The sequence below is a fragment of the Clostridium beijerinckii genome, from assembly GCF_008705175.1.
GTDB classification, from domain to species: domain Bacteria; phylum Bacillota; class Clostridia; order Clostridiales; family Clostridiaceae; genus Clostridium; species Clostridium beijerinckii.
Genome location: NZ_CP043998.1, coordinates 12,501 through 127,843, shown reverse-complemented (window position 1 = coordinate 127,843; position 115,343 = coordinate 12,501). Strand labels below are relative to the sequence as shown.

Below are 115,343 nucleotides of genomic sequence, written 5' to 3'. Positions count from 1 at the left end.
ATTTCATGAACCGGATCACAGTGTGGAAGCAATCTCATAACAACTGCATGACCTGCTTCATGATAAGCTGTTAATTTCCTATCATGTTCAGTTATTACCCTACTCTTTTTCTCAGGACCTGCAATTACTTTTGTTATTGCTTCTTCCATTTCAGACATAGAAATTTGTTTTTTGTCTTTTCTAACAGCAAGTAATGCCGCTTCATTTGTTAGATTTTCTAAATCTGCTCCCGAAAACCCTGGTGTTCTTCTAGCAAGCACATCTAACTTCACATCATCATTTAGTGGTTTCTTTCTTGTATGAACTTTAAGAATTTCCTCTCTACCTTTTACATCTGGAGCTCCAACAATTATTTGCCTATCAAATCTTCCTGGTCTTAATAACGCTGGATCTAATATATCAGGCCTATTTGTTGCAGCTATCATTATGATACCTTCATTAGCACCGAATCCATCCATTTCAACAAGAAGTTGATTTAATGTCTGTTCTCTTTCGTCATGTCCTCCACCTAAGCCTGCACCTCTCTGTCTTCCAACTGCATCAATTTCATCTATAAATACTATACAAGGTGAATTTTTCTTTGCTTCTTCAAATAAACTTCTAACTCTCGATGCACCAACACCAACAAACATTTCAACAAAATCTGATCCTGATATACTAAAGAATGGCACGCCTGCCTCTCCCGCTATCGCTTTTGCAAGTAATGTTTTTCCAGTCCCAGGAGGCCCAACTAATAAAACGCCTTTAGGAATTCTTGCGCCTATCTGTATATACTTTGATGGCAATTTTAAAAATTCAACAATTTCTTCAAGCTCAGCTTTCTCTTCATCCGCACCTGCTATATCTTCAAATGTAACTGTTTGTGTATCTGGAGTTACCATTTTAGCTTTGCTTTTACCAAAATTCATAACCCCTCTTCCACCACTTCCGCTTTGGGATTGTTGAGTAAATATAAATAGGAATATAAATATAAATACTGCCATTAATATAAATGGAAGTAATGTTGCTATCCACGTTGCATTATTAGATGGTTTCTCAAAAACGACTTTAACATCTAATTTAGGCTGATTTACTATAAGCGAACTAACAAGTTCACCCGGAGCAATAGTAACAAAACTTTTATTATCAGTAGTTTTTCCTTCTATAGTCATGCTGTCTTCCTTGACTAAGATACTTTCTATTTCATTTGAATTCCACTTTTGTATAAATGAACTATAAGTTATCTCATTAGAACCTTTTCCTGTTTGCCACATAGTAACTGCTGCTAAAATCAGCATAACTGAGCATACAATCCATACAGCCGCACTTGAATATTTTTTCATTCAAGGCCCCCCTCTCTCATCATATTTAAAATTTTACCATAGGAATATTTTTATTACAATTAAATTTGAACTTTCTATTTTTCATATACTTCAGGCTTTAATATCCCTATAAAAGGTAAATTCCTGTATTTTTCAGCATAATCTATTCCATAACCTACTATGAATCCATCAGGAACCTCAAATCCAATATATTTAACATCTAAATCAGATTTACGCCTCGCTTGCTTATTTAGTAATGCAACTATTTCTATACTATTTGCTTTTCTCGCTTTTAAATATTTAAGTAAATATGTTAAGGTTACTCCTGTATCAACAATATCCTCAACCACTAAAATATCTTTTCCTTCTATACTATTATCTAAGTCTTTTAATATTCTTACGACACCAGATGTTTCTGTAGAACTTCCATAGCTTGAAACTGCCATAAAATCTATTTCACATTTAATAGATATGTTTTTTATTAGCTCGGCAGCAAATATTACTGATCCTTTTAAAATACCAACTATAAGTAAATCTTTTCCTCTATAATCTGTACTTATTTCACTTGCAAGTTCTTTAATTCTCTTACTTAAAATTTCTTCTGAGTATAGTATCTCTTGTATATCTTGTTTCATATTTAATATTCCTTTCTTTGAACGACTACTTTTAATATATTCGTACTTTTACTTGTAAGTTTATATTCTTCTGAGATTCTAATTCCAATAACCCATGCAATCCTTTCATCAAAGCATAAAATAGGGATGCATTCTCTTTCATTCTTAGGAATTTTCATATCAATAAAAATATCTTTTAATTTTTTGCTACCACTCATTCCTAGTGGAATAATTTTATCTCCATTCTTTCTATTTCGTATTGAAATATTATTATTAATTTTATCAAAATCAAAATACTTAACGAAATCTCCTTGCTTTAAGTTTATAGAATTTTCATTATAACCATTAATTATAGAAAATTGAATAACATACTTATGAAACTCAACTGTATTTATATATATGTTATCTTTACCTAAAATTATTTCTTCTTTTTTACTATTTATATCTGATTTTTTTGTCTTTGTTTTTATGTATATATCTCCATAAACATTTTCAGCACAAACTCCATTTGGAAGATGCACTAACTTTCCAGAGTATTTTTGAGCCAAACAAGATATTTCATATATATGCTTAACTTCAAAATCGTAATTAGACTTTGAATACCTTGTTAACGCATGCCTTAATACTCTATTAACCAAAGATTCTTCCTCTTTAAATATTTCCTTTTTTATTATAAAATAATCATTACATTCCATACAATATTTATTGTATAAACCAGCGGATAATTTTTCAAGGAATTCATTATCTTTTTGCAATAATGTAGACATCCTATTCAAAGTCTGTACTATATCTTCATTAAAATTTTCTTTCATATATGGCAATATATCTAATCTTATTTTATTTCTATTATAAATTTTTTCAAAGTTAGTTTTATCAATTCTTGGATTTAAGTTCTTTAGCTTTACGTAGTTTTCTACTTCTTCTCTACTCAAGCATAAAATGGGTCTTATTATTTTATCATCTCTAGACGCCCTAATTCCTCCCAACCCTTCAAGGCCTGTTCCTCTCATAAGCCTAAATAAGACTGTCTCCGCCTGATCATTTGCATTATGCGCAGTAGCAATCTTATTAAAGCCTTCTTTTTCTAAGATTTCATCAAAAAAATCATATCTAGCATTCCTCCCAGCCATTTCCGAAGACAACTTACTTTCCTTAGAATAAGCATTAATATCTACACGTTTGACAAAACATTTTATTCCCATATCATTGCATGTATTAATGACATATCTCTCATCTTCAAATGCATCTTCGCCTCTTAAAAGATGATTTAAGTGTGCAGCAGCTATACTTATATTTAATTCTTCTCTTAGCTCAAATAAAACATTCAAAAGACATATAGAATCTGGTCCTCCAGAAAGAGCAATCAAAATTTTATCATTGGGTTTAATAAGGTTATTGTCTTTTATATAAGACAGTACTTTTCTATACAAAAATAACACTCCTACTTATTTATTATTATGTCATATACAATTCCGCTTCTTATATTTTACGTATATATGTTCTAAATGTAAACATTATTGCTTCAATTTAACAGTTCAAAACTCATTCTATATAAATATAACATTATTCTTAAAAACAATCTTATTTATTTACTTAAATATGAAACAAATATAAATAGCTGTTTCAAATTTAACTTACGATTTAAATTTTTGAAACAGCTATTTATAATATTTTAATAACTTATTGCATGATAATCTTAGCTATCTAAATAAACTTTTGAAACTACTACTGTCATATCATCTTTAATTGTTCCATTACTTAATTTTTTCGCTCTTTCTAACACCTTTTCTGACAGTTCTCTAGGATCTGAATTAATTGTCTTTAAATATTCTTCAATCCAAGTTGATTCTCCCGAGTTTGATTTATCTATATCTAAAATACCATCGCTGACATTAATTAAAATATCACCAGGTCGTAGCACTTCTCTTATAACTTCCACGTCCACTTCATCTACAAGTCCAAAAGGTAAATTCTTAGAATTAATAGATATTACATCACGGCCTCTTTTTATAAAGCTAGGTGCTGCGCCTATCTTTACAAATATTGCATTACCATTATATAAGTCAATTCTATTTAAATCTAAAGTTGCATATTTTTCATCTTCCGAAAATCTCATTCCCATTATAGAATTAACTGTGTTGACCGTTATATCTTCATCGAACCCTGCTTCAATAAGCTTTTCTACCAAATCAACAGTTGCTTTGCTTTCTTCCTTAGCCTCTGGTCCAGACCCCATCCCATCACTTAGAATTGTCATATACGTTCCATTTCTTGTCCTTCCAAAACTATAACTATCACCTATTTGAGTTTCTCCACCTTTTGGTTCCATTGCACCATAAGACACCATATAATACTTTGGTTTTTCCTCTATCGTTATAATACATTCATTTGTCTGTGGATTTATTTTACAACCATCATCCCCAATACATAATTTCATTCTCATAGCACTGCTCAATAGAGAAACTATGTTTTTTCCATAATAATCAGCTCCTTCGCAATTATTTACACTTAATCTAATCTTAACCCTACCGCTTTTATCTATATAGCAAAAAATATCATTGTAATATATGGAGTTTTTATTCAGTATACGTTTCGTCAATCTTTCTAAATCAGTATCTATTCTAACCTCCTTTTTAAAATCATTAAGAAGATTATCTAAAGTACACGATATGTTAGTTATATGGGATGATAATATATTTCTTCCTTCTGCTAATCTTTCCTTTATTGATTCATTTACATTATAATTGGTTACAATCCCCTCTGCATTTTTTAAAAGTGTAAAATTTTTGATACATCTTTTTTGCAAATCCATAGGAATTGCTAATTTGCCCTCCTCCTTACTTTGAATTAACATTTGAAAAGAATTAAATGTTTGATGAAACTCTCTTTCCCAGCATAAAGGCCTATTTTCACAGCTTGAACAACTTCTATCTGCCAAGTTTTCTACTAATGCACTCCCTTTCGATTTAATCAATAAATTTTCATTATCATTGTTAGTTAATAAGCATCTTGATACATTTGTAAGTACACTTGTAAGCTCTTTTAATTTAAAAGTAAATTCCTCCTTTATTGCATTTAATTGAATTTCGCCTAAAGATGCTTTCTTTCTATATGGATTTATCTCAATTTCAATACTTGTAAATACAGGTTTTGGAACACACAAGAATAAAACAGAACTAGTAAGAACCTCAACTCCCAACTTCAATGTTACTGCATTAGAGTACAAAGCTAATGCAGTATAAATTATTATACCTGATAGTATTGAAAATATTTTCCCAGTATCTTTAAATATGCCAACAATTAAGCCTCCAACTCCAAAAAAGGCTACACTATACATCATGTCATTTGAAGCAACTCCAAGCATTATACCCATAGAAACTCCAATCATAGTTCCATATGTTGCACCGCCTACATATGCAATCGTCAAAACTAATGTAAGTGCGCATATATTTCTTATAGAGTAATTACTAATATTTATATTACCTATTCCTGCAACTAATAAACATAAAAATATTCCAATACTTACTATTTCCTCCGAAGAAAAGAAGTAATTGGTATTAACCTCTTCCAAAGAATTTAACGCATACTTTATAACATAATATATGGGCAATACAATTAATGTCTGTATTAAACATAAAGTTATATTTACGCCAAGTTCATATTTATTAACTAGTAAACCATAACAAAAAAAACTACTTAGAATTATTACAAAACCTACTAATTCCTTTTTTCTATTTTTAGCTGGTGCTATAAACACATAGTAAATTGTAACTAAAGCTACAGCTACTAAATATACATAACCGTCTGTCAGTAAACTACTTATTGTTAGATATCCTATAGCGATTCCTATCGCCACAGTTAAACTATTTCTCCTATTCTCTTTTGTAACTACAGCTATCAAATACGCAATTCCTATTGGCGCTATACCAAGACTATCTGATTGATTTAATAATAAATTTACTCTACCGAGCAAGATTCCTGAAATTAGAATAATCCCTAACTTCACTATAGATGTTTTCATCCATAACTTTTTTCTTAAGTTTTCTACTCTAGTTATTCCTTCATACTTATCCAACCCTAATCCATACTGCACATTAGCTCGCCTCATTTCCAAATAATGTAATTTGATTATAGCATCATAACCTTACGATAAATGTCATAAGGTGTTTATCGTATAAAGTTTTCGTAGGACAACTTCATCTATATTTCTCTAATATCTAATGATTTAATAGATTATTTTCTTTATTACATTTTGATCTAATATCATACTTAGTCAAGGTAAATCAAGATATCTGGCTAATTATTAAACTTAGAACGTTATAATTAATTTGTCGTTAATCTCATTTTATTAGAAATTTATATATAAAATATTTTTCATAAAATTATAAATCGTGAATACACTTTTTAATTACTCCTTAAAATAATATTTTTTACGATTATTCTCGGATTTTCTTGGCTTAAGTGACCAAAATTCGTATTCGGTAATCAATCTTATGACAAGTTAACTTACAGTACTCAAAATATTAAGTACTAAAAAAAGCCTAACATAAGTGTAGTCATCTACATTCATATTAAACTTCTATCTATAACTAATTTAAACACCATGTTAGAAAAGTAAACTTTAAATATCTCATTCTTAGCATTATAAATAGATGCTAAAGTTTTCTTCTCACTGGCTAGGAATTTATTCAGAATATTATGCCTTTATCTTATACTTCATATAATAAATATTTTCCAAACAAAAAAAGACCTGAGCTACTGCTTAAGTCTTATGGTTGCGGAGGCAGGACTTGAACCTACGACCTTCGGGTTATGAGCCCGACGAGCTACCAACTGCTCCACCCCGCGATATTATTTTTTTCATATATGGTGCCGAAGACCGGAATCGAACCGGTACGGTGTTTAACTACCGCAGGATTTTAAGTCCTGTGCGTCTGCCAGTTCCGCCACTTCGGCATATTCATTGTATCCTACAAGTTCACGACATATAAGTTAAAGCTTTGATAACAAAGCTTACTAAACTTTATGGTTGCGGAGGCAGGACTTGAACCTACGACCTTCGGGTTATGAGCCCGACGAGCTACCAACTGCTCCACCCCGCGATATTATTTTTTTCATATATATGGTGCCGAAGACCGGAATCGAACCGGTACGGTGTTTAACTACCGCAGGATTTTAAGTCCTGTGCGTCTGCCAGTTCCGCCACTTCGGCACATATTGGTAGCGGAAATAGGACTTGAACCTACGACACCTCGGGTATGAACCGAGTGCTCTAGCCAGCTGAGCTATTCCGCCATATTTATGGTTGCGGGGGCAGGACTTGAACCTACGACCTTCGGGTTATGAGCCCGACGAGCTACCAACTGCTCCACCCCGCGATATTATTTTTTTCATATATATGGTGCCGAAGACCGGAATCGAACCGGTACGGTGTTTAACCACCGCAGGATTTTAAGTCCTGTGCGTCTGCCAGTTCCGCCACTTCGGCACATATTGGTAGCGGAAATAGGACTTGAACCTACGACACCTCGGGTATGAACCGAGTGCTCTAGCCAGCTGAGCTATTCCGCCATATCAATGGTTGCGGGGGCAGGACTTGAACCTACGACCTTCGGGTTATGAGCCCGACGAGCTACCAACTGCTCCACCCCGCGATATTATTTTTTTCATATACATGGTGCCGAAGACCGGAATCGAACCGGTACGGTGTTTAACCACCGCAGGATTTTAAGTCCTGTGCGTCTGCCAGTTCCGCCACTTCGGCATATCTTATAAACTAAGTGCCAACGACAAAGCTAATTATAATACATATTCTTTTTAGTGTCAACAATATTTTTTTATTAATCTTATATATTTAAAATTTTAATTGCAATAATCAGTAAATCACAAGTTTTAAGCACTATAAATATCCATTTATAATCTTAATAATGCAGAATAAACTGTAAACAAATATAAAAATTTCTCTACAAATCTATTCTACATTTGAAATTTATCAAGCAAATTTTATATTTATTTTCCTAATAAAGATTTTAAAAATTTTTAGTAGCCTTTTTTTCCACCTTTACTTTTAAATTCTTGATGTTTCTTTACATCTTGCATTCTTTCTTCACTATCTTTTAGAAACTTAGACATAATATCTTCGAAATTTCCTGAATTAGTAGTTTTCTTCTTATCAGGTGCCTTCCAATCAATCTCTGCTGGTTTAACCGATTTTCTTTGAACATTTGCTTGCTTTATTGAAAGACTGATTTTACCATTGTCATCAATTGAGATAACTTTCACTTTCACTTTATCTTGCTCACTAAGATGTTCTCTAATATCTTTTACGTAAGAATCTGCCACTTCTGAAATATGAACTAATCCAGTTTTGCCTTCAACTTCAATAAAAGCTCCAAAGTTTGTGATGTTTATCACTGTGCCCTCTACTATGTTTCCTGCCATTAAGGTCATGTTTAAAAGACTCCTCCTTAAATTTAAAAATATATAAATTTATAAGAACAAATCTGCTGTGCAGATGCTCTTTAATTTAGAATACAAATTTAATTATTTAGCTACTATAATATTACCAGAGTTTTATAAGTTTTTCTATAAATTGAAATTTAATTTTGATTTGTTATCTCACCATTAACAACTTTTTCACCAGGCTTAATCATCCCAAGTCTTTCCCTTGCTAATTTTTCAAGATAATCCGATGAGCTTGAATTAATTTTATCAACTTCATCTTGAAGTCTTTCGTTTTTTTGCTTAATTTCATTTAACTGAACTTGTTTACTGTCAATTTCCTTTTGAATTCTATTCATTGTCATACTTTGCCTAATGTAACTAAAGACAAAGAAAATAATAAATCCAGTAATTATTGTCCGCTTTAATATTAACTTCGTTTTCATCTATAAGAACCTCTATTTTGCAAATTCTCTTAAGTCTATTGTAAACACTATATTAGTATTATTCAAGTAATTTTTTATCATTTCCTTTTATCAGTAATTTTATATGCAATTATTTTTAATGGATATAATAAATTTTTCAATAAAATTCTAATCAACTTATAAGATAATTTTGCAATTAGCATCTCGCTGTTATAAAAATACTTACTAATAAATTTAAAGTATAATATAATGGCCATAATTATGAAAATATATACATAGGGAGTTAAAAATGCATAATTAGTATATAGTAAAAAGGTAAAAACAATCAAAGCAATAAGTACACAAAATAGCATATCTTCTATTATTGTTAATATCTTTATAGAGTTTAATCCTCTTATTCCTCTATATATATCAAACAATATTCCCGTTATAACACCTCCAATTAAGCTGCATATAACAAGATTAATCTGCATATTCAATCCTAAAGGCATACTATATTCCTACTTAAACAATCTGCTTATTATGCTTTCATTGCTTTTCTTAGATATCTTTCCGTTATATACCATAGATGCAATGCTTCCAGCAATTATAACATCACCATTTTGCACATCCAACTTGTTCATTTTTAACTCTTCTCCCTTGATAGTTAAATTTCCTAGATTAGTTGTTAAATCTATTTTTTGCTCATCAAAACTTATAACCTCTATAACACCACTTAAAGTTAATTTTTTTCTATTCTCTAGAGATAAACTTGATTTATTATCTTCTACTTTATTTTCCACTCTTTTCTCCATTAAAAATTCCTCCATTTATTTTTCTTATACAATATATGTTTGTATTTTGCATTTTAGAATTTAGAACCTTTAATAAGTTAAGTATAGTGGAATTTATTTCTTAAAAGCTGTTAAGTGGAATTATTTATGATAATTTCACTTAACATAAATCTTTTTTGTTCAATCCCCATATATAGATAAAGAGTAGATAAACTATATAGTTTCTACTCTTTATCTTCTTCACCCTCAAGGATAATATACATTTCTTTTGCTTCTTCTTTTCTCACATGTTCTACTACACTAGCAATTTCCGCTTTTAATACTTTATTAGCAAACGTTATTTCAATTATATCCCCTTCTTTTATTTTTGTAGAAGGCTTTGCTACTTTCCCGTTTATTAATATACGGCCACTCTCACATATTTCTTTCGCTACAGTTCTTCTTTTTATAATACGCGATACCTTTAAATATTTATCTAGCCTCACAATTTCTCCTCCATTCAAAAGAACCCGAGAAAACTCGGGTTCATATTTACTCTGTCTAACTTGTATTTTATTACTTGTTAACTTTATCTTTGAATTCCTTACCTGCTTTAAATACTGGAACTGTTGTTGCAGGAATGTTTATAACTTCTTTAGTTCTAGGATTTCTTCCTTCTCTAGCTGCTCTTTCTCTAGTTTCAAAAGTTCCAAATCCAACTAATTGAACCTTTTCTCCTTTTTCTAGTGCTTCCTCAACACTTTCAATTAAAGCTTTTAATGCTAATTCTGCATCTTTTTTTGTTAATTTACTTTTTTCCGCCATACTAGTAATTAATTCTGCTTTATTCACAATAACATCCTCCTTAAAATCCAGTTACATATTTTCTAACTGTTTTCTTTATGTACTAAATTGCACTTCTTTATTATATAACCTCTTCAGCTACCCGTCTATAGAAAAACGCTTTCTTTTCCTATATATAACTAAATAATCCAATAAATCGTTACAAAGTAGTTCTTTATAAAATTATTATTCTTCATAAACTAGAAAATTCCTTTATTTAAATTACCTATTAACCTAAGTTTTTTGAAATTTCCCATAGTTCATTCATTTCATCTAAAGTCATACTTGTTAATTCAATATTCTTATCCTTAGCTGCTCTTTCAATATACTGAAATCTTTTTATAAACTTGTCTATAGTATAATTTAATGCTATTTCTTCGTCTACTTTCAGAAACCTTGCAATATTTACACATGAAAATATTAAATCTCCGACTTCTTCTTCTATTTTCTCCACATTTTCTGTATTATATACATCAATTACTTCTTTTAACTCTTCTTTTACCTTACTTACAGCAAAATCTATATTTTCAAAGTCAAATCCAACCTTACTTGCCTTTTCTTGAATCTTATGTGCTCTTAAAAGTGCAGGTAGTCCCTTTGTTATTCCTTTCAGTTCATCTACAACACTATTATATCCCTTTTCTTTCTTCTTTAACTCATCCCACTTTATTAATACATCTTCTGATGAATTCAATCCATCAGCGTCTTTAAATACATGAGGATGCCTACTTATCATTTTATTACAAATTCCTTCTATCACATCTCCTATATCGAAATATCCGTCTTCTTTTCCAATAGATGCATGAAAAACAACTTGTAGAAGTACATCTCCTAATTCTTCGATTAACGAATTATCATCATCTTGATCTATTGCGTCTATTACCTCATAGCTTTCTTCTATTAAAGCCTTCTTAAGAGACTTATGGGTTTGTTCTCTATCCCACGGACATCCATCTTCACCTCTCAAAACTTCTATTATGTCTAAAAAATCATTAAAGTCTTTTTTGTTTTTTAAATCCTTTGGTATATAAATAGATGTTAAATAATCTATGTCCTCCTGCATATCCAGTTCAAATAACGGTATCTTTCTTATGCTTTCCTGACCGTCTATTCCGGCTGCTCTTACATAATAAATCTCTGTTTCATCATTATAGCATTCTAGCAATCTTAATTTAACTTCTGATGCTATCAATTGATTGTATACCTGCGTAACAATTGTTCCTATTCTTTTGTCTAAAATTTGGTTACTTATGTCAAAAGAGTCTATAACCTTTAACCCCTCTATAGGATCAATCTTAAGGCTTTCAATCATTGCATCGATAAAACTTACTGCTGGTATAACTTTATATTCTATTCCATTTTCTTTACATAGTTCTATTAAGTTAAATACTGATTTTTCTGCAACCAATGGATGACCTGGAACTGCATAAATTAAATCAGTCATATTTTTATGCTTATTAATTATGTCTTTTGCGATATTTAAGTATACTTCATCAAAATTATCTATACTATCATAAATATTATCATAAGTATCAAATACGATATTTTTTTCCTTCAGGTAATCTACTGTTGGATGCTTTTCCGTTCTTAGAAATATATGTTTGCTTGCTTCGAGTTCATTTATTGTTCCTATTGTCAATGCATCCTTACTTCCTGGTCCTAATCCCACTATCTTAATCATTAGAATTTCTCTCCTTTTTACTTTCTTTTAAATCTATCTCTTATTTCTTCAACATTAAATACCTTGAATACAATTATCATTATAATATATACTATCATACCCAAAAATATAGATGTCAAGCAAGATATTCCATTACTAATTGTATTCTTATATAAAATATTATAACTTATTAATACAATTAACATCATAATACTGGATGCATAGCAAGGTTTTATTAATATTTCGTATAAGTTAAGTCTTACTCTTAGTGTAAATTTCATCATCATTATATTTAAAATACTTACTGTTAAATAAGCTCCAAAGCTCGCCAAAACAGCACCATATATGTTAAACATTTGCATAGGAACTAATACCCATGTTAATACAATTTTAATCAAACATCCAATCAAGAGGTTAATAACAGGTTTTATATAATGCCCTGTTCCTTGCAGTATTGCTGTTGTTGTTTGAGTAATTATTATAAAAGGAATTGTTAATGATAAATATTTTAATATCTCTATTCCTTCAAACCTACCTGGAAATATAAACTTCATTACTGGTTCAGCTAAAAAGAATAACCCAAAAGTGCACGGAATAGCAATTACTGATGCCATTTTCATAGATGCATCTATTTTGCCTTTTAGCCCTTTCTGCTTCTTAAGTATGAAATTCTCAGCTATGATAGGAATTAGAGATGTACAAATAGCCATAGAAAGAGTTAATGGAATATTTACGATTACAGACGCTTTACCTGTTAATTGCGCATATAATACAGTTGATTGTACATTTGTGAAGCCCGCATCTAATAGTTTTTGTGGTACTAAAATGGAATCTATTAAATTCATAATACTTGATACTGTAGTACCTAATGATATTGGTATTGCAATCTTTAATATAGTATTTAATATTTCTGGATTGCTTTTTATTTTTTTAATGGCATAACGTTTCTTTACTCTTTTATAATTCGAGTATAAATAAGCTCCTCCAAGAACAGCTCCCGCAGTTGCTCCAAATGCTGCGCCACCTGCTGAGTACTCTATGCCTCTAGGTAGTAAAAATACAGCAAGTCCAACACCGAATATGACTCTACCAATCTGCTCTATTATCTGTGATATAGCTGACGGAGTCATATTTTGCAGCCCTTGAAAGAATCCTCTAAATATAGTTACAAATGATATTACAATTGGTGCAAATGATATTCCGATTAATGAATAATACGCTTTTGGATCCCACTTCAAAAATAATACTATTGGTTTTGCAAAAAAGAATAACGCTAAAGTTGTGCCTGTCCCTATTATTGTCATTAAAATAGCAGATTCTTTCATTACTTCAAAGCTTCCATATATATCATTTGTTGCATTCTTTTCTGATATCATCTTAGAAATTGCAACTGGAACTCCAGAAGCCATAGCTATAAAAAACATATACAGCGGGTATGACATTTGATAATATCCAATTCCCTCATCTCCAATTAACATTATTAGTGGCCATCTAAAAAATAGACCTAAAAATCTTGTTAATATTCCTGCAACTCCAAGAATTATGCTCCCTCTTATTAGGGATTGTTTTTTCATAAAACACCTCCAAACTTACATGTTACTAATTAATTATTATTGTAAGTTTGGAGGTATTATTCCTTTTATTTTCATAATGTGGTTATTTATAAGTATTATTGCTCCATTTGTTTGCCTAAGAATGCTGCAGCTGTCTCAACTAACTTTGTTTCAACTTCGCCAAGCTCTCCATCTTCTTTTGAAAGAATAATTACAGCTCCTATTTCATCACCTTCAGCTATGATTGGTGATATAACTTGACTAGTGTACTCTGTTTCATCGTCATCATTATGTAATGGTATTACTGCGTTATCAGCTTTATTTAATAATACAGTTTTTCTTCCGTCCATTATCTTTTCTAGCTCACTGCTTACTTTTCTTTCTATGTAGTCTTTTTTTGGTGCTCCACTTACTGAAACAAATGCATCTTTATCAGCTATTAGTACTACATGACCTATAACTTGTTGCAAGCTTTCACAATATTCCTTTGAAAAGTTAGTAAGTTCTTCAATTGGTGAATATTTTTTTAAAATTACTCCACCATCTCTATCGGTAAAAATTTCTAAAGGATCTCCTTCTCTTATTCTTAAAGTTCTCCTTATTTCCTTTGGTATTACTACTCTTCCTAAATCATCAATTCTTCTAACAATTCCTGTTGCCTTCATTGGTTATATAACCTCCTTTGAACTCTATTAATTGGTTGCACTATTATTATTTGAATTTCTAGAAATTTTATACACTTATAGACAAATTTTATATTAATTATTTTTTTGTTAATATAAATGCTGTTATTTCAATGTAATACATATAGTAGAAACAAAAATAGGACTACTTTGAATAATCAGAGATATTTCAAAGTAGTCCTAACTTTCATTATTAAATAGCTAAATTATTAATAGATACCTAATTATATTTTAGTATTATAATTTATCTTCATAAGTTTTTACTTTTAGGTCTGTTTTCCATTCTGTAATCTTAGCACTTAAAGCATCTTGTTGCTTTTGTTGTAATAATGATGATTTTATTTGATCTTTAACTTGTTCAAAAGGAGTTACTTGTGAGTCTTTTAATCCAGTAGCCTTAATTATATGATATCCGAACTGACTCTTTACTGGCGCTGAAATTTCCCCTTCTTTCAAATTCTTAAACCCATCCATAAATTCAGTAACTAATTGTGTTGAGTTGTATGCTACAAATCCTAAACTACCACCATTATCTTTGGTTGCTGCATCTGTTGAGTTCTCCTTAGCTAATTTCGCAAAATCAGCTCCGGAATCTAATTTTGATTTTATAGCATTAGCTTTTGTTAATGATGCATCATAATCTATTGATCCATCACTAGCCTTTTCAGCTATTAAAATATGCGATGCATTAGCTCCAGCTCCTTGTGTATATTTTGAATCCTTATTTTCATTATAATATGTTTGAACATCGTCATCAGTAACTTCTATATCTTTCACTATATCTTGTTGAACAGCCTGCATTATAACATTATTTTTTACAACATCTTTTAGCTGATCTTCAGTCAATCCATTTTGCTCTAGAACACTTTCAAATTGTCCTTCTTCTGAATATTGGGATTTAATTTGAGCTATTTGATCATCAACTTGCTTATTTATATCATCATCAGATGGCTTAAGATTTAACTCAGTAGCCTTTTGTAATACTACTTTTTGAGTTACTAAGCTATCTAATTCCTGTTTTTTTGCTTGTTGCAACTGATCTTTAACTTGAGCATTACTTTCATAATTATCTCCATACTGCTGTTTTAGTTGTGCAGTATACTTTTCCATTTCTTTATCTAAATCACCTTTTGTTATTTTTTCATTTCCAACTGTTGCAAGAACTGTTTTCTGTATCGCTTCTGGTGTTTTCTCAATCATTTTGCAACCCATAGCTGATACCGCAATTGTCACCATAGCTAAAGCTGCAACAAATTTTTTTAATTTTTTCAAAGTTTTCCCCTCGCTTATTCTAGATTTAAACCCACTAAAAAATAACTTTCCACATAAATATATATAATTTAGACAAGCTAAAATCACTTTTCAAATTCTACTTAAACAAAACTTTCTATAATTATAAAACGAAATTTGAAAAGCTAAATTAATTTTTGTCGGACGATATTATTCTTTTAGGTTTCTTACTGTAAAAATTCATAACATTAGTATATCAATATTGCTTTTATAATTCAAATTTTTTACACTATTTTATTTCTTCTACTTTTCTTTTATATCATAGATTTGTTACAATATTATGTCATCGAAAACTTCCTTCAGAAACTCCAATTTATTTTCCTTCTTAATATATTTTAATTTAAATGCGAAATAAGGGTTTGAACCAAACTTTAATACTACGCTATTCTTATATTTTTCCATCAATATTTTAAATATATTTTTATATTCACTTTCACCTTGTGCAAACTTGAACAATAATTCTTTTGGAGTTTCTTTTATCTCTTCAATGAATATAGATTTAGCTCTACTCTTTATATAAGCAATATCCATTAAATTATACACAGGTTCTGGTATCTTAGAGTATCTATCTTCTAGTTCTTCTTTGATATCACTATAATCGTCTAATCCCTCAATTGCAGCAATTTTCTTATAAACTTCAATTTTTTGAATTTCATCTTCTATATAATTTTCTGATATAAAGGCATCTACTTTTATATCTAAGGTTGTTTCTATAGGTTCTTTTTGAATTTCACCTTTAAGAAGTTTAACAGTATCTTCAAGCATTCTGCAATACAGATCATATCCTATAGAGGCCATATGTCCATGTTGAGAAGATCCCATCATATTACCTGCACCTCTAATTTCCAAATCTCTCATAGCTATTTTAAAACCAGAGCCCAATTCAGTGAAATCCTTTAATGCTTTAAGCCTTTTTTCAGCAACTTCTGTTAATACTTTATCCTTAGTATATAGCAAATACGCATATGCAATTCTATTTGATCTTCCAACTCTACCTCTAAGCTGATATAACTGAGAAAGTCCCATCTTATCTGCATCATATATTATTATAGTATTTACATTTTGAATATCCATTCCAGTTTCTATTATAGTAGTGCAAACTAATACGTTATACTCTTCTGACATAAAGTCAAACATTTCCTTCTCAAGTTGTCTTTCTGCCATTTGACCATGAGCAATTCCGACTTTACTCTCTGGAACTAACGATTGAACATACTTAGCCATCCTTTCGATATCTTCCACTCTATTGTATACGAAGTAAACTTGGCCGCCTCTACCTATTTCCCTAAGAATTGCGTCTCTTATAAGCTGATCATTTTGTTCAACAACATATGTTTGGACAGGGTATCTTTCTTCTGGTGGTGTTTCTATGACTGAAATATCTCTAACTCCACTTAGCGACATATGCAGGGTTCTAGGAATTGGAGTTGCACTTAGAGTTAAAACATCAACATTTTTCTTAATTCCCTTAATCTTTTCTTTTTGCTTAACTCCAAATCTTTGCTCTTCGTCTACTATTAATAAGCCTAGATCTTTAAATTGAATGTCTTTAGATACCAATCTATGAGTACCTATTAAAATATCTAAATTACCTTCCTTCACCTTTTGAAGTATTTCTTTTTGCTGTTTCGCTGTCCTAAACCTGCTAACCATGTCTATCTTTATCGGAAAATCTGAAAATCTATTTTTTATATTTTTATAATGTTGCTCTGCTAAAATGGTAGTTGGAACTAAAAGAGCAACTTGCTTTCCATCCATTACTGCTTTAAATGCAGCCCTTATAGCAACTTCTGTTTTACCGTATCCAACATCTCCACATAAAAGTCTATCCATAGGTTTATCAGATTCCATATCTATCTTTATTTCTTCTAGTGATGTTAATTGGTCTGGAGTTTCTTCAAACGGAAACTCATCTTCAAATTGTTTTTGCCATTCAGTGTCCTTGGAAAACTTATGTCCTTTTACAGTACTTCTCATTGCGTAAAGCTTAACTAGATCTTCAGCTATTTCATTTATTGATTTTCTTGCCTTTGCTTTTGCTTTTTGCCATTCAGCGCTTCCAAGTTTATTAACTTTAGGTGACTTTCCTTCACTTCCAATATACTTTTGAATTAAATCTAATTGATCTACTGGAACATATAATTTATCACCTTTATCATAAACAATATCTAAATAATCTCTTTTATGCCCTCCAACATCTATTTGTTTAATTCCCTTGTATACTCCGATACCATGATTTGCATGTACTACGTAATCTCCCGGCTTTAATTCCGCAAAGCTCTTGATTTTAGAAATTCCCTTTTTCTTTGCTTTACTACTTTTTAATTTTCTCTTTGCCGCACCAAATACTTCTTTATCTGATATTATACATACTTTATATTGTGGATATTCAAATCCTCTCAACTGATTACCAAAAGTTATTACAACTTCACCATGCTCAATTTTATCAACAGTATCCTTATAGACACTTTCTATACCTCTATCTCTTAATGTTCCAACTAAACGTTCTCCTCTAGCTCGAGTTCCTGATAAAATTAGTGTCTTATATCCTAAATTCTTTTTACCTAATATTTCATCAATTAATAAATCTAGCTGACCTTGATAGTTATTTAATGTTGTCTGAGCTACATTTATTATTGATAGTGGCTTTAGCCAGCCAGAAACTTTTGTCAATGCTTCCATAAAAGCAATCTTTTCATCTTCAAATGATTCTAATACTTCTTCTTTATTTATTAATAAATTTCCTTGCCCTGGAAATATATCTCCTCTTTGAGAAAAAGCTGTGAAATTTTCTTCAAACTCTAAATAAGTTGATTCTAATTTTCCATTACATCTTTGAACATTATCTACTATAAAGAAATAATTCTTAAAATAATCAAAAAGACTTTCTGTTTCTTTGGTAAAGTACGGAAGATAACTATCTATTGTTTCAAAAGACGAAGTCTCTTCTAGTAGTTCTAAGTTTTTATTTAATATTTTTCTTAGTTTTTCTACTCTTTCACTATCTTTATCACTTTCAGCAATTTTATTAAACTCTTCCTTAAGTTTATTTCTTCCAACCTCTAACATCTCTTCTGAAACTATTACTTCTTTTGCAGGGAAAATATCTATCTTTTTAACTTTCTCAATACTTCGTTGAGATTCTGTATTAAAAGTTCTTATTGATTCTATTTCATCGCCAAAAAGTTCAACTCTATATGGATAAGTTGAACCTGTTGGAAATACGTCTAATATGCCTCCTCTAAGTGAAAATTGTCCTTTGCCCTCAACCATTTCCACTCTTTCATAACCTGATTGAATTAATTTCTTTGATATATCGGCAAGATTAACTTCATCGCCTTCTTTAAATTTCATGCTGTATTCCAAAAATAAATTATGAGGAGTATATTTTGCAGCAAAAGCTTCTATTGATGTCACTATTATTTTTTTCTTATTATTTAATATTTCATTTATTACTTTTAATCTTGCCCATCTCAAATCTCCAGAGATAGCATCAATATTATAGAAAACCATTTCCTTTACTGGAAAATAATATACCTCACTAGTATAAAATATCAAATCTTCATAAAGATTTTTTGCCTCCATATCGCTTTGAGTTACAACCACAATTGATCTGTTAGTATTTTCAAATATTCCACTTATAATGTATCCTCGACCTGATTCAGATGCACCATATATACCAATAGGGTATCTTTTACTTTCAATCCCTTGTATTATGTCTTGAAATTCTAAACTACTTTCCAAGGGCTCCAATAACCCTTTTAATCTCATCCCATGCACCTTCCTTAAACTGTTGTACTCGCCTTGAATCCATTGAACTGATTCATAGCTGTCTTAACATCATTTTTAATTATTTCCGCCGCCGCCTTTGTGGACGCTTCTATACTTTCACTTAGAATAGCAGTTTCTTCTTTTGTAAATTTACCTAATACATGCTTTACTAAATCTCCATTAGGTTGTCCTACCCCTACTTTTATCCTTGAGAAAATTTCACTATTTAAATGTGCTATAATGCTCTTTATTCCATTATGCCCTCCAGCACTTCCTTTTTCTCTTATTCTTAATTTTCCAACTTCTAGACTTATATCATCATATATAACTAGTATCTCATCGTTGTTAAGATTATAAAAATCAACTACTTCTCTTACACTTTCACCACTTAAGTTCATGTAAGTAGTTGGCTTTAAAAGCATAACCTTTTTTCCATTTATAAAACCTTCTCCATACATACCTTTAAATTTTTGCCTGTTTATTTCAATATTATACTCTTTTGCAATATTATCAATAACTTTAAAACCAATATTATGTCTTGTATTCTCATACTCATTCCCTGGGTTTCCAAGACCTACTATTAAAAACATACTTGTGTCCTCCTTAGCGCTCTTATCTAATCTTATTATTTTTATATTTTGTAAGAGAAAATGTAAATGTGACTCCTATATTAGGATGATTCTTGACCCATACTTCCTCACCTTGTTGCATAATTATCATTCTTACTATTGGCAATCCGAGTCCAGTACTAACTTTGTTTGTTCTAGATTTATCTGATTTATAAAATCTATTCCATATATGCCTTATTTCTTCATCTGCAATTTTAGGTCCATTATTATATATCTCAACAAATACTTTAGAACCCTTGGAATATGTACTAATTCTTATAATTCCATTATTTCCGCAGTATTTTATTGCATTATCTAATAAATTAGTTATGACTTGCATTGTCTTATCTTCATCAGCTTTTACATAACAATTCTGGTCTTTCAAATCTATTTTTAACATTATTTGCTTTTCTCTTATCTTTTGTTCATTATTTATAACACATAATCTAATTAACTCATTTATATCGATCTTTCTTATATTGAATTTTAATTTACCTGATTCAATGGCTGATAAATCTAGTAAATCATTAATTAATCTTGTAAGTCTTTTTATCTCACTGTATACTATGTCTAAATAATATCCTTCTTTATCCCTTGGAATCACTCCATCTATCATTCCAGCAATAAATCCCTTTATAGAAGTTATTGGTGATCTCAACTCATGAGAAACATTTGATATAAAATCTCTTCTATTATTCTCAACCTTTTCTAAAGACTCCGCCATTATATTAAATGAACTTGCCAACTCACCAATCTCATCACACGATTCTATATGAACTCTTTTATTAACTTCTCCATTAGCAAACCTTTTGGCTGCCTTGTTTATTTCAGCTAAAGGATTAATCAATATTTTCTTTGAAACTAATGATAAAACTACAGATGCAAATACCATTGCTCCTAATGCCGATATCCATACAATAAGATATATTCTATGCAACTGTTTACCTATTGTTGATAAAGGAGCTGTCATGACAATATATCCTTGAAACTCATCATCTTCTAATATCGGATATATATAGGTGTAACGATCTCCAATATACTCTACTGGCTTTCCATCCAATAAAGAATATTTACTATTATCTAGATTCTCTGGTTTATTGTCTATCTCCTTAGTACTTGAAGTTTTGGAGTATATATATATATTATCAAACTTATCAGAAACAGTAATATCAGCATTTGCTCCAACACTTGACATATCCACTATAGCCTGTAATTTATCATATTCCAATGAATTTTTGTTAGAATTGTATGTTTTTATAGATTCGGATATATACTCTCCATCTTTCTGAAACTGCACCTTCTTTTCAGTAAAATATGTTATTCTAAACCATATAGATAATAACCAAGCTAATGAAACTAAAACAATAGTCAAAATAACTATAAATGTTATTATAAGTTTTTGAAGTAAGCTTCCACTTTTTTTCATTTAATTTACCTCAAATTTATAACCAACACCCCATACTGTTTGGATTTCCCACTGTTCTCCACTACTTAATTTTTCTCTTAATCTTTTTATATGAACATCTACAGTTCTAGAATCTCCTGGATAATCATATCCCCATACTTCACAAAGTAATTGCTCTCTCGTAAAAACTTTATTTTTATTATTAGCCAAATAATATAATAGTTCAAATTCCTTTGGTGGCATTTTTATTTCTTCTTCATTATATATAACTTTATACGAAGTTGAATCTATTGATAAATCACTTAATTTTATTACTTCATTTTTAATATTCTCTGAAGAATATCTCCTTAATACAGCTTTTACTCTGGCTAACAACTCTTTAGGTTCAAAAGGTTTTACTATATAATCATCTGCACCAATTTCCAGTGCTAAAACCTTGTCAAAGGTGTCCCCCTTTGCTGTAATCATTATAACTGGAGTTTCCTTCTGTTTTCGTATCCATTTTAGAATATCAATTCCATCTATATACGGTATCATAACATCAAGCAAGACAATATCTGGATTATATTCTAAATAAAATTCTTGAGCCTCTTTACCATTCAAGGCTATCTTTGTATTATATCCAGAGCTTTTTAAATACATGTCTATAACTTCACTAATGTTTTCATCGTCATCCACAATCAGAACCTTGGTTGTAACTCCATCCATTCTTCTTTCCTCCTTAATTTATTACTATTGCATAAGCATTCATATCCTAATATAACATAAATATACTATTTATTATAGAAAACAAAATTATCCTTTAATTATAATAAATATTCTAAAAATATATAAGTATAATAATTATTTAATAGATCCTATTTTAATTAAATCATAAAACTTTTCTCGTTTACAATCTTAATATTGACTTAATAAAATAAATTTATTTAACTATAAAAAATAGAATATATATTTACCCTAATTACTTAGAGTAAATATACATTCCTTTCAATATCTTATTTATTTAAAAACTCTTTAAATTATTATTTATTGTTGACATTCAAATAACTTACTTATTGGTTGATCATCATAAATTCTCTTTATTGCTTCTGCAAATAAAGGAGCTACTGATATAGATCTAATTTTGCTATTATCGTTACCTTCTTTTAACGGAATTGTATTTAATAGTACTAATTCTTCAATTGCTGAAGTATTTATCCTGTCCATTGCAGGGCCAGACAATACTCCATGTGTACAGCAAGCATATACATTCTTAGCCCCTAAATCCTTAAGTGCATTCGCTGCATTTGCAATAGTTCCTGCTGTATCTATCATATCATCAATTAATATACATCTTTTTCCTTCAATATCACCAATAATATTCATTATTTCTGAAACATTTGCCTTTGGCCTTCTCTTATCTATGATTGCTATTGGAGCATGTAAATTATCCGCAAATTTTCTTGCCCTCGTTACACTTCCTAAATCTGGTGAAACTACAACAACATCATCTTGATCTACTAATCCTTTTGATATATAATGCTCAGCAAGTATTGGTGCTCCAAGTAAATGATCTACTGGAATATTAAAGTATCCTTGAATCTGAGATGCATGTAAATCCATAGTTAAGACCCTGTTTGCTCCCGCTGCAGTCAATAAATCTGCAACCAGTTTTGCAGTTATAGGATCTCTTGATTTAACTTTCCTATCCTGCCTAGCATATCCATAATATGGAATAACTGCTGTAATTCTACCCGCTGATGCCCTTTTAAATGCATCAATCATAATTAGCAATTCCATTAGATTGTTATTAACAGGTGAAGATGTAGATTGAACTATGAACACATCATTCCCTCTAACAGTTTCATTAATATCAACAGATATTTCACCATCGCTAAAAGTTGAAACCTTAGAGTTTCCTACTGGAACTCCTAAAATCTCTGCTATATCTTGAGCTAACTGTGAGTGCGAATTTCCAGTAAATACTTTTATATTTCTTCCATGAGTTATCATAATTGAGAAGACCTCCTTAAAATTTTGGCTGATTTATTATTAAAAAATTATTTTTTTAATCCCTTTTTATCTACCCATCCACTGATATTTCTTTGCTTAGCTCTTGCAACTGCAAGATCACCTTCTTTTACTTCAGATGTAATGGTCGATCCTGCCGCAATATAAGTATTATCGTGAATTGTGACAGGTGATACCAAATTGGTATTACAGCCTATAAAGCTATGATCTCCTATAATAGTCTTATGTTTATTCTTACCATCATAATTTACAACTACTGTACCACATCCGAAATTACATTCCGATCCCACTTCTGCATCTCCTATATAAGTTAAGTGAGAGACTTTAGTTCCATCTCCAATAGTAGATTTCTTTATTTCTACAAAATCTCCTATTCTTGCATGCTTACCAATTGTAGTTTCTGGTCTTATATACGCAAACGGACCAACAGTAGTATTATCACCAATATTACTATTTAATATAACTGAAGCTTGAACATCTACCTCATTACCAATATTACTATCAACAATTCTTGAATTTTGATAAATTAAGCAGTTATTACCTATCTTTGTATTTCCCTCTAAAATATTATTAGGATATATTATTGTATCTTTGCCTATTTCAACATCAATCCCTATATATGTTGTTCTAGGATCAATTAGAGTAACTCCATTTTCCATATGCATAAGATTTATTCTATTCTTAAGTATTTCTTCTGCTTCTGCTAACTGAACTCTTGAATTTACTCCTATAGTTTCTTCATATTCAGTTACGACTGCACCTATTTTTTTACCTTGAGATTTTAATATTCCTATAGCATCTGTAAGATAATATTCACCTTGTCCATTATTATTTGTTATCTTACTTAACGCATCTACAAGTAGCTCAATATCAAAACAATATATTCCTGAATTCATCTCGTTTATCTTAAGCTCTTCTTCAGTGCAATCTTTATGCTCTACAATTTTTGATACGCCGTCATTCGTTCTTACTATTCTTCCATAACCTGTAGGATCATTAACTATTGCTGTTAATATAGTTGCTGAATTTTTTGCTTCTATATGTTCATTAAATAGCCTTTCAATTGTTGATTGCTTTATTAAAGGAGTATCACCAGTAAAAATTGCGACTACTCCTTTCTTATCCTTTAAGAACTCTTCAGCACACTTAACAGCATGACCAGTTCCTAATTGTTCAGCTTGCATTGAATAACTAACATTTCTATCTAATGTTCTCTCTTTAACAAGCTCAGCACCTTTCCCTATAATTACATCTATATCATCAATTCCTGATTTTCTTATCGAATCTATAACATGTTTTAGCATTTCTTTACCACATACTTTATGCAATACTTTAGGTAAATCAGATTTTATTCTTTTACCTTGACCCGCTGCTAAAACCAGTGCACATTTATACATTATATACCACACCTCATTTATAAATTTATATTAACACGATTATTTACTTACAATAATCGGTTAAATATTCATATCAATTTAATTATATTGGAAAGCTATTCTTATTTCAACCCATTAGTACATTTAATATTTGGCTATAGAAATACTTTATGACAAAACAAAAGGAAGTTATTAAAACTTCCTTTTGTTAAAATCCTAGCCTTCTACAACTTCTTCTGAGACTGCTTTTTCATAAGCTTCTAAAATTGCAGTTTGTATTTTTTCTCTTGCTTCTGTATTTATTGGGTGAGCTATATCCTTAAATTCTCCATCTGGTGTTTTTCTACTAGGCATAGCAATAAATAAACCCATTTGTCCTTCTATAACTTTGATATCATGAACTACAAATTCATTATCAAATGTGACAGAAACTATTCCTTTCATTTTACCTTCTGATGCAATTTTTCTAATCCTAACATCTGTTATTTGCATTTTACTCCACCCCTCCCAGTTGCCTTAAAAATATTTAATATTATATAATTTCTCCACAAATTTCTAAATTCCTTTTTTATATTTGATAAATCCTTATAAAATTTATTTTTTTGTGTAATCTTATACAAATACCAAATTTCTGGGATTGTCCTATTTGAATTTTAGAACAATTTCTATTCACGACAACTTGAAGTAACAATAAATATTTACCATAAAATCAATATTTTTCTTGTTGGGCCTATCTACAAATTTAATGTTCATTTATATGTATACTGAATTAAAAGTATTTGGAATTACGCGGCATCTTTAGAGTAAAATTTTCTGTTAATTTTAAGAAAATGTTTTTGAAGGTTGTATCCCTATAATTGCTGATTTATCAACAGCTTTTAACTCTACAATAGAAACATATTCGTCTACTAATTTTTTTTCAATTTGTTTATTATCGACTAATACTCCTATTCCTACTAGCTCGCTATCGAACTCTTTCAATAAGTCCTTAATACCTATTGCAGTTCCTCCACCCTTCATGAAATCATCAATGAATATACATTTACTTGATGGTTTCATGGACTTTTTTGATAGAGACATTTGTTGCAATCTTCCATTGCTTCCTGATACATAGTTTATAGTAACTGTAGGACCTTCCGTTACTTGACTATCTCTTCTAGCAATAACTAATTGTACGCCTAAATTTCTAGCAACCTCATAAGCTAAAGGAATACCTTTAGTTTCTACCGTTATTACATAATCAATCTCTTTTCCTTGAAAACACGATGAAAGCATGACTCCTGCTTTATTTATTATCTTAGGATCATACATTAGATCCGTCATATATATTATATTTCCCGGTATAACTCTTCCATCATCACTTAATTGCTGACATAATTCTAATGCAAAAGCTTTCTTCTCTTCTTCGCCACTTTGAGGAATGTATTTTATCCCACCTGCTACTCCTGCAATTGTTTCAACTTTACCCATTTCAAGTCTTTCTAGAATTTCTCTAACAACAACAATATCTTCACTTATAGTAGATTTAGCTGCATTTAGTAATTCTGAAAATTTATTTAATCCCAATATTTTATTTGGGTTTTCTAATAATATTTTTGTTATGGCAACTACCCTATTATTTCTTGTAAACTTCTCCATAAAATCACCCACACGAATTTTTTTTATATTAAATCGCTTTAATATTCATATTTTATGCTAATTTCAAGTTAATATCAATATTTTTAGTTATAAAGTTAATTTATATTTATAACTTGTTCACAAACTCGCTAAATATGCATAAAATATTGTGTATTTATTTTTTACTATGGTTGATTTTTTGAAAAATGTATATAATTATAGTTAAAGTATAAAACTAAAAATTCTATACTCAAATTTTGGAACTTATAATAACATTTAGTTTTATTAATTAAAAAGGAGTTGATCATTTGTCTTTCAATTTTATAAAAGATAAAGATAAAAAAATTCATTTCATTGGCATTGGTGGAATTAGTATGAGCGGACTTGCTGCTGTTTTATTAAATAGTGGTTATAGTGTATCTGGCTCTGACTTTAAGGATTCTGCAATCATTGATAAATTAAGATCTTCAGGTGCTGAAATTTACATAGGTCATAGAAGAGAGAATATTAATAATGTAGATTTAGTAGTCTATACCGCTGCAATCCCATCTGATAATCCTGAACTTTTAGAAGCCAAGGAAAGAAATATTGCATTAATGGACAGAGCTGAATTCTTAGGGCAAATTATGAAGGGGCATAAATACAGTGTTGCAATATCTGGAACTCATGGAAAGACTACATGTACATCCATGCTTTCTCATATAACACTTGCTGATAATTTAGATCCAACTATCTTAGTTGGTGGTGAATTAGATGCAATTGGAGGAAATTTCAGAATTGGTAATAGTGAATATTTCTTAACTGAAGCTTGTGAATATAAACGTTCATTTTTAAAATTCCCACCTTACGTTGGAATAATTCTAAATATTGATTCTGATCATCTTGATTACTATAAAGATATAGATGAAATTGCTGATACATTTTTACAATTCTCAAGACTTATCCCAGAAGATGGTTATCTTGTTGGATATGCTGACGATCAAAGGGTAAATGAAATTCTGTCTGAGACAAATTGCAATACTCTAAGTTATGGATTTAGTGACAATGCTAATTTAACTGCTAAAAATATTCATTTCAATACAAATGGTTGTGCCACTTTTGATGTATATAAGGACGGTAAAAACTTATTCAATATTACTTTAAATGTGCCAGGTAAGCATAATATATTGAATGCCCTTGCTTCGATTTGTGTTTCTCTTATATTTAATATTTCTAATGACTGTATTATTGAAGGATTATCAAACTGCAAAGGAGCGCATAAAAGATTTGAATATAAGGGAGAATTAAATGGTGTAACTGTTATAGATGACTACGCTCATCACCCTACAGAAATTAGAGCCACATTAAGTACTGCTAAACAAATGAATCATAATAAGACTTATTGTATTTTTCAACCTCACACTTATACTAGAACAAAGGCCCTATTTGATGAATTTACAGAATGTTTCAATGATGCAGATGAACTTATACTAATGGACATCTATGCAGCTAGAGAGAAAAATACTGGACTTGTATCTTCTGACGAACTTGGTGATGCATTAAGAAATAAAGGATTGAAATGTATTAATGTTCACTCACATGATGAAGCACTTAGTTACGTAAAATCAAAACTAGTTTCTGGTGACCTGCTATTAACAGTAGGTGCTGGTGATGTAGTTATTGTTGGGGAAAAATACCTAAAAGCCTAAATACTTAATTTGCTAAATAACTTAGGAGGAATGCTCATGAAAATAGCAATAATTTCAGATATTCATGCTAATGTCTATGCTCTTATTAATCTTTTAGAAGATATTGATATTGAGAAAGTTGATACAATTATTTGCCTAGGAGATTTGGTTGGTTATGGTCCTCACCCTAACGAAGTAATTTCCATGATCAGGAGACGTCATATTCTTTGCATAAGAGGAAATTATGATAGTTCTGTAGTTGATAATGAATATTCATATATAAGAGAAACTCCTATTAATGCTTTTTCTCTTCCTTGGACAGTTAAAGAATTAAGAGAAGAAAACAGACTATTTCTTGCTAATTTACCTTCAACTTTAACCTTGAATATTGCTAATAAAAGTCTCTTATTTGTTCATGGAAGTCCAGATAAAATAGATGAATATCTCTTAAAGGACGGAGATAATACTTCAGAAGTTATGAACTCCATTTCTAACGACGTATTAATTTGTGCACATACGCATATACCTGGAATGAAGGATTTTAAAAATAAGGTATATATAAACTCTGGCAGTGTTGGAAAGCCTAAGATTGGTAGGCCAAATAGCACTTATTGTATTTTAAATATCAGTAAGGAAGATGGAATGAAAGTTCAGATAAAAGAAATTTCCTACGCATATAAAAGGATAGTTAAAGATATGACAATGTTAAACTTTCCAAAAGAATTGATTCAGAGTTTTGAAAACGGCTTAGAATAGACAAGCATGTTAAATAAATACTCTTAATATAAAAAAAGCTTTATTTTTTATAATTTTACTATAAAAAATAAAGCTTTTTTATGATAAATTACATATATTCGTAGTTTATATATTTATTTCACGTATTATTTATACTCAGACGCTCTAAGGCACTGGTTTATTATATGTTTAGGGACAGGTCCTAAGTTGCATTCACAAAAAAAGTATTGTAAAATCTATTTATTATCAAGGGTAATAGGTTACATAAATGATATTTTAAAATAGTGAAAAATTTTTTTCATTAATAATATGTTTTGATCACAAGATTAATTATAAAATGGAGGTCATGCAATATGGCAAAATCAATTTTAATTAGAAGTCTTTACAGAAATACTGATGATTTCTTATCAAAGGAAATAACAATATCAGGTTGGATAAAAACTTTAAGATCATCTAACGCTTTTGGATTTATAGAAGTTAATGATGGTTCTTTCTTTAAAAATATTCAAGTAGTTTTTGACGATAAGTTAAATAACTTCAAAGAAATATCTAAATTACCTATAAGTTCATCAATTTCAGTTATTGGTATCTTAGTTGCTACTCCTGAAGCAAAACAACCTTTTGAAATTCAGGCTAAGAATATTATTATCGAGGGTATGTCAAACTCTGATTATCCACTTCAAAAAAAGAGACACACTTTCGAATACTTAAGAACAATAGCTCATTTGAGGCCTAGAAGTAATGCATTTGCTGCAACTTTTAGAGTTCGCTCTGTTGCTGCTTATGCAATACATAAGTTCTTTCAAGATCAAAATTTCGTGTATACTCACACACCAATAATAACTGGTAGCGATTGTGAAGGTGCTGGAGAAATGTTTAGGGTAACAACACTTGATCCTAAAACTCCTGAATTAAGTAAAGATGGAAGTGTAGATTTCAGCAAGGATTTCTTTGGCAAAGAGACTAATCTTACTGTATCTGGTCAGTTAAATGCTGAATGCTTTGCTTTAGCGTTTAGAAATATCTATACATTTGGACCAACATTCAGAGCTGAAAATTCAAATACTACAAGACATGCTGCTGAATTTTGGATGATTGAACCTGAAATTGCCTTTGCAGATTTACAAGATGATATGGACCTTGCTGAAAATATGCTTAAATATGTTATTAAATATGTTATGGATGAATGTCCTGAGGAATTAGAGTTCTTTAATCAATTTATTGATAAAGGTTTATTAGAAAGATTAAATCACGTAGTTTCATCAGATTTTGCTAAAGTTACGTATACAGAAGCTGTTGAAATACTACAAAAGTGTGGAAAGAAATTTGATTACGATGTATCATGGGGCATTGATTTACAAACAGAACACGAAAGATATCTTACTGAAGAACACTTTAAAAAGCCACTATTTGTAACAGACTATCCTAAAGATATTAAAGCTTTCTATATGAGATTAAATGATGATGAAAAAACAGTAGCTGCTACTGATCTTTTGGTACCAGGAATCGGAGAAATTATAGGTGGTAGCCAAAGAGAAGAACGACTAGATGTGCTAAAAGATAGAATGACTGAATTAAACCTATCTGAAGATGATTACTGGTGGTATTTAGAATTAAGAAAATATGGAGAAACTAAGCACGCTGGTTTTGGTTTAGGTTTCGAAAGATTAATTATGTATATAACAGGAATGACTAATATTAGAGACGTAGTTCCATTCCCTAGAACTCCTGGAACAAGCGAGTTCTAATTACTTAACTGTTAATTTTATATTATCAATAAAGAGGGGTATATCGATTAATTCGATAGCTCCTTTTTTGATATTATGTAATGATTAATTTAATATATATATTGCAATAGTAACTTTGCATTTAAAATTCTATCAAGTTAGTTAGCAAATTAAGATTTATGAACTAATCCAAAACATATTTATATTAAATTTTTCCACCTTGTATTCTGCTTGAATATCTTTATATGGCTATTATACTTCTATAGATTTATTTAAAATTTATTTCATCTGTAATCTATACTTGAGTATTCTTTTATATGTCTTTTATATGGCAATTAATCTAATATTCGCTTATAAAAACATTACATGTACTAACAATATTTAAAATTGTATATATTGTATTGATTATCTATACATAATACATATTATAATTCAGATATTAGTATAATTTTATTTATAAAATTAATTAAGGAGATAACCAAAACCTGATTATCTCCTTAAATTTAGTTGATTTTTATTCTATTACTTATTGTCTTCTTCGAATTTTCTCATGAATTCTACTAAATCTTTAACACCTTCAATTGGCATAGCATTATATATACTTGCTCTCATCCCACCAACTGTTCTATGTCCTTTTAGATTTTCAAATCCTACTGCTTTAGCTTCTTTTACAAATTTAGCATCTAGTTCATCTGAACCTGTTACAAATGGTACATTCATTAAAGAACGATCTTTCTTTACAACAGTTCCTTTAAACATGCTACTTGAATCAAGAAAATCATATAAAATAGAAGCTTTTTCTTCATTAATTTTCTTCATAGCTTCTAGTCCACCCTTATTCTTAACCCATTTAAATACTTTTCCGCATATATATATTCCATATGCTGGTGGTGTATTATATAGTGATTTATTGTCTGCATGAACCTTATATCTTAACATTGTTGGAGTCCCTGGTAATACATCTTCTGTGATTAAATCTTCACGAATTATTACTACAACAACACCAGCTGGTCCTGCATTTTTTTGTACTCCTGCAAATATTAGTCCATATTTTGATACATCTACTGGCTCAGATAAGAAATCTGATGACATATCTGCTACTAATATCTTATCCCCAACGTTTGGTAATTCTTTATACGTAGTTCCATAGATTGTATTGTTATGACATATGTAAACATAGTCTGCATCCTCTGAAACTTTTAAATCCTTTAAATCTGGTATATATGAAAAAGTTTTATCCTCTGAAGACGCTAATATATTAACTTTTCCAAATATTTTTGCTTCTGACGCTGCTTTTTTTGCCCATTGCCCTGTAATAATATGATCCACAACTTTATTTTTCATTAGATTCATTGGAATCATTGCAAATTGTTGTGATGCCCCACCTTGAAGGAATAATACCTTATAGTTATCCGGAATATTCATTAATTCTCTTAATGTTTTTTCAGCATCGGTGATGATTTCTTCGAACGCTTTAGAACGATGACTCATCTCCATAACTGACATGCCTGTCCCCTTGTAGTCTAGCATTTCCCCCGCAGCTTCTCTTAGGACTGACTCCGGTAATACAGCTGGTCCTGCTGAAAAATTATAAACTCTTGACATTGAAAAAGCCCCCTTTGATATTTTTATTTGTAATCTATAATATTATAACACAATTTAAATATCAAGTAACAAAATTATCATTTATTAATATAAAAAGTTAATGGACTTATATATACTTAAATCTGCTAAAATACTTAATTTATTATCAATTATGAGTTTAGTATCTTATATCAAATCTGTTGTATAAAAATCTAATTATCAGACCTGTTTTCTAACTAGTAGTTAGTTCTATTTTTTAAATATGTTAAACAAAATAATATATTTTTTCATCATAATACTATAAATACGCCAATTTTACTGATATACTACTATTATGTTTAACATTTAACTAAGAATTATGTTGTAAATTGTACTATAACCAACATTTGAGGAGAAGATAATATGAGATTAATTCCAATTGAATGTGTAAAACCGAATACAGTTATTGGTAAGACATTATACGATTCTGATGGTAGAGTATTAGTAAGAGCTGGTATGGTCCTTAGTGAAAGAATTATTTTTAAGATAAAGGATTTAAATATTTTATCAATATATATAATTGATGAATTTAGTTCTGATGAAATTGAAGATATTATTAAACCTGAATTAAGACAAAAAGCAATTCTAACAATAAAAGAAGCTTTTTCAAATATAAATAGACTTACTGTTGCTGATAAGTTTTCAAAAAAGGAATCAGTATATTTCAATAATATTGAGTCTATGGCTGAAGATTTAATTGAAAATGTTCTAAATAATAAAAGTGTCTTACTTTCACTAATAGACATAAGAAGCATGGATAATTATATCTACTCTCATTCTGTGAATGTTGCCGTAATATCACTAGTCCTTGGAATTGCATTGAAGCTTCCAAAAAGACAACTTCAATATCTTTGTATTGGAGCATTGCTTCATGATGTTGGGAAAACATTTATTCCAAAGGAAATTCTTATGAAAGAGGAAGAACTAACGGATGAAGAAGTTACAATATTAGACCAGCATCCAATACTCGGATATAAATATTTATCAGACTCTTATAATCTGAGCGCTAATAGCAAAATAATAACACTACAGCATCATGAAAGACCTGATGGATTAGGCTATCCTAATAAGCTAGCTAATGATGAGATAAGTACCTTAAGTAAAATTGTAAGCATTGCTAACGCATATGACTCTTTATCAACCGGTAGACCTAATAAAAGAGCAATGTTTCCAAGTGATGTTCTTGAATATTTAATGTCTAATGCAGGCAAAAAATTTGACTATGAAATTGTTAATATATTCTGCAAAATTGTAATTCCTTTCTCAAAAGGAACTTTAGTTGATCTAAGTAATGGTGACATAGCTGTTGTGCAAGAAACTATACCTAACTTCCCACTAAGGCCTATTGTAAAAATTCTTAAAAGTTCTAGATCAGGTAGGGTTAACACTGAAATTAATTTAATAAGCGAAACCTCTGTAGTTATATCAAATATAAGATATGAATTATAAAATAATGAATATTAAGATTACAATTGAATAATATTGTTAACTTATTTGGTTATACTAATCATTGGAGGCGATTTTATGAAGGATATACTATATCTTGTAATTCCTTGCTACAATGAAGAAGAAGTTTTACATGAAACTAGTAAAAGATTGCTCGTAAAAATTAAGACTATGATTTCAAATAACCTAATATCTAATAAAAGCAAAATACTTTTTGTTAATGATGGTTCAAAAGATAGAACTTGGAGCATAATTGAAGAGCTTCATTCTAAAAATAATATATTTTCAGGAATCAACCTTTCAAGGAACAGGGGCCACCAGAATGCCTTACTTGCTGGGCTCATGGTTGCTAAAAATTATTCAGATATGACTATATCATTAGATGCAGATTTACAAGATGATATAGATGTCATAGATGCATTTGTAGAAAAATATTATGATGGATGCGATATTGTTTATGGAGTAAGATCCACTAGAGAAACTGATACCTTTTTCAAGAGAACAACTGCATTAGGTTTTTATAAATTAATGCGTATTCTTGGCGTAGACATGGTCTATAATCATGCAGATTATAGGCTTATGAGCAAACGTGTTGTAGACGGGTTAAGTCAATATAAGGAAGTTAATTTATTTCTTCGCGGAATGATTCCATTAATAGGATATAAATACTCAGTTGTTGAATATGAACGTCATGAAAGATTTGCTGGTGAATCTAAATATCCTCTAAAAAAGATGATTGCCTTTGCCTTAGACGGAATTACATCCTTTAGCATAAAACCAATAAGATTAATAACCCTCCTTGGTTTTACTATATTTTTTGCTGGAGGCGCAGCCCTAATTTATACTCTTATAGTTAAAATTTCAGGCCGTACAGTTACTGGTTGGACTTCATTGACCCTTTCAATTTGGGTACTTGGCGGAGTTCAGCTCTTATCTCTTGGCGTAATAGGAGAATATATCGGAAAAATATATAATGAAGCTAAACACAGACCTAGATTTATCATTTCAGATAAATTAATCAATGTTGATAAAGAAAATAAGTAATACAAAGATGACAATACATGTCTTAATTAATCCATGTACTGTCATCTTTATATTACTATTTTTTTATAGACTTAGATATATTTCTATTAAGATCTGATACTGATATAATTCCTTTTTTCCTAAGCATTTGTACATTCTCGAGTATTTCACTAAACGATATAATATTTTCTTTAGTAACTTTTATTTTTAAAGATGCTTTCCTCTTTTTATATTTATACATACTAAAATTTCTATTAATTACTCTAGCAATCATAAATCTATCTCCTATAAAAAAATATCTTATGATAGATTTATCGTATTAAATATATTACTCTTTATTTCTTTTTAGTAAAAATTTGTATTTAAATTAAATGCTCAATAGGAATTACATTGAAAGTTTGTTACTTTTTCGATATGTATTTATTTCCCTCTATATAAAATCTCCATGGAAAATCTATTGCTTCTTCTGCATAATCTATTCCGATTCTTTTCGTTTCCATTATTTTAAACGTATCTTTTTCTCCTTCTTCTATATAAAAATCACCTTCCTCGTATAACCTTTTATAATTTTCCGATTTATCTATTGAAAATGCAATACACAGTTTTGATGGTCCATTTGTAATTGCCTTTTTCTTTGTTTCTGAAAGTTCATCATAATTTTGATTAAACCTTTTTTTTGCAAGATAATCAAATTCATTTAACGGCTCCAATGCTCTTATTAGAACTCCTTCTCCCTTATCTTCTAATCCACTTATAACATTAAAACAATAGTATTTTCCATAAATGAAATAAACATAAGCAATCCCACCTTCTCTAAATAAAGGTTCAGTTCTTTCAGTCCTTCTTCCATTATAAGCATGCGATGCCTTATCTATTTCTCCTATGTACGCTTCTGTTTCAACAATTTTAGCTCTTAAGGCCACTCCGTCAACCTTTCTTATAATAACTTTTCCCAAAAGTTCTTTCGCTAAAATTAATGCACCTTGTTTATAAAATTCTTTATTTAAAATCAAGCTTCATTCACCTAACTTTCACTATAAGTAATATAACTTATATTGTGATATATGGGCCTATTTTATTACTCCAAAATTTATCCACATAGTTCAAATAATAATCCACAACTTTTTTAATTATACTCACACATTTGTGGATATTTTTAAAAACATCTTATATTAATGTTAAAATTCTATAATAACAATTTGTTCTTTTTTTATACTTTCTTTAACATCTATTATTCTTTGATTAGTTGAACCTCTAAACTTAAGTCCATCTGACATCTTACTTTCTTCAAATTTTCCATCTACAAGAACATCAATATTGTTTAATAAATCACTCCAGCCCAATCTCGAATCCTTATTTTCTAAAATATATTCATAAGTATATCCTGTATAGCTCCAAATATTTAAACCTTTTTTTCTAAACTCCTTTGCCATATATGCAAATTTATCTGCCTGTTCCCACGGATCTCCGCCACTAAATGTTACTCCCTTTATAATTTCATTATTTAATGTATCATTAATTAATTCATCTATATCTCTTTGCTCTCCTCCATAAAAATCATGAGTATCAGGATTAAAACAACTTTTACAGTTATGCTTACAACCTTGTGAAAAAAATACTCTCCTTATACCGGGCCCATTAACTAAACTCTCATATGCTATCCCTGCTAATCTTATAGTCTTTTCCATTAAACTTACACTTCTTTCTCATCAATCTATTTATATACATTCTATTAGATAATTAATTATAACGTAAGTATAATCACATTTACAAATCACCTGCATATTACACCTATCTTGAACTTGAATTATAGACCTTAAGCATTTACATGCTTATTTGTATAAAAAAATGCAGAGTCTTAAAGACCCTGCATTTTCACTCTTTATCTTATAATTAACTATTTGCTTTAACGTAATTAAGTCTTCCGCCTTCTTTAATAACAGCAATTTCTTTCTCTGTTAAATCAACTGTAGCATCAAACTCAGTTCCCTTAGTTAAGTTCTTAACTTTAACTATTCCTGATTCTAAAGCTGCTTGAATGTCTTCCAGCTTCAAGTCATCAGTTAACTCAATCTTGTCATAATCAGCTTCATTCTTAAACTCCATAGGAACTATTCCATTATTAATTAAGTTTGCTTTATGAATTCTTGCAAATGATTTAGCTATAACAGCCTTAACTCCTAAGTATAATGGTGCCAATGCTGCATGTTCTCTACTTGATCCTTGTCCATAATTTCCTCCAGCAATTATAAATCCACCATTAAACTCCTTAGCTCTCTTAGGGAATTCTGTATCAACTGTGTTGAAGCAATATTCTGCAAGATAAGGTATGTTCGATCTAAATGGCAATAACTTAGAATTCGAAGGCATAATATGGTCAGTTGTAATATTATCTTCAACCTTTATTAATACTTTACCAGCTAATTCTTCTGCTAATGGCTTACTTACTGGGAATGGCTTAATATTAGGTCCTCTAACAACTTCAACTTCAACATTAGTTGGTGCTGGTGCTAAAATCATTGAATCATCTATTAAGAATTCCTTTGGCATATCTATTGTTAAATCTACATCTACTTCTGTTGGATCAGTTAAAAATCCATTTATAGCCGAAACTGCAGCAGTTTCAGGACTTACTATATATATTTGTGCTGATAATGTTCCACTTCTACCAAAGAAGTTTCTATTTACAGTTCTAAGCGAAATTGCATCAGTTCCTGGTGATTGACCCATACCGATACATGGTCCGCAACCATTTTCAAGTATTCTTGCTCCTGAACTAATTATATCTGCTAGAGCTCCATTTCTAGCTATCATTTCCATAACTTGTCTTGATCCTGGTCCAATTACCAAACTAACGTCTGGATGTACTTTATTTCCCTTTAATATCTTGGCAACTTTCATTAAATCTTCATAAGAAGAGTTGGTACAGCTTCCTATAAATACTTGGTCAACTTTAATCTTACCAACTTCGCTAACCTTAGCTACATTGTCTGGGCTATGAGGCTTAGCTGTAAGTGGTGTCAATTCACTTAAATTAATTGTTACTACTTCGTCATATACAGCATCTGCATCTGGCTTAAATTCTATAAAGTCTTCTTCTCTTCCTTGTGCCTTAAAAAATTCTAAAGTTCTTTCGTCACTTGGGAAAATCGAAGTTGTAGCTCCAAGTTCTGCTCCCATATTAGTTATAGTTGCTCTTTCAGGAACTGAAAGTGTTTTAACACCTTCACCAGCGTATTCAAATACTTTACCAACGCCGCCTTTAACTGTTAATTTTCTTAGAACTTCAAGAATAACATCTTTTGCAGCAACCATTCTATTTAATCTTCCAGTTAGTTCAATCTTTACAACTTTTGGAGTGTTAATATTGTACGCTCCACCTCCCATAGCAAGAGCAACATCTAATCCACCTGCACCCATGGCAAGCATACCAACACCACCAGCTGTTGGTGTATGACTATCAGAACCTATTAATGTATCTCCTGGTGTTGAAAATCTTTCTAAGAAAATTTGATGACAGATTCCATTCCCTGGCTTTGAAAAATATACTCCATATTTAGATGCAACTGTTTGAATAAACTTATGATCGTCTGCATTTTCAAAACCTTGTTGTAACATATTATGATCTATAAATGCTACTGATTTCTTTGTCTTAACTCTATCTATTCCCATAGCTTCTAATTGAAGATATGCCATTGTTCCTGTCGAATCTTGAGTCAACGTTTGATCAATCTTTAATGCTATAGGCTCTCCTGCCTTTAATTCACCTTCAACAATGTGGCTTTTTAAAATCTTATAAACTAAATTATCTCCCACGTTTACGCCCCCCTATTATTGCTTATTTCTTTCTTCTAATCGTCTATGATACTCTTTATATAATTGAACTACTTCTTTATCAAATAAAGTTCTCTTTAATCTAACTGACGTAGCTCTTACAAGTTCAAGTATTCCTTTTGCCTCATCCTCTGTAAGTTCTCTATTATATTCTCTAAATTTATTTATTATTGAAGCTCTTCCTGAATGCTTTCCTATGACAATTTGTCTTTCAAGACCAACTATATCTGGATCAAATGCTTCATAATTCTTAGGATCTTTTATTGCTCCATCTGCATGTATTCCTGATTCATGTGCAAACATATTAGTTCCAACGATTGCTTTCCATATTGGAAGCTCTCTACCTGATGCTCTTGATACATATTGTGATACTTCTCTAAACATTTGCGTATTTATTCCATCACCATTATATCCGTAAACAAGCATTAATGCCATTATAACTTCTTCTAATGCTGCATTACCTGCTCTTTCCCCAAGACCATTTACAGTTACTCCAACATGCGATGCTCCACCCTTAATACCTGCTACCGCATTAGCTGTTGCCATTCCAAAGTCATCATGAGTATGCATTTCTATATCAAAGCCTGTTTTATCATATATATATTTAATATCATCTCTAATTTTAAATGGCTCCATAATTCCTACAGTATCGCAATATCTAAATCTATCTGCACCTGCTTGTTTAGCTGCATTAATATATTCAACTAAAAAGTCCTTATCTGCTCTAGATGCATCTTCCCCATTAACAGATACATAAAGACCATTTTTCTTTGCAAATTCTACAGATTTAACCATGCTTTCTAATACCCATTCTCTAGATGTTTTAAGTTTATGCTGAATGTGTATATCCGATACTGATATTGATATGGCAACTGCATCAACTCCACAATCTATTGATTGTTCTATATCACTGACTACTGCTCTATTCCATGCCATAATACTAGGTTTTAAATTTCTTTTTACAATTTCTTTTATAGCCTTCTTTTCGTCCCCACCCATTGTAGGAATCCCTACTTCTAGCTGATCAACACCTAAGTCACTTAACATTTCTGCTATTACTATTTTTTCTTCATTAGCAAAAACCACCCCTGCTGTTTGCTCACCATCTCTAAGAGTGGTATCTACTATAGAAACTTTTTTATTAGTTTTTAAATTACTAAGTGCCATTTTAGTCCCCCCATTTATATTATTTTCTTATTACTTAAAGCATATTTTTAATAAATTAACATTTTTACTGTATATTTATAATATCATATATTAATAAATCTATACAAGATTTATTTTATTTTTTTGCAACGAAACAGCTACTCTCCTTCATGTATTTTCAAATTTTAATTGTTTTTATTGAAAATCCTCTCAATTATTGCAAGTTTTTTTTTTGATGTTGCAATACATTGATAAATTAACAGTCCATTTTCTTTAGCAGATTTACCCAAAGCATTTAGTGTTCATACCAAATAATTACATTATATTCTCTATTAATTTCATTAATATATTAAAGTTTACTTTTTATACCTCTATTTTTTAATAATTCTTATAGAAAATATGTTTTTTTGCTTCCTTAATATATAACTTCTGTATTATATAACTCATTCCTCATAAAATTATTTGTTTCATATTGCCTTATAAGCCAATATAACATCTGATGAATTAAATATATAAAAAAAAAGATGAGATTAATAAATCCATCTTCTTTTTCTATATTATAATTTATAAATTAAAAATCTATCATCATTATGCTTTTAGTAGTGATGCCCATGTCTCTCAGTATGTGATATTCTATCTTCTCTTTCATGATACTTTCCAGCACCGAATCTTTCATCTAAACTTAAATATCCTGTAACTCTTGATATTCCTTGAATATTCTGACTGCCACATTTAGGACACTTGTTTTCATTGTTTTGAAGATAAGTACCACATTCTCTACAATATCTTATATGAAAATTAATACCCATATAACTGATATTAGTATTTCTATATGCATAATTTATTATATCCATTATTGTTTCTGCATCTGGTGTGTCATCTACTTCAATATAACTTATATGTCCACCATTACAAAGTTTATGGTATGGCGCTTCAATATCAATCTTATCTTTAATAGATATTGGGTACGAAACAGGTATATGATAACTATTTGTGTAATATTCCTTATCAGTTACTCCTTTTATTAATCCAAATATCTTTTGATCTTGCTTTATAAATTTACCTGAAAGCCCTTCTGCTGGAGTCGCATAACAACTCCAATTTAGTTTATATTCCTCTGTAAGCCTATCGCAATATTGTCTTATATGTTCAACAATCTTTATTCCTAATTTTCTTGCTTCTTCATCTTCACCATGATGCTTCCCAACCAAAGCTAATAATGCTTCTGCAACACCTATGAATCCTATTCCCCAAGTTCCTTGCTTTAATATTGGTTCTATAGAATCATCAGGTTTTAAGCCTTCTGAACCCTTCATAAGTCCTTGACCTGCAACAAAAGGTAAATCCTTAACTTTTAGATTTTTCAAAATCTCATATCTATGCATTAAAGAATCTTTTGCTAATTCTAATCTTGCATCTAATATACTGAAAAACTTATTTATATCATTTTTAGCTTGCAACCCTATTCTTGGAAGATTAAGAGTTGTTGGTGCTATATTCCCTCTTCCCTTACAACCAGGCTCACCATTTACATTTTTCATAAGATAAGTTCTACATCCCATTGTAGCTGGAACATAACCTTTATCGTAATATTCCTTATTAAAATCTGCATCAATATTCATAAAAGTTGGATTCATTCTCTTTGCAGCTACTCTACATGCTAGTTTGTATAAATAAAAATATTCATCATTCTCTTCCCTATTAACACCTGACTTAACTCTAAAAATTATGTTAGGAAAAATTGGTTGTTCACCTTTACCTAATCCTTTTTCATATTCTAAAAGAAAAACTTCACATACTAATGCTGCATCTGAGCTTGTAGGTAAACCAATATTAATTGAACTAAATGGTACTTGAGATCCCGCTCTAGAATGCATTGTATTAAGATTATAAACTACACCTTGCATTGCTTGTTGTACCTTTTTTCTTACTTTCTTTTCTACCATAGCTTCTAACTTTTCTTCTGATACACCTAGTTCCAATAATTCTTCTCTAATTTCTTCTCTAGTTGGCTCTACAAATATACCCATGTCATTATCAAAATCCGGATGAGATTGACCACCAAACATATCATTTTGAGTTGATTGCAATAATATACATGATAATTCAGCAGCAGTTTCAATTCTCTTAGGAGCATTAATTGTTCCATATCCAGTATTAAATCCATTCTCTAATATCTCTTTTGTTGGTATATGCAAGCAGTTTACAGTTAAATTATAGCTATCTAAGTCATGATAATATAAATCACCATTCTCATGAGCCTTTGCCAAATTCTTTGGCATAGTAGCTAGTGTATTCCACTTATTTGATTCAGATGCTATTCTTAATAACTTAGAACTGAAATTATTTCCTACATTTGCATTATCTCTATCAGTTTCAACTCCAATTTGTCTTATAGCCCTCATTAAATCTGATTTTATATCTCTGACTTTAGTTCTTTCACGTCTGTATGCTGAATAAGCGACTGCTATATCTTTGTGTCCCTCATTTCTTAATGCTTTCTCTACAAAATTTTGTATTTGTTCTACAGTTATAGTCTTCTTATACTCTTCTTCTATATAAGTAATCACCTTATGTACAGTATCTAGAACTTGACTTTCTTTTAAATTTAAACCGATTTCACTAGCTGATCCTTTAATTGCTTGAGCTATCTTATCTGAATTAAATTCAACTTCTCTTCCATCGCGTTTCACAACATATAGCATTATTATTCCCTCCATGGCACAATATATAGTATTTTTACTACCGTACTATTATACTGTATTAGGTATTCATTAGCAACACTTCTAATTTTTTATTTTTAAACCACTAGATTTTAATTATCTCAATTTATATCCTATTATCTTTCGATTTATTCAATTTTTACGACTTTTTTATGTTTGACTTATTGTAGATAATCTTTATTGTTGTAATTTACTATGATTTATAGTATTTTTTCATAACAAACTATAAGAAAATTATTATTATATGTGTTCTAAAAAGTTAAATTGATTAAAATTTACTGTAAATTATCATCTTGTGCGAACCAAAAAGTTTTATTAAAAACATAGTTTATTATCTAAAAATATAATATAAATTATTTCTTTAAGTAATATATAAGAAATGTATTTTTTACAAATAGTGTTATAATTAAACTAAGACTATATATTTCTAGGAGGAACTAAGATGGATAAAATAGCATTAATAACTGATAGTGCTTCTGATTTGAATACAAATTTCGTAATAGAAAATAATATTAAAATAGTCCCGTTTAAAATTATATTCTCTGATAAAGAGTATATTGATGGAATAGATATAACGCCAAAGGCCCTATATGAATATTTACCTAAGGAGATACCCAAAACTTCCTTACCTGGTGTTGATGATTTTACATTTGCTTTAGAGCAAGTAAAAAACGAAGGATATACACATGCAATTATTATAACAATATCAAGTGGCCTTTCTGGCGCTTATAACTCTGCAAGACTTGCATCTGAAAATGTCCCTGAAGTGAAAACTTTTGTATTTGATTCTATGACTTTAACCATGTCAGAAGGAGCTATGGTCATTGAAACTCTAAACCTAATAAAGCAAGAAAAATCCTTTGATGAAATAGTGATAACTTTACCTTCATTTAGAGATAAGATTGATGTGTTTTTTACAATAGATACATTAGAATACTTAATAAAGGGAGGACGAGTTGGTAAAGTTGCCGGAACTATAGCGGGCGTGCTCAATCTAAAGCCTATTATTACTGTTGGCGATGACGGCATATACCATACGGTTTGTAAGATAAGAGGCATAAAACAGTGTATATCTAAATTAACAAATATATTAACAAATTATCTAGAAAATCATAAATGTAAAGTTTGGGTTTTAGACGGGAATGCACCTGAAAAATCTAAAATGCTTTATGATTCTATAAAAGATATTCCTAATCTAATTGAATGTACTTTAGGAGGATCAATAGGCCCTGCTCTTGGCGTTCATACCGGACCTGGCCTTGTTGGATTTATAGTTGAAAGATTAGATTAAGCGAAAAATATATATGTTAACTATTCATTCATAATTAAAGAGCTAGATATTAAAATTCATATTTTTTTATTTAGCTCTTTAATATTTTACAAGTATACTTACTTTTCTACTTGTAAATAATAATAACAAAGAAATCTTTACTGAAAGGACTGTTTTGTTATTATGAAAGGTTTTATATTAGATTCAACATACAAAGATGCTACTATTGTTAATAGAAATGATGATATATTCACCATTTCATCAAATAAATTGCCAAATAGCGCAATCCCACATCACTCTATAAATTTGATTGCGTCTAGTTCAAATTCACATTCCAATTTAAGTAATAATAACAAATTTAACACATACAATGTAATTGACTATCTATAATAATAGGTATAAAATAGTATAAGTGTAATATATTTATAATGTGCTAGGGGAGCCGAGAGGCTGAGATTTGATATTCATAAACCCTTAAAACCTGATCTAGTTAATTCTAGCGTAGGGAATGCAACCTCTTAAAAACTTTAAACTATTTATTTGGTTGATAATCTCCGAGCACAATTAAGGAGGTTTTTTTATGTCAATTTTTAATGATTGGATCGAACAATTTTCTAAACTTTTCCAGAATTTCTCCCAAAATATTCAAGATATTCTTGCAAGTCCAATGTCAATTATAACTTTATTAGGATGTATTTTACTACTTATAGCATTAGCTAAGGCAAAAAAGATAAAATTCACGCCAGAACTAATTGCTAGAATTGGTATAGCATTAGCGTTAGCCACCATATTAAAAATGCTAAGATTATATCATTTTCCTCAAGGTGGTAGCATAACTTTAGGCAGCATGATACCAGTATTGCTTATAGCATTCATATACGGTCCTGAAGTTGGATGTTTAACAGGATTTCTTTATGGTGTAATAACCCTAATACTGGATCCATATATACTACATCCGGTTCAAGTTTTATTTGATTATCCATTGCCCTTTACAGCATTAGGTCTTGCCGGATTCTTCAAACAAAGAAGATTAGTTGGAGTGAGTATTGCAATACTGGTCAGATTTTTATGTCATCTTATTTCTGGTATAGTTTTCTTCGGGTCATTTGCCCCAGAAGGGATGTCTCCAGTAGTTTATTCTTTACTTGTTAATGGTCCGATGATTGGAATAGAAGGAATCATATGCTTAGTAATTTTATCCGTTCTTCCTATAGAAAGAATTTTTCATGCATCATCAGTAAATACTATTTCAAACTAACTATCATATAAAACAATTTATATATACAATTAAGTTTCCAATCTATGCGAAGTAACTAAACATTTCACTTATCAGCATTTTAAGCTTATTAATACAAAATATATAGAATAAAAATAGGATTAATTTTGTTTTATAAAACAAAATTAATCCTATTTTTGATCAAATAATAAATAACTATGATTTATAAATTATTTATTTTAGACGTTTTAGTCGTATTTTGCAATCAAATTTTATTCTTCTATTTCAATTGCATTTACTGGACAGCTTTCTTCTGCTTCTTTTGCCTCATCTACACAACCTTCTGGAACTTCATCAACTATAGCTCCTGCTTTTCCATCATCTTGCATGTCAAAGCACTCTGGACATATAGATGGACATAATCCGCAAGCTATACAAGTATCTTTATCTACTTTTGGTTTCATGGTTTACTTCATCTCCTCTAATATCAAATTACAAGCTTATTATTTCCCAAGAAATATTAAGTTATGTATATTTAATAATATAATTTAAAATGATGAAATAAGTATAGTATAAGGAAAAGAAGTTTTCTTTTAATACAATCCTTCAAATATTAGTGAATATAGCGGATTCTCCTTAACGTATTCCTCTGCTTTTCCTTGCTCCAATGCTTCTGTAAGTTCAATATTAATTGGTAACTCTCCTATTAAAGGAATTCCAAGATACTCCGCATTTTCTTCTGATGACTTTCTGCTAAATACTCGTATCTTTTTATCACAATCTGGACAGTTTATATATGCCATGTTCTCTACTACGCCCTTAATCTTCACCCCTATCTTTTGGGCCATAATAACAACTTTCTTGACTATCATGGACACCATATCTTGTGGTGTAGAAACTATTACAATTTCATCAATAGGGAATTCCTGCATTACAGTTAAAGCAATATCTCCTGTACCTGGTGGCATATCTATAAGTAAATAGTCAAGCTCTTCCCAATTAGTTTCTACAAACATCTGCTTTAACACCCCTGTAATTACAGGTCCTCTCCAGATTACAGGTTCATCTTCTACCGCTGTTAAAAGATTCATGGAGATTATTTTTATCCCGCTTTCTGTTTCCACTGGCTCAAATTTTACCATATCATTTTCTAATGGAATTATTTTAGCCCTTTTATTGTTAACCCCAAAAAATCTAGGCATAGATGGACCTGTAATATCTGCATCCAACACTCCTACTTTATATCCCTTCTTAGATAACATACTTGCCATCATTCCAGTTACAGTTGATTTACCAACTCCACCTTTTCCACTTATAATACCTATAACATTTTTAATATTTCCATATCTGGATGTTAACTTTAAACTTTCTTCACTACATCCTGTTCCTTTAGATTGACATGTGTCTTTACTTTTACAACTTTCACAACTCATTTATATATGCTCCTTTACTTACCAATCTTGTGGGACCTTATTAGGCTCACTTATTTTAATATCCCAGTCTTTATAATTATATTCTGCCGTTACATAGTAACTTTCAAAGGAATTATCCTTTTTATTATCTACTGTTATTAGTGTTTTGAAAACAGTACTATTATATCCTCTATTTTTTACTTTAATTATTGTATCAAAATCTTCATAATTATTGTTTACTAAATCAACACTAGGTAAAGTTTTATTCAAACTTTTCTTAAAATCTTCTAAATCCACAGAAAATATGTATTTCAAACAATCTGTATCTCCAGATATGTTCACTCCAGCTTTATTTCCGTTGGATAAGCTATCTTTTTTCTTATCAATAACTTTTAATATTGATTGATAATATATATAATTAAAGTCTCTTGGCTTTCTTATGAATGAAAGATTTTGCATTATTGTATTCTCTAAATTTTTAGGTACTGAAAATGCCTTATCGTCATCATAAAAGTTTCCTGTCCCATGTTCGTTAGCTCCAACTACATACTGATACTTTCTCACTTCATCTCCGGTACACACCTCAAAAATATAATCTGGATCTAATGAGCTTTTCTTTGAAACTTCACTTCCATCTGATAAAATCTTGTAAATGTCATCTATAGCTTTAGGATCATTAACTACAAACCTAAATCCACTATCTCTAACACTTTGTATAATAATTTTATCCACCTTATTTTGCTTTATATAATCAAATTGTTGATTTTTAAGATTCATTTTAACTTCTATATTATCAATGAAGCTACATCCTGAGAGCATCATACTAGAGACCAATACCAATGGTAAAACTATTGTTAAAAACTTACTATTTCTCACTATTCTTCTTCGCTCCTTTGAAAATCCTATGGTTATTAAATACAACAATACCAATCACCAAAGTAAATATTGCGATAAATTGTGATGTTGATAGAATCCCGACACTCCCTCTTGGATCATCTCTTAAAAATTCTACTAAAAATCTACCTATACTATATACTATTAAATATAGTCCCACTATCTTTCCTGTTTGTTTTTCTTTCTTACTATAGTACAAAAGTATAAATCCTAGCAAAAAGTCAAATATTGATGAATAAATTTGCGTTGGATGCACGTGTATTCCTGCTGGTGCTAAAGATCCTTTTGGAAATGTAACACCTATTGGTAATTCGGTTTCTGCTCCATAACAACATCCAGCCAGAAAACATCCAATTCTACCAAAACCTTGGGCTATTGCAAGACCTGGAACCGTCATATCCAACATTTCAACAATGTTCCAAGACTTTTTCCTAGAATATAAGTACATAGCCAAGGCTCCTCCACCTATGGCACCATATATAACAAATCCATATCCAAAGTTCAGCAATATGCTTGGCTCTTTAATAATATCTTTAATCTCAGTTAATATAAATAATCCCTTTCCACCAAGCGCTCCACCTATTACAGCTAAAATCACTAAATTTAATAAAGAATCCTCATCATAGCCTTTTTTCTTTCCTTTATTTATAAATATAGCAGCTGCAACTATTATTCCAATTGCAATCATTAATCCATAACTCTTTATTTGTATCCCAAATATCTCAAATAATATTATCCTCATTGCTCGCCTCCAAACGTCAAATAAGTATCAAGGAGAAGCTATTCTGGCCTCTCCTTGATACTTAAATTATAATACTTATGCTTATCCTTGGCAAATCTTATTTAACTCATCAACTCAACATTCACACAATTATATATTTTATATTAAACATATAATGTAGTCTTTTCATATCAACCACTTATAATCCATAAAACTTTATATACAATAAATTGGCTAATTTCAACTTTGAGATGATTTAATACTTGAAATAATCGTATTTAAAATAGTCTTCATATTATCCTTATAATCCTTTGACTTAAGATTAAATAATATCTTTGCTGTCTTACCTTCTCCTAAATTTAGATAATAGCATTCATTGTTAAAATCATATCCATTCTTTACTTTTGTTTCATATTTAACTAATACCCCAGAATTATAGGAATTTTTAAAAGGTGTTAATTCTGAATTATAATATTCTAGGCATTGACTATTTAAATCTTTTTCTGCAAACGCGTTTATATCCTCTTTGGTATTTACTACTTGCAATAAACCAGTAAGCTTATTATTTTTGTCTTTAAAATCTAATTCATAACTCACATATTGCCCTTTACTTTCTTTTTCCTCCACATTCCATTCACTTGGCAGAGATATAATATATTTATTCTCGTCAAAAGAATATTCTTTAAATCTATTTATTCCCTGATCCATAAGAATTACCTGTTCGAAATTTTCTTTAAAGAAGCCCTGGGTTATGACCAGTATCAACATCAATGATAACAATATTGACGTAACAATCAACTGCTTCTTATTCATAACAATGTTCTCTATCTTGCCGGAATTACGATTGAAGAATTTTTAAAATCATAGAACATTAACCAATATCCTTGGCCATTATTACTATCATTAGTCCATGTTACGAAACCTGTTCTTCCACCATATGGTTGATCATTTTTTTCTTTGCTTCCTGGTATTGCATATATAATATATTGCATTTCTCCATCTTTATTGCATTTATATCCTAATAAGAAATGTCCTTTTTTACTAATGTAAGGATAATAATTTAACATTGGATAATATGCTAATGTATATTTGTTATAATTTGTATCATTTGATAAGTCTTCTATACCATTTACAATGATTTTATACCACTTACAGAAGTTTATATCATTCAATTTTCCAATAAATGGCCTAAAGTCTTGTGCTAACTTCTCAAAATACTTACCTATATCTCCACCTATAGTGAATCCCTGATTTGAAGTATTTTGATTATTATTATTTTCATTTGGTGTATCTCCCATATTTAAGTCTAGCTGTCCCATACCTCCAGTTTCACCGCTAGTCTCTGGCTGTTCCATTGTCCCCGTGTTCATTTGATTCATTCCAGTATTTGATGATGTTTGATCTGTTCCAGTATTACTGCCAGTCTGACTTACCGAGTTCCCTGACCATGGTTGCCACATTGTTCCTGTATTAATCTGGCCCATTCCAGTATTAGAGTTGCCTTGTTCCATAGACTCCACTGTACCAGTCGTATTCATCGTAGATGTATCATTTGCTCCTGTGGCTCCACCTAAATTTCCTTGTTGAATATTATTTTCATATTCATCGAAATCTATTATGTCCATTCTGTCGGATGTATCCACGTCATTCAATTTATCCAATTTAAAGTTTTCTTCTATTCTCCTAGAGCTAACTTGCACATTATCTGTATCCTGATTTTCATTTCTACATTTCTTTTCTAATTTGAATTTCTTCCATTTAGAATTATGATTCTTCTTATCCTTTATAAATCCATATACTATAACCTCTTCATACATGTGATGACTTACTTTTAGGTCTATTACCCCATCATAAGTATCTAATTTATTAGCTATTTTACCAATAACATCATCTATATCTTCCTCTTTTTCAAAATAGTCATACTTATCATGTTTATCACACTTATTATATTTTTCATCCTTATCCCATTTATCATATTTGTCGTACTTATCATATTTGTCATGTTTATCGTATTTATCTTCTTTATCACATTTATCATGTTTATCACACTTATCATATTTATCTTCTTTATCATGCTTATCGCACTTGTCATGTTTATAATCTTTCTCACATTTTTTGCTCTCTTTATTCTTGTTTCTTTCCTCATCTAAATTATCTATAGTTTCAGTTATGTTTTGATGATCTTCTGGAATCCTATTTTGTTTATCTTCAACTTTAGATTCTATGTTCGCTTTAGGTTGAAGATCAATATCATCTTTTTTTCGTTCAACTGATTCATCTTGTAATTTAGGTGCCTTTACTAATTCATCCTCTTTCGTACCTGATTGAGTGATAGTTTTATTTAATGTACTTACAGTCAAATTTTCTTTTTCCTTAGTTTGTAATGTTGTTTTATCAACATATTTCCTAGAATCGGCTTTTATAATCTTAAACTTTCTCCAATTATCAGCAGATTCTTCTCCATTCATAAAACCATGCATTATAAATTCTGTTTCATTATCTTTTACCCTACATATAGCAGCACCAGATATTTTTTCATAAGATATTCCAAGACTAGCTATGTTATTTACATAATATTCTTTGCTAGTATCTCCTTTTCCGACTTCATTTATTGCTAAAGGTCCAATATCAATTAATTGTTTTAAATCCTTCTTACAACATATAAGTACCATGGAATAATTATCTTCCTGCCTAAGATTCTGCGCATAAAATGAGATTTTACACTTATCACCTTTAGCCTCCACCTTAGCATATCCAGACAAAGCTTTATCATTAGATTGAGAATATCCTCTTTCATCTTCTTGTAATATTATAAAGTTTCTATACAATTTGTTGTGTGCCAACCCTATATTCCCTCCACATATATTTATTCCATATAGTATATGTTTGGAAATTAGAATTATGATTTAACTAATACTTTTCTATATTTTCATACTCTATATAGCCCAGCAATTTTAATAGAAACTAAAAAGTAGAGAACGAATAATTCAATAATTACTCATTCTCCACCTTTTAGTTTCTTATATCATATATACAATCTGATAAGGCCGCAAATTCTTCTAGTGTTAATGTTTCAGCTCTTCTCTTAGGATCAATTCCTGATTTCTTAAATGCTTCTTCTAATTTCTCTTTATCTACTTTTAATGTTTTTGCTGCATTCCATAAAGTTTTTCTTCTCATATTGAAACCTGCTCTTACAATCTCAAACATAATATTGATATCCTTAGTTTTAACTCTTGGTTCATCTAATCTATCTAGTCTTATTACTATAGATTCAACCTTTGGTCTAGGAATAAAACAAGTTGGTGGTACCTTCCTTATTATGCCTGTATTACAATAATACTGAACTAAAACCGACAATGCACCATATTCCTTACAATTAGGTTCAGCATTAATTCTCTCTGCAACTTCCTTTTGAATCATTATAGTTAATGATTTAAAATTATATCCACCTTTTAGAAGCTTAACTATTATAGGGGTTGTAACATAGTATGGAAGATTTGCTACAAGCTTAACACTTTTCTCATCTCCAATAAGTTCATTAAAATCCACTTTAAGTGCATCTTTATGTATTAAACTAAAATTCTTGTGCTCCCCCAACTCTTGCTCAAGTATCGGAATTAAATCATTATCTAATTCAATAGATGTTACTTTTTTAGCTTTCATCAAAAGTTGAGCGGTAAGCGTACCTACACCTGGTCCAATCTCTATAATAAAATCTTCATTGTTAACTTCTGCTCCATTAACTATATCATCAAGAACAGAATCATCAACTAAGAAATTTTGCCCAAGGCTTTTTGAGAACTTAAAATTATATTTTTTGACTAGTTCCTGAGTTTTTATATCTTTTAAATCCATTTATTTCTTACCTACTTCCAATTGTTTTTCTATTTCTTTTATAGCATTAGTAAATTCTTCTTTAGTTATTCCATAATTATTTAATCTAGAAACCATCTGCGCCGCATTTCCATAACCTATTCCTAATAACTTACCAAGCATATTTCTTCTAATCTTTGAAGTATTATCTCCTGTAAGCTTGAAATAAAACATATCCTGCATAGTAAAAAATGATTGTTTTTCTTCTTGTGTTATCTTTGCCATTTCAAGCGCCTTCAAAATAACTTCTGGGCATGCATTTTCTACTCCAATATCTCCGTTCTTAAGTCCATCTTCTTTTGCAATATATGCATGTTTTATTCCTTTAACTCTTTTTGCTATTATTCTTCTTATTTTTTCCCCTGCAAAATCTGGGTCTGTTAATACAATTACCCCTTTTCTTTTCTGGGCCTCCTGTATTCTTGCTATGACCTTTGCATTTATTCCAAATCCTCCTACAGCGATTATTTCTGCATCTATAGCTTTCTTTACAGCGTCAACGTCATCTCTACCCTCAACGACTATTACTTCTTTTATCAATGTGTTACTTCCTTTCTTTATTAATAATTACTTTATTGCATTCATATATCTATACCATAAAATAGCCTTAAATTTATTTTATCTCATTTCTAATAATATGATAAAACATCCACAAATTCAAAGAAAAAAATAGAGATAACATCTGTTATCTCTTAAAATAGCTTACCATTGCCCTGGGTAAGCAACTACTAATACATCAACTGGTCTTCTTCCCCATGAATCACATTCATTTGACGAATTAAGGTATATGTCAATTCTGTCGCCCTTTATAGCACCACCTGTATCTGATGCAATTGCATATCCATACCCTTCCACATATACTTTACTTCCTAGCGGTATTACTGATGGATCTACTGCAATCGTACTCATACCACCTTGATTTCTAACAGGCGTTCTTCCTGTAGCTGTAGTAGAATGGTTACTATAAGCTGTTGCTGTGCAATTAATCTTTTTCTTATAAGTTATTCTGTCTCCACCTCTGCTTGCGTACACTTGACCAGTTCCTTTGACCACAACTTCATTTTGTGGTTCCAATATGGTTTTAGTACTCTTTACATTACGAGAAATTTCTACCCCATCTTTATATATTATTTGATAAGTAATTTGTTTCTCACCATTAACCCCTTCACTCTTAACCTTCTGAACACTACTGTCCAAATTTTCATCTTTTTCTACAATTGTATCGAAGTTAATTGGCTGTTTTTCGGTGACATCTTTTGTTTCCACTTTGACAAGTTGGACACTTTCGTTACCCTCTAACTTAGACTCTAGGGATGGTGATACTTCATCTACGTCTTTGTCAAATTCTATTCCTTGATCTTTTAATGTATTTTTCTCTGCATCCAGCATATCCTCAACCGTATCCTCTGCCGTTTGCAATTGTACTTCCATTCCACCAGCCTTAATATCTACTGGAACAGCCTTTTTTACTTTAATAGTTTCTTTTTCAGATACTTTGGATTCCAAGGACGGTTGCACTTTATCTTTAGGCGATACTTCTATCCCATTTTCTTGCAACACACCTTTAACAGTCCCCTTGTAAGTGACAAAAGTCGCTTCTTTACCGTCTATACTTATTACGAGCGTTTTTCTTATGCTCATTATAGTCACTGCTGTAACAACTACAAATGCTATCGCAATTGTTCCAATTATAATTTTTGCCTTCGGACCGTTAGAAAAACTTTGCCTAATAAATTGTCTCAATTTTTCTATCATTATTTTCCCTCCTTTGGCAAGAGTGTCTTTTGAATTATATATTAATATTCTAGACTTGTCAAATTAGTAAACTCTTGCAATATAATGAAGCATTGTAATAATGCACTTTGTGCATAAAATATAATATATAAAAATGATAGCGGTATTTAATATTACTTCATTATGAAATTAAAAATTTAATGATATGAAATTATAGAAACATTTATTAAACTTAATGATAATTTCAGTTTAATCTTAGATTTACTTTATGTTGAATACAGAAATTATATTTAAAGTGTACATTTAATATTTTACCTTATTTTTCCTTTCTTATCAATCTAAAAAAATTCTCGTTAAATCTCAAATTTGCCTCATAAGGGTCAATATTCTTAATTTCTGCTATCTTAGTTATTATATATTCAATATAGTCTGATTTATTTCTCTTTCCTCTATTTGGTTCAGGTGCCATATACGGGCAATCAGTTTCTACAAGTATTTTTTCTAAAGGGATTTCTCTAACTACTTCAACAACTTTTTTTGCATTTTTAAATGTAACAACACCTGTTATTCCTATATAATATCCTAGTTTTACACATTCCCTTGCAAATTCTACACTTCCTGAAAAACAGTGAACTACACCTGTAACTTCTGGAAATTCCTTAATTATTTCTAATGTGTCTTGATGTGCATCTCTATCATGAATAACAACTGGATAATTTAGTTCTTTAGCTAAATTCATATGACTTCTAAATACATCCTTTTGAATATCTTTAGGTGGATTTTCATCCCAATAATAGTCTAATCCAATCTCCCCAATAGCTACTATTTTGTCATTATTCTTAATATAAGATTTAATTTCATCTAGTGTATCGCCTTTCATCTCATTCGCATTTTCCGGATGTATTCCTAAAGCTCCAAAGATAAAATTATGATCTTTAGTTAGTTGATCTGTTGTTTTTAAACTATCATATGATGATGCGCAATTTAGGATTCCAATAACTCCATTTTGATTAATCTCATTTAGCAAGGACTCCCTATCTTCATTAAAAGCTTCATCATCATAATGAGCATGACTATCTATTATTTTAAATTTTTGATTCATAAACCAATATTCCTTCCCTATTAACATTATTTCCAAATTGTCATATTCTGAAACTACTGTATTTAAATTTAGGATTACTTATTTAAATAATAACATAAAATTATTACTTATACCTCTTTATGATAGCTTTACTTAAAACTATATGATCAAATGCAAATCATAGCAATTAAAATAAAAATAAATTCGTAAATACTAATTTTTTTTACGAATTTATTATTTGACACTTAAATGACATATTAATGCATTAAAATTAATATTGTAAAGTAGTTAAAGCATTATTATTTACCCCTTTTAACCATTTATTTAGTATGGTTAATGAACGTCTCACTCCCCTAAGTGAGGCGTTCTATTTTTTATAATTATCTTACAATGCTACCTGTTGGGATCTCACCTGGATCCACTGCTTTTAATATACTGTCATCATCTGTTGCAGCACATAAAATCATTCCTTGTGATAATTCGCCTCTAAGTTTTACTGGCTTTAAGTTAGCAACTAAAACTACATTTTTACCTACTATTTCTTCTGGTTTATAGAACTTAGATATTCCAGAAACCACTTGTCTTTCTTCTCCACCTAAATCAACTTTTAATTTTAATAATTTCTTAGCTCCCTTTATTGGTTCACATGCTAATACTTTTACTACTCTTAAATCAACCTTTTCAAAATCATCTATTGTTATTTCTTCTTTTATAGGTGTAATTTCTCTCTTAGCTGGTGTTTTAGCAGCCTTTAAAGCTTCTAATTCTTCTAATTTCTTATCTACATCTATTCTTGGGAATAAGTTGTCAGCCTTTACTACCTTAGTTCCTGCCTTAATTCCATCAAATGACTTTAATGATTTCCATGAAATTTCTGTAGTATTAATTTGCTCATTAATCTTCTTAGATGTTTCTGGCAAGAATGCTGAAATCATTACTGATGCAAATCTTAAGCTTTCGGCTAAATTATAAAGAACTGTTCCAAGTCTAGCCTTTTTACTTTCATCTTTAGCTAATATCCATGGAGTTGTTTCATCTATATATTTGTTTGCTCTTCTTATTAATTCAAAAACATATTCTAAAGCTTGAGGTATATTTAATTCGTTTATTGCCTCCTCAATTTTAGCTGGTGCTGATAATGCTAAATTTATTAATTCATCATCAATAGCTTCTTTTTCATCTTGAGCTGGCATTTCTCCACCAAAATATTTTTCAACCATTGCAACTGTTCTTGATAAAAGATTACCTAAATCATTACAAAGGTCTGAATTTATTTTCTTTATAAATATTTCATTATTAAATAATCCATCTGCTCCAAATGGAATTTCTTTTAATAAATAATATCTTACAGGATCAACTCCAAATTCATTTACAAGAACAACTGGATCTACTACATTACCTTTAGATTTTGACATTTTCCCACCATCAACAAGTAGCCATCCATGACCGAAAACTTGCTTTGGAAGAGGTAGATCTAGCGCCATTAACATTATTGGCCAATAAATAGTATGGAATCTTAAAATATCTTTTCCTATTAGATGTACATCTGCTGGCCAGTATTTATTATATAAATCTTTATTTTCTTGGCCATATCCAAGGGCAGTAATATAGTTTGATAATGCATCAATCCAAACATATACAACATGACTTTCATCAAAAGTTACAGGTACTCCCCAGTTAAAGCTTGTTCTTGAAACACAAAGATCTTGAAGACCTGGTCTTAAGAAATTATTTAGCATTTCATTTTTTCTTGATTCTGGTTGAATGAACTCTGGATGGTCTTCAATATATTTGATTAACTTATCAGCATACTTGCTCATCTTGAAGAAATATGCTTCCTCCTTTGATTTTTCAACTGGTCTTCCGCAATCAGGGCAATTTCCATTTACTAATTGTGTATCAGTCCAGAAAGATTCACAAGGTGTGCAATACCAACCTTCATAAGAACTCTTATATATATCTCCTTGATCATATAATTTCTTAAATATATCTTGAACAGCTTTAATATGATAATCATCAGTAGTTCTAATGAACTTATCATAACTTATATTCATCATGCTCCAAAGATCTTTAATACCAGCAACAACTTCATCTACATGTTGTTTTGGTGTGATTCCCTTTTCTTCAGCTATTCTTTGGATCTTTTGACCATGTTCATCTGTTCCTGTTAAGAACATTACATCATAGCCTGTTAATCTCTTAAATCTTGCTAAAGCATCAGCAGCTACAGTTGTATAGGTATTACCTATATGAAGCTTTGTTGATGGATAATAAATTGGTGTCGTAATATAATATGTTTTTTTACAATCTGTACACATTATTTGTGTCCTCCTTATATTAAAGCAATTATTTATTGCTATTTTTCTATTATAATATTAATTTTTACCTTCTATATATTGTGTCATAACATATCCAGCCCGCATTTTTCAAGCATATTCTTCAGAATATTAGAATATTAGAATATTAGAATATATATTCTAAAGAATATATATTGTTAAGATTATTATCATCTTCATGTTTTTGTCTTCAAATTATCTTGGCTCTATCTTTTAATCTTTTCATAAGCACAAAAAAATCTCTATATAAGTATTAAAACCTATATAGAGACGTATTATACGTGTTACCACTCTAATTCTTATTTACCTCACAGCAAATAACTCAGTAGGTGACCAACATCACCCTGCAATATAACGGTCGCTTCCGTATTTCCCTAACCAAATAATTTTGACTCAAGAAACATGCTCTGAGACCATCTTCATAAAATTCACAAACGCTAACTTTCAGCATATATTAGCTCTCTTATAGAATGATTCTTTTATTACTCTTCTCTTCATAGCATTCTATTTAATTAATACTAGTTTATTTAAGAGATTATTTTATGCAAACTTTATAGATAAAATTTTTAACCTATAATATATATTAATCCCCAAATTATTTACATTATACTATTTGTTGCTTACAAGTGCAATAACCTATTTATAATGTTTAAATTATATTTCCTTAGTTGATTCCTTAAGAAATTGTTTTTCACTATCACTTAAGAATGGACTTAATTTATCATAAGTCTCTTTATGATAATTATTTAGCCATTCTTTTTCATCCTCTGTCAGCAATTCAACATTGATTCCACCTAAGTCTATTGGACAATATGACATGGTTTCAAATTTATAAAATTCTCCAAACTCAGCATTTCTTTCGTCCTCAACAACTAGCATAATATTTTCTGTCCTTATTCCATGTTTGCCTTCTCTATATATTCCTGGCTCATTAGTTAATATCATTCCCGGTTCTAATTCTATTGTATTCGGTACTGGCCTTATTGTTTGTGGACCTTCGTGAACGCTTAAGCAGAATCCAACCCCATGACCTGTTCCACATTTGTAATCTATTCCTTCTTCCCATAAAACTCTTCTACTTAAAATATCTATATTGGATCCTGTAGTTCCTTTTAAAAATTTTGCTTTCATAAGGTTGATATGTGCTTTTAGAACCAGCGTAAAATCTCGTTTTTCTTCTTCAGTTAATTTTCCCAAAACAATGCTACGTGTTATATCTGTAGTCCCATCAAAATATTGTCCACCGCTATCGACTAACAATATTCCTTCTTTTTCTAACTTATATGCACTTTCTTCTGTTGCAGAATAATGCATCATCGCCGCATGTTCTTTATATCCTGCAATTGTTCCAAAGCTTTCCTCAATAAATAAATCTCCTTGACTCCTAAAATCACATAACTTTTCCGCTAGGGTGATCTCTGTTACATCTTCCTTATCTAGACCTTCTTTGATCCACTTAATAAACCTTACCATTGCAACTCCATCTTTAAGTTGACAATTTTTAAGATTTTCTATTTCCTTCTTATTCTTTATGGCCTTTAATTTTGTAGTTATATTTATTTCTTCTATCTTCTTTATTCTTTTATTAATCTGATTGCATATATACGCACTTATTTTACTTGGGTCTAATATAACACTATCTTGTACTTCTTTTATATCTTCAAATATATCCTCATAATTTTTTATTATTATGCCTTCTTTAGTTAATGTTTTTTCATCAGCAGATGATATCTTTTCTCTATCTATGTATAGCACAGCTTTCTCTTCATCAATTAATGCATATGCTAAAGTTACTGGTGTATACTTTACATCATTTCCTCTAATATTAAAAATCCATGCTATATCATCTAATGATGATATTATATATGACTTTCCACATAGCTTTTTCATTTCATTTCTTACTTCTTGAATCTTTTCATTTGCGGTTTTTCCGCAATACTTTACTTCATGCAAAAAAACTTTTTCTTTGGGCATTTTAGGTTTATCTTCCCATACTTCTTCAATTAAGTCTTTATTCATTACTATGTTTATATTTTTATTTTCTTTTATTTTTAGAATTTCTTTATATTGATTAACCGATAATACTCTTCCATCAAAACCTAAAGTTTGGCCATCCATCATATTTTCCATCAACCACTCTTCTAAAGTCGGCCATCCAGGAATTCTCATCTTAAAAAGCTCTACTCCAGAATCTTTTAATTGTTCATTGGCTTGTATAAAGTATCTTCCATCTGTCCATAGTATTGCTTTTTCCATTCCGATCAATGCTGTTCCTGCTGAACCAGTAAATCCTGTTATATATGCTCTAGACTTAAAACATTCAGCCACATATTCACTTTGATGAAAATCCTCACTTGGCACTATATAATAATCTATATTCTCTTTTTTCATTATTTCTCTTAATTTTTGTATTCTTTCTGATACTCTCATATTTATTCCCTCTTTTAAATATATTTTTTAAGAACGTCATAAGACCTAATAAGTAAACACATATATGTATCTTAATCTTATTAGGTTCTTATTTGGGCAACAATATATTATTTCATGAATTCTTCGATTTCATCAATTTCCTTAATCATGTTCTTAGTTAAAACTTCACATCCATCTTTAGTAACTAAAATATCATCTTCAATTCTTATACCTATATTTTCTTCAGCTATATATATACCTGGTTCCACTGTAAATACCATTCCTTCTGCAAATGTAAATTCTCTACCAAGTATACCTAAATCATGAGTATCTAGGCCTAAACTGTGACCTATTTTATGCCAATAATATCTGTTAACTTCTGATTTTTCTTTTATAAGCCCTAATCCAATACATTCTTGTGCAATTAAATCTTTAGCCCATACATTTAATTCTCTTGAATCCACTCCAGGCTTTATTCTTTCAATTACTGCTTTATTAACTCTAAGTACAGCTTCATAAACTTCCTTTTGTCTTTGAGTGAACTTACCATTTATAGGGAATGCTCTTGTTATATCTGCATTATATAAATTCCATTGAGCTCCAAGATCAAATAGAATTAAATCTCCATCTTTTAACTCACTGTTATTATCTACATAATGAAGTATTGTTGCATTTTTCCCTGCTGCTGCTATTGTTCTAAAAGCATAATCTTTAACGCCTCTTGTTTTGCATTCAAAATCAAAATAAGCCTCGATTTCATATTCCTTCATTCCAGCCTTCACATTTTTCATTAAAGACTTTACACCTTCAATAGTTATTTCTATTGCTTTCCTCATTTCTTTTATCTCATTCTCAGACTTAACCATTCTTAGAGGTGCAATTATACTTGTAAAATTCTTTATATTAATATGTGGATACTTACTAATAATCTCTTTTGCAAATCTATTTGATACAGAATCACTTTCTTCAAACTCTTCTCTATCCAAATCTAGATACAAGTTAACTTTTTCTTTTCCCTTTATTAATACATTTAGGTAGGAAGTAAACTCCTTCATATAAGATACATCATTTATTCCAGATATCTCTTTTCCCTCAAAATCTCTTAATGTTTTTCCACTCCACATTTCTTTATCCAAATCTAAATCTGTCAAAAATAACTTTTCACTTACTATATTATTATATTTAGATAATACAACCAAATGTCCATCTTCTTGTATTCCTGTTAAATAATAAAAGTTCTTATCTGGAGTAAATTGATAGAATTCATCCCCAGTCTTTTTAGCTGGTTTACCTGCAAATAGTATCATTACTGAATTATCTTCTACACTATTCATAAGTTTGCTTCTGTTTTCTATATAAGTATCTTTATTCATAATTTAGCCTCTTTTCTACTATTAAAATATATTCCTATGTTAATATAATACTCCAATGATTCTAACTAATAAATATTCTGACTAACAAATTTTATCAAATAATTAAACTTGTTATTTTAAAAACATATATTTACCATAAATATAGCCATAATTATTGCTGTTGCATCAGCAAATACTGCTGCCCATAAAGTATGCCTTATCTTTTTTACCTTAATTGCTCCAAAATACACTGTAATTGTATAAAATATAGTTTCTGTGCTTCCCATTACAACTGACGCTATAAGACCTGTTCTTGTATCTGGTCCTAAACTTTTTATTATATCTGTAAACACACCAATTGCACCACTTCCTGACAGTGGTTTTATTATTAGTAATGGTATTAGATCTTTAGGTAATCCTATTAAATTTGCAAGTGGAGCAATCAGATTATTTAGTAAATCCATTAATTTTGCCTCTCTAAATACTTGCACTGCAATTATCATAGCTAAAAGATATGGAAATATTCTTAAGGTTACCATCAATCCATCCTTAGCGCCCTCTATAAACCATTCATAAACCTTTCTTCCTTTGAACATACCATATGTTATTATAATTAAAAATATTATTGGTATTATGCTTTTACTTAAGTAATTAAACATAATTCTATAATCCTCCTTGCAACATTTCTAATTAAATTGCATTGTTGAAATTTCTAAAAGTATTTCTGTAATATCTTGCAGCATATTACTCCAACTATTGCAGCTGTTGCTGTTGATGCTATAGTGGGTAAAATTATTATTCCAGGATTAACCGAATTACATGCTGCTCTTATAGATATTATCGTCGATGGAACTAACTGTATACATGTAGCATTTAAGACAAGAAAAAGCGCCATATCATTTGAGGCTGTTTCTTTATCTGAATTAAGTCTATCCATTTCTTCCATCGCCTTTATTCCAAAAGGGGTTGCTGCATTTGACAATCCCATCATATTAGCAGTAAGATTCATAACAATAGCACCTAAAGCCCTTTCATCCTTTGCAGCCTCTTTAAAAATTCTTTTAAGAATAGGCTTTAATAACTTTGATAATTTTTCAGTGAGTCCGCTATTTTCAGCAACCTTCATAACTCCACACCAAAAGCACATTATTCCTGTAAGTTCAATTATAAAAGTTACAGTATTACCTGACGAACTAATTATTGCTTTGGAAATAAGCTCTCCATTTCCAGTCAATAATCCAACTAGAATTCCAAAAAATATTAGAAAAAACCAAATATAATTTATCATATTCTCCCCCATAGTATAGTTATTCTTTACATTTATATTCCTTGCACTTATTTTTTAGTAGTGATAGGATATAATTACTAAACATAATTATATTATTTTAAGGAGAATTTTTATGAACGATTCAAATTTAAAGATAGCTCAACAAGATGTAGAAGAAGCTCTAAAGACTGTAGAAGACATGGAAAAAGTTATAAGCAATGATGAACCGTCAAAAGAACAGTTAAAAGAAAAGTTTATTTGTTTATCAAATAGAGTTCAGAAATTAGAAGATATTCTAAAAAACGAAGGAATCCTTTAAATAAAATAGGTATGTCTCAATATATTAAGAACTACATTGAGGCATACCTATTCTTTTAATTTTCTAAAATAACTTTTTGTTCTTTTCCATTTCCCATTAAATCCTTTGATGTCTTAACAAACACGATAAGTGTAATTATAACTGATAGTATATCAGATGTTGCTCCTGCGATCCATACTCCATCTAATCCTTTGAACCTTGGAATTATTATAAGACATGGAATTAATATTATTACCTGTCTCAATAAGCTTAAAAACATCGATATTTTTACTCTTCCTATTGATTGAAAGAAATTCGTAATTATAATTTGCGCTCCTATAAATGGCAGCATAATTAAAAATATTCTCATTCCATGAGCAGTTACTTCTATAAGCGATGATTCATTATTAAAAATCTTAACTAATGTTTCTGGAATTCCCTCAATTATTATAAATCCTATTACCACTATTATTGTAGCTGTAATAACTCCATATTTTACTGCTTGCTTAACTCTATCATATTTTCTTGCACCAAAATTATAACCTATTATAGGCTGAAGACCCTGATTTAATCCAAATATAGGCATTAAAAATATCATAGCTAAGCTGTTCACTATAGTCATTGCTCCTACAGCTAAATCACCACCATATGACTGCAATGAATTATTAGTTATTACTTGAACTGCACTTTGTGCAAGCTGCATGCTAAATGGACTGACCCCTATAGCAAAAATACTTAAAACTGCGTCCTTTTCCAATTTTAAATTTTTCCTTCTTATCTTAAGTACACTAGATCCCTTTGTGAAATAATATAAAATCCATATACTGCTTATTGCCTGCGCAACAACAGTTCCAAGGGCTCCTCCTTTAACTCCAAGGCCTAAACCGAATATAAATATTGGATCTAAGATGATGTTTATAATAGCACTCATTAGCATAGACGCCATTGCTATTTTTGGGCTTCCATCACTTCTAATTGAATGATTCAAACCGAAACTCATCAAATTAAATATGCAACCGCTAATAATTACCCTTATAAAATCTTCACCATAACCTATAATATTTTCACTCGCTCCAAATGCTTTCAAAAGCGGATTAGCAAATATATGACCAAACAACGTTAACAATACACCAATTATTATTATCAATGTAAACGCATTTCCTAGAAGCCTTTCTGCCCCTTCCTTATCATGCTCTCCAAGCTTTATTGACACTTTTGTAGCTGTACCTATTCCGATTAACATACCAAATGCTAAAATTATAAACATTATTGGCATTGTAATTCCAACACCAGCCATGGCGAGCTCACCTATGCCTTCTATATGCCCAATAAATATTCTATCTATTATGTTATATAATGTATTAACTAACATTCCTATAACGGCAGGGATTGAAAACTCAAGCAACAATTTTCCTACACCCATTTCTCCTAATCTATTCTGCTTATTCATGAATATCCTCCTTATTAATTAAAGAACTCTTAGATAACTTATTCAACAAATTCATTAATTCTTGAGATTCCTCATCAGTAAAACACATTCTAATCTCAGATTCCCATTCATTCATTATAGAATATACATCATCTTTAATTTGTTCTGCTTTCTCAGTTAGTTCCAATCTATATGCACGCTTATCACTTTCTTTTTTTATTCTCCTTACATAACCTTCATCCTCTAATTTCTTTATTGCCCTAGCTGTTGTCGCCTTATCTAATCTAACCTTTTTCGTCAATTCTTCTTGTGTTATACCATCATTTTCATAAAGATTTAAAAGAAATAAGTACTGACCAGCCCCTATCCCAAATTTACTAAATCTCTTGCCAAAATACATATAGCTAGATCTATGTATTTCACCAATATACTTACCTATATGCTGATAGCAACCCATATTACTTCTCCCCTATCTTAATCATATTAATATAGTATTAACAATAATCATATTTCATATCCAAATAATTACATACAAACTATATTAGCATAAATTAGTTACGTGCGCAACTAATTATAGCTTTAACGCTAATAGAGGGCTACTCCCAAATAGCTCTAAACTATCTTGAAGTAGTCCTCTATAAACATATACATTTAATATTTATACTAACTAAGTATAAAATTTGACTATTTTTCTATTAAACTGTACTTTCTCTTTCAACTAGCTGATGTTCTAAAACATAATGTGGCTCATCTAGCTCTTTCTTATTTAAAAGTTTTATAAGCATTCTCATAGCAACAGATCCCATATCATAAGTTGGTTGAGAAATTGTTGTGATCTTTGGATAGAAAATTGAAGCTGCAAAATTATCATTAAATCCAATTACACTTACATCTTTTGGAATATCTAAGTTATTATCTCTTAGTGCATTAATTGCGCCCATTGCAATATCATCAGAAGCACATACAACACCTCTAAACTTCTTATTTTGCTTTATGAACTTTTGTATACCTTCGTATCCACTCTTTACTTTCATTGAGCTTAAATGAACTAGTTCAGGATCTATTTCTATTCCTGATTCCTTCATTGCATTTTCATAACCAACATATCTATCACCCCAAGCATTTTTGCTCTCTTTTTCAGCTCCTATAAAGGCAATTTCTTTTATTCCCTTTTCAATTAATAACTTTGTACTATCATAGCTAGCTTTAACATTATCAATTGTTACACTTGGTAGAACTCCTTCTTTATCCTTAGTTTCAACTAAAACAGTTTTTATATCTAATTCATTGATTAGTTCTAATATTTCTTCATTAAGAGAACTACTCATATAAATTACACCATCAACCATTTTTTCTCTAAGTACCCTTAAGTATTCTTTTTCCTTTTCTATATCAAGGTCTGAATTACAAAGTATTATATTGTAATCGTATATATTTGAAACATCTTCAGCACCTCTTACAATTTCTGGGTAAAACTGGTTTGATATATCAGGAAGTAAAATCCCTATTGTCTTTGTTCTTTGAGTTTTTAAACTTCTTGCAACTATATTTGGTCTGTATCCAAGCTTTTTTATTGCATCTAAAACTTTCTTCTTAGTATCTTCGTTTACTACATCGATATCATTTAAAACTCTAGAAACGGTTGCAATTGATACTCCTGCTTCTTTTGCAACATCCTTAATAGAAGTAGCCATTATTATTCCTCCTTTGAATTTTTCTAGATAATCTCATTATACTAACATATTGCCTTATAAATCAACATAACTTAAAATAAATTATTATTTTATTGTAAGTTTTGTCAAAAATCATAGTTTTTAATCTTAAATTTATAAACATATTAACTAATTTACAATCTTATATAAGAAATATATATCAAAATCATATAAAATATGTACATAGATACTAAAATGACTAGGAATTTTAATAAAATCTTTTATTCCTAGTCATCTTAGTTTTTATTTTACAACTTCAACATTCATGTTTAATGTTTCACTATTTATAACTGTTTCTGAATAATTAGATTCTTGATTATAAAGAACTTCACAAGTTAAAGTCTCTTTCTTTATTGTTTGTTCGAATTTCTTAATAACATCAATTAACATATCGTTATTTGATACATAAAGATTTATTCTATCAGCAACTTCAAATCCTTTATCTTTTCTCATATTTTGAATCTTTGAAATAACTTCTCTTACATGCCCTTCCTCTTGAAGTTCTGGTGTTACAGTTGTATCTAAAACAACTCCAAGTTCACCTTCTCCTGCGAATGCATAACCTTCTAAACCTTGCATTGTAACTAAAAGATTCTCATTTGTAAGAACTATTTCTGTATCATTAACAATTATAGTTTCACTTCCACCATTTTGAATCTTTTGAGCCAATTCCATTTGGTTCCTTTCAGAAATTGCCTTTCTGATTTGAGGAATTAATTTTCCATATAACTTACCTATAACAGGTAGATTAGGTTTTATTTCAAAGTTAACATATTTTGAAAGGTCTGCTCCAAGCTCAACCTTTTTAATATTTAATTCTTCTTTTACAATATCTCCGTAATAATCTGGAAGAGATTTTGTTGATATAAGTAATTCAGAAAGTGGCTGTCTATTCTTAACATTTGCAGCATTTCTAGCACTTCTTCCAAGCTTAACAAGTGTATATGCTAAATCCATTTCTTTTTCTAATTCTTTATTTATTGCAGATTTATCAACTTCTGGCCAAGCGCATAGGTGAATACTTTCTGGCGCATTTTTATCAAGATTCACAACTAAATTTTGATAGATTTCTTCAGTCATGAATGGTACAAATGGTGATGCCACCTTAACTAAATTTGTTAGAACTTTATATAAAGTTACATAAGCTCCTATCTTATCGTCTGTTAACTCTTGTGACCAATATCTTGATCTGTTTCTTCTTACATACCAGTTTGATAATTCATCAGTAAAATCTTCAATAGCTAATGCTGCTTGAGTAATTTTATAAGTATTTAATCCATCATCAACTGTTTCGATTAATGTGTTTAATTTAGATATAATCCATTTATCCATTATATTATCTGAAACAAAATCAGAGTACTTAGTTGGATCAAATTTATCTATTTCAGCATATAAAACATAGAAAGAATAAACATTCCATAATGTTCCTAAGAACTTTCTTTGAGCTTCTGCAACATCATCGATAGAGAATCTTGTTGGAAGCCATGGTGCACTTGCAGTATAGAAATGCCATCTTGTAGCATCTGCCCCTTGACTATTTAATACTTCAAAAGGATCTACAACATTTCCTTTATGCTTAGACATCTTAAGTCCCTTTTTATCTAAAACGTGACCTAATACTATACAATTTTCAAATGAATTTGTGTCAAATAAACATGTTGAAATTGCAAGTAATGTATAGAACCAACCTCTTGTTTGGTCAACTGCTTCTGAAATAAATTGTGCTGGGAAGTTCTTTTCAAAAGTTTCCTTGTTTTCAAACGGATAGTGCCATTGTGCAAAAGGCATTGATCCTGAGTCAAACCAGCAGTCTATAACTTCATGTGTTCTCTTCATTTCCTTACCGCAATGTGGACATTTTAACTTTATTCCATCTACGTAAGGTTTATGTAATTCAATCCCCTTACAGTCTGTAGTTGCTTTTTCTTCTAGTTCTTCTCTGCTACCAATACACTCTTGATGACCACATTCACATTGCCATATTGGAAGTGGTGTTCCCCAATATCTGTCTCTTGAAATACCCCAGTCAATAACATTTTCAAGGAACTTACCCATTCTTCCTGTTCTAGTGTTATCAGGATACCAATTTATTTTATTATTATTTTCAAGTAATTTATCTCTCATTTTAGTCATCGCAACAAACCAACTATCTTTTGGATAGTATAGAAGCGGTGTATCACATCTCCAGCAATGTGGATATGAGTGAGTGTGCTTGTGTGCTGTAAATAATTGATTACGTTCTTCTAAATATTTAACAATACTTTCATCACACTTCTTAACAAACTTTCCTGCCCATGGAGTAACTTCTTCAACAAAATTACCATTTGTATCTACTAAATTTATAAATGCAATTCCATTTTTCTTTGAAACAAGACTATCATCTTCACCATAAGCTGGTGCAATGTGTACTATTCCTGTACCGTCTGATAATGTTACATAATCTCCATGAATTACTACGAAAGCTTTTCCTTCAACTTTTGCAAAAGGTAATAATTGTTCGTATTCAGTACCTAGCAATTCTTCACCTTTAAACTCTTTAACTATTTCGTATTCAGTATCTCCTAAAACCTTACCTACTAAATCCTTAGCTAAAATATAAATTTCTTCTCCTACCTTTACTTCTGCATATGTATAAGATTTATTTATACATAATGCTAAGTTAGATGGTAATGTCCATGGAGTTGTTGTCCATGCTAATATATATTTATTTTCTTCACCTTTAACTTTAAACTTTACAGTTGCAGTTAAATCTTTAACGTCCTTATATCCTTGAGCAACTTCATGAGACGAAAGCGCTGTTCCACACCTTGGGCAGTAAGGCATTACTTTGTGGCCCTTATACAATAAGCCCTTATTCCACATTTGCTTTAAAGCCCACCATTCAGACTCAATATAATTATCATGGTATGTTACATATGGATCATCCATATCAACCCAGAATCCAATTTGTTCAGACATTTCCTTCCATAAGCTAACATATGAGAATACGCTATCTTTACATTCATGAACAAACTTTTCTACACCAAAGTCTTCTATTTGTTCTTTTCCTGAAATTCCAAGTTTCTTTTCTATTTCTAACTCTACTGGAAGTCCATGAGTATCCCATCCAGCTTTTCTAAGAACCTTATACCCTTTCATTACTTTATATCTTGGAATTATATCCTTCATAACTCTTGTCAAAATATGCCCAACATGTGGCTTTCCATTTGCTGTTGGTGGACCGTCATAAAAAGTAAAATATTCTCCATCTGAATTTGAGTCAAAGCTCTTCTTTATTATGTCTTTCTCTGTCCAAAGCTTTGCTATGTCCTTTTCAATTTTGACGGTACCTTTTGATGAATCTACCTTATTGTACATTAAAAATTCCCCTTTCAGCTAAGTAAACTATATTATTCTCTTTAAGAATTGTTTCCTTTTTGCATACTTTTTTAAACATAAAAAAACTCCATCCTAAAGGACGAAGTTGAATTCGCAAACCACCTAAGGTTAAAACATTTAAATACAAAATTAAATGTTTTATTTCAAGTACATACATACTCTATCCTTTAACGCAGGCTCTACGTGATAACTTATTCGGCATTAAACCTTTCAGCCTCCAACTCCTAGGTGATTTTCTCTAAGATCTATTATAGCTTTACACCAACCAGCTACTCTCTAAAAATAATATCTAAGATACTTTTCCTAATCATGGTCTTTTATTTTAATAATTATATATTAATGATTTTTAAATGTCAATTCATCATCACCATTAATTGTATCTTTATTACTAATTAATGTAATAAAGTAATTGAATCCTAATTTCCTCAAATTAATGTGATGTCACTTTAGTAAACTTATAACTTAACTAACATATAAATTTAAATATTTTCATGAATATAACTACATATTTGTTCATAAGTTGTATTATTGACAATACTATACTCTAGTAATATAACAGTATCTTCTTAAAGGGGGAAATATATGTTTTGTAAGAATTGCGGACAACAAATAGATGATAACGCTGCCGTATGTATACATTGTGGTGTTGCTACTGGTAATAATCTATCTTCCAAAAATGCTTTAGACAATCCATCTCATCTAGCTGGAATTGCATCTTGCTGCTTTCCAGTAGTAGGCATAATCTTATACTTCTTATGGAAAGATGAAAAGCCTCAAAGTGCCAGCCTCGTATGTAAATGGATGATCGGTGGAATAATTGTCTGGATAATCTTTTATGTTCTAGCTTTTGTACTCGGAATGCTAGGCAGCTTATCATCATACTAAGTTAAATGCTTAATTGTAAAAAAGTCTTAAACTATATGTTTTTCTGCCATCAATTACCTGAGAGATCATTCTTTTTTAGAGGTCATCAATTTCCATTATGTGCAAGATGCACGGGAATATTACTGGGATATATCCTCGGACTCACATACGTAATATTATCTAAAAATATTCATATAATTATAGAATTATTACTGATGCTACCACTTTTAATTGATGGATTTGGTCAATATCTCATGTACTTTAAAAGTACTAATACAAGGAGATTAATCACCGGAATCTTAGCAGGCATATCAACTATATGTTTATTTAGATTGGCAATAGTTTTAGGTCTTCAATCTGGACATTGGTTTTATAATTTTATTCATATATAACTGTACTGATTTCTTACTACAGTTATAATAATACTAATATAAAACATAGCTATCTAAATCTAGTATTCTTAATGATTTAGATAGCTTTACATTTTTGAATAAAATAGCTATGTAGACCCTTTAGCAAATAAAATAACCTTTCCTAGTATTATCTTATTTAATTATTTTAGGAATTAATAATATAAATTCAGATCCAACGCCATATTCTGAATTCACTTTTAACTTAATACCAAAATTCTTTGAGATAGATTTCAATAAACTAAGGCCAATTCCCGTTCCATTAATATTTTGTCCTCTAACTATATCGCTTCTATAAAATCTATCAAATATTCGCTTTTCTTCGTCATTCTTAATTCCTATTCCATTATCTACAACATTAATATAATAATAAAAATTATTATTTAATATAGGATATTTTTTTATAATTATTGTTATAATATTAATTAACTATACTTTTATTTTAGATTATAAAATGTATAATTAAGATAAAGTTAGTTTTTCAATTAACTTAAAAAATGTTTTTAGGAGATACTATTATGGAAAATAATTTGAATGAAGCAATTTTAGATAAATTAACAAAAACTTGCACTTGTAAGGCAATACCTAGATCAAAAATTAAGGAAGCTATTAAAAATGGGGCTTCAACTATAAAAGAAGTCCAAAAGGCTACTGGTGCAGGCAGTGGTTCGTGCGGAGGTAGAAATTGTTCTCCACGAATAAATGATTTACTAAAGCAATCAAGAGAAAACATATAATCGTAAAACTTTTACTCATAGTAAATTCGAAAAGTAAAACACATACAGATTAAATAAATCATGTATGTGTTTTACTTTTAATTATAATCTTAAACAGTTTTTCATTCACAGGTTATTTTTCCATCTTTATATTCTGGAACTATATCTATGATGCTTTTTTTTATGCAATATTCAATATCATTATTTAATCCTAAGGATTTCATTACTGAATAGTGAGATGCTTCTCGTACATAGCTTAAGATATTTATATTTTCTTTATATATCATACAGGCAGTCTTTGCTATATCTGTTAACTCTATATTTCTATTAATATCTAGCATTTGGTTAATTATATATCCACTACAAATAAAATCATCCATTGAAAAGTTTCCATTTGTTCCTGCATTAATAATAACCACATCATCATTTATATTAATCAATTTTTTCGCCACTGATTCTCCATTTATCATAGCACCTATAAAAACTCTTTTAGCCTCCATTGACTTTGTTAAAGCTCTTGTTCCATTTGTTGTAGTCATAAGCACTGTTTTGCCTTCAACTTTTTCTTTTGTATATTCTAATGGAGAATTTGATAGATCAAAACCTTCAATTTTAACAGCTTTTCTCTCTCCTCCTAAAATATAATTATCTCTACTAAGTTTCTTTGCATATTCCAGTGTTTCCTCAATAGTCAAATAAGGAATAACTTCTCTTGCTCCATTATCTAGTGCTGTTATAATTACAGATGTAGCTCTAAATATATCAATTATAACTGCAATCTTATTCATTACTCTGCTTTCAACTATATCATCTGCTGAAATTATAATATCTATTTTCATTTTACTTACTCCATTCCTAATCATTAGAATTAATATATAGTTACTCTCTGAAATTTTTTCCTTGCCATAAGTTGTTATCTTCTAGAGTCCTATCTATTGAATTTAAAACTTCCCATTTTTTTAAACTCCACATTGGTCCGATCAAGAGATCTCTTGGTGCATCGCCTGTTAACCTGTGAACTACCATGTCCTTTGGAAGTAGTGTTATTCCATGAGTCACAAGATCTATATAATCATCTTGCGATAGAAACTTAAGATCTCCTGCCTCGTATAACTTTACCATAGGTGTTTGCTTCATTAAATGTAGTAGATGCAGTTTAATTCCTTTAGCCCCTGAATGAGCTATATAATTTATTGTTTCTAACATATCCTCTTTAGTTTCACCCGGTAATCCTAAAATATCATGAACTACTACATCAATATTTCTCTCTTTTAATTTTCTCATTGCATTTTCAAATACATCTAATTTATATCCTCTATTAATTCTTTTAGCAGTATCATCATTGCTGGTTTGAAGTCCAAGTTCTATCCAAAGATAAATCTTATTGTTTATGTTCTCCAATAATTCTAATACATCCTCATCTAAGCAATCAGGTCTTGTTGCTATTGCGATAGCTACAACTCCCTCCTGATTTAATGCCTCTTCATATTTTCTTTTCAACTCATCAATAGGTGCATACGTGTTTGTGTAAGCCTGAAAATAAGCTATATACTTACCACTTTTCCACTTTTGTGACATCATATCCTTTATATCATGAAATTGCTTTGAAATAGACAATTCTCTGTCACCAGCATAATCTCCTGAACCTCTTTCACTACAAAAAAGACAGCCCCCATTACTTATCTTTCCATCTCTATTCGGACAAGAAAATCCTCCATCTAAAGATATTTTAAATACTTTTTCACCAAATTTATTTCTTAAAAAATAGTTTAAACTATGATATCTTTTTCCATCCCAAAAACTGTTCATATTTCCTCCTCTTTATGTGTCTAATATACCTTCTTTAAATATTGTAACATTTAAAGAATAAATTAAAAGTAAACCTTATATATTTAATAAAAGGAACATTCTTTAAGGGGGATAAATATTGAAAAAGGAAATGGTAAAAGTATTTCAAGTTGCCACTGTGTTTATCGGAACAATAGTTGGGGCTGGTCTTGCTTCTGGAAAAGAAATCACAGAATTTTTTACTCAATACGGTATATCTAGTTTCATAGGAATTATAGGTTGTGGTATTTTCTATATCTTAATAAGTTCTATAATTTCTAGAATAAGCATTAATTATAATCTTAGCTCTTATAGTGATGTTATGAATATAATAAGTCCTAATATATTTGGTAAAATCACTGGTTTTATAACAACTCTCTTTCTTATTTCCAGCGCATCTATAATACTTGCTGGAAGTGGTGCTTTGATACATCAGTTTTTTGGAATACCCAAGATAATTGGCTCACTAATAATGATTGCAATAGCCATATTTTTTCTACTTAGAGATACTGAAGGATTAATTGAAGTTAATTCCTTTATTGTTCCAGGTTTAATTTGTACTCTTACTTTGATTACAGTTTTATATTTTGCATTTTGTAGAAATACAGTTTCGTTAGATAATATCGCTAGCTTTCCAAAACAAAAAACTGGAATCTTTATTTCAACAGTACTTTATGCTGGATATAATACACTTTCAGCCTCAGGAGTCCTAGTACCACTTAGCACTCAAATGAAGAAAAGTAAAATAATGATTACTGGAATAGTAACCGGCGCAATTGGACTAACTATACTTTGTTTAATGATAAATTTATTATTAACAATTAATCAACCTTATATATATAAATATGAGATTCCTTTACTTTTTGTCGCTAATAGATTTGGTAACTTAATTCAAGCATTGTTACTCGTGATAATCTGGTTGGAGATGTTTTCTACTGAAGTTTCTGACATATATTCCATAAGTAAAACCCTAGAGCAAACATTTAATATAAAATTTAAAAAAGCAATTTTTATCGTAATAAGTCTTGCTCTTTTAATTTCCCAATTTGGATTTGGAACTCTTATAACTAAACTATATCCTATATTTGGGCTATTAAGTTTGATTTTTATATTCCAATGTATACTATTCTTTTTTAAGCATAAAAAAGATTTTTCTAACACGACTCAAATCAAATAATTATGATATACTTTTTATAAAATATATTAATAATTATTCTTAAAGGATTTGATATAAATGAATTATCTAGATTTATTAAATGAATGTACTTTATGTAATAGAGATTGTAAAGTAAATAGAAATAATGGTGAAATAGGATATTGCAAAGCTAGCAATATCATAAAAGTGGCTAAGGCTTCCCTTCATCTTTGGGAAGAGCCACCTATTTCACAAGGAAATGGTTCTGGTACTGTATTTTTTTCTCACTGTAATCTAAAATGCGTATTTTGCCAAAACTATAATATAAGTCAGGGGATTAGTGTTAATTCATCTTCTTCTGATTTTAATAAAAATAGTATTAAAAACACATCAATTGTTGGTGCAGAAATATCTATTGAAAGACTTTCTGAAATTTTTCTAGAACTTCAGAAAAAAGGTGCAAACAACATTAACTTAGTGACTCCTACTCATTATGTTCCTCAAATAATTGAATCCTTAAAAATAGCTAAAAAAAATAATTTAACTGTCCCAGTTCTTTATAATACCAATAGTTATGATTCTATTGAAACTATAAGATTATTGGATGGATATATTGATGTTTATTTGCCGGACTTCAAATATTTTGATAATAAATATTCTCTAAAATACTCTAAAGTTAATGATTATGCTTCCAATACTATTAAAATAATAGATGAAATGCTAAGACAAGTTGGCACTCCCAAGTTTGATTCAAAAGGAAATATACTAAAGGGAGTTATTGTAAGACACCTAATGCTTCCTGGACTCCTTTTTGATTCAAAAAAGATAATAGATATTCTATATAATAGATATAAAACTGATATTTATATAAGCTTAATGAATCAATATATTCCTATGTTTAATGCTTGCGATTATCCAGAAATAAATAAGAAACTTAATCCAAAACACTACGATAGCCTAATCAATTATGCTTTAGATATCGGCGTAGTTAATGGATTTATACAAGATGAAGGTGCTAACATATCTGATTTCATTCCTGAATTTAATCTAGAAGGAATAGAAAAATAAATTTTTATCATACATATATCTTCTAATAATTTCATTAATTATAGCAGCTCCTATTCTAATCACAGCTATATAATATAGCTGACAGAGAAAATGGGAACTGCTTCTACATCTAAAAACCATCTTAATATAATTCTAATAATAAAATTTAGGAATTCCTCTTTTATTATCTAAACCTGGTATAATCGGAGGCATAAATTCATTCATTCCAAGCGAACTTCTTAACATTGAAGAATCTCTAAGTTCAGCTATCCTTGATACGCCAACATAGATGTCCGATATTCTATACCATGTTGCATAATCAACAATTCCCGTTTGTGGTAATGTAAATATTTGTTGAAATGTTTTAACTGCATCTGCTGTCTTTTGATTAAACTGTCCATCCTCAGCAACCTTAGGTATTAAAGGATAATTTCTAGCTATTCTATTCAATTGATTCTGGATAGTTCTTACTGCTGGACCTGAAGATCCTATAGTAAGCGGTTCACCAGGGTATGACTGTGGGCTCCCAGAAACTTTTTCAGCTGTAGTTAGTTCGATATCATTTCCATAATAATTTTTCAAAATATCATATGGAACCATTCCTTGTTGAGCTAATTGCTGACTTCCCCATTGGCTTAACCACTGAGGGCAGGTAACACTCTTTCCATCACAATATTGTGTCAAAAGTGGTTGTTTAGCTCCAACTCTCTTTATATAAGTAGAAAATATTTCATCTACAATAGCACTTATACTATCGTAAATATTTCTTCCATAATTAAATGCGTGATCATAAGCTGTTGAACTGGTAATATCAAAATTCTTTCCTTTTCCTCTGTACCATTCAGTATAAATTCTATTTAGCGTAAATGATACAATGCAGAATACATTTGCTCTTATAGCAGATTCATTCCAAGTTGAATATATTTCACTGGAAGCAACATTTTTAATATAGTCTTTAAAAGGCACTTTATAATTTGGTGCTGATGGATCATTTGGTCCCCCTTGGTGTACAATAATGTATTCTGGAACTATTGGTTGAGGTAATACAACTCCTGAACTTGGTAGAGGTAACTGCTTTTCTGGATCCTCTGGTATTTTAGGTGGGAAATTTCCATTCAAAGTATTTGGTTGTATATTTATAACCTCTTGTCTCATCGTTCCCCTTCCTGAGTTACTTGTCAAATTACAAATTTGATAGGCAACTTGTGTAGGAAATACTTGACATCCCCTTATTACTATAGGATTAAATCCATCTCTTTCAACTGTTATATCATATAAGCTGTAAGGCACTTGGTTGCTATTAGGGTTTAAAGAATATTCTAAAGGTGGTGCTGACAATTCAATTATTTGTGTCAATCCAACTGAATCTGTAACTAGCTGAATACTATTAACACTTTCAGATCCTTGTGGTGTTCTTACCGTTATTCTGGCTCCATCAATTGGAATATAATCCTCCCCCCTGAAACATTGAATCTTTAACCTACCGATATTTGTTGAGGTATTTCCACTACTCGTATTCTCCATAACTTCCCTCTTTATATTTTTTCTCAGAATATTATATTTATTAGGTATGCTATTTGTTACCTGTATATCTCTTGAATTTATATTTCCTCTAGTCAAAATGGCATTTAAATCATTTTGTAACGCTCTTAAGCTGTTGAATATGCACACTTCACCATATCCCCATGAAGGATTTGGATATGTCACATCTGTACGTCTTCTTCTAGCTCCTCTTAATAAATAATATTTTAACCTTTGACCAAACAAATATGGATCATTTCCTTTAACTATTCCCCATTGCATCATTAATGCACATATTCCAGCCACTTGAGGAGTAGCCATTGATGTACCTGTTTTATTATCATATCCACCATTTGGTACTGGCCCTGCAATATCCTCTCCTGGAGCTACTAAATCAGGTCTTACTATATTCTGATCTTGTGCACCTCTTCCACTAAATGATGATAAATTATTGGTTCTATAATTATAACTTCCTACAGCTATTATATTATCTACCGTTGCTGGTATGCCAAGTGTATTATATTGATTAGGTTCTAAAAATTTAGTTGCAGGATTTAATCCTTCTAAAACTGGAAGCCATATTGAATATGCTCCTAAGTATTCATTGGTAACATTTATTTCTAATGTCCATACACCTTCAACAAGAAAGCCAGATCTAGCAGAAAGAATTATTCTGATTTCACTATTCAATTCAAAAGGTTTAGGTCCAGATACATATATATCATATCTATCACTGCCTATTGTTCCTTGAATGTAACCTTCTTGTATATTAATATTTCCAGTTCCTTGGCTTGTTGGATTTATTATATTAACTGATATATTGGGCAATATTGTCTTATAAAAATTCATTACTATTGATCTTTCTTCGCTTGCTATATTAAAAATTTGCCTTTGTGTTTTAACTAATTGCCCGCCAACATGATGACCTGCATCACCTTCATTTCCTGCCGCAATAACAATAGATACTCTTTCTAAATTAGATATCGTCCTAATGTATTGCTCTAGTAAGCTGCTTCCATCGTGTGCTCCATCATTAGTGCTAAGACTAATGCTAATAACTAGCGGCATATTCAGTTCTTTACCTTTATCCATAAGAAATTTGATTCCCTGCATAATCTGAGAGCTTAATATTGCAGTTCCCCTAGCAGCTTTAACCATTGCTATAGAGGAATTAGGAGCAACTCCTCTATACATCGGATTTATTCTTCCCCCACCACATGCGATTCCTGCAACGTGAGTTCCATGTCCACTATTGTCTATTGATGGAACTACTGAGAATGGATTATTGGATTTTATTGCTTCATTTATCATTTGCTTATTATATACATTTCCCCCTGTACTTAAATCATAAATGTATTCTATTCTAGTGGATGTTCCGGTCGAATCCATAAAAGCAGGGTGAGTATAATCTATCCCAGAATCTACAAAGCCGACTAATATCCCTTCACCTGAAACATCAAAATTTGGAGCCAATTGAAGTATACAGGATGCCCTATTACTTTCTTGGTCTTGCTCATATAAGTTCTTTGGTAATTCTATATATTGAATAGAATTACTCATTGATAGCTGTTCTAATTTATCTCTGGGTATATTAACAACAGCAAAGTTAAATCCTAAATCCTGAAAAGTTCCTCCTAAGCCTTCAACAAATGATTTTGTTTGTTCTTGAGTATCTCTATATAAAATAGTGAGCTCCACATTGTTACCCTGACTCTGATACTTATAACCTAGTTCATCTAATATAGCTTTTGGAACATTAGCTAATAATCCTATTGATGCATCTACCTTTGAAGATATTTGTGTCTCCAATTCAGGCATAATTACCACACCTTAATTAAATATATTCATAGATATACTATGCAATTAAATGTTTTAATGTAACAAAAACAGAGAATAACTGAAAAATTCAATTATTCTCTGTTTCTACCTACGCTTTAATTCTTCAATATAAGAGTTCTTACATTAGTTGTTTATAATGTAATCTCTAGTCTTTCTAATTTAGCAATTACATCTACTTCTTTTAATTCCATGGTTTCAGTAAGAAGACTTCCAGCATTGCTTACTAAAAGTAATTTAGAATTACCTAATACCTTTATTTGTCTTACTTTCCTTTTTCCCTTATAATCTATTAAGAAAAATCCGCTATTACTTATATCCTTCACAGCATGTGCAAATGCAACATCACCCTTTAGCATTCTAAATCCATTCATTTCATCATCTTCAATTTCTAAATAAAATACTTTATCTTGAGGATAATTCTCGATTTTATTTGAATGAATAGGCATCTCTTTAGAACCCTTTTTATTAGATAGTGAATAATCATATATTGGAACACTTCTAAGTACTGATGAGAAAGCATCAGTCCAAACTTCTGAACTTTCTACATTTCTTTTAGGAACTTCCTTTAAAGTTTTTCTTTCTTCCATCAATACTTCATCGGTAACAACCATGCTTATGTCATTTAAATCAGCTTTTAATGCCTTGCCCGCTTTATCTATTAGTGATTCAGGTGCAACTTTTCTTCCCATTTCAACTTCATTTAAATATTTTTCTGCTACACCTAGTTTTTTAGCTAAAGCTTTAACCGTAAGTCCGCTCTTTTCTCTAGCTTGTTTTATATTTTCTCCTACACGACTCACTTTACTTTCTCCCCTTTTGTTGTTCTTTATACCATTCTCTTTCTTCAATTAAGTGCTCTAATAGATATTTAAAAGTCCACTTGTAATTCTGTGCTGTAGATACAGCAAGTACTCCACCTTGAATAAAGCTTCTAATATATCTAATAGTAACTTTCAATTGTTCATCCTTAAATCCATTGAAAATTAGTGCCTTTTCACTCAACTGCATTTCATCGTAAGAATCTTCATTTTTGTTTCCATTAATTATATCTTCTAATGTCATTAAAGTCATATTCTTATTAATTTCTATAACTTTAATATTCTGACTCTCAATTTTCTTAATTTCATCCTCTTTTAATCCATACGCTAATATACATTTATTATTTGTAGCCATACATGACACCTCTCTTCTTTTTACTTACTATAGTCTTGTAGAATGGTATTTTTTACTCTTCAATTATTTCAGGCTCTTTTATTTCTTCCCCTTGCATATCTACTGTAACACTTTTTATTACTTGATCTTCATAAGGCCTATCTGACATATCAGTTTTTTGTGCAACAATCTTATCGGCTACTTCCATTCCTTCAATAACCTTACCAAATGATGCATACTGGCCATCTAAATGTGGAGCATCAGCTACCATAATGAAAAATTGGCTTCCTGCTGAATCTGGATGCATAGCTCTAGCCATTGATAATACTCCTCTTGTATGTTTTAAAGTATTCTTAAAACCATTGCCTGTAAACTCTCCCTTTATTGAATATCCTGGGCCACCAATGCCTGTTCCTTCTGGGCATCCCCCTTGAATCATGAAATTTGGAATAACTCTATGAAATATTAGACCATCATAAAATCCTCTATTGATTAAGTCTACAAAATTTCTCACTGTATTTGGTGCTGCCTCAGGATATAATTCTGCTTTTATAACTCCACCATTTTCCATAGTCATTGTAATAATTGGATTCTTCATCTTTAAATATTCTCCTCTCGATATCAATCTTAATTAGTATTATTATCTAAAACATAAATTTAAATTCATCCTTATATTATATATCTCAATAAATCTGAATCATATTTATATTTTAAAATTAATTAAACTATAACAAAAATCTATCACTTTATCATCATTTATTGAATTACAAATTTCTATATTCCCCTTTTCTTTAGAATCATTTAGTAAACCACTTTCAATTAACTTCCTCTTCAATTCTTGAGCAGTACCAAATCCACCATCAATAAGAGGTATTTCCTTTCCAATAACGTTTGATAAAGCCTTTTTTATAAATGGATAATGAGTACATCCAAGAACTATGGAGCTTATATCATTATCTAAGTAACCTTTGAACTTTTCCTTTAAGTAATACTCTAGATCTTCGCCCTCTACTATTCCCTGTTCTATAAATTCTACTAACCCTGCACATGGTAATGATATTATATTAGCCTCATTTTTATATTTATCCATTAATAATTTAAATTTCTTTTCCCTCAATGTCATAGGCGTTGCCATTATTATTATTTGACCTTTTCTATTTAACTTAACAGCTGGCTTTAATGCTGGCTCTATTCCTATTATGGATATCTGTTTATATTTACTTCTAATCTCTTCTATTGCTGCACTAGTTGCAGTATTGCAGGCTATTACAACCGCTTTAACATTTTTACTTAGTAAAAACTCAACAGCATCAATTGTAAGATCTCTTACCTCACTTACTTTCTTAGTTCCATAGGGTGCATTCTTTGAATCTCCGAAATATATAAAGTTTTCATTAGGCATGATAGATATTGCTTCTCTCATCACGCTTAAACCTCCTACCCCTGAATCAAAAAATCCTATGGGGTCAGTTTTTATATTCAAAACGTCCTCACTCCATTTTTTCAAATATTTAGGTATGCACAAATAACTAATCAGATATATGAAACCACATTTCAAATCTAAAAATAATTTTGGTTGAATCTTAAGTATTAACTAATATTTAAAATTACAATGATAAAAAAGTAAACATAAATCCGATTTATTATTCTTTAATATATTTTATCTACAAATATTTTATTACTTTATTTATCCAATGTCTATAATTTCTGCTTTCCATCTACTAAACTTGATAATTAAATGAATTATCAAATATTAACTTATTTACATAACCTTTTTAATTACATTATTAAATATAATTTTATCAAAAAACTCTATATCATTCAAAATAAACGTCTTTTTATATAAAAATATTTTCATAATATATGCGAATTTTAGATATTATTTTAAGATTTTTGCATTATCATTGTATAAATTTACATGTTATTTATGATATAATGATTATTATTAATTTGGTGAGGTATAATCATGCGATTAATTCCAATTGAATGTGTAAGAGAAAATTCATTGCTAGGCAAAGACATATATACCCCTGATGGTAGATGTCTACTTAGAGCTGGTATTCTGTTAAACGATATTATGTTGCAAAAAATTAAGGAATATAAAATATTCTCTTTATATATAATTGATGACTATAGTTCTGCTGAAATTGAAGATGTTATAAAGCCAGAATTAAGGCAAAAATCTATATCTGTAATTAAAGAAACATTCTCTGATATAGAAAGAATAGCTTCTGTTCATAAATTTGAAAAGAGGAGTATTAGTGAGTATACAAAGCAGGAACAACAATATTTCAATTCAATTACTAATATAGCAGAAGAGTTATTAGATAATGTTTTATCTAATAAAAATATACTGATTTCTTTAGTTGATATAAAGAGCATGGATAATTATACTTATGCTCATTGTGTAAATGTTGCTGTAATATCACTTATACTTGGAATCAGCTTAAATTTATCTAAGCGCAATCTAACTTATCTCTGCATTGGTGCGCTAATTCATGATATAGGAAAATCATTTATTCCAAGTGAAATTCTTCAAAAGCCAGGTAAATTAACACCTGAAGAATTTGAAGTAATAAAAAATCATTCTCTATATGGATATAAATTTTTGAATAACTTTTTTAGCTTAAGCTCTCATATCAAACTTATAGTTCTGCAACATCATGAGAGATTTGATGGACTAGGTTACCCTAATAGTATATCTGGTAATAAAATCAGCTATCTCGCTAGAATTGTAAGTATTGCAGATGTTTATGATGCATTAACTTCTGACAGGCCTTATAAAAGAGCTATGTGTCCTAGTGATGCACTCGAATACTTAATGTCAAATGCCGGAACACTCTTTGATCATGATATGCTTAACGTATTCTGTAAAATTGTTATCCCATTCCCTCAGGGAACAATTGTAAGCCTTAGCAATGGTGATGTAGGAGTAGTTGAAGAGACTATGCCTAACTTTCCATTAAGACCAACTATAAAAATACTTAAAAGCGATTATCCTAATAAAATTGGTTCTAAAGTCAATTTAATAGAAAATCTTTCAATTGTAATTTCCGATATAAAATATGAAATATAAAATAAGCTACTAAATCATAAAATTTTTGTAGCTTATTTTTTATATATTCTTTAATTTTTCACTAGTTAATGAATGAAAGTTTAGATATATAGTATGAAAATTCATCTAGATTTTATGTACTTTAATTTATGCTTCTTCTATTTAGAAATGGATTCAAATTTGCTAATGCTTCAGCTTCTTTAAAACTTTTAGCTCTAAAAACTAACGTCCAACCATTTTTATCATACTTTCCAGCACACATTATGTATTTTTCTTGTTGTTTTATGTAATTACCCTGTTTATCTATAATTAAGCTTCTAATATTATCAATGCTTTTACAGTTTAACTTAACAAAAAAATTTCCCGATTCGTTCATAATACACATCTCCTTAGCAAACATATGTTCATTAATTGTATTATACAGAACATATGTTCACTTGTCAATATTTCCTTTTAATAATATATTTCATGAAAAAAACTAGGATATCATCTGTCATATCCTAGTTTTAATTTTTAAATAAGTGCAGTAACTTGAGTAGTCTTTTTAATACTGCTTTAACTCATTAATTTTTATTTTGCTATATTGAATACTTCCAAATCCTTATTCTCATCAAACTTCTCAAGTTCCACATCTGCAATTGCTCTTAATGTATCTAATGCTGTAATCACTCCTAAGTTTCTCTCAACTGCTGCTCTTCTTATTAAGAAACCATCTCTTTTCGAATCATTTCCTTTTGTTGGAGTATTTACAACTAAGTCTACTTCTCTGTTTTTAACTATATCTAAAATATTTGGTTCTTCTTCATCTATCTTTCTTATTTCTTCTACTTCTATACCTGCTTCCTTCAATAAAGCGCAAGTTCCTGATGTTGCAATAAATTTGTATCCTACTGATGCTAAATCTTTTGCTATTGGTAGGAATTCTGCCTTATCATGCTTATTTATTGTAGCAAGTATTTTTCCTTTTTCCTTTGAAGGATACATATACGCTCCAACAAATCCTTTGTAAAGTGCTTCCTTTATGTTTCTACCAACTCCTAAAACTTCTCCTGTTGATCTCATTTCAGGTCCTAAGCTTACTTCAACATTAGGTAACTTTTGAGTTGAGAATACTGGAACTTTAACTGAAACTAGTTCAGGTTCCTTATATACATCTATTCCATATCCCAATTCCTTTAATTTAGCGCCAAGCATTACTTGTGTAGCTAAATCTACTATTGGAACTCCACTTACCTTGCTTATATATGGTACTGTTCTTGATGCTCTTGGATTAACTTCAATTACATATAATTCTCCTTCAAATTCTATGAATTGAATATTTATCATACCCTTTATCCCAATTGCTAATGCTAATTTTTTAGTATACTCTAATACATCTGCTTTAATTTTGTCAGATATATTTTGGCTTGGATACATAGTTACACTATCCCCTGAATGAACTCCAGCTCTTTCTAAGTGTTCCATGATACCCGGTATTAAAATATTCTCTCCATCTGATATGGCATCTACTTCTATTTCTCTACCCATTAGATATTTATCTATAAGTATTGGATTTTTACTGTCTTTAGCGAAAGCATTTTCTAAGTAGTATGTTAACTCTTCTTCGTCATGAGTTATTTCCATTCCTTGACCACCAATTACATATGAAGGTCTAACAAGTACTGGGAACTTTAATCTCTTAGCTTCTTCTAATCCTTCTTCTAAAGACCATATTCCTTTACCTTTTGGTCTTGATATTCCTAATCTTTCTAGTAATTCATCAAACTTTTCTCTATCTTCAGCCATATCTATTTGATCTGCTGTAGTTCCAAGCGTTACAATATTTTGTTCCTTTAAGAAGTTTGCAAGCTTAATAGCTGTTTGACCACCAAATTGAAGTATTACACCATCTGGTTTTTCTTTTTCTATTATATTTAAAACATCTTCTTCCGTTAATGGCTCAAAATATAACTTATCTGATACATCAAAATCAGTACTTACTGTTTCTGGGTTGTTATTAACTATAATAGTTTCAATTCCAAGTTTCTTTAGTGCTTTTACGCAATGTACTGACGCGTAGTCAAATTCAATACCTTGCCCTATTCTTATTGGACCTGAACCTATAACTATAACTTTTTTATTATTTGATACTTCTACTTCATCATATTGCTCATAAGTTGAGTAATAGTATGGAGATAATGCTTCAAATTCTCCTCCACAAGTATCAACCATTTTATATGAAGGCTTTATACTCCATATGTCTCTTAATCTATATACATCGTCTGGACTAACCTTTAGCATATCAGCTATAGCTTTATCAGAAAATCCTTTTTTCTTTAAATGATGTAACCATTCCTTATCTAAATCTTCTATTTTACTTAATTTTAATCTTTGTTCTTCTTCAACTATCCACTTTATTTTTTCTAAGAAAAACATATCGATTCCAGTAATTTTATTTATTCTATCTATCATGTAATCTCTTCTTATCATCTCAGCTAATGCAAAGATTCTTTCATCATCAGGCTTCATTACTATGCTCTTTAATTTTGAAATACTATATTCTTTAAATTTATTATGATCTAATGAATATTTTCCTATTTCTAAGCTTCTAATTCCTTTTAAAAACGCCTGCTCAAAATTGGCTCCAATAGCCATAATTTCTCCAGTTGCCATCATTTTTGTTCCAAGTTCTCTGTCAGCACCAAAGAATTTATCGAAAGGCCATTTTGGTATTTTTACTACAACATAATCAAGTGTTGGTTCAAAACACGCATATGTTTTTTGTGTAACAGCATTTTTTATTTCGTCTAATCCATATCCAAGAGCTATTTTAGCAGCAAGTTTTGCAATAGGATATCCTGTTGCTTTTGATGCTAGTGCTGAACTTCTTGAAACTCTCGGATTTATTTCTATAACTGCATATTCAAAACTATTTGGATTTAGCGAGAACTGTACATTACATCCACCTTCAATTCCAACTGCATTTATTATATTTATTGATGCTGTTCTAAGCATTTGATATTCTTTATCTGAAAGAGTTTGTGATGGAGCTACAACTATACTATCTCCAGTGTGTATACCAACAGGATCTATATTTTCCATATTACATACAGTAATACAGTTTCCATAAGAGTCTCTCATTACTTCGTACTCTACTTCTTTCCACCCCTTAACGCTCTTTTCAAGTAGAACTTGACCAATTGTGCTTAGTTGAAGTCCCGATTCTAATATTGTTCTAAGTTGTTCCTCGTCATCAGCGATACCACCGCCAGATCCTCCTAATGTATAAGCTGGTCTAACTATAACTGGATAACCAATCTTATTAGCGAACTCCAAACCTGCAGTTAAGTCAGTTACAATTTCACTCTTTATAACTGGTTCTCCAATCCTATTCATCATATCTCTAAATAACTCTCTATCTTCACCTTCTTTAATTGATGCAATAGAGGTTCCGATTACTTTTACATTGTATTTTTCTAATATACCAGAATCATGTAATTCTACTGCAAGGTTAAGTCCTGTTTGACCACCCATTCCTGCAAGTAAGCTGTCTGGTCTTTCCTTAGCTATTACTTTTTCAACAAATTCTAATGTTAATGGCTCTAAATAAACTTTATCTGCAACTTCTTTATCAGTCATTATTGTTGCAGGGTTTGAATTTACAAGTACAACTTCTATACCTTCTGATTTTAATGCTTCACAAGCTTGAGTTCCAGAGTAATCGAACTCTGCTGCTTGACCTATGACTATCGGACCTGATCCTATAACTAAAACTTTTTTTATATCTTTATTTAATGGCATTTTACTAAAACCTCCTATAGTGCATATTCTAAGAACTTATCAAATATATATTCACTGTCTTTTGGACCTGCTGATGCTTCTGGATGAAATTGAACTGAGCATATTGGTAAAGTCTTATGTTTCATTCCTTCTACAGTTCCATCATTTATATTAACGTGAGTAACTTCCATGTCATCTGGTAACTTCTCTACTACATACCCATGATTTTGCGAAGTTATATGCACAATATTAGCTTCTAAATCTTTAACAGGATGGTTGCATCCTCTATGTCCAAACTTCAATTTAGTAGTTTTACCACCTAACGCTAATCCCAATAATTGATGACCTAAGCAAATACCTGTTATTGGTTTCTTTCCAACTAATTTTTTAATATTTTCTATGGCAAAATCTAAATCTTCTGGATCCCCAGGTCCATTAGATAAAAATATTAAGTCCGGGTTAATATTTAAAACTTCTTCTGCTGTTGCTGTTGCTGGGAATATAGTTAATTTGCAGCCTCTCTTTTTGAAATTCCTTATTATATTAGTCTTTATACCGAAATCCATAACCGCAATATGTTTTCCTGTTCCTTCAACCACATAAGACTTATTTGTTGTAACAGTCTTTACAGCTTCCTTAGTAGAAAATCCTGCTATTTTTTCTTTCACATATTCATCGTCAACATCTTCTAGTGCTATAAGACCTCTCATAGTACCACTATTTCTTAAAACCTTAGTTAAAGCTCTTGTATCTATTCCTTCCAAGCCAATAACTTTTCCTTGTTTTAAAAAATCTTCAAGTTCTAATTCACATCTAAAGTTACTTGGCATATTACATTTTTCTCTAACAATAAACCCCCTTACTTTTATTGAATCAGACTCCATATCTTCAAGGTTTATCCCATAATTCCCTATTAAAGGGTAAGTCATCGTTACTATTTGTCCGTAATAAGATGGATCAGTAAGTACTTCTTGATAACCTGTCATTCCAGTTGTAAATACTACTTCTCCGACGCTTTCTTTTAGATATCCAAAAGCTTTTCCTTCAAAAATCATGCCGTTTTCTAATATAAGCTTTGCTTTCATACTTAAGCCTCCTACAAATATATTTTTGCTAAAACTACACCTTATGAATCTTTGTTTAATATAAAACAAAAGGATAATAAAGAGATTTCAGAAAACCTGATCTCTTCACTATCCTGTGATATACCATACAAATATTTGAATTCAAAAAATAAGCTATGAAATTTTTCATTCAGCTTTCAAATATCATAGTCATGCTTCCCTTTTTGGCCTCACAGGACCAAGTTAAAGTGTATCTTAACTTTTAAAATTTCTCTTTCTAACTATTCTAGTTGATAGATAATCCTGTGTCAAGATAATTTAAGGATAGTTTAATATTTAATATAATTATTTTTATTTATTACTTATTGTCTATTGCTTATTGTCTATTGCTTATTTATCTTTAATTTATTCAATATATAAATCTTATCATAAAAATAAGATTATATAAAGCATAAAAATACACTTATTTGAATTTTTATTCATATTCTTTTTATTTCAGATATAAATATACCATTAATTCAAATAATTACTTTTGTATGTTAATCCTTAATTATATGTGAATTAAAATATGTATCCCAATTAAGTAACTAAATATTTATTATGATAATGCTATATTTAAATCGATATAATGCATGCATATTTATATAAAAAAAAGAATAATAGCTAATATAAATACTAACTATTATTCTTTAATATAATTTTTCTTCCTAACGCTCTAGGGATTAATTTATTTCCTAAAATCAACAGCTTATTTTTATATCCTGGAATAATTATTGTCTTGCCCATTGAAAATTCTCTGTAAGCACATTTTGCTATATCACTAGCATTCATTAAATATCTTTTAGATCTTTGTGATTTTTTTATACCAGCCTTCTCTTGAAATGATGTTCTTACAGGCCCAGGGCAAAGGCAACTTACCCTGATTCCCAAATCTTTCAACTCATCATGTATTGCTTCTGTTAATGATAAAACATATGCCTTGCTTGAATAATATATAGACATTTTAGGACCACCAATAAATGCTGCTGTTGATGCCACATTTAAAATGCCTCCATGTCTTCTCTCAACCATCTTTTTAGAAAAGTACTTTGTAAGCATAGTCAATGCGGTAATATTTATATTTATTATCTTTTCTTCAAGTCCCTCTTCTAAATCATGAAAAAAACCAAAGCAACCTATGCCTGCATTATTTATTAAATTATCCACAATTAAATTCTTTTCTTCCACAACTTCTATTATCTTTTTATAACCTTTATCCACAGATAGGTCACATTGAATTATTTCCACAATTACTCCATATTGATCTTCAAGCCTACTTTTAGTATTCCTTAGCTTAATTTCGTCTTTTGCTATAATAATTAAATTATCTTTATTTTTGGCATAGATTTTTGCTAACTCAAATCCAATTCCGTCACTACCACCAGTTATTAATGTATATCTGTTTAAATCAGTCATTATAATCCTTCCTTTTAAGATATTCTATTAGTTTACAAGCTATATTTCCTTGCTATTACCTTAGAATTATAATCATGTTCATACTCCATTTATACACAAATGATTGCTAATTGCAAATTTATATAATTTATGTTATCATATAATTAATAAAATATTCAGAAAATTTAGGCAGTTACAGTTAATTCTGAATTGACCTATCTCAAATTTAACACTACTTTTTCTAAAAATGTACTTATCATTTGATAAGTACATTTTGTTTTTGTATATATGATTTTAACTGGTTTGTCCATAATTTAAAATTGTTTAATTATAAGTTCTGCTGTTTTTATATTAGTAACAACAGCTACATTATGTACATTACAAACTCTAAGCAATGCTGATACATCTGGTTCATGAGGTTGCGCTGTCAATGGATCTGTAAAAAATATTACTAGATCAATCTTTCCTTCTGCAATACGACCACCTAATTGTTGATCTCCTCCATATGGACCAGATAAATATCTCTTAACTTCAAGACCTGTTGCTTCTGATATCTTCGTTCCAGTTGTTCCTGTAGCAACTAGCTCATATTTAGCTAGTACATCCTTATACTTCTTTGAAAATTCAATAATATCTTCCTTCTTTTTGTCATGTGCTATTAATGCTATTTTCACAATTGTCATCCCCCTTTTTAGATCCATTTGATACGTTTTCACATTGGATTATACTATACTTTTTTATAGTTATAAAGTCTATTTAATATTATTATTTTATCATATAAATATTTACATATTATTACAACACACTTTATATATTTTAAGATTATTTCCTTGGCAATACTTAATTATGTTGATTTATTCATGAAAATATTAATTTAGTATCTTTAATTATTATAATATATAAGAATATAAAGAATATCATGCAATAATATCCTTTATATTCTCTGTATTATCTTATTTGGCCATTTCCATAAATGATATATTTGATTGTTGTTAATTCTTTAAGTCCCATTGGACCTCTGGCATGTAACTTTTGAGTGCTTATTCCTATTTCTGCACCAAAACCAAACTCTGAACCATCTGTAAATCTTGTTGACGCGTTAACATATACAGCTGCTGCATCAACTCTTTGTAAAAACTTTTGTGAATTTTTATAGCTCTCTGTAATAATTGCTTCCGAATGCCCTGTTCCATATTTATTTATATGCGAAATTGCTTCATCTACATCTTTAACTACTTTTACGGCAATTATATAATCTAAATATTCTTTTCCCCAATCCTCTTCAGCAGCTTTCTCAATGTCGTTAATTATAGATTGTGATACTTCATCACCTTTAACAGCAACGCCGTTTTCTCTTAAGGCATTAACCACTATCGGCAAAAAGTCCTCCACTATCTTTTCATTTATAAGTAACTTTTCAGCTGCATTACAAACAGAAGGTCTTGATGCTTTTGCATTAATAACAATGTTTTTTGCCATTTCAAAATCGCAGTCTCTATCTACATATATATGACAATTGCCTGTTCCTGTTTCTATAACTGGAACAGTAGCATTTTTAAGAACAGCTTGAATTAATCCTGCTCCACCTCTTGGAATAAGAACATCTATAAACTCATTTAACCTCATCATTTCAGTTGCAACTTCTCTACTTGTATCTTCTACTAGCTGTACTGAATCCTTAGGCAAACCAGATCTTTCAATTCCTTTTGTTAATGCCTTAACTATAGCTTTATTAGAATTAATAGCTTCACTTCCGCCTCTTAGAATAACAGCATTTCCAGTCTTTATACAAAGCCCTGCTGCATCACAAGTTACATTAGGCCTTGCTTCATAAATTATTCCAATAACTCCTAACGGTACTCTCTTCTGACCTATTTGTAATCCATTAGGTCTTTGCCACATAGATATTACCTCACCTATTGGATCTTGAAGTTTTATGACATCTTTAAGCCCTGCTGCCATGCTTTCTATTCTTTCATCTGTAAGAGCTAATCTATCTAACATAGCTTTTGAAGTACCTTTTGATACTGCTATATCTAAATCCACTTGATTAGCTGATATTATGTCTCCTTTTGCCTTTATCAATTCCTCTGCCATAATCATAAGTGCATCATCTTTTTGCTTTGTTGATGCAATACCAAGATCATAAGAAGCATTTTTAGCATTTTGTCCTTTAATTATTAACTCACTCATTTTTAGCCCCCATTTCTTATTTTACCTACGATACAAATAAAGTTCCTATTTCTTCACCATTCAAAATATCTATTATTATATCTGGTTCACTTCCATTCGCTAAAATCATATCTACTCCTGCTTTTGTGGATGTCTTAGCTGCTGATAATTTTGTGATCATTCCACCAGTTCCTAGATTTGATCCTGCACCTCCAGCGCACTCTTCTAACTCAGGAGTTATTTCTCTAACTTCATTTAGTAATTTTGCACTCTCATTATTCCTTGGGTCTGAATCATAGAACCCATCTATATCAGATAAAATTATTAGCAAATCTGCGTTAATTAATGATGCAACTATTGCCGATAGATTATCATTATCACCAAATCTAACTATATTCTCAATCTCATCTATTGAAACTGTATCATTCTCATTTACTATAGGAATTATCTTATTATCTAATAAAGTTTCAAATGTATTACATACATTTTCCCTAATATGATCATCTTCTACTACATCTCTTGTGAGTAACACTTGCCCAACCACATGGCTATATTCTCCAAAAAATTTACTATATATATGCATTAGCTCGCATTGTCCAACTGCTGCTACTGCTTGCTTTTCTCTTATACTTTCGGGCTTTTCTTTCAATTTTAATTTATTAACACCAACAGCAACTGCACCTGATGTAACAAGCGTAACCTGCTTACCTGAATTAACTACATCAGATAATACGCGCGTTAGCTTTTCAATTCTACTTAAATTAATATTTCCATTATCATAAGTTAATGTTGATGATCCAACCTTTACTACTATTCTACTAGCATCTTTTAACCTTTGACGAAAGCCCATTTTTCCATCCCCTTAAAGTCTATTTATTCTTTATAATTTATCTTACTATACCTAATATATCTTATCAAGTTTTAAAAGATGTTTTATAATAAAACAATCTAGTTCCATATAAATGTAATTATGTTTTTATAAAAAAATAAGGATAAAAAGAATACTAAATTTATTTAAAATAAGTATTTCTTTTATCCCCTATATAATCTACTAGATTAATGCAACTTAAAATTCTGATTTAAATTATATATACAAATACACAAATAAAATGACAAAGGGTTCCCAACATAATAAATATATGAAATATTTCATGTCTTCCAAAGAGCCATACTTTTATTTTATCTGATTTTAATGCGTATATTATTCCACCTATTGTATACATTATTCCTCCAAGAACTAACCATGATAGTCCAAATGAAGATAAAACTTGAGACATTGGATATATGGCAAATACTGCAAACCACCCAATTCCTATATACATGCTACTGCTGAGCCATCTAGGACAAGTTACCCAACATAATTTAAATGCAATTCCGATTACTGCACATATTGTTACTGCTAGAAATAGATTTATTCCTACCTTTCCATTTAACGCCACTAGGCAAAATGGTGCATATGACCCTGCTATTAATATAAATATCATAGAATGATCCAATCGTTTTAGAATTTTTATTACTTTATCATTTGCTATTACTGAATGATATGTTGCTGATGCGCTATATAATAAAATCATACTTATCCCGAAAAATAAAACTGATACAAATGTTATTGTAGAACTTCCCCTTGTATATACCTTTACTAGCATTGCTATTAATGCAAATAATGATAGAACTGCTCCAATAAAATGAGTTAATCCATTAATAGGTTCTCTTAAATATTTCTCCATTCTTTTGCCCTCCCATTTATTCCCACGTAGTTTTAATAACTACATGTTGCTATATTAGAATTATTTCATATTTTTTTTTATATTGCAACCCCATTTTTGTTTATTTTCTATTTATTAAATAGTATTTTACCCATAAATGCTTGAATTATCTACTTCTTTTCGATAATATTAAAATTATAATAATGACATAGTTTCTATTACTATGTGAGGAGTGAAATTATATGAATGACTTTAATATTGATGCATATATAAATTCACAAAAATCATCTAATAACATTAACTTAAATGATTTTCCTGAAATTGATTTATATATGGATCAAGTAATGCAGCTATTTGAAAGTAAATTAAGCTACACTAAAAGAAATGATGATGACAAAGTTCTTACTAAAACTATGATTAATAACTACGCCAAAGGTAATCTTTTAATGAAAATTAAAAATAAGAAGTATACTAAAAGTCATCTTATTTTAATGGGGTTAATTTATAATTTAAAAGGTGCACTGTCCCTTACAGATATAAAAACTATCTTGAGCCCCATAATTAATGCTTTTGAAAAAGAAGAAGAATATCCATTACATGATATATACCAATCCTTTCTTGATATATATGATTCAAACTTAGATGATTTAAAATCTTCCTCAACTAAAATTTATGATAATATTACAAATCTAATAAGTAATGAAGATAATTCTTTAGGAGACTATGAAGAAAAACTTCTGCTTATATGCGCATATGTTAGCATGAGTAATCTTTATAGACGTATGAGTGAAAAAATAATAGATGAATGTTTTGGGAGTACCAAAAATTATAAATAACATTAATTTTAATTAAGTAATAATACAAAAATTTAAAATTATAGAAATACTTAAAAATGCAAAAATCATTAATTATATGATATAATAAGCAACATGTAGTTAAACTATTTATACGATGCACAATTAAGGATGAAATTCCAAATTAATTTATGATAACATATTTTAACGATAAAAAGGATTTTTTCCCTAATTGTGCATTATTATAATTAAGAAGAAATGAGGTCGAAATATATTGATAAACGTATCAAATGTTAGTTTGAGATTTGGTGGACGTAAGCTTTTTGAAGATGTCAACCTTAAATTCACTCCAGGAAATTGTTATGGAGTTATTGGTGCTAATGGAGCTGGAAAGAGTACATTCTTAAAAATATTATCAGGTGAGATAGAACCTAATACTGGTGAAGTTATAATTGCTCCTAACACAAGAATGTCTGTCTTGAAACAAGATCATTATAAGTATGATAATTTTCAAGTCCTAGAAACTGTAATAATGGGGAATGAAAGACTATACCAAATAATGAAGGAAAAGGATGAAATTTATGCTAAACCTGACTTTTCTGATGAAGATGGAATTAAAGCATCTGAATTAGAAGGTGAATTTGCTGAACTTAATGGTTGGGAAGCAGAATCTGAAGCATCTTCGCTTTTACAAGGACTAGGTATAGGAACTGATCTTCACTTTAAAAATGTATCAGAATTGACTGGTGGAGAAAAAATTAAAGTTCTTTTAGCTCAAGCCTTATTTGGTAATCCTGGAATACTAATTCTAGACGAACCTACTAACGGTCTTGATTTAAAGGCTGTAAACTGGTTAGAAGACTTTTTAGGTAACTTTGATGGAACTGTTATAGTTGTATCGCATGATAGACACTTCTTAAATTCAGTTTGTACTCAAATGGCTGACGTTGACTTTGGAAAGATAAAAATTTATGTAGGTAACTATGACTTCTGGTATGAATCAAGTCAATTAGCTCTTCAAATGTCAAAAGATCAAAACAAGAAAAAGGAAGAAAAGATTAAGGAATTACAGGACTTTATTGCAAGATTTAGTGCTAATGCTTCTAAATCTAAGCAGGCTACTTCTCGTAAAAAACTTTTAGATAAAATTACTTTAGATGATATTCAACCATCAAGTAGAAAATATCCATTTGTAGGTTTTAAACCTGAACGAGAAGTTGGTAATGATATATTAATGGTTAAAGATTTATCAAAAACAGTAGATGGTGTTAAAGTATTAGATAACGTGAATTTCATAGTTAATAAAGGTGATAAAATTGCTCTTATTGGTAATGAAATAGCCGTAACTACATTATTCAAAATATTATCTGGAGAAATGGAACCAGATAGCGGTGAATATAAATGGGGAATAACTATAACTAATGCGTACTTCCCAGCTGATAACTCAAAATACTTTGACGATTGCAATCTTTCTTTAGTAGATTGGCTTAGACAATATTCAGAGGAAAAATCTGAAAGCTATATCAGAGGATTCCTAGGTAGAATGTTATTCTCTGGTGAGGAAGCATTAAAAGAGGCAAATGTATTATCAGGAGGAGAAAAGGTTAGATGTATGTTGTCTAAAATGATGCTTTCTAATGCTAATGTATTAATGTTAGATCAACCTACGAATCACCTTGACCTTGAATCAATTACAGCTGTAAATAATGGTTTGAAAGATTATAACAGTAATATATTATTTGCTTCTCATGACCATCAGTTCGTTCAAACTATAGCAAATAGAATCATAGATATTAAAGATGATGGTTCTATAGTTGATAGAACTATGACATTTGATGAATACTTAGAATTTTCTAATTCTAATAAATAATAATTTAACCATATAAATTAAGATTATATGTAATATACTTATAATAAAAAGTTCAGCATTTCTATAAATTGCTGAACTTTTATATTTCTTTGATAAATTATTTTCCATTTAATTTGCTGAATAAGTTATAATCTCTAAATTAATATTTTATCTTAGCATATCTTCTATTACTTCAAAAACATGATCTACAAGATTATCAGCATATGGTTTAATTAGTTCTTCTACTGAATTAAATGTATAACTATTATTGGTAATCTTAAACATGGAAATATCATTCATTGAATCGCCGACCGTATATAAACTATCAACGCCTTTATTTTCATCTTCCAAAATCATCATAATTGCATTTCCTTTTGAACAATTCTTTGGAACTATATCTACAAATACTTGATTTCTAAAAGCTTCTATATACTCATCATATTCATTTATCAATTTTTCTCTTACCAATTCTGATTTTTCTATAGATTGAGATACATTAAACACACTCATAATTTGTGAATCTGATATGCTACTCAATGCTTCTCCTAATGTTACCCTATTAGAAAAATGATTAAAAAAATCAGCATCTACAGCTGAAACATCAACTAATTTATTTTCTATCATATAAGTATCATTTCCATCATCATAATATATTAAGGAATCTCCTATATCATAAAAATCAGCTATTATTCTATTTTGTATTTTATTCGGTATTGATTTCTCATGTATAATATTATTTCTGTTATCCATTATCACTCCACCATTACACATAACCAAGTAATCATACTCAAATGGATATTCCTTTAAAATACTATTTACTCCTTTTAAACTTCTTCCTGTTGAAATTATTATCTTATTTCCAAACGCTTTTAGTCGCCTCAATGCATCTAAATCCTTTTCTGAAATTTTGTTATCTCTAAATAGCGTTCCATCTAAATCACTCGCTAAAAATTTCATTAGTATCCCCCAGTTCCCTCGTTATTTTATTCAATTTGGTAATGATTATATATACTGCTCATAAAAAATGTCTCTCTATACACTCCCTATTTATATTTAATTATAAGTGTAAACTAGAACTAATTACATTTATCTAGAATCTAAAATATAAACTTCATATTTTAAATATATCTATTTATATCTATTCCTAATCCATTCAATGTAAACTTAATAGTACTCTCTATAATATCTTCTAAATTTATCTTCTCTATATGTATAGATTCATATATTGCAGATGAACATAGTGATCCAAAAAATTGGAATGCAATAAGTTCTACATCTCCTTTTTTAATTTCCCCAATTTCCATTGCAGTTCTTATATTAATTTCAATTTCATTTATATACTTTCGTATCTTATGACGCAATTCATTTTGTCTATGCTCAGTCCCCCACAACTGGCTCATTACTATTTTAAAAAAATCTATATACCCATATAAAAATGTTAATTGTATTCTACATATTTTTATTAATTTTTCAATAGGACCTATATTGATATTCTGAACTTCAATAACTTGATTTTGTAATATTTGCAATCCCTCCTCAACAATGAAATTAAATATTTCCTCTTTACTCTTGAAATGATAGTATAATGTCCCCTTTACAAGTCCAGCATTGGCAGCTATATCATCCATAGTAGCACCTCTATATCCAGATTCAGAAAATATTTTTATTGCAGATTTAAAAATCAAGTTCTTTGTTTTGTTCATAACATTTCTCCTCATTTTTCAATAATTACTTATGCCAATATTATCAATATATTATATCATTTAGTTCATTATTAAACCACAATTCTACATATTACTATTTATATCAAAAATGAAACTTTCACTACATATAATCTTACTTTTGAAATTTTGATTATCTGTGATAAAATTAATATTAAGGTAAAAAATAAACTATGTATGTTACACATAATTTATTCAATATATCAGTTTTTCTATATTATTTACTAAATGATTATTCTATAGATTTAACTAGATATATCTAATTAAAATAAGAAATGGAGGATACTTGTCATAACTGTAACATTATAAATCTTTAGAGCTGTTATCTCTAAATTATTTAATAAAGTTTTGACATTTGTATTTATGATTCAAGTATATAATAGAACTACAAAATCTTATGAAGAAGAACTTATCGCTGGAAAGAAATATATAGAATGGACCTATGAATCACCAGTTGGTAAAACAATTACTGAACTTATTGCAAAGAAAAAATTATTTTCTAAGTTATATGGGAAGTATTGTGATACAAAGCTAAGCAAATCCAAAATTTCACCATTTGTAGATAGCTTTAATATTGATATGGCTATGTCGAAGAAGAAAATTAATGAATTTAAATCTTTTAATGATTTCTTTACACGAGAATTAAATTTTGATGCTAGACCAATAAATTCAGATAATAATATATTAATTTCTCCAGGAGATGGAAGAATAACTGCCTATGAAGACATTGACTTAGATAATATAATTCAAATTAAGGGATTAACTTATAGTTTAAAAGAGTTAATTAATGATGATAATGTAGCTAGTAAATATAAAAATGGAATATGCGTTGTATTACGCTTATGCCCTACTGACTATCATAGATTTCACTTTATCGATTCTGGTATTCCATATGAAAATCATCCTATAAAAGGGCACTATTATTCTGTAAATCCAATAGCTTTAAAATCTGTTCCTAAACTTTTTTGTGAAAATAAAAGAGAATGGTCTTTATTTAAATCAGATAACTTTAAAGATGTACTTCATATAGAGGTTGGTGCTACATGTGTAGGTTCAATAATTCAAACTTATTCCCCTAGAGTTAGAGTAAATAAAGGTGACGAAAAAGGCTATTTTAAATTTGGAGGATCTACAACTATATTATTCTTTGAACAAGGATCTATAGAAATAGATGCTGATATTATAGAACAATCTAAATTAGGCTTTGAATGTAAAGTTATATTTGGTGAAAATATTGGTACTAAAGTTTTATAAAATAAAAAGAATGGGTTACCCATTCTTTTTATTTTGGCAGAGCGTGAAGGAATCGAACCCTCAATGTACCGTCCGTAGCGGTATGTTATATCCGTTTAACTAACGCTCCATATTCAATTTTTGCAACAAGTTTATCTTATCACAAGCGGTTATAATAATCAAGTTTATAATTTGATTATTCTCATAATTTTATAAATTTAATACTATTATTCAACTTAGTCCCATATACAATTTGGAATAAGTTATCTAAAAATTAGGTTTAATTTTTAGATAACTATCCTTGTTCATGATGATTTTTACAAATATATATCAGAAAACTCTACCTCAAGTACTTCCACTTTACTTTTAATATTTAAACATTTATCTCTATTATTTTCATCATCCTGTAATCTTTCTATTGGTAACTTAATTATAAATTCACAACCAGAATTCTCTTCACTTTTCAATTCGATACTACCATTATGAGCTTGAGTTAAATATCTAACTAGATCAAGACCTATCCCACTTCCCGAATTCTCAGATTTTTTATTTCTTGAAGATTGAACAAATCTATTAAAAATTGTATTTTGCTCTTCCTTTGGTATCCCAATTCCTTCATCCCTTACCGAAATAGTTAATTGATTTATACTTTTCCACGCATTTATATATATATTACTTCCCTTTGGCGAGAACTTTATTGCATTAGAAATTAAATTCATTATTATTCTATCTATTGCTTCTGGGTCTACTGCCATTATGCACTCTTCAACATTTGTATCAAAAACTAAAGAGATCTCCTTCTGCTTAGCATATTTATCTATTGAAGATATATTCCACTCTATTAAGTTAATTACATCTAAATTCTCTCTTTTAATACTATAATGATTTTTTTCTAATTTTGTTGTATCTATTAGATTGTTTACAAGTTTTAATATTTTATATGAATTTCTTTTTATAACATCCATGTGATCCTGGCATTTACCATACCTTTTAATATCTTTATAATCATCCTTGTAACATTGTAAAACACTTAAAATTATATTTAATGGTGATCTCAAATCATGTGAAATATTCAAAATAAAATCTTCTTGATTTTTCTTAGATTCTGATAAATTAATAAGTTTGCTAACTAATTCATCTTTCGATAACTTAATAAGGTCATTTCTATTCAATATATTTTCCCTATCAATCTGATTATCTTTCAAAATATTAACCTCAACCATTTTTAAATCCCCTTTTGTAATTTTTTTTACTTTTTTTACCATATACCCTTAATATATAATATCACATAACTTCCCGGCTAACAACCATATTAAATAAATTTGATATGATATTTCTAATTCCAAAAGATTATATAATTGTTCGTTTAAGTTTAATAATTGAATATTACAAATTTAGATAATAATTTGAGAAATTTATATATATATGCTTATATTACTAAGTATAATTTCTTATTATTTCATCCTTTATATACTTTAATATCAATATTACATAGGTTAATGTTCCAACAATAAACATAGTATCAAAGCTTATATTAGGATTAGCTATTTCTAGTATTATTTGTATTATTAATGGCAATGTAGCCGCATATAAGGTTAAAGAATATAAAGCTATATATTTGACTACCATTCTTAAAAATACTGTAAAAAGCGCTGCAACAATTGATACAATTAAGGAATTCAATAATAAATTAAAAAGTATTATTGAAAAATATGCTACCGTTTGATCTACTAAAGATATTATATCTAAATTATAATTCTTATATTGAACAAATGCACTCTTTAAGCCTCCTAATAAGAAACTAAGGAATATTGCATATGAGATTGATCTTAATATTCCTTCTTTCGCATATTTAGAAAAAACCTTTATGTCATATATAGAAGTTATAAGCTTTATAAAAAAATTAGTTTTATTAGTCATTTTCCCCTCCAGATAAATATTGTCTACTTTCATAAGGCCTATTAAGTATATTAACACATATTAAAATTAGTTTAAACTTCAAGGTTTATTATTTACTTTTATTGTCAATATTATATAAATAAAAGAGGACTTTGTAATTAAATAAAAGATTAATCGGCAATATCTTATTCAAATTCACTCTAAATATATTAGTTACTTCATTAGGAGGCATTTATTTGAGCATAAATACATTTTATTATAAAAAGTTAAAAACTAAAAAATTACCTAAAAGAATTATATATGTGCTAGCTTTATTAATAGCATTATCTTCTAGCTGCTTTTATGAGTTATACAGTTATAATAAACTTTTAAATAACTTCAAATCAGATTTTGATAATTATAAATTTTCTGAAGCTAATAATTTATTGATAACTAAACAAAACTTTAATCCATTTAAATTATCTATGATTAGTCATGATGTATCCAAATATCTTAGAACTAAAATTAATACTTTATCAGATGAAATCCAAGATAAGAAAATTTCTTCTGAAGATGCCTTAATTCAGTTTAAGGAAATAAAACGTTATAATCTAGTGAATGATGATGATCTACATAATGCTTCTGATTCGATAGACTTAATTCAAGATTCTATTAAAAATTATAACTCTGGTATTAATTCTTTTAATAATGAACAATATTCAGAGGCCATTTCATTCTTTAAAAAAGTTTCTGCTTTAGATCTTAACTATACAGATTCACTTATATACCTAGATGAATCAAAAAGTAAACTAAAGGAGAATTTATTTGCTTACTGCGATAATTTAATTAGCAATGATTACTATAGCGAAGCTATGTCTAAAATTTCAGACAATAATGATCTTTTGGGTGATGACATAGATGTAAAAGAAAAGATAGCAGATATAAAAGAAAAACAACAAGAATACTTAGATAAAAATTCAGCTATTGCTGAAGCTTCATCGCGTGCCTTGACAACCAATATTACATCAAAAAATATTAATACATTAAATATAGAGAGTACAACACCTTATCTTATAAATGTAAACATTCAAGATCAAAAGACTTATGTTTATAAAGGAAAAGCTGATAAGTGGCAATTGGTTAAAGCATTCCCTTGTTCCACTGGAATAAGTGGAGAAGATACCCCTTCTGGATCATTTACTATTAAAGAGAGAGGTGATTGGTTCTTTTCAGAAGAATATAAGGAAGGCGGCAAATATTGGACTCAAATTACTGGAGACATTTTATTTCATTCAGTTCCATTTGCTAAAGACAAAACTACGGTTCTAGATTATACCATGAATAAACCTTCTTCTCATGGCTGTATTAGACTCTCTATAGATGATGCCAAATGGATTTTTACTAACATACCTAGAGAAAGTAAAGTTATAATAAAATAACTATTAAAAAAGCAAGAAGATAAATTTATTTTTGTCTTCTTGCTTTTCTTATTATTTTACTTAAACATATTTATATTATTCTAATTTCTTTTTCTAAATAAAATGAATATAAGTACTTATATTTAACCTTTTTACCTGTTAACTTAAATATTGCATCACTATAATAATCTAATTGTTTCCTATACTTCTCTTTAAATTCATCTTCATGACCTTCTATAATATAATCGGTTTTGTAATCTATAAGTATAATATCTCCCTTATATTCAAAGAAACAATCAATTATTCCTTGTAATCTTATCTTTTCATCCTTATATATATTATCAAGTGTTTTATCTACTTCTAAACTGCTTATCTCTGTATAAAAAGGTATTTCTCTATAAATCTTTTCTCCACTACAATTTAAATCAAGAATTTTTTTCCCTAAATCCGACCTAAAAAAGCTCAGTATCTTAGTAGGATTAATTACCTTTAATTCTTCGCTAAGCAAAAGCTCCTTTTCAAATAATTCGTGCAATTGTTCTTTAATTTCCTCCGTAGATGATACTCTATTAAAATCTATTTTTTTCATTACAAAATGAACTGCAGTACCCTTTTCTGAAGGAGTAAGACCTTTCTTCTCTTGAAGAAACTTAGGGACAACTTTTACCTTTTCTCTATATAATTGTTCAGTATCATCATCTTCTTCTGCATTCCTTCTCTTTAAATCTGAAACTGAAATATTACTTTTAATTGTTGTTGAAGCTTTAAATGGATATTTATATGATAATATTTTATCTACTTCTTCATATAGAGAATTATCATATGGTTTATTATTTATTATTGTTAACTCATATCCTTCACCTTGTTCTAACACTTCTGTCTTTGTCTTATCAATTAAGTCGCCCTTATTCCAAAAACTAACTTTCCACCTAGAATCATCATCCTTTAATATTAAATTTTCAGTTCCAAAACTTTCTGATAAGACACTACCATCTCTATGTTGGCATAGTGACATACAAATCCAATCTAAATATGACTTTCCTTTTAAAACTTCCGAAGGGGATATACGATTATAATCTAAAGATGCTGATCCTAACCATTTTTCAGCTGATTTTTCGAGATTTCCTATTGTACCTGTCATAATCAACTTTTCCTTTGCCCTAGTACATGCTACGTACAATATTCTCATTTCCTCCGACAATGTTTCAAATTTCATCTTTTTCTTTATTGATTCTTTAGCTAAAGTTCCTGTGCTAAACCTTTTTCCTATATCTATAAAGTCTGGCCCAAGTCCTAGTTCATCGTGATACAATATGCTTTTATTTAAATCCATAAGGTTAAAATTCTTTCCTAACCCGCATAAGAATACCACTGGAAACTCTAGCCCCTTACTTTTATGGATACTCATAATTCTTACTACATCCTCATTTTCACCTAATACTTGAGCACTTCCCATGTCACCTGAAGATTTTATAAGTTTATTTATAAAATTTATAAAATTAAATAATCCCTTAAAACTCGTTTTCTCAAATTGTCTTGCTCTTTGAAAAAGTATTTTTAAGTTTGCTTGCCTAAGCACTCCATTTGGCATAGCTCCAACATATCCATAATAAGCAGTATCCATATATAAATACCATATAAATTCATCAATTGCCATATAAATTGATTTATCTCTCCACTTGTCAACGGAATTAATAAAATACTTGCATTTAGCTATCAATACATCAGAATAAGATTCATTAATTGAATTATAAGCTTCTTCACTTATATATTTTATATTTTCATAAAAATAATTATCTTTATTTACAAGTCTAATATCACTTATTTCTTCTGCCGAAAATCCCATAATTGGAGATCTCATTACTGATATTACTGGAATGTCCTGCATTGGATTATCAACAACCTTTAAAAGAGAAATTATTGTTCTAATCTCAATTGATTCAAAATAACCAGATCCTGTATCTGCATACACTGGAATTCCTTCTGCACTTAACTCATCTAATAATGACTCTGACCAGTTTTTAGTGGCTCTAAGTAGAATAACTATATCCCTATATTTTAATGGCCTATATTCACCAGATTCCTTATCTAAAACTTTAAAAATTTGTTCATCTTCACTTTTTGACATTAGTTCTTTAATTCTTTTCGCAACGATCCTACCTTCTAAAATAACATTATTTATTTCTTCCTGTTCCTCATTATCTTCTACAAGCATTTCATTATAGCTTTTATCAATTATATTAACTTCAATAGGTCCTCCAACAATTGTATCTTTGAATTTATTTTCCTTAAAGTCTGCGCCTAAATTTAAAGCTTCCTCATCTGTATATTCTAACTCTCCAACAACTTCAGACATTACTTCTTTAAAGATGTAATTTACTCCATCTATAATTTCTCTTCGACTTCTAAAATTTTTATATAATTGAATTTTTCTATTCGTTCCATTACTTGAATCATATGTATTATATTTTTCAATGAATAATTCAGGTTTTGCTTGTCTAAATCTATATATACTTTGCTTAACGTCCCCAACCATAAATACATTTGGATTATCATCATTCTTTCTAGATACTAGGTTTATTATTGTTTCTTGAACGTTATTTGAATCTTGATACTCATCAACAAGTACTTCATCGAAATATTCTTTAAAATTCATTGCAATACTTGATGGAATTATATTATTCTCATCATCATAATCACTTAATATTTTTAAACATAAATGCTCTAAATCATTAAAATCTAATATATTTCTTTCTCGTTTTCGTTTACTAAACCTAGCACTAAATTCTAAAACTAATTCTATCAATTTTTTTATGTAATGATATGCCCCTTGAATATTCCTTAACATTTGCTGTGGATTTACTGAATATGCATTATTTAATAATTCAGATATTCCTTTTTTAACATCATCTCTAATCTTTTTTACAGTATTTTGAGACAACTCATCTGAAACCTTATCTTTTTTTATAGATTTTAATCTACTGAATTGTATTGATGATAATGAATTAAACATTTCCTCAAGTCCATTATCAGTAGATTCATAAGCATTCCTTATATAACTTAATTCCATTAATAAGTTATCCATATAAGGTTCTAATCCATCAGTTTTGCTAGTAACCTCAATGGCCTTTTCTAACATTTTAACATACCCATCTAACTCAATTTTTACGCTTTGAGCTAAAACTCTCACCCAATTAGTTCTATCCAATTCATCTAATTGTTTAATATTAAAAGACTCAGCACTATTAGCAAGCCATTTTTCAGGCCATGGACCTGACATTGTAAAGCTATATAAATCTAATACTAAATTTTTTAAATTATTATCATTTTTGTAGCTACTAAATATCTCAACCAAATTAGTAAACTCAGTATCTTCTTCCTCGTATTTATCTTCGAAAAGTTCTTCAATAACTTCCGATTTAATTAGTATTCCCTCAGTCTGATCACCTATTCTAAATGATGGATCTAGATCAATCCTATGGTAATTATTTTTAATTACATCTAAGCAAAACGAATGCATTGTAGTGATATTAGCTCTATTTAACAGCGTTAATTGCCTCTGTAGATTTTTAGACCTAGGATTATTCTCTAATTCCTTTGATATCGCATCTGCTATCCTTTCCCTCATCTCAGCAGCTGCTGCATTAGTAAAAGTTACAACCAATAACTTATCTATATCAACTGGATTCTCTTCATTAGTAATTATTCTTATGATCCTCTCTACTAAAACAGCAGTTTTACCTGAACCAGCCGCCGCCGCAACTAGTAAATTACAATTCCTCGTTTCAATTGCACTTAACTGTTCATCAGTCCATTTTGTATTACCCATATATAAATCTCTCCTGTACTAATTAAAATTGCTTTAGATGTAAGAAAACCTAATTAATTTTAATCAAAAATATACTATATTCTTTTATAGTACTATACTTCCTCATTTTCAACTTTAATTAATTTATTAGAATTATCAATTTCTTTTTTTATATTATTCCATATATCATTTGTAGATTTGTTTATTATAATTTTGTATTTATTATCTTTTATCTCTGTATCAAATTGGCATATTGATGAAAAATCACAGTATTCACAATGAGCAATGTTAGAATTCTTAGTGGGCTGAATTTTAATATCTCCACTTAGCATTTCTTCACATATCTCTATCATCTTCCTATTTACATATTCTCTAAGTATTCTAAACTCCTCTTCTGTTACAACATCACTAGTTGCCTTAAAGCTTCCATCAGCCTTAAATGATGCTGGTATAACCAATGAATATCCTTCTATATCCTTATCCATAGCTTTTACAACCCTCGCATCCTTTAAGACTAATCCTTTCATCTTTAAAGCACTTAATACTTCTTTTTCTACTTCTTCATCAGTCATTTCTTTTTTGCTTTTTATTATAGGATCATCTATTTTAAAGTATAATATTGCTCCTGGTTTTACTTGTTTATCAAGTATATATTTTGAATTCCTTATAAGTGCATCTAAGTAAACTAATAATTGCATTTGTAATCCATGATATATTTCATTTAAGTCAAATTTTTTAGCTCCAGTTTTATAATCTATAATTCTTATATAAGTTTCGCCATCTAAATCTAATTTATCTATTCTATCGATTCTTCCTTGAAGATACACCTTTTCATTATCACTTAAATCTAATGTTATAGCTTCTCCAGAGCTATAACTTCCAAAATCAAATTCAGTTTTAAATACTTCAAATTCACCTTTCCCTATTTGACTTGCAATAACTGAAACAGATTTAGATATTACTCTTTTGAACCTTTGCGCTAAATATTTAAATTTCTTAGTACTATTTAATATAGAATTACTTTCATCCATTAACTTCTTATCAATAAGGTTAGATATTATCTTCTTACATTTTTCATTGCTTAAATCAGACCATAGTATTCCATCTTCTCTAACTTTATTAGTGAATGAATCAAGCATTTCGTGTACAAATGATCCTAAGTCTGGTGGTGTAAATTCATATACTTTTCTATTTTTAGCCTTTAGCCCATATTGAACAAAATAAGAAAAAGGGCATTCTGCATACTTTTCTAACTTTGAAACACTAAATACTAACTTTTCTAAGTCATTCTGATAAAGTTTTCTAAGCTTGTTTCTTGGAACTTTATCTCCAATGTTTGAGTAACTAAGCCCCTTAAATATATTCTTAACTTTATCTTTAAACTCACCATTATTTTTAAACCATTCATATACCTCAGACCAGTGAGGCTCTATATATTCTTTATCAAAATCTTTTCTCATAGAAATTATAAGTTCATTAAATGTTGGAATTGGTGCAATAATTTTGCCAAATTTATTTTCAAGAATTTTTAAATCATAAATTGCACTTTCTTCAATTAAATTAGGAAATATCTTTTTAATTCTAGATATTACTATAGATGGTCTTAATGATTTACCCTCAAAATCAGCCATCGGATATGAAAGCATTAAATATTCACTACTAATTGTTAATGCTATATATAGTAGATACTGTTCTTCAAAAACTTTATTTCTAGTTGTTGATGATAAATTTATTCCAACCTCACCTAATGTTATTCTATCTCTATCAGATAATAGACCTTCCTCTTTCTTGGATGCCGGTAGAACTCCATCATTAATTCCTACTATGTAAAGAACTTTAACATCTCTGCCCTTTATTCTTGCTATATCTCCAATATTAACCTGATCTAATGCTACAGGTATAATTCCTATCTCTTCATTGGCGAAACCAGAACTCAATATTCTAAAAAACTCAGAATACTCTAATCTCTCTTCGCCTATAACATCGACCGCTTGATCTAGAATGTCTATAACTATACTTTCAACCTGACTATATTCCTTAACTTTATCTTCTAATCCTAATTCTTCAAAATTTTTAATCCATTCATTAATTCTGTCAAAAACTTTTACATCCACTAAAAACTCATAAATAGCTGAACATATATCTTTAACTTTATGTTTTCCATTTATTTTATTATGAAAAATCATCAATGGATATCTTATCTCTTCCATAATTTCAGCTATTAAAACTTTATCATCCGTCAATTCACTATTTCCTATAAACCATTTCTCATTTACTGTTTCTCTTGATGTCCATTTATAACCCTTTACCCCATACTCTAATATAAAGTTCTCTAGCCTATCTATATATGAATTATCTATGCCAGTTAAACCACTCTTTAAATATTTAAATACACTTTCATAAGACCAATTCTTAAGCAAAATTTCAAAAGCAGAACTTATAAGTACAATCAATGGATTACTTAGTAATTGAATCTTTTTATCTAAAAAGTATGGAATATTATAATCTTTAAATATTACTGATATTATTTTTTCATAATCGTCTATATTTCTACAAACTACAGATATATCTCTATATCTATAACCCTTTTCTCTCACCAAACTTGTAATACTTTTTGATACTCTTTCTATCTCGTCATAAATATTACTTGCTTTGTAAAGTGTTATTCTCTCAGGGGTCTTATCATATTCATTAAATGGGTAAGAAAAAAAATACTTTTCTATATGATCAAGTTCCAGATTATCTTTAAACCTATAAGGAATTGCATTATTTAAGTTAACTGGCTTATCATAGGCTATATTGTTTTCTTTCATTATCTTTAATATTTTATTTTCAGTACTCTTTATAATATTGAATACATCAGTTATATCTTCAGAGTTGTTGTTTAGAGATTTGTTATCAATACAAAAAGTTATATTAACTCTTCTGCATCTCTTGGCTAATACCTTTATAATATCTAGTTGTTGAGGTGTAAAGCTAGTAAATTCATCTATCCAGACTTCAGAATCTACATACGCGCTACTTTCTAATAACTTTTTATTTAGTAATGTTAACTGATCATCTCCATCAATGTAATTTTCATGCATTTTTAAGTTAAATGCTTCATAAATTATCATCAACTCTTTAATTTTTTGATATAATTCATTATCATTTATTTTCTCATCTATTGCTCTTATACTATCAATGCTAATATTATACTTTTTAAATTCCGAAATCACTTCTGATATAATTTCATTAAATCCTTGTTCTCTAGACATCCTATTAAAATAATCCAAAGACTCAATATTTTCATTTATAACTCTATGAATTAGCATATTCCTTCCAGATTCCTTAATAATCTCTTTAACTCTTCCACCATATTCTTCAAAAATATTATGAGCCATTTTCTTAAAACTCAGCACCTCTGTCCTAAAAAAAGCATGTTCTCCTATTTCATGTAATATTTTATTTTCGGTCGTAAATGTATATTGTTCTGGAACTAATAGAATTAACTTATTTAAATCTAATTTCTTATCAATATTATTTTTTATCTCGTCAATGCAAAATTTACTCTTGCCTGTTCCAGATCTTCCATAAACAAATCTTATACTCATACGTATTTTCCATCCTCACATTTTAAATATGAATTATATCTTTCTCTAATTATCCCCATAATTATAATATCTATATATTCTCTATCTATATAACTAGAATATCTTTTAATATACTCCTCTATAAACCCACATTTTTTATAACACTTTATAGCTCTTATATTATAACTAGCAACGTATAATTCTACTTTCATAGCATTCAGCTTCTTAAATAAATATCTTAGAAGAGTTTTTATAGAATCTGCCCCATAACTTCTTCCCCAATACTCGCTACCTATCGTTATACCAATGCAGTATGTCCTACTATAATATTCTTTCTCCTTGTACGTTACAAAACCAATTAAATTATCATCCTCATTCACTATACTTAAAGCTTTTCTTAAATCTACTTTATTATCCATGCTATCAATTATTATATTATACTTTTTAACTTTCTCTTCACTATGTAACTTGAATAATATACTTACATCTTCCTTTTTTAGTAATCTTAAATGTACTTTGCTGCCGCTTAGCATAATTCACCTTCTTATAATAATTAATTTATTTTATAATCAGACATATTAATTATAATATTTCAAGTTTATTTTCTCCATAAAATTAATTCAAAACAAAAAAAACATCTAACAATTTGTTAGATGTTTGGCGGAGGATCCGGGATTTGAACCCGGGCGCCAGTTACCCGACCTACGCCCTTAGCAGGGGCGCCTCTTCAGCCACTTGAGTAATCCTCCATGTGCCTTCTATTTTAATGGCGGAAAGATAGGGATTCGAACCCTAGGTACGCTTACACGCACGCCGGTTTTCAAGACCGGTGCCTTAAACCAACTCGACCATCTTTCCATGTCTCACAACAAATATGATTATATCAACTAATTTTATTTATGTCAACATATTTATTTCAATAAATTTAATTTTTTCATTTAGCTAAAATTAATTTTAGCTACGAGTTACAGAATATCAAATAATTTAGAATAGTAAATTATATTTATTGAGCATTTATATAAATTTTCAACAAATAAAAATATATGTTTTACTAAGACTAATTAATTATATTAAAAAACACCTAACAAATGTTAGATGCTTGGCGGAGGATCCGGGATTTGAACCCGGGCGCCAGTTACCCGACCTACGCCCTTAGCAGGGGCGCCTCTTCAGCCACTTGAGTAATCCTCCAAATAAATTTTATATTTTTAGACAAAAAAATGGCGGAAAGATAGGGATTCGAACCCTAGGTACGCTTACACGCACGCCGGTTTTCAAGACCGGTGCCTTAAACCAACTCGACCATCTTTCCACATCTAGTGACATATATCATTATATCAATTACTTATACTTATGTCAACTATTTTATAATATTTTATTAAAATAAATTATTATAATAAAATATTAGCTTATAGATTTAATGTTTAGCTATTATTTTATCTTCCGTGTACATATTATATCTACGCCAGTATTAAGTATATTCTTACAAATATTATCGCCAATATTAGTAGGAGTACTAACATAAATCCTACTAAGAACCTTTGAAAATTCTTTCCATAAGTGCTTCTCAACGCTTTTATTACTTTTTACTGATACAACTTTGTAATTGATATTACCTTTTACTCTAACTAAACTGGTAAAAACATCTTTATTAGGCATTACTAATTACTCCAATCTAAATTTCATTAAACTCCTTAATTCTTCCAACTAAAATTTGTGAATCCATAGAATCATCTACTATATCTAAAACACTTTTATCCATCTCTCTTGCCAATATCTTTATTATCTTTATATTGCAACTTGAACCATTGCAGTTTCCAAGACCTATCCCTGTACGCCTTTTCACTCCCTCTACTGTTCTTGCACCTAAAGGTCTTCTTATTGAATCAATAATCTCTCCCTCAGAAATATTATTGCAATTACAAATAATATTGCCATAACGCTTATCAAGAGAAATTATTCTATTTATTTGATCTTTAGTCATCTCTCTAAATATATATGTCTCTCTCTTTTTATCAATATAATCCTTTTTCTTCGTTATATTCATACTTACTTTAACTTTCTTTTCAATATCCTGAGCAATTGCTGGTGCAACTGATATTTTAGCATAATGATTTCCTACAACCTTTATATAACCGGCCTCCAAATTACTATCATCTATTAACATATCATTTTCGCTGTATACTTCTGTAAATATATTAACTATTGACTCTTTTTTTATATTTTTCAATATTCTTTCTGGCAATTCTAATTTAGCGCTAAAATTATCACTGATCTTAATTCCAATTAAATTTTCATTTTCGGATATTGGCACCTTTATCATGGAATTTTCTTCATCTATATCTTCAATAATAATTTTCTTTAAGTTATCGCCTATACTTTTCTTAACTATTATACACTTAACTTTTTTATTTTTCATTTCGCTTGTTACATTACCACACATATCATTAAAGGATTCATTTGGAATTGTATTAATAACTAGTTTACAAGTAAACTTATTTTTATTCGTAGTTACTCTGAATCCCTTAGAAATAGTCTTAATATCTATAACCTCTTCTTCTAATCTAAAATTCACTCCATTATCTACAGCTATTTCTGCATATGAAACAGCTAGGTTATATGGTGATATTATTGAAGTATTCTCAGAATAGATAGCTTTATTTGCCTTTAAATTTAAACTTGGTTCCACATTATAAAGTTCATCACTATCTATTATGCGAACTCCATCTATTCCTCGCTCCATAGAATCACTGTACACTTTATTTAATAGTTCACCACTCTCATCTAAGAAAAGCCTTAATGAACCAATCTTATTATATCTAACATTGACCTTTTTACAATGCTTCCTTATTATATCAATACCTCTTTTCTCCAAGAGAGCCATTTTACTACTACTTGATTCTGAACCATCATAAACTACAGCTGTATTTGCAAATGAAATATCGTTTGCAACATCATATCCCTTTTCAATTAACGCTATATTTATATTATATTTTGAAAGTTCATAGGCAACTGCACATCCAATTATCCCACCGCCTAAAATTAATACATCATAATCCATTACTAGTCCTCCAAATCTGAAACTATAAAGTTGTTCTTTTTCAATTCCAATATAATTAAATCAATATCATCTTGAGTTTCAGCTGCTATTGTGTGAAGATGAACTCCATTAGTTAATGCAGATAGTAATTTTGCTTTTTGTTCCTTATATTTTTCAATAAATTTATTTAACTCATTATAATTCTTAATCATAAGCATGCCTTTTATTTCTCCATACAATGGATGCTCCACTACTACATCTTCAATCATTCCACCATATTTGATTACTATACTTAATTCCTCAATCATCTCATCTTCAGTATGAATTACTGCAATAATTGCTTTAGCTTTATTATTATTTGCATTAATTATATATCCATCTGGAGTTGCTATTATATTTTTACCTTTAGCTCTAAGAATTGCTATATCTTTTACTATAACCTGTCTAGTTACAGAATATCTTTTTGCTATAAAGCTGCCTTTCAAAGGCTCATTACTTTCTAGAAGTAATTTAATTATATCCTCTCTTCTCTCAATAGAATTCATATTTCCCTCCTATTTTAATTGCAATCATCAGATATACTTAATACTTTTAAATATATATTTTTCGAGTCAATATCACTTTTATTATGATGATACTTGATAGAATTTATTACGTCTAAGCATTCATCATTATTAATACTCTCAATCAGTCTTGCTCCAACTTCCGGATGATTATAATAACTTATTATTTTCTTATTTTTATTATACTTCAAAAATTTCCCGCGAGTAATACTATTTAAAAAAACAATAATGCCTTTATAAAATATATTTAATTTAGATTCTAATTTTCCTATGTCATGCAATAATGCACACCTAGCCATCCTTTTTTTATCGATATCAACTATATTATTATCCTCTATATATTTTATAGCCGTTCTACAGACTCTTATTGAATGTTGCCGCTCTGATTTAGTAAGTTTCATAAATAAATTCAACTCAGAAATACTAAGATACATCTTTAGTATTTCCATATCTTCCTTAACGAATATAGATTCTATTGCCCAATAAAATTGTTTTATTCTATATGAAAACATTCCTATCTCCTATGCTTATTCATACTGAACATAATTAAATAATTAAATAATTAAATAATTAAATAATTGTATAATAAAAGAAGTTATGAATTAATTCATAACTTCTTAATGGTGGAGATAAAGAGATTCGAACTCTTGACCCCCTGCGTGCAAGGCAGGTGCTCTCCCAACTGAGCTATACCCCCATGGTGGACCTTCAGGGACTCGAACCCTAGACCTACCGGTTATGAGCCGGTTGCTCTAACCAACTGAGCTAAAGATCCCTTTTAAATTTTACCTGGCGACTTCCTACTCTCCCACACAGTCTCCCATGCAGTACCATCAGCGTAATAGACCTTAACTTTCCTGTTCGGAATGGGAAGGAGTGTTACCTCTATGCCATCATCACCAGATCATTACAAATAATATTATACTTTGGAACATATCTTATGTCAAGTATTTTTTATATTATTCTTTCAAAATTGCACACAGTTTCTTTAATGTATTTACAACTTGACTATATTGGTCAAGCCCTCGACCTATTAGTATCAGTCAGCTAAATATGTTGCCATACTTACACCTCTGACCTATCAACCTTGTAGTCTTCAAGGGGTCTTACTAGCTTATGCTATGGGAAATCTCATCTTGAGGTGGGCTTCACACTTAGATGCTTTCAGCGTTTATCCCTTCCCGACTTAGCTACCCAGCTATGCTTCTGGCGAAACAACTGGTACACCATAGGTCAGTCCATCCCGGTCCTCTCGTACTAAGGACAGCTCCTCTCAAATTTCCTACGCCCGCGACGGATAGGGACCGAACTGTCTCACGACGTTCTGAACCCAGCTCGCGTGCCGCTTTAATGGGCGAACAGCCCAACCCTTGGGACCTACTTCAGCCCCAGGATGCGACGAGCCGACATCGAGGTGCCAAACCTCCCCGTCGATGTGAACTCTTGGGGGAGATCAGCCTGTTATCCCCGAGGTAGCTTTTATCCGTTGAGCGATGGCCCTCCCACGAGGTACCACCGGATCACTAAGCCCGACTTTCGTCCCTGCTCCACTTGTAGGTGTCGCAGTCAGGCTCCCTTCTGCCTTTACACTCTTCGAACGATTTCCGACCGTTCTGAGGGAACCTTTGGGCGCCTCCGTTACATTTTAGGAGGCGACCGCCCCAGTCAAACTGCCCACCTAACAATGTCCTGTCACCAGTTTCATGGCATCCAGTTAGAACTTCAATACTATCAGGGTGGTATCCCAACAACGACTCCACCAAGGCTGACGCCCTAGTTTCCCAGTCTCCCACCTATCCTGTACAGACAATACCGAAATTCAATGCTAAGCTACAGTAAAGCTCTACGGGGTCTTTCCGTCCAATCGCGGGTAGCGAGCATCTTCACTCGCACTACAACTTCGCCGGATTTGCAGTTGAGACAGTGCACAAGTCATTACGCCATTCGTGCGGGTCAGAACTTACCTGACAAGGAATTTCGCTACCTTAGGACCGTTATAGTTACGGCCGCCGTTTACTGGGGCTTAAGTTCACACCTTCGCGTTACCACTAAGTGTTCCCCTTAACCTTCCAGCACCGGGCAGGCGTCAGCCCCTATACATCAGCTTTCGCTTTAGCAGAGACCTGTGTTTTTGTTAAACAGTTGCTTGTGCCTATTCTCTGCGGCCTGATTTCTCAGGCACCCCTTCTCCCGAAGTTACGGGGTCAATTTGCCTAGTTCCTTAACTGCAATTCTTCCGTCGGCCTTAGGATTCTCTCCTCATCTACCTGTGTCGGTTTGCGGTACGGGCACTACTTCTCTTTCTAGATGCTTTTCTTGGAAGCATGGAATCAGATACTTCGGTTCCGTAGAACCTTCCCCATCACGCCTCAGAATTGTTGGAACGGATTTGCCAATCCCAACTCCCTAAACGCTTAGACTAGCATCCAATAGCTAGCACATCCTATCCTTCTCCGTCACACCATCGATAATAACGATTATAGTGGTATTGGAATATCAACCAATTGTCCATCGGCTACGCCTTTCGGCCTCGCCTTAGGTCCCGACTAACCCTGAGAAGACAAACTTTACTCAGGAAACCTTAGATATTCGGCCTGTAGGATTCTCGCCTACATCTCGCTACTAATGCCAACATTCTCACTCGTAATCAGTCCACCGCTCCTTACGGTACGACTTCAGCCCGATTACGACGCTCCTCTACCGCTCACGCTAATGCGTGAACCCGTAGCTTCGGTGGTAAGTTTGAGCCCCGGACATTTTCGGCGCAGGATCTCTTGACTAGTGAGCTATTACGCACTCTTTTAATGAGTGGCTGCTTCTAAGCCAACATCCTAGTTGTCTTAGAAATCCCACATCCTTTTCCACTTAACTTACACTTTGGGACCTTAGCTGACGATCTGGGTTGTTTCCCTTTTGACCATGGAACTTATCTTTCATAGTCTGACTGCCGGACTGATAGTATGTGGCATTCGGAGTTTGATAAGGTTCGGTAAGCGCTATGCCCCCTAGCCTATTCAGTGCTCTACCTCCACTACTCACATTTTCCGACGCTAGCCCTAAAGCTATTTCGAGGAGAACCAGCTATATCCGAGTTCGATTGGAATTTCT

At 30.0% G+C, this 115,343-nt stretch carries 92 protein-coding genes, 17 tRNA genes, 2 rRNA genes, 1 pseudogene, 1 riboswitch and 2 other annotated features (2 of these 115 cut by a window edge); of the genes and pseudogenes, 18 read left to right on the top strand and 94 right to left on the bottom strand.

What is annotated here, in order from left to right:
* From ftsH to purR, 32 genes are all read right to left on the bottom strand, one after another.
* Nucleotides 1-1,322, bottom strand: partial view of an ATP-dependent zinc metalloprotease FtsH gene (gene ftsH / locus F3K33_RS00605; RefSeq protein ID WP_023976915.1) — the 5' portion only. 487 nt of this gene lie to the left of the window's left edge; the window shows 1,322 of its 1,809 coding nt (coding positions 1-1,322); it begins with the start codon at nucleotides 1,320-1,322; its stop codon lies beyond the left edge, outside the window.
* A 74-nt stretch (nucleotides 1,323-1,396) separates the two neighbouring features.
* Nucleotides 1,397-1,936 carry a hypoxanthine phosphoribosyltransferase gene (hpt, locus tag F3K33_RS00600; RefSeq protein WP_011967463.1) on the bottom strand — a complete coding sequence of 180 codons (540 nt, stop codon included), beginning with the start codon at nucleotides 1,934-1,936 and terminating at the stop codon, nucleotides 1,397-1,399.
* 2 nt (nucleotides 1,937-1,938) lie between these two features.
* A complete protein-coding gene (gene tilS, locus F3K33_RS00595) occupies nucleotides 1,939-3,345 on the bottom strand; it encodes a tRNA lysidine(34) synthetase TilS (protein WP_023976916.1) in 1,407 nt (468 codons plus the stop codon).
* Nucleotides 3,346-3,611: 266 nt separating this feature from the next.
* Entirely contained in the window at nucleotides 3,612-6,023 is a 2,412-nt protein-coding gene (gene spoIIE / locus F3K33_RS00590) for a stage II sporulation protein E (protein ID WP_077723627.1), read from the bottom strand.
* A 664-nt stretch (nucleotides 6,024-6,687) separates the two neighbouring features.
* Nucleotides 6,688-6,763: transfer RNA gene (locus F3K33_RS00585), tRNA-Met, on the bottom strand.
* Between the two features lie 19 nt (nucleotides 6,764-6,782).
* Nucleotides 6,783-6,871 (bottom strand) — tRNA-Leu (locus tag F3K33_RS00580).
* Between the two features lie 70 nt (nucleotides 6,872-6,941).
* Nucleotides 6,942-7,017: transfer RNA gene (locus F3K33_RS00575), tRNA-Met, on the bottom strand.
* 21 nt (nucleotides 7,018-7,038) lie between these two features.
* A tRNA-Leu gene (locus F3K33_RS00570) sits at nucleotides 7,039-7,127 on the bottom strand.
* Nucleotides 7,128-7,133: 6 nt separating this feature from the next.
* A tRNA-Met gene (locus F3K33_RS00565) sits at nucleotides 7,134-7,210 on the bottom strand.
* A 7-nt stretch (nucleotides 7,211-7,217) separates the two neighbouring features.
* Nucleotides 7,218-7,293: transfer RNA gene (locus tag F3K33_RS00560), tRNA-Met, on the bottom strand.
* Between the two features lie 21 nt (nucleotides 7,294-7,314).
* Nucleotides 7,315-7,403 (bottom strand) — tRNA-Leu (locus F3K33_RS00555).
* Between the two features lie 6 nt (nucleotides 7,404-7,409).
* A tRNA-Met gene (locus F3K33_RS00550) sits at nucleotides 7,410-7,486 on the bottom strand.
* Nucleotides 7,487-7,493: 7 nt separating this feature from the next.
* Nucleotides 7,494-7,569, bottom strand: a tRNA-Met gene (locus F3K33_RS00545).
* 21 nt (nucleotides 7,570-7,590) lie between these two features.
* Nucleotides 7,591-7,679, bottom strand: a tRNA-Leu gene (locus F3K33_RS00540).
* A gap of 275 nt (nucleotides 7,680-7,954) precedes the next feature.
* Entirely contained in the window at nucleotides 7,955-8,365 is a 411-nt protein-coding gene (locus tag F3K33_RS00535) for a S1 domain-containing RNA-binding protein (RefSeq protein WP_017209499.1), read from the bottom strand.
* 149 nt (nucleotides 8,366-8,514) lie between these two features.
* Nucleotides 8,515-8,802 (bottom strand): FtsB family cell division protein, encoded by a 288-nt coding sequence (locus F3K33_RS00530; protein WP_023976792.1) that lies wholly within the window; start codon nucleotides 8,800-8,802, stop codon nucleotides 8,515-8,517.
* Nucleotides 8,803-8,879: 77 nt separating this feature from the next.
* The gene (yabQ, locus tag F3K33_RS00525; RefSeq protein WP_011967458.1) at nucleotides 8,880-9,272 is read right to left on the bottom strand and encodes a spore cortex biosynthesis protein YabQ; all 393 of its coding nucleotides are present in this window, start codon (nucleotides 9,270-9,272) and stop codon (nucleotides 8,880-8,882) included.
* Nucleotides 9,273-9,281: 9 nt separating this feature from the next.
* Nucleotides 9,282-9,575 (bottom strand): sporulation protein YabP, encoded by a 294-nt coding sequence (gene yabP / locus F3K33_RS00520; RefSeq protein ID WP_011967457.1) that lies wholly within the window; start codon nucleotides 9,573-9,575, stop codon nucleotides 9,282-9,284.
* Nucleotides 9,576-9,778: 203 nt separating this feature from the next.
* Entirely contained in the window at nucleotides 9,779-10,039 is a 261-nt protein-coding gene (locus F3K33_RS00515) for an RNA-binding S4 domain-containing protein (RefSeq protein WP_011967456.1), read from the bottom strand.
* 70 nt (nucleotides 10,040-10,109) lie between these two features.
* The gene (locus F3K33_RS00510; protein ID WP_008422747.1) at nucleotides 10,110-10,385 is read right to left on the bottom strand and encodes a non-specific DNA-binding protein Hbs; all 276 of its coding nucleotides are present in this window, start codon (nucleotides 10,383-10,385) and stop codon (nucleotides 10,110-10,112) included.
* A gap of 220 nt (nucleotides 10,386-10,605) precedes the next feature.
* Nucleotides 10,606-12,057 (bottom strand): bifunctional methyltransferase/pyrophosphohydrolase YabN, encoded by a 1,452-nt coding sequence (gene yabN, locus F3K33_RS00505; protein ID WP_023976793.1) that lies wholly within the window; start codon nucleotides 12,055-12,057, stop codon nucleotides 10,606-10,608.
* Between the two features lie 17 nt (nucleotides 12,058-12,074).
* A complete protein-coding gene (locus tag F3K33_RS00500) occupies nucleotides 12,075-13,610 on the bottom strand; it encodes a putative polysaccharide biosynthesis protein (protein ID WP_039773689.1) in 1,536 nt (511 codons plus the stop codon).
* 95 nt (nucleotides 13,611-13,705) lie between these two features.
* Nucleotides 13,706-14,254 (bottom strand): stage V sporulation protein T, encoded by a 549-nt coding sequence (spoVT, locus tag F3K33_RS00495; protein ID WP_011967453.1) that lies wholly within the window; start codon nucleotides 14,252-14,254, stop codon nucleotides 13,706-13,708.
* Nucleotides 14,255-14,509: 255 nt separating this feature from the next.
* The gene (locus F3K33_RS00490; protein WP_023976795.1) at nucleotides 14,510-15,544 is read right to left on the bottom strand and encodes a peptidylprolyl isomerase; all 1,035 of its coding nucleotides are present in this window, start codon (nucleotides 15,542-15,544) and stop codon (nucleotides 14,510-14,512) included.
* Nucleotides 15,545-15,832: 288 nt separating this feature from the next.
* Nucleotides 15,833-19,333, bottom strand: coding sequence for a transcription-repair coupling factor (mfd, locus tag F3K33_RS00485; protein ID WP_023976796.1), 3,501 nt, complete (start codon nucleotides 19,331-19,333; stop codon nucleotides 15,833-15,835).
* A gap of 14 nt (nucleotides 19,334-19,347) precedes the next feature.
* The gene (gene pth, locus F3K33_RS00480) at nucleotides 19,348-19,923 is read right to left on the bottom strand and encodes an aminoacyl-tRNA hydrolase (RefSeq protein ID WP_011967450.1); all 576 of its coding nucleotides are present in this window, start codon (nucleotides 19,921-19,923) and stop codon (nucleotides 19,348-19,350) included.
* 22 nt (nucleotides 19,924-19,945) lie between these two features.
* Entirely contained in the window at nucleotides 19,946-21,367 is a 1,422-nt protein-coding gene (locus F3K33_RS00475) for a HAMP domain-containing sensor histidine kinase (RefSeq protein ID WP_039773687.1), read from the bottom strand.
* Nucleotides 21,368-22,054 carry a response regulator gene (locus F3K33_RS00470; protein ID WP_011967448.1) on the bottom strand — a complete coding sequence of 229 codons (687 nt, stop codon included), beginning with the start codon at nucleotides 22,052-22,054 and terminating at the stop codon, nucleotides 21,368-21,370. It abuts the gene before it with no gap.
* Nucleotides 22,055-22,372: 318 nt separating this feature from the next.
* Nucleotides 22,373-23,338, bottom strand: coding sequence for a ribose-phosphate diphosphokinase (locus F3K33_RS00465; protein ID WP_011967447.1), 966 nt, complete (start codon nucleotides 23,336-23,338; stop codon nucleotides 22,373-22,375).
* A gap of 47 nt (nucleotides 23,339-23,385) precedes the next feature.
* A complete protein-coding gene (gene glmU, locus F3K33_RS00460; protein ID WP_023976797.1) occupies nucleotides 23,386-24,753 on the bottom strand; it encodes a bifunctional UDP-N-acetylglucosamine diphosphorylase/glucosamine-1-phosphate N-acetyltransferase GlmU in 1,368 nt (455 codons plus the stop codon).
* 195 nt (nucleotides 24,754-24,948) lie between these two features.
* The gene (gene spoVG / locus F3K33_RS00455) at nucleotides 24,949-25,224 is read right to left on the bottom strand and encodes a septation regulator SpoVG (protein ID WP_011967445.1); all 276 of its coding nucleotides are present in this window, start codon (nucleotides 25,222-25,224) and stop codon (nucleotides 24,949-24,951) included.
* Nucleotides 25,225-25,554: 330 nt separating this feature from the next.
* Nucleotides 25,555-26,370 (bottom strand): pur operon repressor, encoded by an 816-nt coding sequence (gene purR, locus F3K33_RS00450; RefSeq protein ID WP_011967444.1) that lies wholly within the window; start codon nucleotides 26,368-26,370, stop codon nucleotides 25,555-25,557.
* Between the two features lie 287 nt (nucleotides 26,371-26,657).
* Here purR and murC point away from each other — a divergent pair, with 287 nt between their 5' ends.
* The 3 genes from murC to asnS all read left to right on the top strand — a co-directional run bounded on the left by murC (nucleotide 26,658) and on the right by asnS (nucleotide 30,499).
* On the top strand, nucleotides 26,658-28,037 hold the full coding sequence (gene murC, locus F3K33_RS00445; protein WP_023976798.1) for a UDP-N-acetylmuramate--L-alanine ligase: 1,380 nt from the start codon (nucleotides 26,658-26,660) through the stop codon (nucleotides 28,035-28,037).
* A gap of 36 nt (nucleotides 28,038-28,073) precedes the next feature.
* Nucleotides 28,074-28,772 carry a metallophosphoesterase family protein gene (locus tag F3K33_RS00440; RefSeq protein WP_023976799.1) on the top strand — a complete coding sequence of 233 codons (699 nt, stop codon included), beginning with the start codon at nucleotides 28,074-28,076 and terminating at the stop codon, nucleotides 28,770-28,772.
* A 332-nt stretch (nucleotides 28,773-29,104) separates the two neighbouring features.
* Nucleotides 29,105-30,499: an asparagine--tRNA ligase gene (asnS, locus tag F3K33_RS00435; protein ID WP_023976816.1), complete on the top strand. Its 1,395-nt coding sequence runs from the start codon at nucleotides 29,105-29,107 to the stop codon at nucleotides 30,497-30,499.
* A 501-nt stretch (nucleotides 30,500-31,000) separates the two neighbouring features.
* Here the strand turns inward: asnS and serC are convergent.
* Complete coding sequence (serC, locus tag F3K33_RS00430; protein WP_011967440.1) at nucleotides 31,001-32,083, bottom strand: 3-phosphoserine/phosphohydroxythreonine transaminase; 1,083 nt, start codon at nucleotides 32,081-32,083, stop codon at nucleotides 31,001-31,003.
* Nucleotides 32,084-32,464: 381 nt separating this feature from the next.
* Here serC and F3K33_RS00425 point away from each other — a divergent pair, with 381 nt between their 5' ends.
* Nucleotides 32,465-33,550 carry an HD-GYP domain-containing protein gene (locus tag F3K33_RS00425; RefSeq protein WP_023976817.1) on the top strand — a complete coding sequence of 362 codons (1,086 nt, stop codon included), beginning with the start codon at nucleotides 32,465-32,467 and terminating at the stop codon, nucleotides 33,548-33,550.
* Nucleotides 33,551-33,625: 75 nt separating this feature from the next.
* Nucleotides 33,626-34,591 carry a glycosyltransferase family 2 protein gene (locus tag F3K33_RS00420; RefSeq protein WP_023976818.1) on the top strand — a complete coding sequence of 322 codons (966 nt, stop codon included), beginning with the start codon at nucleotides 33,626-33,628 and terminating at the stop codon, nucleotides 34,589-34,591.
* 55 nt (nucleotides 34,592-34,646) lie between these two features.
* Here the strand turns inward: F3K33_RS00420 and F3K33_RS00415 are convergent, their stop codons facing one another.
* The 6 genes from F3K33_RS00415 to F3K33_RS00390 all read right to left on the bottom strand — a co-directional run bounded on the left by F3K33_RS00415 (nucleotide 34,647) and on the right by F3K33_RS00390 (nucleotide 42,255).
* Nucleotides 34,647-34,844 carry a hypothetical protein gene (locus F3K33_RS00415; RefSeq protein WP_023976819.1) on the bottom strand — a complete coding sequence of 66 codons (198 nt, stop codon included), beginning with the start codon at nucleotides 34,842-34,844 and terminating at the stop codon, nucleotides 34,647-34,649.
* A gap of 127 nt (nucleotides 34,845-34,971) precedes the next feature.
* The gene (locus tag F3K33_RS00410) at nucleotides 34,972-35,583 is read right to left on the bottom strand and encodes a DNA-3-methyladenine glycosylase (protein ID WP_023976820.1); all 612 of its coding nucleotides are present in this window, start codon (nucleotides 35,581-35,583) and stop codon (nucleotides 34,972-34,974) included.
* Nucleotides 35,584-35,748: 165 nt separating this feature from the next.
* On the bottom strand, nucleotides 35,749-36,258 hold the full coding sequence (nrdG, locus tag F3K33_RS00405; RefSeq protein WP_023976821.1) for an anaerobic ribonucleoside-triphosphate reductase activating protein: 510 nt from the start codon (nucleotides 36,256-36,258) through the stop codon (nucleotides 35,749-35,751).
* Nucleotides 36,259-36,463: 205 nt separating this feature from the next.
* Complete coding sequence (locus F3K33_RS00400) at nucleotides 36,464-38,386, bottom strand: aconitate hydratase (protein WP_023976822.1); 1,923 nt, start codon at nucleotides 38,384-38,386, stop codon at nucleotides 36,464-36,466.
* 15 nt (nucleotides 38,387-38,401) lie between these two features.
* Nucleotides 38,402-39,571 carry a homocitrate synthase gene (gene nifV, locus F3K33_RS00395; RefSeq protein ID WP_011967434.1) on the bottom strand — a complete coding sequence of 390 codons (1,170 nt, stop codon included), beginning with the start codon at nucleotides 39,569-39,571 and terminating at the stop codon, nucleotides 38,402-38,404.
* Between the two features lie 575 nt (nucleotides 39,572-40,146).
* On the bottom strand, nucleotides 40,147-42,255 hold the full coding sequence (locus F3K33_RS00390; protein ID WP_039773398.1) for an anaerobic ribonucleoside triphosphate reductase: 2,109 nt from the start codon (nucleotides 42,253-42,255) through the stop codon (nucleotides 40,147-40,149).
* Between the two features lie 460 nt (nucleotides 42,256-42,715).
* Between F3K33_RS00390 and F3K33_RS00385 the strand changes: the two genes are divergently transcribed.
* Nucleotides 42,716-43,564, top strand: a complete 849-nt coding sequence (locus F3K33_RS00385; protein ID WP_039773399.1) for a DegV family protein — start codon at nucleotides 42,716-42,718, stop codon at nucleotides 43,562-43,564.
* 404 nt (nucleotides 43,565-43,968) lie between these two features.
* A riboswitch (TPP riboswitch) is annotated at nucleotides 43,969-44,069 on the top strand.
* 54 nt (nucleotides 44,070-44,123) lie between these two features.
* Nucleotides 44,124-44,801 carry an energy-coupled thiamine transporter ThiT gene (thiT, locus tag F3K33_RS00375; protein WP_023976825.1) on the top strand — a complete coding sequence of 226 codons (678 nt, stop codon included), beginning with the start codon at nucleotides 44,124-44,126 and terminating at the stop codon, nucleotides 44,799-44,801.
* A 230-nt stretch (nucleotides 44,802-45,031) separates the two neighbouring features.
* On the opposite strand, the gene F3K33_RS00370 is transcribed toward thiT, so the two are convergent.
* The 15 genes from F3K33_RS00370 to F3K33_RS00300 all read right to left on the bottom strand — a co-directional run bounded on the left by F3K33_RS00370 (nucleotide 45,032) and on the right by F3K33_RS00300 (nucleotide 61,862).
* Nucleotides 45,032-45,223, bottom strand: coding sequence for a ferredoxin (locus F3K33_RS00370; RefSeq protein ID WP_011967430.1), 192 nt, complete (start codon nucleotides 45,221-45,223; stop codon nucleotides 45,032-45,034).
* A gap of 129 nt (nucleotides 45,224-45,352) precedes the next feature.
* A complete protein-coding gene (locus tag F3K33_RS00365) occupies nucleotides 45,353-46,192 on the bottom strand; it encodes an Mrp/NBP35 family ATP-binding protein (RefSeq protein WP_017209521.1) in 840 nt (279 codons plus the stop codon).
* Nucleotides 46,193-46,210: 18 nt separating this feature from the next.
* Nucleotides 46,211-46,993, bottom strand: a complete 783-nt coding sequence (locus F3K33_RS00360) for a YhfM domain-containing protein (RefSeq protein WP_373866806.1) — start codon at nucleotides 46,991-46,993, stop codon at nucleotides 46,211-46,213.
* A 43-nt stretch (nucleotides 46,994-47,036) separates the two neighbouring features.
* On the bottom strand, nucleotides 47,037-47,807 hold the full coding sequence (locus tag F3K33_RS00355) for a prolipoprotein diacylglyceryl transferase (RefSeq protein WP_023976828.1): 771 nt from the start codon (nucleotides 47,805-47,807) through the stop codon (nucleotides 47,037-47,039).
* Nucleotides 47,808-48,026: 219 nt separating this feature from the next.
* Nucleotides 48,027-48,599 carry a hypothetical protein gene (locus F3K33_RS00350; RefSeq protein WP_023975928.1) on the bottom strand — a complete coding sequence of 191 codons (573 nt, stop codon included), beginning with the start codon at nucleotides 48,597-48,599 and terminating at the stop codon, nucleotides 48,027-48,029.
* Between the two features lie 11 nt (nucleotides 48,600-48,610).
* Nucleotides 48,611-50,629 carry a DUF7922 domain-containing protein gene (locus tag F3K33_RS00345; RefSeq protein WP_031276081.1) on the bottom strand — a complete coding sequence of 673 codons (2,019 nt, stop codon included), beginning with the start codon at nucleotides 50,627-50,629 and terminating at the stop codon, nucleotides 48,611-48,613.
* A gap of 169 nt (nucleotides 50,630-50,798) precedes the next feature.
* The gene (gene rsmA / locus F3K33_RS00340) at nucleotides 50,799-51,644 is read right to left on the bottom strand and encodes a 16S rRNA (adenine(1518)-N(6)/adenine(1519)-N(6))-dimethyltransferase RsmA (protein ID WP_039773401.1); all 846 of its coding nucleotides are present in this window, start codon (nucleotides 51,642-51,644) and stop codon (nucleotides 50,799-50,801) included.
* Nucleotides 51,645-52,202, bottom strand: coding sequence for a ribonuclease M5 (gene rnmV, locus F3K33_RS00335; RefSeq protein WP_011967423.1), 558 nt, complete (start codon nucleotides 52,200-52,202; stop codon nucleotides 51,645-51,647).
* Between the two features lie 162 nt (nucleotides 52,203-52,364).
* Nucleotides 52,365-53,417 carry a resuscitation-promoting factor gene (locus F3K33_RS00330; protein ID WP_011967422.1) on the bottom strand — a complete coding sequence of 351 codons (1,053 nt, stop codon included), beginning with the start codon at nucleotides 53,415-53,417 and terminating at the stop codon, nucleotides 52,365-52,367.
* Between the two features lie 295 nt (nucleotides 53,418-53,712).
* On the bottom strand, nucleotides 53,713-54,498 hold the full coding sequence (locus F3K33_RS00325) for a TatD family hydrolase (RefSeq protein ID WP_026015684.1): 786 nt from the start codon (nucleotides 54,496-54,498) through the stop codon (nucleotides 53,713-53,715).
* Nucleotides 54,499-54,857: 359 nt separating this feature from the next.
* The gene (gene metG / locus F3K33_RS00320; RefSeq protein ID WP_039773402.1) at nucleotides 54,858-56,795 is read right to left on the bottom strand and encodes a methionine--tRNA ligase; all 1,938 of its coding nucleotides are present in this window, start codon (nucleotides 56,793-56,795) and stop codon (nucleotides 54,858-54,860) included.
* A gap of 281 nt (nucleotides 56,796-57,076) precedes the next feature.
* Nucleotides 57,077-57,320, bottom strand: a binding site (T-box leader).
* Nucleotides 57,321-57,467: 147 nt separating this feature from the next.
* The gene (locus tag F3K33_RS00315; protein WP_023975933.1) at nucleotides 57,468-59,243 is read right to left on the bottom strand and encodes an aminopeptidase P family protein; all 1,776 of its coding nucleotides are present in this window, start codon (nucleotides 59,241-59,243) and stop codon (nucleotides 57,468-57,470) included.
* 107 nt (nucleotides 59,244-59,350) lie between these two features.
* Nucleotides 59,351-60,595 (bottom strand): aminopeptidase P family protein, encoded by a 1,245-nt coding sequence (locus F3K33_RS00310; protein WP_039773403.1) that lies wholly within the window; start codon nucleotides 60,593-60,595, stop codon nucleotides 59,351-59,353.
* Between the two features lie 116 nt (nucleotides 60,596-60,711).
* Entirely contained in the window at nucleotides 60,712-61,233 is a 522-nt protein-coding gene (locus tag F3K33_RS00305; RefSeq protein ID WP_023975935.1) for a spore maturation protein, read from the bottom strand.
* A 53-nt stretch (nucleotides 61,234-61,286) separates the two neighbouring features.
* Complete coding sequence (locus F3K33_RS00300) at nucleotides 61,287-61,862, bottom strand: nucleoside recognition domain-containing protein (RefSeq protein WP_023975936.1); 576 nt, start codon at nucleotides 61,860-61,862, stop codon at nucleotides 61,287-61,289.
* A gap of 112 nt (nucleotides 61,863-61,974) precedes the next feature.
* Between F3K33_RS00300 and F3K33_RS00295 the strand changes: the two genes are divergently transcribed.
* A complete protein-coding gene (locus F3K33_RS00295; RefSeq protein ID WP_011967415.1) occupies nucleotides 61,975-62,160 on the top strand; it encodes a hypothetical protein in 186 nt (61 codons plus the stop codon).
* A 55-nt stretch (nucleotides 62,161-62,215) separates the two neighbouring features.
* Here the strand turns inward: F3K33_RS00295 and F3K33_RS00290 are convergent, their stop codons facing one another.
* From F3K33_RS00290 to ileS, 4 genes are all read right to left on the bottom strand, one after another.
* Nucleotides 62,216-63,589: an MATE family efflux transporter gene (locus F3K33_RS00290; protein ID WP_023975937.1), complete on the bottom strand. Its 1,374-nt coding sequence runs from the start codon at nucleotides 63,587-63,589 to the stop codon at nucleotides 62,216-62,218.
* Complete coding sequence (locus F3K33_RS00285; RefSeq protein ID WP_011967413.1) at nucleotides 63,582-64,025, bottom strand: MarR family winged helix-turn-helix transcriptional regulator; 444 nt, start codon at nucleotides 64,023-64,025, stop codon at nucleotides 63,582-63,584. Before F3K33_RS00285 ends, F3K33_RS00290 begins: the two co-directional genes overlap by 8 nt.
* 238 nt (nucleotides 64,026-64,263) lie before the next feature.
* Nucleotides 64,264-65,262, bottom strand: coding sequence for a LacI family DNA-binding transcriptional regulator (locus F3K33_RS00280; RefSeq protein WP_011967412.1), 999 nt, complete (start codon nucleotides 65,260-65,262; stop codon nucleotides 64,264-64,266).
* 261 nt (nucleotides 65,263-65,523) lie between these two features.
* Nucleotides 65,524-68,637, bottom strand: a complete 3,114-nt coding sequence (gene ileS, locus F3K33_RS00275) for an isoleucine--tRNA ligase (RefSeq protein WP_039773404.1) — start codon at nucleotides 68,635-68,637, stop codon at nucleotides 65,524-65,526.
* A gap of 93 nt (nucleotides 68,638-68,730) precedes the next feature.
* Nucleotides 68,731-68,978: a binding site (T-box leader), on the bottom strand.
* 262 nt (nucleotides 68,979-69,240) lie between these two features.
* Between ileS and F3K33_RS00270 the strand changes: the two genes are divergently transcribed.
* On the top strand, nucleotides 69,241-69,543 hold the full coding sequence (locus tag F3K33_RS00270) for a zinc-ribbon domain-containing protein (RefSeq protein ID WP_023975940.1): 303 nt from the start codon (nucleotides 69,241-69,243) through the stop codon (nucleotides 69,541-69,543).
* Between the two features lie 5 nt (nucleotides 69,544-69,548).
* The gene (locus tag F3K33_RS00265; RefSeq protein WP_011967409.1) at nucleotides 69,549-69,914 is read left to right on the top strand and encodes a DUF2085 domain-containing protein; all 366 of its coding nucleotides are present in this window, start codon (nucleotides 69,549-69,551) and stop codon (nucleotides 69,912-69,914) included.
* Nucleotides 69,915-70,067: 153 nt separating this feature from the next.
* Here F3K33_RS00265 and F3K33_RS00260 read toward each other — a convergent pair.
* Nucleotides 70,068-70,295 (bottom strand): annotated as a pseudogene (locus tag F3K33_RS00260) (ATP-binding protein); the annotation flags it as partial.
* Nucleotides 70,296-70,450: 155 nt separating this feature from the next.
* On the opposite strand from F3K33_RS00260, the gene F3K33_RS00255 reads away from it, so the two are divergent.
* A complete protein-coding gene (locus F3K33_RS00255; RefSeq protein ID WP_011967406.1) occupies nucleotides 70,451-70,669 on the top strand; it encodes a (2Fe-2S)-binding protein in 219 nt (72 codons plus the stop codon).
* Between the two features lie 101 nt (nucleotides 70,670-70,770).
* On the opposite strand, the gene F3K33_RS00250 is transcribed toward F3K33_RS00255, so the two are convergent.
* Both F3K33_RS00250 and mnmL read right to left on the bottom strand, forming a co-directional pair.
* On the bottom strand, nucleotides 70,771-71,487 hold the full coding sequence (locus F3K33_RS00250; RefSeq protein WP_039773405.1) for a 2-phosphosulfolactate phosphatase family protein: 717 nt from the start codon (nucleotides 71,485-71,487) through the stop codon (nucleotides 70,771-70,773).
* 40 nt (nucleotides 71,488-71,527) lie between these two features.
* A complete protein-coding gene (gene mnmL / locus F3K33_RS00245; protein ID WP_039773406.1) occupies nucleotides 71,528-72,457 on the bottom strand; it encodes a tRNA modification radical SAM protein MnmL/YtqA in 930 nt (309 codons plus the stop codon).
* A 118-nt stretch (nucleotides 72,458-72,575) separates the two neighbouring features.
* Between mnmL and F3K33_RS00240 the strand changes: the two genes are divergently transcribed.
* Both F3K33_RS00240 and F3K33_RS00235 read left to right on the top strand, forming a co-directional pair.
* Entirely contained in the window at nucleotides 72,576-73,652 is a 1,077-nt protein-coding gene (locus F3K33_RS00240) for a YkvI family membrane protein (RefSeq protein WP_039773407.1), read from the top strand.
* A gap of 57 nt (nucleotides 73,653-73,709) precedes the next feature.
* Entirely contained in the window at nucleotides 73,710-74,678 is a 969-nt protein-coding gene (locus F3K33_RS00235; RefSeq protein WP_039773408.1) for a radical SAM protein, read from the top strand.
* Nucleotides 74,679-74,810: 132 nt separating this feature from the next.
* On the opposite strand, the gene F3K33_RS00230 is transcribed toward F3K33_RS00235, so the two are convergent.
* From F3K33_RS00230 to murI, 5 genes are all read right to left on the bottom strand, one after another.
* Nucleotides 74,811-77,996 carry a S8 family serine peptidase gene (locus tag F3K33_RS00230; protein ID WP_039773409.1) on the bottom strand — a complete coding sequence of 1,062 codons (3,186 nt, stop codon included), beginning with the start codon at nucleotides 77,994-77,996 and terminating at the stop codon, nucleotides 74,811-74,813.
* 152 nt (nucleotides 77,997-78,148) lie between these two features.
* Nucleotides 78,149-78,817: a helix-turn-helix domain-containing protein gene (locus F3K33_RS00225; RefSeq protein ID WP_039773410.1), complete on the bottom strand. Its 669-nt coding sequence runs from the start codon at nucleotides 78,815-78,817 to the stop codon at nucleotides 78,149-78,151.
* 1 nt (nucleotide 78,818) lies between these two features.
* Nucleotides 78,819-79,190, bottom strand: coding sequence for a DUF3783 domain-containing protein (locus F3K33_RS00220; RefSeq protein WP_011967399.1), 372 nt, complete (start codon nucleotides 79,188-79,190; stop codon nucleotides 78,819-78,821).
* Between the two features lie 52 nt (nucleotides 79,191-79,242).
* The gene (locus tag F3K33_RS00215) at nucleotides 79,243-79,767 is read right to left on the bottom strand and encodes a peptidylprolyl isomerase (RefSeq protein ID WP_039773411.1); all 525 of its coding nucleotides are present in this window, start codon (nucleotides 79,765-79,767) and stop codon (nucleotides 79,243-79,245) included.
* Between the two features lie 105 nt (nucleotides 79,768-79,872).
* Complete coding sequence (murI, locus tag F3K33_RS00210) at nucleotides 79,873-80,652, bottom strand: glutamate racemase (protein WP_039773412.1); 780 nt, start codon at nucleotides 80,650-80,652, stop codon at nucleotides 79,873-79,875.
* Between the two features lie 483 nt (nucleotides 80,653-81,135).
* Between murI and F3K33_RS00205 the strand changes: the two genes are divergently transcribed.
* Nucleotides 81,136-82,245, top strand: coding sequence for an HD-GYP domain-containing protein (locus F3K33_RS00205; RefSeq protein WP_017209545.1), 1,110 nt, complete (start codon nucleotides 81,136-81,138; stop codon nucleotides 82,243-82,245).
* 121 nt (nucleotides 82,246-82,366) lie between these two features.
* Here the strand turns inward: F3K33_RS00205 and F3K33_RS00200 are convergent, their stop codons facing one another.
* From F3K33_RS00200 to trhA, 8 genes are all read right to left on the bottom strand, one after another.
* Complete coding sequence (locus F3K33_RS00200; protein ID WP_017209546.1) at nucleotides 82,367-82,600, bottom strand: hypothetical protein; 234 nt, start codon at nucleotides 82,598-82,600, stop codon at nucleotides 82,367-82,369.
* Nucleotides 82,601-82,794: 194 nt separating this feature from the next.
* Nucleotides 82,795-86,004 carry a carbamoyl-phosphate synthase large subunit gene (gene carB, locus F3K33_RS00195; RefSeq protein WP_011967394.1) on the bottom strand — a complete coding sequence of 1,070 codons (3,210 nt, stop codon included), beginning with the start codon at nucleotides 86,002-86,004 and terminating at the stop codon, nucleotides 82,795-82,797.
* Nucleotides 86,005-86,018: 14 nt separating this feature from the next.
* On the bottom strand, nucleotides 86,019-87,068 hold the full coding sequence (gene carA, locus F3K33_RS00190; protein WP_039773414.1) for a glutamine-hydrolyzing carbamoyl-phosphate synthase small subunit: 1,050 nt from the start codon (nucleotides 87,066-87,068) through the stop codon (nucleotides 86,019-86,021).
* 654 nt (nucleotides 87,069-87,722) lie between these two features.
* Nucleotides 87,723-88,502, bottom strand: coding sequence for an SDR family NAD(P)-dependent oxidoreductase (locus F3K33_RS00185; protein ID WP_039773415.1), 780 nt, complete (start codon nucleotides 88,500-88,502; stop codon nucleotides 87,723-87,725).
* A gap of 293 nt (nucleotides 88,503-88,795) precedes the next feature.
* On the bottom strand, nucleotides 88,796-89,155 hold the full coding sequence (gene mgsA, locus F3K33_RS00180) for a methylglyoxal synthase (RefSeq protein WP_011967391.1): 360 nt from the start codon (nucleotides 89,153-89,155) through the stop codon (nucleotides 88,796-88,798).
* A 274-nt stretch (nucleotides 89,156-89,429) separates the two neighbouring features.
* Nucleotides 89,430-90,674 (bottom strand): glutamate-5-semialdehyde dehydrogenase, encoded by a 1,245-nt coding sequence (locus F3K33_RS00175; RefSeq protein WP_039773416.1) that lies wholly within the window; start codon nucleotides 90,672-90,674, stop codon nucleotides 89,430-89,432.
* Between the two features lie 25 nt (nucleotides 90,675-90,699).
* Nucleotides 90,700-91,503, bottom strand: coding sequence for a glutamate 5-kinase (gene proB, locus F3K33_RS00170; RefSeq protein WP_017209551.1), 804 nt, complete (start codon nucleotides 91,501-91,503; stop codon nucleotides 90,700-90,702).
* Between the two features lie 229 nt (nucleotides 91,504-91,732).
* Nucleotides 91,733-92,380: a PAQR family membrane homeostasis protein TrhA gene (gene trhA, locus F3K33_RS00165; protein ID WP_011967388.1), complete on the bottom strand. Its 648-nt coding sequence runs from the start codon at nucleotides 92,378-92,380 to the stop codon at nucleotides 91,733-91,735.
* A 221-nt stretch (nucleotides 92,381-92,601) separates the two neighbouring features.
* Here trhA and F3K33_RS00160 point away from each other — a divergent pair, with 221 nt between their 5' ends.
* Together F3K33_RS00160 and F3K33_RS00155 are read left to right on the top strand one after the other, a co-directional pair.
* Nucleotides 92,602-93,195, top strand: a complete 594-nt coding sequence (locus F3K33_RS00160) for a DUF1836 domain-containing protein (RefSeq protein WP_039773417.1) — start codon at nucleotides 92,602-92,604, stop codon at nucleotides 93,193-93,195.
* A 232-nt stretch (nucleotides 93,196-93,427) separates the two neighbouring features.
* The gene (locus F3K33_RS00155; RefSeq protein ID WP_023975956.1) at nucleotides 93,428-95,023 is read left to right on the top strand and encodes an ABC-F family ATP-binding cassette domain-containing protein; all 1,596 of its coding nucleotides are present in this window, start codon (nucleotides 93,428-93,430) and stop codon (nucleotides 95,021-95,023) included.
* A 147-nt stretch (nucleotides 95,024-95,170) separates the two neighbouring features.
* On the opposite strand, the gene F3K33_RS00150 is transcribed toward F3K33_RS00155, so the two are convergent.
* Both F3K33_RS00150 and F3K33_RS00145 read right to left on the bottom strand, forming a co-directional pair.
* Entirely contained in the window at nucleotides 95,171-95,959 is a 789-nt protein-coding gene (locus F3K33_RS00150) for a Cof-type HAD-IIB family hydrolase (protein ID WP_039773418.1), read from the bottom strand.
* 161 nt (nucleotides 95,960-96,120) lie between these two features.
* Nucleotides 96,121-96,705, bottom strand: a complete 585-nt coding sequence (locus tag F3K33_RS00145; RefSeq protein WP_023975959.1) for a TetR/AcrR family transcriptional regulator — start codon at nucleotides 96,703-96,705, stop codon at nucleotides 96,121-96,123.
* 381 nt (nucleotides 96,706-97,086) lie between these two features.
* Here F3K33_RS00145 and F3K33_RS00140 point away from each other — a divergent pair, with 381 nt between their 5' ends.
* Entirely contained in the window at nucleotides 97,087-97,977 is an 891-nt protein-coding gene (locus F3K33_RS00140) for a phosphatidylserine decarboxylase (protein ID WP_011967383.1), read from the top strand.
* 34 nt (nucleotides 97,978-98,011) lie between these two features.
* Here the strand turns inward: F3K33_RS00140 and F3K33_RS00135 are convergent.
* The 3 genes from F3K33_RS00135 to F3K33_RS00125 all read right to left on the bottom strand — a co-directional run bounded on the left by F3K33_RS00135 (nucleotide 98,012) and on the right by F3K33_RS00125 (nucleotide 99,876).
* Nucleotides 98,012-98,086 (bottom strand) — tRNA-Arg (locus tag F3K33_RS00135).
* Nucleotides 98,087-98,273: 187 nt separating this feature from the next.
* The gene (locus F3K33_RS00130) at nucleotides 98,274-99,179 is read right to left on the bottom strand and encodes a sensor histidine kinase (RefSeq protein ID WP_020372901.1); all 906 of its coding nucleotides are present in this window, start codon (nucleotides 99,177-99,179) and stop codon (nucleotides 98,274-98,276) included.
* A 214-nt stretch (nucleotides 99,180-99,393) separates the two neighbouring features.
* The gene (locus F3K33_RS00125; RefSeq protein WP_017209559.1) at nucleotides 99,394-99,876 is read right to left on the bottom strand and encodes a DUF1189 family protein; all 483 of its coding nucleotides are present in this window, start codon (nucleotides 99,874-99,876) and stop codon (nucleotides 99,394-99,396) included.
* 215 nt (nucleotides 99,877-100,091) lie between these two features.
* Between F3K33_RS00125 and F3K33_RS00120 the strand changes: the two genes are divergently transcribed.
* The gene (locus F3K33_RS00120) at nucleotides 100,092-101,273 is read left to right on the top strand and encodes a L,D-transpeptidase (protein WP_039773419.1); all 1,182 of its coding nucleotides are present in this window, start codon (nucleotides 100,092-100,094) and stop codon (nucleotides 101,271-101,273) included.
* Between the two features lie 70 nt (nucleotides 101,274-101,343).
* Here the strand turns inward: F3K33_RS00120 and addA are convergent, their stop codons facing one another.
* The 15 genes from addA to F3K33_RS00045 form a co-directional block, all read right to left on the bottom strand.
* A complete protein-coding gene (gene addA / locus F3K33_RS00115) occupies nucleotides 101,344-105,081 on the bottom strand; it encodes a helicase-exonuclease AddAB subunit AddA (RefSeq protein ID WP_039773420.1) in 3,738 nt (1,245 codons plus the stop codon).
* A gap of 92 nt (nucleotides 105,082-105,173) precedes the next feature.
* Nucleotides 105,174-108,653, bottom strand: a complete 3,480-nt coding sequence (addB, locus tag F3K33_RS00110) for a helicase-exonuclease AddAB subunit AddB (protein WP_039773421.1) — start codon at nucleotides 108,651-108,653, stop codon at nucleotides 105,174-105,176.
* On the bottom strand, nucleotides 108,650-109,165 hold the full coding sequence (locus F3K33_RS00105; RefSeq protein ID WP_023976924.1) for a GNAT family N-acetyltransferase: 516 nt from the start codon (nucleotides 109,163-109,165) through the stop codon (nucleotides 108,650-108,652). Before F3K33_RS00105 ends, addB begins: the two co-directional genes overlap by 4 nt.
* A gap of 125 nt (nucleotides 109,166-109,290) precedes the next feature.
* Nucleotides 109,291-109,381, bottom strand: a tRNA-Ser gene (locus tag F3K33_RS00100).
* An 18-nt stretch (nucleotides 109,382-109,399) separates the two neighbouring features.
* Nucleotides 109,400-109,490 (bottom strand) — tRNA-Ser (locus F3K33_RS00095).
* Nucleotides 109,491-109,732: 242 nt separating this feature from the next.
* Nucleotides 109,733-109,823 (bottom strand) — tRNA-Ser (locus F3K33_RS00090).
* Nucleotides 109,824-109,853: 30 nt separating this feature from the next.
* Nucleotides 109,854-109,944: transfer RNA gene (locus F3K33_RS00085), tRNA-Ser, on the bottom strand.
* Between the two features lie 119 nt (nucleotides 109,945-110,063).
* On the bottom strand, nucleotides 110,064-110,291 hold the full coding sequence (locus tag F3K33_RS00080; protein ID WP_011967376.1) for a DUF1667 domain-containing protein: 228 nt from the start codon (nucleotides 110,289-110,291) through the stop codon (nucleotides 110,064-110,066).
* 16 nt (nucleotides 110,292-110,307) lie between these two features.
* Nucleotides 110,308-111,693, bottom strand: coding sequence for an NAD(P)/FAD-dependent oxidoreductase (locus F3K33_RS00075; RefSeq protein ID WP_023976925.1), 1,386 nt, complete (start codon nucleotides 111,691-111,693; stop codon nucleotides 110,308-110,310).
* A 2-nt stretch (nucleotides 111,694-111,695) separates the two neighbouring features.
* Nucleotides 111,696-112,217, bottom strand: coding sequence for a transcription repressor NadR (locus F3K33_RS00070; protein ID WP_023976926.1), 522 nt, complete (start codon nucleotides 112,215-112,217; stop codon nucleotides 111,696-111,698).
* Nucleotides 112,218-112,231: 14 nt separating this feature from the next.
* Nucleotides 112,232-112,747 carry an HD domain-containing protein gene (locus F3K33_RS00065; RefSeq protein WP_039773422.1) on the bottom strand — a complete coding sequence of 172 codons (516 nt, stop codon included), beginning with the start codon at nucleotides 112,745-112,747 and terminating at the stop codon, nucleotides 112,232-112,234.
* Nucleotides 112,748-112,856: 109 nt separating this feature from the next.
* Nucleotides 112,857-112,932: transfer RNA gene (locus tag F3K33_RS00060), tRNA-Ala, on the bottom strand.
* A 1-nt stretch (nucleotide 112,933) separates the two neighbouring features.
* Nucleotides 112,934-113,010, bottom strand: a tRNA-Ile gene (locus F3K33_RS00055).
* 12 nt (nucleotides 113,011-113,022) lie between these two features.
* Nucleotides 113,023-113,139: ribosomal RNA gene (gene rrf, locus F3K33_RS00050) — 5S ribosomal RNA — on the bottom strand.
* A 109-nt stretch (nucleotides 113,140-113,248) separates the two neighbouring features.
* A 23S ribosomal RNA gene (locus F3K33_RS00045) occupies nucleotides 113,249-115,343 on the bottom strand; it runs 815 nt beyond the window's last position.

Excerpts from the sequence above, each read along its gene's own strand:
- hpt (WP_011967463.1), bottom strand. The coding sequence starts at position 1,936 with ATGAAACAAGATATACAAGAGATACTATACTCAGAAGAAATTTTAAGT.
- spoIIE (WP_077723627.1), bottom strand. The coding sequence starts at position 6,023 with ATGAGGCGAGCTAATGTGCAGTATGGATTAGGGTTGGATAAGTATGAA.
- F3K33_RS00535 (WP_017209499.1), bottom strand. The coding sequence starts at position 8,365 with ATGACCTTAATGGCAGGAAACATAGTAGAGGGCACAGTGATAAACATC.
- F3K33_RS00530 (WP_023976792.1), bottom strand. The coding sequence starts at position 8,802 with ATGAAAACGAAGTTAATATTAAAGCGGACAATAATTACTGGATTTATT.
- yabQ (WP_011967458.1), bottom strand. The coding sequence starts at position 9,272 with ATGCCTTTAGGATTGAATATGCAGATTAATCTTGTTATATGCAGCTTA.
- yabP (WP_011967457.1), bottom strand. The coding sequence starts at position 9,575 with ATGGAGAAAAGAGTGGAAAATAAAGTAGAAGATAATAAATCAAGTTTA.
- yabN (WP_023976793.1), bottom strand. The coding sequence starts at position 12,057 with ATGATTAAGATAGTGGGATTAGGACCAGGAAGTAAGGATGCATTGACA.
- F3K33_RS00500 (WP_039773689.1), bottom strand. The coding sequence starts at position 13,610 with ATGAAAAAACAATCCCTAATAAGAGGGAGCATAATTCTTGGAGTTGCA.
- spoVT (WP_011967453.1), bottom strand. The coding sequence starts at position 14,254 with ATGAAGGCAACAGGAATTGTTAGAAGAATTGATGATTTAGGAAGAGTA.
- mfd (WP_023976796.1), bottom strand. The coding sequence starts at position 19,333 with ATGAGATTAAAAGGGTTATTGGAGCCCTTGGAAAGTAGTTTAGAATTT.
- pth (WP_011967450.1), bottom strand. The coding sequence starts at position 19,923 with ATGTTTTTAATAGTAGGTCTTGGAAACCCAGGGAATGAGTATGAGAAT.
- F3K33_RS00475 (WP_039773687.1), bottom strand. The coding sequence starts at position 21,367 with ATGAAAAAAAGTGGAAGCTTACTTCAAAAACTTATAATAACATTTATA.
- F3K33_RS00470 (WP_011967448.1), bottom strand. The coding sequence starts at position 22,054 with ATGGATGGAGTTACAACCAAGGTTCTGATTGTGGATGACGATGAAAAC.
- F3K33_RS00465 (WP_011967447.1), bottom strand. The coding sequence starts at position 23,338 with ATGATAACTCATGGAAGAAATATAAAAGTATTTACTGGAAATTCGCAC.
- glmU (WP_023976797.1), bottom strand. The coding sequence starts at position 24,753 with ATGTATAAATGTGCACTGGTTTTAGCAGCGGGTCAAGGTAAAAGAATA.
- spoVG (WP_011967445.1), bottom strand. The coding sequence starts at position 25,224 with ATGCAAATAACAGATGTTAGGATTAGAAAAATTGCATCAGAAGGTAAA.
- purR (WP_011967444.1), bottom strand. The coding sequence starts at position 26,370 with ATGGAGAAGTTTACAAGAAATAATAGGGTAGTTGCCATAACAAAAATA.
- F3K33_RS00440 (WP_023976799.1), top strand. The coding sequence starts at position 28,074 with ATGAAAATAGCAATAATTTCAGATATTCATGCTAATGTCTATGCTCTT.
- asnS (WP_023976816.1), top strand. The coding sequence starts at position 29,105 with ATGGCAAAATCAATTTTAATTAGAAGTCTTTACAGAAATACTGATGAT.
- serC (WP_011967440.1), bottom strand. The coding sequence starts at position 32,083 with ATGTCAAGAGTTTATAATTTTTCAGCAGGACCAGCTGTATTACCGGAG.
- F3K33_RS00425 (WP_023976817.1), top strand. The coding sequence starts at position 32,465 with ATGAGATTAATTCCAATTGAATGTGTAAAACCGAATACAGTTATTGGT.
- F3K33_RS00420 (WP_023976818.1), top strand. The coding sequence starts at position 33,626 with ATGAAGGATATACTATATCTTGTAATTCCTTGCTACAATGAAGAAGAA.
- F3K33_RS00415 (WP_023976819.1), bottom strand. The coding sequence starts at position 34,844 with ATGATTGCTAGAGTAATTAATAGAAATTTTAGTATGTATAAATATAAA.
- nrdG (WP_023976821.1), bottom strand. The coding sequence starts at position 36,258 with ATGGAAAAGACTATAAGATTAGCAGGGATAGCATATGAGAGTTTAGTT.
- nifV (WP_011967434.1), bottom strand. The coding sequence starts at position 39,571 with ATGGCACTTAGTAATTTAAAAACTAATAAAAAAGTTTCTATAGTAGAT.
- F3K33_RS00390 (WP_039773398.1), bottom strand. The coding sequence starts at position 42,255 with ATGCTATATGTTGTGAAACGCGATGGAAGAGAAGTTGAATTTAATTCA.
- F3K33_RS00385 (WP_039773399.1), top strand. The coding sequence starts at position 42,716 with ATGGATAAAATAGCATTAATAACTGATAGTGCTTCTGATTTGAATACA.
- thiT (WP_023976825.1), top strand. The coding sequence starts at position 44,124 with ATGTCAATTTTTAATGATTGGATCGAACAATTTTCTAAACTTTTCCAG.
- F3K33_RS00370 (WP_011967430.1), bottom strand. The coding sequence starts at position 45,223 with ATGAAACCAAAAGTAGATAAAGATACTTGTATAGCTTGCGGATTATGT.
- F3K33_RS00365 (WP_017209521.1), bottom strand. The coding sequence starts at position 46,192 with ATGAGTTGTGAAAGTTGTAAAAGTAAAGACACATGTCAATCTAAAGGA.
- F3K33_RS00360 (WP_373866806.1), bottom strand. The coding sequence starts at position 46,993 with ATGATGCTCTCAGGATGTAGCTTCATTGATAATATAGAAGTTAAAATG.
- F3K33_RS00355 (WP_023976828.1), bottom strand. The coding sequence starts at position 47,807 with ATGAGGATAATATTATTTGAGATATTTGGGATACAAATAAAGAGTTAT.
- F3K33_RS00350 (WP_023975928.1), bottom strand. The coding sequence starts at position 48,599 with ATGAATAAGAAGCAGTTGATTGTTACGTCAATATTGTTATCATTGATG.
- rsmA (WP_039773401.1), bottom strand. The coding sequence starts at position 51,644 with ATGGATTTAAAAGATATAAAAACTCAGGAACTAGTCAAAAAATATAAT.
- F3K33_RS00330 (WP_011967422.1), bottom strand. The coding sequence starts at position 53,417 with ATGATAGAAAAATTGAGACAATTTATTAGGCAAAGTTTTTCTAACGGT.
- F3K33_RS00325 (WP_026015684.1), bottom strand. The coding sequence starts at position 54,498 with ATGAATCAAAAATTTAAAATAATAGATAGTCATGCTCATTATGATGAT.
- metG (WP_039773402.1), bottom strand. The coding sequence starts at position 56,795 with ATGTGTACAGATTGTAAAAAAACATATTATATTACGACACCAATTTAT.
- F3K33_RS00315 (WP_023975933.1), bottom strand. The coding sequence starts at position 59,243 with ATGAGAGTATCAGAAAGAATACAAAAATTAAGAGAAATAATGAAAAAA.
- F3K33_RS00310 (WP_039773403.1), bottom strand. The coding sequence starts at position 60,595 with ATGAATAAAGATACTTATATAGAAAACAGAAGCAAACTTATGAATAGT.
- F3K33_RS00305 (WP_023975935.1), bottom strand. The coding sequence starts at position 61,233 with ATGTTTAATTACTTAAGTAAAAGCATAATACCAATAATATTTTTAATT.
- F3K33_RS00300 (WP_023975936.1), bottom strand. The coding sequence starts at position 61,862 with ATGATAAATTATATTTGGTTTTTTCTAATATTTTTTGGAATTCTAGTT.
- F3K33_RS00295 (WP_011967415.1), top strand. The coding sequence starts at position 61,975 with ATGAACGATTCAAATTTAAAGATAGCTCAACAAGATGTAGAAGAAGCT.
- F3K33_RS00290 (WP_023975937.1), bottom strand. The coding sequence starts at position 63,589 with ATGAATAAGCAGAATAGATTAGGAGAAATGGGTGTAGGAAAATTGTTG.
- F3K33_RS00285 (WP_011967413.1), bottom strand. The coding sequence starts at position 64,025 with ATGGGTTGCTATCAGCATATAGGTAAGTATATTGGTGAAATACATAGA.
- F3K33_RS00280 (WP_011967412.1), bottom strand. The coding sequence starts at position 65,262 with ATGGCTACTTCTATTAAGGATGTTGCAAAAGAAGCAGGAGTATCAATT.
- ileS (WP_039773404.1), bottom strand. The coding sequence starts at position 68,637 with ATGTACAATAAGGTAGATTCATCAAAAGGTACCGTCAAAATTGAAAAG.
- F3K33_RS00270 (WP_023975940.1), top strand. The coding sequence starts at position 69,241 with ATGTTTTGTAAGAATTGCGGACAACAAATAGATGATAACGCTGCCGTA.
- F3K33_RS00265 (WP_011967409.1), top strand. The coding sequence starts at position 69,549 with ATGCTTAATTGTAAAAAAGTCTTAAACTATATGTTTTTCTGCCATCAA.
- F3K33_RS00255 (WP_011967406.1), top strand. The coding sequence starts at position 70,451 with ATGGAAAATAATTTGAATGAAGCAATTTTAGATAAATTAACAAAAACT.
- F3K33_RS00250 (WP_039773405.1), bottom strand. The coding sequence starts at position 71,487 with ATGAAAATAGATATTATAATTTCAGCAGATGATATAGTTGAAAGCAGA.
- mnmL (WP_039773406.1), bottom strand. The coding sequence starts at position 72,457 with ATGAACAGTTTTTGGGATGGAAAAAGATATCATAGTTTAAACTATTTT.
- F3K33_RS00235 (WP_039773408.1), top strand. The coding sequence starts at position 73,710 with ATGAATTATCTAGATTTATTAAATGAATGTACTTTATGTAATAGAGAT.
- F3K33_RS00230 (WP_039773409.1), bottom strand. The coding sequence starts at position 77,996 with ATGCCTGAATTGGAGACACAAATATCTTCAAAGGTAGATGCATCAATA.
- F3K33_RS00220 (WP_011967399.1), bottom strand. The coding sequence starts at position 79,190 with ATGGCTACAAATAATAAATGTATATTAGCGTATGGATTAAAAGAGGAT.
- F3K33_RS00215 (WP_039773411.1), bottom strand. The coding sequence starts at position 79,767 with ATGAAGAATCCAATTATTACAATGACTATGGAAAATGGTGGAGTTATA.
- F3K33_RS00205 (WP_017209545.1), top strand. The coding sequence starts at position 81,136 with ATGCGATTAATTCCAATTGAATGTGTAAGAGAAAATTCATTGCTAGGC.
- F3K33_RS00200 (WP_017209546.1), bottom strand. The coding sequence starts at position 82,600 with ATGAACGAATCGGGAAATTTTTTTGTTAAGTTAAACTGTAAAAGCATT.
- carB (WP_011967394.1), bottom strand. The coding sequence starts at position 86,004 with ATGCCATTAAATAAAGATATAAAAAAAGTTTTAGTTATAGGATCAGGT.
- carA (WP_039773414.1), bottom strand. The coding sequence starts at position 87,068 with ATGAAAGCAAAGCTTATATTAGAAAACGGCATGATTTTTGAAGGAAAA.
- F3K33_RS00185 (WP_039773415.1), bottom strand. The coding sequence starts at position 88,502 with ATGACTGATTTAAACAGATATACATTAATAACTGGTGGTAGTGACGGA.
- F3K33_RS00175 (WP_039773416.1), bottom strand. The coding sequence starts at position 90,674 with ATGAGTGAGTTAATAATTAAAGGACAAAATGCTAAAAATGCTTCTTAT.
- proB (WP_017209551.1), bottom strand. The coding sequence starts at position 91,503 with ATGGGCTTTCGTCAAAGGTTAAAAGATGCTAGTAGAATAGTAGTAAAG.
- trhA (WP_011967388.1), bottom strand. The coding sequence starts at position 92,380 with ATGGAGAAATATTTAAGAGAACCTATTAATGGATTAACTCATTTTATT.
- F3K33_RS00160 (WP_039773417.1), top strand. The coding sequence starts at position 92,602 with ATGAATGACTTTAATATTGATGCATATATAAATTCACAAAAATCATCT.
- F3K33_RS00150 (WP_039773418.1), bottom strand. The coding sequence starts at position 95,959 with ATGAAATTTTTAGCGAGTGATTTAGATGGAACGCTATTTAGAGATAAC.
- F3K33_RS00145 (WP_023975959.1), bottom strand. The coding sequence starts at position 96,705 with ATGAACAAAACAAAGAACTTGATTTTTAAATCTGCAATAAAAATATTT.
- F3K33_RS00140 (WP_011967383.1), top strand. The coding sequence starts at position 97,087 with ATGATTCAAGTATATAATAGAACTACAAAATCTTATGAAGAAGAACTT.
- F3K33_RS00130 (WP_020372901.1), bottom strand. The coding sequence starts at position 99,179 with ATGGTTGAGGTTAATATTTTGAAAGATAATCAGATTGATAGGGAAAAT.
- F3K33_RS00125 (WP_017209559.1), bottom strand. The coding sequence starts at position 99,876 with ATGACTAATAAAACTAATTTTTTTATAAAGCTTATAACTTCTATATAT.
- addA (WP_039773420.1), bottom strand. The coding sequence starts at position 105,081 with ATGGGTAATACAAAATGGACTGATGAACAGTTAAGTGCAATTGAAACG.
- addB (WP_039773421.1), bottom strand. The coding sequence starts at position 108,653 with ATGAGTATAAGATTTGTTTATGGAAGATCTGGAACAGGCAAGAGTAAA.
- F3K33_RS00105 (WP_023976924.1), bottom strand. The coding sequence starts at position 109,165 with ATGCTAAGCGGCAGCAAAGTACATTTAAGATTACTAAAAAAGGAAGAT.
- F3K33_RS00080 (WP_011967376.1), bottom strand. The coding sequence starts at position 110,291 with ATGCCTAATAAAGATGTTTTTACCAGTTTAGTTAGAGTAAAAGGTAAT.
- F3K33_RS00075 (WP_023976925.1), bottom strand. The coding sequence starts at position 111,693 with ATGGATTATGATGTATTAATTTTAGGCGGTGGGATAATTGGATGTGCA.
- F3K33_RS00070 (WP_023976926.1), bottom strand. The coding sequence starts at position 112,217 with ATGAATTCTATTGAGAGAAGAGAGGATATAATTAAATTACTTCTAGAA.
- F3K33_RS00065 (WP_039773422.1), bottom strand. The coding sequence starts at position 112,747 with ATGTTTTCATATAGAATAAAACAATTTTATTGGGCAATAGAATCTATA.